The 114,634-nt window shown below is 53.6% G+C and carries 107 protein-coding genes, 4 tRNA genes, 1 rRNA gene and 1 pseudogene (1 of these 113 cut by a window edge); 87 read left to right on the plus strand and 26 right to left on the minus strand.

What is annotated here, in order from left to right; genetic code table 11:
- Nucleotides 1-184 precede the first annotated feature (184 nt).
- From rrf to dkgB, 20 genes are all read left to right on the plus strand, one after another.
- Nucleotides 185-300 (plus strand): 5S ribosomal RNA (gene rrf, locus M2403_RS08320).
- Nucleotides 301-387: 87 nt separating this feature from the next.
- Nucleotides 388-464, plus strand: a tRNA-Asp gene (locus M2403_RS08325).
- Between the two features lie 445 nt (nt 465-909).
- Nucleotides 910-1,635, plus strand: coding sequence for a beta-ketoacyl synthase chain length factor (locus M2403_RS08330; protein WP_165058647.1), 726 nt, complete (start codon nt 910-912; stop codon nt 1,633-1,635).
- A 17-nt stretch (nt 1,636-1,652) separates the two neighbouring features.
- On the plus strand, nt 1,653-2,447 hold the full coding sequence (locus M2403_RS08335; protein WP_235937328.1) for a 1-acyl-sn-glycerol-3-phosphate acyltransferase: 795 nt from the start codon (nt 1,653-1,655) through the stop codon (nt 2,445-2,447).
- 3 nt (nt 2,448-2,450) lie between these two features.
- On the plus strand, nt 2,451-2,708 hold the full coding sequence (locus M2403_RS08340; protein ID WP_152324700.1) for a phosphopantetheine-binding protein: 258 nt from the start codon (nt 2,451-2,453) through the stop codon (nt 2,706-2,708).
- A gap of 10 nt (nt 2,709-2,718) precedes the next feature.
- On the plus strand, nt 2,719-2,973 hold the full coding sequence (locus M2403_RS08345) for an acyl carrier protein (protein ID WP_152324699.1): 255 nt from the start codon (nt 2,719-2,721) through the stop codon (nt 2,971-2,973).
- A 122-nt stretch (nt 2,974-3,095) separates the two neighbouring features.
- Nucleotides 3,096-3,569, plus strand: a complete 474-nt coding sequence (locus M2403_RS08350) for a hypothetical protein (protein WP_405047816.1) — start codon at nt 3,096-3,098, stop codon at nt 3,567-3,569.
- Entirely contained in the window at nt 3,536-4,915 is a 1,380-nt protein-coding gene (locus tag M2403_RS08355) for an AMP-binding protein (RefSeq protein WP_259228918.1), read from the plus strand. Before M2403_RS08350 ends, M2403_RS08355 begins: the two co-directional genes overlap by 34 nt.
- Nucleotides 4,912-5,256: a 3-hydroxyacyl-ACP dehydratase FabZ family protein gene (locus tag M2403_RS08360; RefSeq protein WP_259228919.1), complete on the plus strand. Its 345-nt coding sequence runs from the start codon at nt 4,912-4,914 to the stop codon at nt 5,254-5,256. Before M2403_RS08355 ends, M2403_RS08360 begins: the two co-directional genes overlap by 4 nt.
- Nucleotides 5,247-6,974 carry a glycosyltransferase gene (locus M2403_RS08365; RefSeq protein ID WP_259228920.1) on the plus strand — a complete coding sequence of 576 codons (1,728 nt, stop codon included), beginning with the start codon at nt 5,247-5,249 and terminating at the stop codon, nt 6,972-6,974. The genes M2403_RS08360 and M2403_RS08365 overlap by 10 nt, the downstream gene beginning before the upstream one ends.
- 1 nt (nt 6,975) lies before the next feature.
- Nucleotides 6,976-7,419 (plus strand): thioesterase family protein, encoded by a 444-nt coding sequence (locus tag M2403_RS08370; RefSeq protein WP_152324695.1) that lies wholly within the window; start codon nt 6,976-6,978, stop codon nt 7,417-7,419.
- Entirely contained in the window at nt 7,416-8,021 is a 606-nt protein-coding gene (locus tag M2403_RS08375; RefSeq protein WP_259228921.1) for an outer membrane lipoprotein carrier protein LolA, read from the plus strand. The genes M2403_RS08370 and M2403_RS08375 overlap by 4 nt, the downstream gene beginning before the upstream one ends.
- The gene (locus tag M2403_RS08380; RefSeq protein ID WP_259228922.1) at nt 8,011-10,317 is read left to right on the plus strand and encodes an MMPL family transporter; all 2,307 of its coding nucleotides are present in this window, start codon (nt 8,011-8,013) and stop codon (nt 10,315-10,317) included. The genes M2403_RS08375 and M2403_RS08380 overlap by 11 nt, the downstream gene beginning before the upstream one ends.
- Nucleotides 10,314-10,889, plus strand: a complete 576-nt coding sequence (locus M2403_RS08385; protein ID WP_165058638.1) for a DUF3261 domain-containing protein — start codon at nt 10,314-10,316, stop codon at nt 10,887-10,889. Before M2403_RS08380 ends, M2403_RS08385 begins: the two co-directional genes overlap by 4 nt.
- Nucleotide 10,890: 1 nt before the next feature.
- A complete protein-coding gene (locus M2403_RS08390; RefSeq protein ID WP_208950428.1) occupies nt 10,891-12,063 on the plus strand; it encodes a beta-ketoacyl-[acyl-carrier-protein] synthase family protein in 1,173 nt (390 codons plus the stop codon).
- The gene (locus tag M2403_RS08395) at nt 12,060-12,539 is read left to right on the plus strand and encodes a hotdog family protein (protein WP_259228923.1); all 480 of its coding nucleotides are present in this window, start codon (nt 12,060-12,062) and stop codon (nt 12,537-12,539) included. The genes M2403_RS08390 and M2403_RS08395 overlap by 4 nt, the downstream gene beginning before the upstream one ends.
- On the plus strand, nt 12,536-13,267 hold the full coding sequence (locus M2403_RS08400) for a 3-ketoacyl-ACP reductase FabG2 (RefSeq protein ID WP_259228924.1): 732 nt from the start codon (nt 12,536-12,538) through the stop codon (nt 13,265-13,267). The genes M2403_RS08395 and M2403_RS08400 overlap by 4 nt, the downstream gene beginning before the upstream one ends.
- The gene (locus M2403_RS08405) at nt 13,264-14,493 is read left to right on the plus strand and encodes a beta-ketoacyl-ACP synthase (protein ID WP_259228925.1); all 1,230 of its coding nucleotides are present in this window, start codon (nt 13,264-13,266) and stop codon (nt 14,491-14,493) included. Before M2403_RS08400 ends, M2403_RS08405 begins: the two co-directional genes overlap by 4 nt.
- Complete coding sequence (locus M2403_RS08410) at nt 14,494-15,195, plus strand: 4'-phosphopantetheinyl transferase superfamily protein (RefSeq protein WP_259228926.1); 702 nt, start codon at nt 14,494-14,496, stop codon at nt 15,193-15,195.
- Between the two features lie 111 nt (nt 15,196-15,306).
- Nucleotides 15,307-16,110, plus strand: coding sequence for a 2,5-didehydrogluconate reductase DkgB (gene dkgB / locus M2403_RS08415; RefSeq protein ID WP_152324740.1), 804 nt, complete (start codon nt 15,307-15,309; stop codon nt 16,108-16,110).
- Nucleotides 16,111-16,540: 430 nt separating this feature from the next.
- Here the strand turns inward: dkgB and yafC are convergent, their stop codons facing one another.
- A complete protein-coding gene (gene yafC / locus M2403_RS08420) occupies nt 16,541-17,437 on the minus strand; it encodes a DNA-binding transcriptional regulator YafC (RefSeq protein WP_152324686.1) in 897 nt (298 codons plus the stop codon).
- A 107-nt stretch (nt 17,438-17,544) separates the two neighbouring features.
- Between yafC and M2403_RS08425 the strand changes: the two genes are divergently transcribed.
- Nucleotides 17,545-18,720: an MFS transporter gene (locus tag M2403_RS08425; RefSeq protein WP_208950424.1), complete on the plus strand. Its 1,176-nt coding sequence runs from the start codon at nt 17,545-17,547 to the stop codon at nt 18,718-18,720.
- 193 nt (nt 18,721-18,913) lie between these two features.
- On the plus strand, nt 18,914-19,714 hold the full coding sequence (locus M2403_RS08430; protein ID WP_208950423.1) for an endonuclease/exonuclease/phosphatase family protein: 801 nt from the start codon (nt 18,914-18,916) through the stop codon (nt 19,712-19,714).
- Nucleotides 19,715-19,816: 102 nt separating this feature from the next.
- Here the strand turns inward: M2403_RS08430 and mltD are convergent, their stop codons facing one another.
- Both mltD and gloB read right to left on the minus strand, forming a co-directional pair.
- A complete protein-coding gene (mltD, locus tag M2403_RS08435) occupies nt 19,817-21,202 on the minus strand; it encodes a murein transglycosylase D (RefSeq protein WP_165058626.1) in 1,386 nt (461 codons plus the stop codon).
- Nucleotides 21,203-21,271: 69 nt separating this feature from the next.
- Entirely contained in the window at nt 21,272-22,027 is a 756-nt protein-coding gene (gene gloB, locus M2403_RS08440; protein ID WP_152324682.1) for a hydroxyacylglutathione hydrolase, read from the minus strand.
- A 43-nt stretch (nt 22,028-22,070) separates the two neighbouring features.
- On the opposite strand from gloB, the gene M2403_RS08445 reads away from it, so the two are divergent.
- Complete coding sequence (locus tag M2403_RS08445; protein WP_259228927.1) at nt 22,071-22,796, plus strand: class I SAM-dependent methyltransferase; 726 nt, start codon at nt 22,071-22,073, stop codon at nt 22,794-22,796.
- Between the two features lie 21 nt (nt 22,797-22,817).
- Here M2403_RS08445 and rnhA read toward each other — a convergent pair whose 3' ends face one another.
- Complete coding sequence (rnhA, locus tag M2403_RS08450; protein ID WP_101079833.1) at nt 22,818-23,285, minus strand: ribonuclease HI; 468 nt, start codon at nt 23,283-23,285, stop codon at nt 22,818-22,820.
- A gap of 271 nt (nt 23,286-23,556) precedes the next feature.
- Between rnhA and aguB the strand changes: the two genes are divergently transcribed.
- The 4 genes from aguB to M2403_RS08470 all read left to right on the plus strand — a co-directional run bounded on the left by aguB (nt 23,557) and on the right by M2403_RS08470 (nt 26,636).
- The gene (gene aguB / locus M2403_RS08455; protein WP_152324680.1) at nt 23,557-24,441 is read left to right on the plus strand and encodes an N-carbamoylputrescine amidase; all 885 of its coding nucleotides are present in this window, start codon (nt 23,557-23,559) and stop codon (nt 24,439-24,441) included.
- Between the two features lie 3 nt (nt 24,442-24,444).
- Nucleotides 24,445-25,530 (plus strand): agmatine deiminase, encoded by a 1,086-nt coding sequence (aguA, locus tag M2403_RS08460; RefSeq protein WP_217152618.1) that lies wholly within the window; start codon nt 24,445-24,447, stop codon nt 25,528-25,530.
- A 152-nt stretch (nt 25,531-25,682) separates the two neighbouring features.
- On the plus strand, nt 25,683-26,420 hold the full coding sequence (dnaQ, locus tag M2403_RS08465; protein WP_208950421.1) for a DNA polymerase III subunit epsilon: 738 nt from the start codon (nt 25,683-25,685) through the stop codon (nt 26,418-26,420).
- Between the two features lie 139 nt (nt 26,421-26,559).
- A tRNA-Asp gene (locus M2403_RS08470) sits at nt 26,560-26,636 on the plus strand.
- 81 nt (nt 26,637-26,717) lie between these two features.
- On the opposite strand, the gene M2403_RS08475 is transcribed toward M2403_RS08470, so the two are convergent.
- Nucleotides 26,718-28,220, minus strand: coding sequence for an NCS1 family nucleobase:cation symporter-1 (locus M2403_RS08475; protein WP_152324677.1), 1,503 nt, complete (start codon nt 28,218-28,220; stop codon nt 26,718-26,720).
- Between the two features lie 177 nt (nt 28,221-28,397).
- Here M2403_RS08475 and M2403_RS08480 point away from each other — a divergent pair, with 177 nt between their 5' ends.
- Genes M2403_RS08480 through puuE form a run of 3 tightly spaced genes read left to right on the plus strand, consistent with a single transcriptional unit; the run spans nt 28,398 to nt 30,821 of the window.
- Entirely contained in the window at nt 28,398-29,132 is a 735-nt protein-coding gene (locus tag M2403_RS08480; protein WP_195815391.1) for a GntR family transcriptional regulator, read from the plus strand.
- On the plus strand, nt 29,132-29,890 hold the full coding sequence (locus M2403_RS08485) for an aspartate/glutamate racemase family protein (RefSeq protein ID WP_165058618.1): 759 nt from the start codon (nt 29,132-29,134) through the stop codon (nt 29,888-29,890). Before M2403_RS08480 ends, M2403_RS08485 begins: the two co-directional genes overlap by 1 nt.
- Complete coding sequence (gene puuE, locus M2403_RS08490; protein ID WP_259228928.1) at nt 29,883-30,821, plus strand: allantoinase PuuE; 939 nt, start codon at nt 29,883-29,885, stop codon at nt 30,819-30,821. Before M2403_RS08485 ends, puuE begins: the two co-directional genes overlap by 8 nt.
- Before the next feature lie 679 nt (nt 30,822-31,500).
- On the opposite strand, the gene hpxZ is transcribed toward puuE, so the two are convergent.
- The 4 genes from hpxZ to M2403_RS08510 are packed head-to-tail and all read right to left on the minus strand — an operon-like array spanning nt 31,501 to nt 35,132.
- The gene (gene hpxZ, locus M2403_RS08495) at nt 31,501-31,884 is read right to left on the minus strand and encodes an oxalurate catabolism protein HpxZ (RefSeq protein WP_152324673.1); all 384 of its coding nucleotides are present in this window, start codon (nt 31,882-31,884) and stop codon (nt 31,501-31,503) included.
- A 51-nt stretch (nt 31,885-31,935) separates the two neighbouring features.
- A complete protein-coding gene (locus M2403_RS08500; protein WP_259228929.1) occupies nt 31,936-33,339 on the minus strand; it encodes an AtzE family amidohydrolase in 1,404 nt (467 codons plus the stop codon).
- Entirely contained in the window at nt 33,336-33,530 is a 195-nt protein-coding gene (hpxX, locus tag M2403_RS08505; RefSeq protein ID WP_165058612.1) for an oxalurate catabolism protein HpxX, read from the minus strand. The genes M2403_RS08500 and hpxX overlap by 4 nt, the downstream gene beginning before the upstream one ends.
- Nucleotides 33,531-33,545: 15 nt before the next feature.
- Entirely contained in the window at nt 33,546-35,132 is a 1,587-nt protein-coding gene (locus M2403_RS08510) for a gamma-glutamyltransferase family protein (RefSeq protein ID WP_259228930.1), read from the minus strand.
- A gap of 190 nt (nt 35,133-35,322) precedes the next feature.
- Between M2403_RS08510 and M2403_RS08515 the strand changes: the two genes are divergently transcribed.
- From M2403_RS08515 to uraH, 9 genes are all read left to right on the plus strand, one after another.
- The gene (locus M2403_RS08515) at nt 35,323-36,162 is read left to right on the plus strand and encodes a MurR/RpiR family transcriptional regulator (protein ID WP_217152615.1); all 840 of its coding nucleotides are present in this window, start codon (nt 35,323-35,325) and stop codon (nt 36,160-36,162) included.
- Nucleotides 36,163-36,420: 258 nt separating this feature from the next.
- Entirely contained in the window at nt 36,421-37,212 is a 792-nt protein-coding gene (locus M2403_RS08520; protein ID WP_152324668.1) for a transporter substrate-binding domain-containing protein, read from the plus strand.
- Nucleotides 37,213-37,236: 24 nt separating this feature from the next.
- Nucleotides 37,237-37,902: an amino acid ABC transporter permease gene (locus M2403_RS08525; protein WP_165058604.1), complete on the plus strand. Its 666-nt coding sequence runs from the start codon at nt 37,237-37,239 to the stop codon at nt 37,900-37,902.
- Between the two features lie 2 nt (nt 37,903-37,904).
- Nucleotides 37,905-38,555 carry an amino acid ABC transporter permease gene (locus M2403_RS08530; RefSeq protein ID WP_191996181.1) on the plus strand — a complete coding sequence of 217 codons (651 nt, stop codon included), beginning with the start codon at nt 37,905-37,907 and terminating at the stop codon, nt 38,553-38,555.
- Nucleotides 38,555-39,307, plus strand: a complete 753-nt coding sequence (locus M2403_RS08535) for an amino acid ABC transporter ATP-binding protein (protein ID WP_095923152.1) — start codon at nt 38,555-38,557, stop codon at nt 39,305-39,307. Before M2403_RS08530 ends, M2403_RS08535 begins: the two co-directional genes overlap by 1 nt.
- 18 nt (nt 39,308-39,325) lie before the next feature.
- Complete coding sequence (locus M2403_RS08540; protein ID WP_208950690.1) at nt 39,326-40,564, plus strand: alanine--glyoxylate aminotransferase family protein; 1,239 nt, start codon at nt 39,326-39,328, stop codon at nt 40,562-40,564.
- Complete coding sequence (gene hpxK / locus M2403_RS08545) at nt 40,564-41,838, plus strand: allantoate amidohydrolase (protein WP_259228931.1); 1,275 nt, start codon at nt 40,564-40,566, stop codon at nt 41,836-41,838. Before M2403_RS08540 ends, hpxK begins: the two co-directional genes overlap by 1 nt.
- Nucleotides 41,835-42,332 carry a 2-oxo-4-hydroxy-4-carboxy-5-ureidoimidazoline decarboxylase gene (gene uraD / locus M2403_RS08550; protein ID WP_259228932.1) on the plus strand — a complete coding sequence of 166 codons (498 nt, stop codon included), beginning with the start codon at nt 41,835-41,837 and terminating at the stop codon, nt 42,330-42,332. The genes hpxK and uraD overlap by 4 nt, the downstream gene beginning before the upstream one ends.
- Nucleotides 42,329-42,664 (plus strand): hydroxyisourate hydrolase, encoded by a 336-nt coding sequence (uraH, locus tag M2403_RS08555; RefSeq protein ID WP_165058596.1) that lies wholly within the window; start codon nt 42,329-42,331, stop codon nt 42,662-42,664. The genes uraD and uraH overlap by 4 nt, the downstream gene beginning before the upstream one ends.
- Before the next feature lie 13 nt (nt 42,665-42,677).
- Here uraH and M2403_RS08560 read toward each other — a convergent pair whose 3' ends face one another.
- Nucleotides 42,678-43,946, minus strand: a complete 1,269-nt coding sequence (locus tag M2403_RS08560) for a glutamine amidotransferase-related protein (protein ID WP_259228933.1) — start codon at nt 43,944-43,946, stop codon at nt 42,678-42,680.
- Between the two features lie 212 nt (nt 43,947-44,158).
- Here M2403_RS08560 and M2403_RS08565 point away from each other — a divergent pair, with 212 nt between their 5' ends.
- Both M2403_RS08565 and M2403_RS08570 read left to right on the plus strand, forming a co-directional pair.
- Nucleotides 44,159-44,665: a DUF1993 family protein gene (locus tag M2403_RS08565; protein ID WP_165058592.1), complete on the plus strand. Its 507-nt coding sequence runs from the start codon at nt 44,159-44,161 to the stop codon at nt 44,663-44,665.
- Nucleotides 44,666-44,962: 297 nt separating this feature from the next.
- Nucleotides 44,963-46,237, plus strand: coding sequence for a nucleoside deaminase (locus M2403_RS08570; protein ID WP_165058590.1), 1,275 nt, complete (start codon nt 44,963-44,965; stop codon nt 46,235-46,237).
- Between the two features lie 87 nt (nt 46,238-46,324).
- Here the strand turns inward: M2403_RS08570 and M2403_RS08575 are convergent, their stop codons facing one another.
- Nucleotides 46,325-47,098: an amidohydrolase gene (locus tag M2403_RS08575; protein WP_152324659.1), complete on the minus strand. Its 774-nt coding sequence runs from the start codon at nt 47,096-47,098 to the stop codon at nt 46,325-46,327.
- On the minus strand, nt 47,086-48,246 hold the full coding sequence (locus M2403_RS08580; protein WP_259228934.1) for a pyridoxal phosphate-dependent aminotransferase: 1,161 nt from the start codon (nt 48,244-48,246) through the stop codon (nt 47,086-47,088). Before M2403_RS08580 ends, M2403_RS08575 begins: the two co-directional genes overlap by 13 nt.
- 187 nt (nt 48,247-48,433) lie before the next feature.
- Between M2403_RS08580 and M2403_RS08585 the strand changes: the two genes are divergently transcribed.
- The 3 genes from M2403_RS08585 to M2403_RS08595 are packed head-to-tail and all read left to right on the plus strand — an operon-like array spanning nt 48,434 to nt 50,288.
- Nucleotides 48,434-49,048, plus strand: a complete 615-nt coding sequence (locus tag M2403_RS08585) for a methylthioribulose 1-phosphate dehydratase (RefSeq protein ID WP_152324657.1) — start codon at nt 48,434-48,436, stop codon at nt 49,046-49,048.
- The gene (mtnC, locus tag M2403_RS08590; RefSeq protein ID WP_152324656.1) at nt 49,045-49,731 is read left to right on the plus strand and encodes an acireductone synthase; all 687 of its coding nucleotides are present in this window, start codon (nt 49,045-49,047) and stop codon (nt 49,729-49,731) included. The genes M2403_RS08585 and mtnC overlap by 4 nt, the downstream gene beginning before the upstream one ends.
- 11 nt (nt 49,732-49,742) lie before the next feature.
- Complete coding sequence (locus M2403_RS08595) at nt 49,743-50,288, plus strand: acireductone dioxygenase (RefSeq protein ID WP_152324655.1); 546 nt, start codon at nt 49,743-49,745, stop codon at nt 50,286-50,288.
- Between the two features lie 810 nt (nt 50,289-51,098).
- On the opposite strand, the gene mtnA is transcribed toward M2403_RS08595, so the two are convergent.
- Nucleotides 51,099-52,151, minus strand: a complete 1,053-nt coding sequence (gene mtnA, locus M2403_RS08600) for an S-methyl-5-thioribose-1-phosphate isomerase (RefSeq protein ID WP_259228935.1) — start codon at nt 52,149-52,151, stop codon at nt 51,099-51,101.
- Nucleotides 52,152-52,268: 117 nt separating this feature from the next.
- Here mtnA and mtnK point away from each other — a divergent pair, with 117 nt between their 5' ends.
- From mtnK to M2403_RS08615, 3 genes are all read left to right on the plus strand, one after another.
- The gene (gene mtnK, locus M2403_RS08605) at nt 52,269-53,468 is read left to right on the plus strand and encodes an S-methyl-5-thioribose kinase (RefSeq protein WP_152324653.1); all 1,200 of its coding nucleotides are present in this window, start codon (nt 52,269-52,271) and stop codon (nt 53,466-53,468) included.
- 95 nt (nt 53,469-53,563) lie between these two features.
- Nucleotides 53,564-54,034 carry a DUF1456 family protein gene (locus M2403_RS08610; protein ID WP_152324652.1) on the plus strand — a complete coding sequence of 157 codons (471 nt, stop codon included), beginning with the start codon at nt 53,564-53,566 and terminating at the stop codon, nt 54,032-54,034.
- 294 nt (nt 54,035-54,328) lie between these two features.
- On the plus strand, nt 54,329-55,732 hold the full coding sequence (locus M2403_RS08615; RefSeq protein WP_217152413.1) for a carbohydrate porin: 1,404 nt from the start codon (nt 54,329-54,331) through the stop codon (nt 55,730-55,732).
- Nucleotides 55,733-55,806: 74 nt separating this feature from the next.
- Here M2403_RS08615 and fadE read toward each other — a convergent pair whose 3' ends face one another.
- Nucleotides 55,807-58,275: an acyl-CoA dehydrogenase FadE gene (fadE, locus tag M2403_RS08620; RefSeq protein ID WP_152324650.1), complete on the minus strand. Its 2,469-nt coding sequence runs from the start codon at nt 58,273-58,275 to the stop codon at nt 55,807-55,809.
- 268 nt (nt 58,276-58,543) lie between these two features.
- Here fadE and lpcA point away from each other — a divergent pair, with 268 nt between their 5' ends.
- Entirely contained in the window at nt 58,544-59,125 is a 582-nt protein-coding gene (gene lpcA, locus M2403_RS08625; protein ID WP_152324649.1) for a D-sedoheptulose 7-phosphate isomerase, read from the plus strand.
- Between the two features lie 26 nt (nt 59,126-59,151).
- Nucleotides 59,152-59,919: a class II glutamine amidotransferase gene (locus tag M2403_RS08630; RefSeq protein ID WP_152324648.1), complete on the plus strand. Its 768-nt coding sequence runs from the start codon at nt 59,152-59,154 to the stop codon at nt 59,917-59,919.
- Here the strand turns inward: M2403_RS08630 and dpaA are convergent.
- Nucleotides 59,890-60,615: a peptidoglycan meso-diaminopimelic acid protein amidase gene (dpaA, locus tag M2403_RS08635; protein WP_152324647.1), complete on the minus strand. Its 726-nt coding sequence runs from the start codon at nt 60,613-60,615 to the stop codon at nt 59,890-59,892. The two genes, M2403_RS08630 and dpaA, sit on opposite strands and share 30 nt — an antisense overlap.
- 281 nt (nt 60,616-60,896) lie before the next feature.
- Between dpaA and dinB the strand changes: the two genes are divergently transcribed.
- Nucleotides 60,897-61,955, plus strand: coding sequence for a DNA polymerase IV (gene dinB / locus M2403_RS08640; protein WP_152324646.1), 1,059 nt, complete (start codon nt 60,897-60,899; stop codon nt 61,953-61,955).
- A 134-nt stretch (nt 61,956-62,089) separates the two neighbouring features.
- Here dinB and pepD read toward each other — a convergent pair whose 3' ends face one another.
- Nucleotides 62,090-63,550 carry a beta-Ala-His dipeptidase gene (pepD, locus tag M2403_RS08645; protein ID WP_259228936.1) on the minus strand — a complete coding sequence of 487 codons (1,461 nt, stop codon included), beginning with the start codon at nt 63,548-63,550 and terminating at the stop codon, nt 62,090-62,092.
- A gap of 416 nt (nt 63,551-63,966) precedes the next feature.
- On the opposite strand from pepD, the gene gpt reads away from it, so the two are divergent.
- From gpt to M2403_RS08685, 8 genes and pseudogenes are all read left to right on the plus strand, one after another.
- Nucleotides 63,967-64,425, plus strand: coding sequence for a xanthine phosphoribosyltransferase (gene gpt / locus M2403_RS08650; RefSeq protein WP_056781475.1), 459 nt, complete (start codon nt 63,967-63,969; stop codon nt 64,423-64,425).
- A 226-nt stretch (nt 64,426-64,651) separates the two neighbouring features.
- A complete protein-coding gene (gene frsA, locus M2403_RS08655) occupies nt 64,652-65,902 on the plus strand; it encodes an esterase FrsA (RefSeq protein WP_152324644.1) in 1,251 nt (416 codons plus the stop codon).
- Nucleotides 65,903-65,965: 63 nt separating this feature from the next.
- Complete coding sequence (gene crl, locus M2403_RS08660; RefSeq protein WP_152324643.1) at nt 65,966-66,367, plus strand: sigma factor-binding protein Crl; 402 nt, start codon at nt 65,966-65,968, stop codon at nt 66,365-66,367.
- Nucleotides 66,368-66,493: 126 nt separating this feature from the next.
- Nucleotides 66,494-67,597 carry a glutamate 5-kinase gene (proB, locus tag M2403_RS08665; protein ID WP_152324642.1) on the plus strand — a complete coding sequence of 368 codons (1,104 nt, stop codon included), beginning with the start codon at nt 66,494-66,496 and terminating at the stop codon, nt 67,595-67,597.
- 10 nt (nt 67,598-67,607) lie between these two features.
- A complete protein-coding gene (proA, locus tag M2403_RS08670) occupies nt 67,608-68,861 on the plus strand; it encodes a glutamate-5-semialdehyde dehydrogenase (RefSeq protein ID WP_259228938.1) in 1,254 nt (417 codons plus the stop codon).
- Between the two features lie 158 nt (nt 68,862-69,019).
- Nucleotides 69,020-69,095, plus strand: a tRNA-Thr gene (locus M2403_RS08675).
- A 220-nt stretch (nt 69,096-69,315) separates the two neighbouring features.
- A tRNA-Thr gene (locus M2403_RS08680) sits at nt 69,316-69,391 on the plus strand.
- 50 nt (nt 69,392-69,441) lie between these two features.
- Nucleotides 69,442-69,631, plus strand: a pseudogene (locus M2403_RS08685) (helix-turn-helix domain-containing protein).
- Nucleotides 69,632-69,849: 218 nt separating this feature from the next.
- Here the strand turns inward: M2403_RS08685 and M2403_RS08690 are convergent.
- Nucleotides 69,850-70,737, minus strand: coding sequence for a LysR substrate-binding domain-containing protein (locus tag M2403_RS08690; RefSeq protein WP_259228939.1), 888 nt, complete (start codon nt 70,735-70,737; stop codon nt 69,850-69,852).
- 156 nt (nt 70,738-70,893) lie between these two features.
- Between M2403_RS08690 and M2403_RS08695 the strand changes: the two genes are divergently transcribed.
- The 6 genes from M2403_RS08695 to M2403_RS08720 all read left to right on the plus strand — a co-directional run bounded on the left by M2403_RS08695 (nt 70,894) and on the right by M2403_RS08720 (nt 76,992).
- On the plus strand, nt 70,894-72,381 hold the full coding sequence (locus M2403_RS08695) for a UbiD family decarboxylase (RefSeq protein WP_152324639.1): 1,488 nt from the start codon (nt 70,894-70,896) through the stop codon (nt 72,379-72,381).
- Between the two features lie 26 nt (nt 72,382-72,407).
- Complete coding sequence (locus M2403_RS08700) at nt 72,408-73,028, plus strand: UbiX family flavin prenyltransferase (RefSeq protein WP_152324638.1); 621 nt, start codon at nt 72,408-72,410, stop codon at nt 73,026-73,028.
- Nucleotides 73,025-73,744, plus strand: coding sequence for a DUF554 domain-containing protein (locus M2403_RS08705; RefSeq protein ID WP_152324637.1), 720 nt, complete (start codon nt 73,025-73,027; stop codon nt 73,742-73,744). Before M2403_RS08700 ends, M2403_RS08705 begins: the two co-directional genes overlap by 4 nt.
- A 225-nt stretch (nt 73,745-73,969) precedes the next feature.
- The gene (locus M2403_RS08710; protein ID WP_259228940.1) at nt 73,970-75,511 is read left to right on the plus strand and encodes a NosD domain-containing protein; all 1,542 of its coding nucleotides are present in this window, start codon (nt 73,970-73,972) and stop codon (nt 75,509-75,511) included.
- 102 nt (nt 75,512-75,613) lie between these two features.
- Nucleotides 75,614-76,495 carry a type I 3-dehydroquinate dehydratase gene (gene aroD / locus M2403_RS08715; protein WP_259228941.1) on the plus strand — a complete coding sequence of 294 codons (882 nt, stop codon included), beginning with the start codon at nt 75,614-75,616 and terminating at the stop codon, nt 76,493-76,495.
- Nucleotides 76,496-76,734: 239 nt separating this feature from the next.
- Entirely contained in the window at nt 76,735-76,992 is a 258-nt protein-coding gene (locus M2403_RS08720) for a YdgH/BhsA/McbA-like domain containing protein (RefSeq protein WP_152324634.1), read from the plus strand.
- A 76-nt stretch (nt 76,993-77,068) separates the two neighbouring features.
- Here M2403_RS08720 and M2403_RS08725 read toward each other — a convergent pair whose 3' ends face one another.
- Together M2403_RS08725 and M2403_RS08730 are read right to left on the minus strand one after the other, a co-directional pair.
- Complete coding sequence (locus tag M2403_RS08725; RefSeq protein ID WP_152324738.1) at nt 77,069-77,296, minus strand: hypothetical protein; 228 nt, start codon at nt 77,294-77,296, stop codon at nt 77,069-77,071.
- Between the two features lie 169 nt (nt 77,297-77,465).
- Nucleotides 77,466-78,119: an HAD-IA family hydrolase gene (locus M2403_RS08730; protein WP_259228942.1), complete on the minus strand. Its 654-nt coding sequence runs from the start codon at nt 78,117-78,119 to the stop codon at nt 77,466-77,468.
- A gap of 359 nt (nt 78,120-78,478) precedes the next feature.
- Between M2403_RS08730 and ptsP the strand changes: the two genes are divergently transcribed.
- From ptsP to M2403_RS08760, 6 genes are all read left to right on the plus strand, one after another.
- Nucleotides 78,479-80,995 (plus strand): phosphoenolpyruvate--protein phosphotransferase, encoded by a 2,517-nt coding sequence (gene ptsP, locus M2403_RS08735; RefSeq protein WP_259228943.1) that lies wholly within the window; start codon nt 78,479-78,481, stop codon nt 80,993-80,995.
- Nucleotides 80,996-81,037: 42 nt separating this feature from the next.
- Complete coding sequence (locus M2403_RS08740) at nt 81,038-82,090, plus strand: PTS fructose transporter subunit IIC (RefSeq protein WP_152324631.1); 1,053 nt, start codon at nt 81,038-81,040, stop codon at nt 82,088-82,090.
- 18 nt (nt 82,091-82,108) lie between these two features.
- A complete protein-coding gene (locus M2403_RS08745) occupies nt 82,109-83,359 on the plus strand; it encodes a class II D-tagatose-bisphosphate aldolase non-catalytic subunit (RefSeq protein WP_259228944.1) in 1,251 nt (416 codons plus the stop codon).
- Nucleotides 83,360-83,391: 32 nt separating this feature from the next.
- Nucleotides 83,392-83,709, plus strand: a complete 318-nt coding sequence (locus M2403_RS08750) for a PTS fructose-like transporter subunit IIB (protein ID WP_152324629.1) — start codon at nt 83,392-83,394, stop codon at nt 83,707-83,709.
- Between the two features lie 169 nt (nt 83,710-83,878).
- Nucleotides 83,879-84,742, plus strand: a complete 864-nt coding sequence (locus M2403_RS08755; protein ID WP_165058562.1) for an AraC family transcriptional regulator — start codon at nt 83,879-83,881, stop codon at nt 84,740-84,742.
- Nucleotides 84,743-84,755: 13 nt separating this feature from the next.
- Nucleotides 84,756-85,118, plus strand: a complete 363-nt coding sequence (locus M2403_RS08760) for a PTS fructose transporter subunit IIB (RefSeq protein ID WP_152324627.1) — start codon at nt 84,756-84,758, stop codon at nt 85,116-85,118.
- A 71-nt stretch (nt 85,119-85,189) separates the two neighbouring features.
- On the opposite strand, the gene tehA is transcribed toward M2403_RS08760, so the two are convergent.
- The gene (gene tehA / locus M2403_RS08765; protein WP_259228945.1) at nt 85,190-86,149 is read right to left on the minus strand and encodes a dicarboxylate transporter/tellurite-resistance protein TehA; all 960 of its coding nucleotides are present in this window, start codon (nt 86,147-86,149) and stop codon (nt 85,190-85,192) included.
- 197 nt (nt 86,150-86,346) lie between these two features.
- Between tehA and M2403_RS08770 the strand changes: the two genes are divergently transcribed.
- Complete coding sequence (locus M2403_RS08770) at nt 86,347-86,580, plus strand: DUF333 domain-containing protein (protein ID WP_152324625.1); 234 nt, start codon at nt 86,347-86,349, stop codon at nt 86,578-86,580.
- A 291-nt stretch (nt 86,581-86,871) separates the two neighbouring features.
- On the opposite strand, the gene M2403_RS08775 is transcribed toward M2403_RS08770, so the two are convergent.
- On the minus strand, nt 86,872-88,470 hold the full coding sequence (locus M2403_RS08775; RefSeq protein ID WP_259228946.1) for a PAS domain-containing methyl-accepting chemotaxis protein: 1,599 nt from the start codon (nt 88,468-88,470) through the stop codon (nt 86,872-86,874).
- A 572-nt stretch (nt 88,471-89,042) separates the two neighbouring features.
- Between M2403_RS08775 and M2403_RS08780 the strand changes: the two genes are divergently transcribed.
- A complete protein-coding gene (locus tag M2403_RS08780; protein ID WP_165058556.1) occupies nt 89,043-90,209 on the plus strand; it encodes a M20 aminoacylase family protein in 1,167 nt (388 codons plus the stop codon).
- Nucleotides 90,210-90,295: 86 nt separating this feature from the next.
- Here M2403_RS08780 and choX read toward each other — a convergent pair whose 3' ends face one another.
- The gene (gene choX / locus M2403_RS08785) at nt 90,296-91,237 is read right to left on the minus strand and encodes a choline ABC transporter substrate-binding protein (protein ID WP_259228947.1); all 942 of its coding nucleotides are present in this window, start codon (nt 91,235-91,237) and stop codon (nt 90,296-90,298) included.
- A 1-nt stretch (nt 91,238) separates the two neighbouring features.
- On the minus strand, nt 91,239-92,780 hold the full coding sequence (betC, locus tag M2403_RS08790) for a choline-sulfatase (protein ID WP_259228948.1): 1,542 nt from the start codon (nt 92,778-92,780) through the stop codon (nt 91,239-91,241).
- A gap of 105 nt (nt 92,781-92,885) precedes the next feature.
- Between betC and M2403_RS08795 the strand changes: the two genes are divergently transcribed.
- From M2403_RS08795 to M2403_RS08805, 3 genes are all read left to right on the plus strand, one after another.
- A complete protein-coding gene (locus tag M2403_RS08795) occupies nt 92,886-93,818 on the plus strand; it encodes a LysR substrate-binding domain-containing protein (protein ID WP_259228949.1) in 933 nt (310 codons plus the stop codon).
- A 123-nt stretch (nt 93,819-93,941) separates the two neighbouring features.
- Nucleotides 93,942-94,781, plus strand: a complete 840-nt coding sequence (locus M2403_RS08800) for an ATP-binding cassette domain-containing protein (protein ID WP_152324619.1) — start codon at nt 93,942-93,944, stop codon at nt 94,779-94,781.
- Nucleotides 94,782-94,802: 21 nt separating this feature from the next.
- Nucleotides 94,803-95,639 carry a proline/glycine betaine ABC transporter permease gene (locus tag M2403_RS08805; protein ID WP_165058550.1) on the plus strand — a complete coding sequence of 279 codons (837 nt, stop codon included), beginning with the start codon at nt 94,803-94,805 and terminating at the stop codon, nt 95,637-95,639.
- Nucleotides 95,640-95,690: 51 nt separating this feature from the next.
- Here M2403_RS08805 and M2403_RS08810 read toward each other — a convergent pair whose 3' ends face one another.
- Nucleotides 95,691-97,478, minus strand: a complete 1,788-nt coding sequence (locus M2403_RS08810) for a methyl-accepting chemotaxis protein (protein ID WP_259228950.1) — start codon at nt 97,476-97,478, stop codon at nt 95,691-95,693.
- A gap of 243 nt (nt 97,479-97,721) precedes the next feature.
- Here M2403_RS08810 and M2403_RS08815 point away from each other — a divergent pair, with 243 nt between their 5' ends.
- From M2403_RS08815 to M2403_RS08855, 9 genes are all read left to right on the plus strand, one after another.
- Complete coding sequence (locus M2403_RS08815; protein ID WP_259228951.1) at nt 97,722-100,070, plus strand: class I SAM-dependent DNA methyltransferase; 2,349 nt, start codon at nt 97,722-97,724, stop codon at nt 100,068-100,070.
- On the plus strand, nt 100,067-100,801 hold the full coding sequence (locus M2403_RS08820) for a restriction endonuclease subunit S (protein ID WP_259228952.1): 735 nt from the start codon (nt 100,067-100,069) through the stop codon (nt 100,799-100,801). Before M2403_RS08815 ends, M2403_RS08820 begins: the two co-directional genes overlap by 4 nt.
- Nucleotides 100,798-104,046: a type I restriction endonuclease subunit R gene (locus M2403_RS08825; protein ID WP_259228953.1), complete on the plus strand. Its 3,249-nt coding sequence runs from the start codon at nt 100,798-100,800 to the stop codon at nt 104,044-104,046. The genes M2403_RS08820 and M2403_RS08825 overlap by 4 nt, the downstream gene beginning before the upstream one ends.
- Before the next feature lie 186 nt (nt 104,047-104,232).
- A complete protein-coding gene (locus M2403_RS08830) occupies nt 104,233-105,213 on the plus strand; it encodes a TIM barrel protein (protein WP_152324613.1) in 981 nt (326 codons plus the stop codon).
- 66 nt (nt 105,214-105,279) lie between these two features.
- Nucleotides 105,280-106,323 carry a substrate-binding domain-containing protein gene (locus tag M2403_RS08835; protein WP_259229176.1) on the plus strand — a complete coding sequence of 348 codons (1,044 nt, stop codon included), beginning with the start codon at nt 105,280-105,282 and terminating at the stop codon, nt 106,321-106,323.
- Between the two features lie 33 nt (nt 106,324-106,356).
- Nucleotides 106,357-107,859 carry a sugar ABC transporter ATP-binding protein gene (locus M2403_RS08840; protein WP_165058540.1) on the plus strand — a complete coding sequence of 501 codons (1,503 nt, stop codon included), beginning with the start codon at nt 106,357-106,359 and terminating at the stop codon, nt 107,857-107,859.
- 46 nt (nt 107,860-107,905) lie between these two features.
- On the plus strand, nt 107,906-108,877 hold the full coding sequence (locus M2403_RS08845; RefSeq protein WP_259228954.1) for an ABC transporter permease: 972 nt from the start codon (nt 107,906-107,908) through the stop codon (nt 108,875-108,877).
- The gene (locus M2403_RS08850; protein WP_152324611.1) at nt 108,877-109,734 is read left to right on the plus strand and encodes a MurR/RpiR family transcriptional regulator; all 858 of its coding nucleotides are present in this window, start codon (nt 108,877-108,879) and stop codon (nt 109,732-109,734) included. Before M2403_RS08845 ends, M2403_RS08850 begins: the two co-directional genes overlap by 1 nt.
- A 1-nt stretch (nt 109,735) precedes the next feature.
- Nucleotides 109,736-110,596 carry a ribokinase gene (locus M2403_RS08855; protein ID WP_217152505.1) on the plus strand — a complete coding sequence of 287 codons (861 nt, stop codon included), beginning with the start codon at nt 109,736-109,738 and terminating at the stop codon, nt 110,594-110,596.
- Between the two features lie 44 nt (nt 110,597-110,640).
- Here the strand turns inward: M2403_RS08855 and M2403_RS08860 are convergent, their stop codons facing one another.
- A complete protein-coding gene (locus M2403_RS08860) occupies nt 110,641-110,955 on the minus strand; it encodes a SelT/SelW/SelH family protein (RefSeq protein WP_152324609.1) in 315 nt (104 codons plus the stop codon).
- 91 nt (nt 110,956-111,046) lie between these two features.
- Complete coding sequence (locus M2403_RS08865) at nt 111,047-111,949, minus strand: LysR family transcriptional regulator (RefSeq protein ID WP_259228955.1); 903 nt, start codon at nt 111,947-111,949, stop codon at nt 111,047-111,049.
- A gap of 122 nt (nt 111,950-112,071) precedes the next feature.
- On the opposite strand from M2403_RS08865, the gene M2403_RS08870 reads away from it, so the two are divergent.
- From M2403_RS08870 to recC, 3 genes are all read left to right on the plus strand, one after another.
- Entirely contained in the window at nt 112,072-113,169 is a 1,098-nt protein-coding gene (locus tag M2403_RS08870; protein WP_165058538.1) for an NADH:flavin oxidoreductase/NADH oxidase, read from the plus strand.
- A 206-nt stretch (nt 113,170-113,375) separates the two neighbouring features.
- Nucleotides 113,376-113,888, plus strand: coding sequence for an SRPBCC domain-containing protein (locus tag M2403_RS08875; protein ID WP_259228956.1), 513 nt, complete (start codon nt 113,376-113,378; stop codon nt 113,886-113,888).
- A gap of 144 nt (nt 113,889-114,032) precedes the next feature.
- On the plus strand, nt 114,033-114,634 hold the 5' portion of the coding sequence (recC, locus tag M2403_RS08880) for an exodeoxyribonuclease V subunit gamma (protein ID WP_259229177.1). Its footprint extends 2,845 nt past the window's final position; the window shows 602 of its 3,447 coding nt (coding positions 1-602); its start codon is at nt 114,033-114,035; the stop codon falls past the right edge of the window.

Raw genomic sequence — 114,634 nt, forward strand, 5'->3', positions numbered from 1 at the left:
GTGTGTAAGTGCAGCGATGCATTGAGCTAACCAGTACTAATGACCCGAGAGGCTTAACCTTACAACACCAAAGGTGTTTTAGATTGACTCTGTGCGAGACCGAGATTTTTCAGCGTAATGTTCCGAGATTGGTTCGTAGTGCAAGCCTGAGAGAGGGTGAGCGGTATGAATGAAACAGAATTTGCCTGGCGGCAACAGCGCGGTGGTCCCACCTGACCCCATGCCGAACTCAGAAGTGAAACGCCGTAGCGCCGATGGTAGTGTGGGGTCTCCCCATGCGAGAGTAGGGAACTGCCAGGCATCAAATAAGTTCCTTTTCCCCTGACAAGGAAGATAACAGGAACAAACTTGTATCAGACGATTGCTGATATGAGTGAAAGAACCGGTGGAGCGGTAGTTCAGTTGGTTAGAATACCTGCCTGTCACGCAGGGGGTCGCGGGTTCGAGCCCCGTCCGTTCCGCCACTAATTGCATAGACCCTGAATCGAAAGATTCAGGGTTTTTTGCATTTTTAAAATCTGTAAAAAATCGGGTGTTAAACGTACTGGATTTCTTATTTAAAGCTTTTTTATCCGGTTGAAAACTCTGTGTGATATTTTAAATCAATCGATTAACTTTCTGTTGAAGATTAATCTATATAATCACTGTTCTTATTTTATGAGAATAATAATGTTTTCCCAATTTAACCCATTATAATGTCGCTGACTTTAATTTCATAAAAACCCCAAATGCTATTTCCCACTATAAAATTAAGATTTATCAGATATGTATTCTGGTCGGTAATATCTAAATTGTTGTAAAAATAACTAAAACACATCATTCAGCGCAATAGCCTGTCAGATTACTGATGCAACTTTTAATAAAATATCATAAAGTCTTAATTCGGAAGATTCGCGAAGATTAATCATTATGAAATTCTCACTGGATATACTTGACTGGCAGGCGGTTGCTCCTGGTATCAATAATTGTGCCGATTGGATCCAATGGGCGCAATGTTCCGGTGTGGATGCATTTTCAGGTGAAATCCCAAAGAGCGCGCAGATCCCAATGATGGCTGCGCGTCGTATGAGTATCGGAAGTCGTTTTGCCGTCGATGCCGGTTTGTCCTTACTTACGAAACATCAGGTTGATGCCGCAATTTTTACCAGCCGCCACGGTGAACTTGAGAGAACGGGGCGCATTTTACATGCGCTTGCAGAAGACGACGCTATTTCCCCCACCGAATTTTCGATGTCTGTCCATAATACCGCCGCTGGCTGGTTAACCATTATCAGTAAAAATACACTGCCGGTGACCTCACTGGCCGCCGGTACGGACAGTTTTCAGCAAGGTCTGCTGGAAGCGCAATCTATGCTGGCAAGCGGTGCTTCGCGCGTCATGCTGGTCGATTTTGATGGCGAAATTCCCTCCCTTTATGCTGAATCGGTAAATTCCGAGTTTCTGCCTTACGCGATGGCAATAATATTGGCGGATGGCGATACTTTGCAGTGCCAGCGCATTTCAAAAAACGGCGAAATCGATCCGCTTGCTCTTTCGCAGGGTTTGCAATTCCTGCGGGGTTATCTGTCCTCATCACGTTCATTTATTGTCAGTGCTGATAGTCGCCATCACTGGCAATGGACGCGTGCATTGTGAGGAAAGAATCTGCCTTAATGGAAGACGTTTCCTCTTTGCCGGACCGGATGTGGCGATGGTCTGTTACAGGCATGTTTTTTGCGCTTTTCGGAATTGGCGGACTGCTGCTTTCTTTGTTCTGGTTTACTCTGTTGCGGTTAATCATACGTCAGCCGGAAAAATTGCATCGGATGACACTGAACAGCATTCGTAATAGCTTTCGACTTTTCCTCGGAGGATTACGACTTTTTGGTGTGATGGATTACAGGTTCGTCGGCGATGAAAAGTTTCAGGAGGATACCGGATGCCTGATTGTTGCGAACCATCCCAGCCTTCTTGATTATGTCATTCTGGCTTCACGAATGCCGCGCTGTGATTGCATCGTCAAACAGGCGTTGCTGAAGAACCCATTTTTGGCCGGCGTCATCAAAGCAGCCGGATATCTGGTGAACTCAGGGTCTGATGAGTTGCTTCAGGCTTGTGAGGCGCGCCTCAAGGCAGGTGGAACGTTGCTGGTCTTCCCTGAAGGGACGCGTTCTTTGCCTGAGAAACCGATAACGCTACAGCGTGGTGCAGCAAATATCGCGCTGAGAGCCGGTTGTGATGTACGGATTGTTCATATTTCCTGCCAGCCACCCATGCTGACCAAACAGGGGAAATGGTACGAAATTCCGCGGGTAAAACCTCAGTTTGTCATCACTGTTGCCGATAAGGTAAAGGCTGAGGATTTTTTTGATGAACAGGATCTTTCGCCTGCGTTGGCAGCAAGGCGTCTGACACAGCATTTGCGCTCTGAACTGATGCACGGTAATACTCAAAATAACGAGAAATAAGTCATGGATTCATTAAGTAACGACATTAAAGAACTTATCATCGCGACGCTCAATCTGGAAGGAATGACGCCAGACGAGATAGATACGCAAGCGCCTCTTTTTGGCGACGGGTTGGGGCTGGATTCTATTGATGCCCTTGAATTAGGCCTGGCATTGAAAAAGCAATACGGCGTGATCCTTTCGGCTGAAAGTCAGGAAATGCGTGAGCATTTTTATTCCGTTGAAAGTCTTAGCCAGTTTATATCAGTTCAGCGTGGTTAAAGAGATTCCTATGCAGAAGCAAGAAATTTATCAGCAGATTAGCGCGTTATTAATCAAGCTATTTGAAATTGATGAAAGTGATATCAGCCCTGATGCCAAACTTTACGAAGATTTGGAATTAGACAGTATTGACGCTGTGGATTTGGTTGTTCATCTGCAGAAATCGACGGGCAGAAAAATTAAACCTGAAATGTTCAAATCAGTACGAACCGTTCAGGATGTTGTTGATGCCATCGATGAATTACTTAACACGCCAGCGCAATAGTTGCTGTGTCTGAAACCCGGTGCTTTTCCCTTCAGCTTGTCGCAGCGTTCGCTCGCTGGGCAATGCCCGTGGCGATTATTGCTTATCCGGTAGCGGTCTGGTGTGGCTTAAAAAATTGGGGAATGAGTATTCTTGCTCCCCTTCTGATTATTGCGTTTATTCTGCGGTTGCTCACCTTTCGCGGAAAATTAAATCAGCTCACTTTTTTCGGTAAAGCGATGGCCGTCGCTGGCATTGTGCTGGTCATCACCAGCGTTTTACTGCGCGAAACGTCGATGCTGTTGTATTACCCGGTGGCGGTGAATTTCCTGCTTCTGAGCCTGTTTTTTAGTTCATTGTTCGCCCGGCAATCACTGGTTGAGCGCCTTGCCCGGCTGAACGAGCCCGACTTACCGTCCGAAGGGGTTGTCTATACGCGACGCGTGACACAAGTCTGGTGCCTGTTTTTTGTTTGTAATGGATCTTTTGCTTTATATACCTGCCTGAAAGGCGATGTGTCTTTGTGGGCGCTTTACAACGGCGGGATCAGTTATCTGCTGATTGGTTTATTAATGGGTATTGAATGGATAGTCAGAAAGCGTCTGCGCAAGCCGTGACGCTGCCAATGTGCCAATGGCTGGGCACGGAAAGAGCAGATGATCATCTGGTTGCCTGGAGTGCAACCCGTGAGTACAGGCAGCGCGACTTCCGTCGGGATGTCGCGACGCTGTTTGCCAGTGTCAGTGTGACTCCCTGTTCGCGCTGGGCGCTGTGTCTGGAAGATAACTATTCGTTCGCTGTGGCTTTACTGGCCGTTCTTTACAGCGGGAAAACCCCTGTTTTGCCCGGACATTTTCGTCAGGCTCAGCTCTCTGAGCAATGCGATGAATTCGATGCGCTGATTACCGATCTGCCGTTGCAGCTCAATTGTCCTGTTCTCCGCTTCCCGTTTGTTACCCTTGAACCGCTTTCCGTTTTACCTGCATTTCCGGAAAATGCATCGCTCGTCCTCTTCACGTCCGGATCAACCGGAAAACCGCAGAAGATTATCAAACCAGTCTCTTGTCTTGAACGTGAAAGCCAGTGGCTCAGTGCGCAATGGGGCGCAGAACTGGCCGGTTCCCGGTTCGTCGCCACGGTCGCGCCTCATCATATGTACGGCCTGAGCTTTGCGTTCATGTTGCCGCTGTCACTTGGCCTGCCGTTTGCGGCCACCAGCGTCCAGTATCATGAGCAGCTGCATTCACGCGCAGTAAAAACCCCGCTGGCGTTTGTCAGCAGCCCGGCCTTTCTCAAACGTCTGGACTCCACATTAGCGCCGGTCACGCTGCGTGCAGTTTTTTCCGCAGGCGGCCCTCTGGAAAGCGATGCGGCGCAATCAGTGAAAGCAACATGCAGTTGCCTGCCAACAGAGATTTATGGCACCACCGAAAGTGGCGTTATCGCATTTCGCCAGCAAACCCGGCCTGGCGAAGCCTGGGCGTTGTTCGACAACGTAGATTTACGCCCTCAGCCCGATGGCAACATTGCAGTGATTTCTCCGATTATTCCGCAGCCGGAAGGCATTGCTCTTAGTGATGAGATAAAACTGTCGTCTGACGGTTCACGTCATTTTGACCTTCTGGGCCGTAAAGATCGGATCGTTAAAATTGCTGAACAGCGGATCTCGCTGGATGAAATTGAGCAACGCTTGTGTGCGCTCGATCTTCTGGCTGACGCCTGCGTTCTGACGCTCGAAAAACAGGGCAGGGTTTCGGTTGCGGCATTGATTGTACTGACCCCGGCGGGCGATGCGCTGTTGCAGGTCGAAAACCGCAATGTCCTGTTTGGGCAGATCCGCCATGCTTTGCGGGAATGGGTATCTCCGGTGTCACTGCCGCGATACTGGCGTATTGTTCCGGCGATCCCTCTCAATCAGCAAGGTAAGCGCGCAGCCGCTGAATTACAGGAAATGTTTTTATGATGAAGCCTGAAGTCCTGAGCATGCATAAAAGCAGCGACACCAGCCTGATCCTCGAATTGCGACTCTCAGCGGATTTATTCTGGTTTCGCGGGCACTTTCCCACGTATCCGCTGCTTCCGGGTGTCACGCAGGTGAACTGGGTGATGGAGTATGCGGGGGAGATTTTACGGCTGAATAAGGCTTTTTCAGGGATGGAAGTGGTGAAGTTTCAACGGCCACTTTTGCCGGATGAAACTGTCAGTCTGCACATTGACTGGCTGAAAGAAAAACACCGGCTGGTTTTCCGCTATGCCCTGGGCGAAACCATTGCCAGCAGTGGAAAAATCACATTATGTCCGTAATATCCTCAGCGCTGTTTTCGCCCTGTCTGATTATCCCGTGTTACAACCACGGGCCGATGATGGCCGGTGTGCTGGATAAACTCCGGTCTCTCGGATTGCCGTGCATTGTGGTTGATGATGGCAGCGAGGCACAAACTGCGGATGAATTACAGCGTCTGGCGCAGATCACGCCGTGGATGAGCCTGACGCGCCTGTCGCCGAATCAGGGAAAAGGTGCCGCCGTCATGGCCGCCTTACGGCTGGCTGCGGAAAAAGGGTTTACCCACGCCATGCAGGTTGACGCAGACGGTCAGCACCAGCTTTCCGACGTTCCTCTCATGCTGGAGGAAGCGCGAAAACACCCGGATTGCCTGATCTCCGGTCAGCCGGTGTATGACGAAAGTGTGCCGAAATCGCGCCTTTATGGCCGCTATGTCACGCATTTTTGGGTCTGGGTCGAAACCCTGTCATTTTCCCTCAAAGACAGCATGTGCGGATTTCGCGTTTATCCTTTGCAGGCTTGCCTGAGTCTGATGGACAAACAGCCACTGGGTTTACGCATGGATTTCGATACTGAAATCATGGTGCGGCTTTACTGGCAGGGGACGCGCAGCCGTTTCCTGCCGACGCGCGTCACATACCCGCAAGACGGCGTTTCGCATTTTGATGCGGTGAAAGACAACATTAAAATCTCGTGGATGCATACCCGCCTGTTCTTCGGCATGTTGCCGCGCATTCCTTTTTTGCTGCGCCAGAGACAAACGCAGCAAAGCGATCCGCACTGGTCGGTAACGCGCGAACGTAAAGGGCTGTGGGGTATTCGCCTGATGCTGAAGATTTATCGCGTGCTGGGCTACCGCGCTTTCCAGTTACTGCTTTATCCGGTGATTGGTTACTTCTGGCTGACGGGTGGAAAACAGCGCAAGGCGTCGGCCGCGTGGCTTGAACGCGTCCGCGACGTTGCAGCTCAGCGCAAAATCGCGTTGCCTTATCCGTTAAGTACATTCCGGCATTTCATGCGGTTTGGCGAATCGATGCTGAGCAAACTGGCGAGCTGGCAGGGCGATAAAACTCTGAATGATGCGGTGCTGGTGAATCCCGACGTCTGCGAAGCGCATATTGCCTCCGGGCACGGCACGCTGATCCTCGCCTCGCATCTTGGCGACATCGAATCCTGCCGTGCTATTGGTGCGCTGAATCACCGGATCACCGTGAATGCGCTGGTTTTCACCGAACATGCCGAACGGTTTAATCAGGTGATGAAAGAAATTAACCCGCAGGCGCTTGTGAATCTGATTCAGGTGAGCCAGATGGGGCCGGACACCGCCATGTTATTGCAGGAAAAACTCGATGCCGGCGAATGGGTGGCAATTGTGGGCGACAGAACGTCCGCCAGCCGTCATCAGCGCGGTGAGCATTCCCGCGTCATCTGGAGTGATTTTCTCGGTAAACCGGCGGCTTTCCCACAGGGACCTTTTATTCTGGCCGCCGCCCTGAAAGCGCCGGTGATGCTGATGTTTGGCATCAGACAGGAACGGCGTCTGCATATTTACTGTGAATCTTTTGCCGATCCGCTGATTCTGCCCCGCGCAAATCGTCTGCCTGCATTGCAGGAAACCGTCGACCGCTACGCTGCGCGCCTTGAATATTACAGCCTGCTGGCGCCTCACGACTGGTTCAACTTTTATGATTTCTGGCAGCATCCCGCAGATGACGCCTCTGACAGGAAACCTGACTGATATGACTTCCAAACTTGATCCGCGCTTTAACGACCCGCGCTTTTCCACCGTGGTGGAAATCACCGTGCCTTTTCATGATGCTGATGCCATGGGCGTTGTCTGGCATGGCAATTATTTCCGTTATCTCGAAGTTGCGCGCGAGCAATTGCTGAAACAGTTCGATTATGGCTATCGTCAGATGGAAGCCTCCGGTTATGTGTGGCCGATCGTGGATACGCGCGTGAAATATATTGCGCCCGTCCTGTTCGAACAGCGCATTGCCGTTCACGCGCAGCTGGAAGAAATCGAAAATCGTCTGCGTATCGGCTATCAGATTTATGATATTGAAACCGGAAAACGGACAACGACGGGTTACACGTTACAGGTCGCCGTGGATGCTGAGACCAAAGAGATGTGTTTTGTCTCGCCGCAGGTTCTTTTCGATAAAACCGGAGTCAGTCTGTGAAATCACTTCTGTTTGTTTTACTCGCCGCGTTCAGCGTTGCTGTCCAGGCCGTGACGCTCGATGACTTGCAGCAGCGCTTCAGCCAGGTACCGGTCCTGCGCGCTGAATTCGCCCAGCAGAGAACCATCAGCGGGATGGCGCAGCCGTTGAACTCCGGCGGAAATTTACTGATTGCGCAAAAACAGGGGCTTTGGTGGCAGCAGGAAAAACCGTTCCCTCTGACGTTCCTTCTGACGGAAACCCGCATGGTGCAAATCATGGCGGGCCAGCAGCCGCAGGTGATTACGGCCAGCAATAATCCGCAGATGTTCCAGTTCAACTCCCTGCTGAGCGCGCTGTTTCATGCAGACCGCCGCGTGCTGGAAGAAAACTTCACGCTGGATTTCGCAGATAAAGGGCAGGGCGCCTGGACGCTGGTGCTGGTGCCAAAAGTCTCGCCGCTGAACCGCCTTTTCCGCCGCATTACACTCAACGGGGAAACCTTCCTGAACAAGATTGATATCGATGATATGCAGGGCGACGCGACGCATATCCGTTTCTTTAACCAGAAAACGACGCCCGCTGAACTGACTGACGCCGAGAAACGCCATTTTGCATCCTGATCTTCACCGCCGGCTGGCGCAAATCTGGCTGCTGATTATTGTGTTGCTCATCGCCGCGCTGGTCTGGTTACTCCCGCGCAGCCAGATTAACAGCAGCGTGCTGGCGCTTTTGCCGCAGCAACAGACGGCGGCTCTTCCTCCGGCGATTTCTGACGGCTTTACTCAGCGGCTTGACCGCCAGTTAATGTGGCTGGTCAGCCCGCCGGAAGGCGCGGGAACAAAACCTCTTGAAGACTGGCTGAAACAGCTGCGATCGCTTCCTGCGCTGAGTCAGGTGGAAGGGCCGATGGATGAGGCGCGTCAGCAGGAATGGGGCGCGTTCTTTTTCAGGCATCGTAATGCTTTGCTTGATGACGCCACCCGTCAGCGCCTGAACGCCGGTGCTGAACAGCAAAGCCAGTGGATCATGGGGCAGGTTTATTCCGCCTTTGCCGGTGTCAGCGGAAAAGAGCTGGCTAACGACCCTCTGTTGCTGGTGCGTGCCTCACAAATGGCGCAGCAGCAAAGCAGCGGCGGCATGAGCCTCGATCAGGGCTGGCTGATGACGCGAGATCCGCAAGGGCGCAGCTGGTATTTACTTCACGGCGAGCTGAATACGTCGTCCTATGACATCACCAGCGCGAAGCACACTGTCGGTGAGCTGAATGCGGCGAGGCACGCTTTTGAAGTGCGCTGGCAGGGCGCGAAAGTGCTTGATCGCGGCACGATTTTTTACAGCAATTATGCCAGCCAGCAGGCTGAACATGATTTATCTACCATTGGCGCGGCCTCGGTTATCGGCGTCTTTCTGCTGATTTTACTGATGTTCCGCTCCGCGCTGCCGTTACTGCTCAGCCTGCTTTCAATCGGTATTGGCGCGCTGTCGGGCACGGTATTTACCCTGTGGGTCTTCGGTGAAATACACGTGATGACGCTGGTGCTGAGCGCCAGCATTGTCGGGATTTCTGCCGACTACACCCTCTACTTCCTCACTGAACGCCGCGTTCACGGTGAAACCAGCACGCCGCTCGAAAGCCTGAAAAAGCTGTTCCCGGCGTTGTCTGCTGCGCTGCTGACAACGGTCGCGGCTTACCTGATGCTGCTGATTGCGCCGTTCCCCGGTCTGCAACAGCTGGCGGTTTTTGCCGCCGCCGGGCTGAGCGCCGCCTGTATCACCGTCATGTGCTGGTATCCGTATTTATCGGCGCATTTGCCGGTCGGTCCGACGCCCGGGCTGGCGCTGATATTGAAATGGTTGCTGGCATGGCGCAGCCGTAAACCGGTTCGTATCGGGCTGCCGGTTTTGATTTTCATGCTGGCGGCGGGCGGAATTTATCAGCTTAAAATCAATGACGATATTGCCGATTTACAAACGCTGCCGGCAGATTTACAGCAGCAGGAACAACAGATTGCCGCGCTGACCGGACAAACCAACGATCAGAAATGGTTGATCGTTTACGGCGATACGGCGGAGCAGACGCTTCAGCGTCTTGAAGCTTTGCGTCCAAAACTGGAGCAGGCGAAAACGGATGGCGTGATTGCCGGTTATCGCGCGCTCAGCCTGCCGTCGCAATTACAGCAACAAAAAGATCTCTCGTTACTCCGCCAGCGTGCGCCGCAGATTATTGCGCAGTTGCAGCAGTCAGGGGTTCCAGTCGCCATGCCGGATCTCAACCCGCAAACGGTTGATGTCCCGCTCTGGTTAAACAGCGTGGTCAGTCAGGGCTGGCGCTTACTGTGGTTGTCTTTGCCGGACGGACGCAGCGCGACGTTAATCCCGGTCAATGGCGTTCACGACACCGCTGCCGTGGCGGCGCTGGCGGCGGCGTCTCCGGGAACCGGCTGGATTGACCGCAAGTCTGAATTCAGTGAGCTGTTTTCTCAGTACCGCGTTTACCTCACTTATCTGCTCGGGCTGGCGGTGGCGGTGATTGCCGCGATTTATCTCTGGCGTTTTCGTCTGCCGCACGGGCTGATTTGTCTGGTGCCGACGCTGCTTTCGCTGGGAATGGGCATCGCCGCGCTCGGTTACAGCGGTCACCATCTCAACCTGTTTTCATTGCTGGCGCTGATTCTGGTTCTGGGGATTGGCATCAACTACACCCTGTTTTTCACCAATCCGCGCGGCACGCCGACCACTTCGATGTTTGCCATTTTTATGGCTGTCGCGACCACGTTGCTGACGTTCGGTATGCTGGTATTCAGCTCCACGCAGGCGATCAGCAGCTTTGGCATTGTGCTGAGTTCCGGCATATTGACGGCGTTTTTACTTTCGCCGCTGACGTTGCCCGCTAAAAAAAGAGGACGTAAGAAATGATCCGCTTCACGCTGCCGGTTCTGGCACTGCTGATTTTGATGTCTGGCGGCTGCGCCTCGCGCCCTCCAGCTCAAACGCTGCCTCAGGCGTGGCTGAAACCGGGCGTACAGGTGAAATTACCCGCGCCGGTGCTGGCAGCACCGGTCAGTCAGCAGCAATTGCTGACGGCAACGGTCAACGGAAAACAGCAGTCTTTGCTTGTGCTGCTTAACGCCGACGGCAACTCTCTACAGCTGGCGGGGCTCTCGCCATTGGGGATCCGTCTCTTTAAAGTGGTCTACGATCAAACCGGCATCCATACTGAACAGGCAATAAAGATTGAGGGTTTGCCTCCAGCAAATCAGGTTCTGGCCGATATTATGTTCAGCTACTGGCCGGTGGGAAGCTGGCAGCCGCTGTTGCCGCCGGGCTGGACGCTGAAAGACCAGCCTTTACGCCGTACGTTATCGGATGACAAAGGCAACGCGATCACCCGGATTGACTATCTGCCAGAAGGCAAATCACGACGGCCTGTTTCGATTACGCAGATGGCGTTCCATTACCAGATCACTATCCAGAATGTCGGTGAATAACATGATTTACTTTTCGGCCGTGGGCATGGTTAACGCGCTGGGAAACAACAACGCGCAGATTGCTGCCAGCCTGACGGCGGGTGTTTCACCGGGCATGTTTGTGCAGGAAGGCTGGCTGACGGAAAATCGCCCGGTCTGGCTGGGCGCTGTCACGGGCTATTTACCGCCGGTCCCGGAATCGCTTTCCGTGCACCGCAGCCGCAATAACCAGCTGCTGCTGGCCGCGCTGGCGCAAATTGAAACGCCGGTCAGCGAGGTTATTGCCCGCTATGGTCACGAACGCGTTGCGGTGATTATGGGCACCAGCACCTCCGGCATTGCCGAAGGGGAAGACGCGGTGCGCCATCTGCATCAGCAGGGGACTTTCCCGCAAGGCTATGACTATCAGCAGCAGGAACTCGGCGATCCTTCGCAATTTATGGCGGAACTGCTGGAGCTGACAGGACCGGCATACACGTTATCGACGGCGTGTTCATCCAGCGCGAAAGCCATTATCAGCGGGATGCGCCTGATTGAGTCCGGCCTGGCTGATGCGGCAATTGTCGGCGGGGCAGACAGCTTGTGTCGGATGCCGGTCAACGGTTTCAACAGCCTTGAGTCGTTCTCCCGTGGCCGCTGTACGCCCTTCGGACAGGATCGCGATGGCATTAATATTGGTGAAGCGGCGGCGCTGATTTTGCTGACGCGTGAACCGGCGGATGTCGCGTTGCTGGGCACCGGTGAGTCTTCCGATGCCTGGCATATGTCCGCGCCGCATCCGGAAGGGGCGGGCGCAGAGCGGGCAATCCGCATGGCGCTGCAACAGGCCGGACTTGAGCCAGAAAACGTCGGCTACATCAATGCGCACGGCACGGCAACACCGCTCAACGATCAGGTGGAATCGGCGGTGATCCACCGCGTATTCGGCAGCCAGATCCCGTGCAGCTCGACCAAACATCTTACCGGTCACACGCTGGGCGCCGCCGGTGCGACAGAAGCGGCGCTGAGCTGGCTTATTCTGACGCAAAATCTCAATCTGCCACCTCAGGATTTCAGTATTACGCCACGTGATGCCAGTCTGCCGGATATCCGGCTGGTTGATGCACCACAAAGGCTGGAACGTCCGGTCATCTTGTCCAACTCATTTGCCTTTGGTGGCAACAACGCCAGCATTGTGATCGGGAGGCCGTCATGAGCATTCTGACCGCCGCCGGATATTTACCGCACGACACGCCGATGGTGTTGCTGGAAAACGTCGTCAGCGTAACGGAAGAAACCGCGATCTGTGACGTTGTCGTCTCACCTGACGGCGTGTTGGCGCCTTTTCTGAATGCACGCGGCGCATTGCCCGCCTGGTACGCCCTTGAACTTATTGCACAGACCATCGGCGTCTGGAGCGGCTGGCACGGTGCGCAATCCGGAGAGCCCCCGCAGGTTGGCATGTTGCTGGGCGGCCGTGCGATAAAATGCAACGTGCCTGAATTTGTGGCAGGCAGTGAATTGCTTATCAGCGTTTCAATGGTATTACGCGATGAAAAACTCGCGAGCTTTGAAGGTGTTATCAGTATTAAACAGGAAAAAGACAACCTTCAGGTTGCTCAGGGAAGGCTGAACACGTATCAGCCAGCAAAGGACGAACTTATTACGCTCACACAGGGGAAAAAGGAATGACGCGTTCGGTATTAGTGACCGGAGCCAGCAAAGGGATCGGTCAAGCGATAGCCTGCCAGCTGGCGACGGACGGCTTTGAGATTGTCGTTCACTATCACAGCGATAAAAGCGGGGCAGAGCACACGCTGCAACAAGTGCGGGCATCTGGCGGCAGCGGTCGCCTGATTCAGTTCGATATCAGCAACCGCCCGCAGTGCCGCGAAGTGATTGAGGCCGATATTGAAGCGCATGGCGCTTACTACGGCGTCGTCAATAATGCCGGTATTACCCGCGACGCCGCGTTTCCGGCGCTGACGGATGAAGACTGGGACGGTGTGATCCACACCAATCTCGACAGCTTCTACAACGTATTGCAGCCCTGCATCATGCCGATGATCGGTCTGCGCGCGGGCGGACGCATTATCGCGTTGTCTTCGGTTTCCGGCTTGACGGGCAACCGCGGGCAGGTGAATTACAGCGCGGCTAAAGCCGGAATTATTGGCGCATGCAAAGCGCTGTCCCTGGAGCTGGCGAAACGCAAAATTACCGTCAACTGCATCGCGCCGGGGCTGATTGATACCGGCATGCTGGATATGGAAAAACCGGCGCTGGACGCTGCGATGAGCATGATCCCGCTGAAACGTATGGGCAGTGCGGAAGAAGTGGCCGGGCTGGCGAGCTATCTGATGTCCGACATCGCGGGGTATGTCACCCGTCAGGTGATCTCCATTAACGGAGGCATGGTATGACTCAGCGTGTTGTTATTACGGGTATGAAAGGCATCACGGCGTTCGGCAACCACTGGGATGACGTGAGTGCGCGTCTGCAACAGGGCAAAAATGCCGTCCGCCACATGGATGAATGGCTGATTTATCAGGGGCTCAATACCCATCTCGGCGCGCCCGTTGATGATTTCGAATTGCCTGCGCATTACACCCGAAAACGCATCCGCTCGATGGGGAGCGTTTCCCTGCTTTCGACCCGCGCCACCGAACTGGCGCTGGAACAGGCCGGTTTGCTGGATGATCCGATCCTGACCAACGGCGAAACGGGCATTGCTTTCGGTTCCTCCACCGGCAGCACCGGACCGGTCAGTGAATTCGCCACCATGCTGACGGAAAAACACACCAACAACATTACCGGCACGACGTATGTGCAGATGATGCCGCACACGACAGCGGTGAACGCCGGACTGTTTTTTGGCCTGAAAGGGCGGGTGATCCCGACGTCGAGCGCCTGTACGTCTGGCAGTCAGGCCATCGGCTATGCGTACGAAGCCATTAAGCACGGCTACCAGACCGTAATGGTGGCAGGCGGCGCAGAAGAACTTTGCCCGTCGGAAGCGGCGGTATTCGACACACTGTTTGCCACCAGCCAGCAAAACGATCACCCGGAATTATCGCCGCGTCCTTTTGATTCGCAGCGAGATGGTCTGGTGATTGGCGAAGGTGCCGGGGCGTTAATTCTCGAATCGCTCGAACATGCGCAGGCGCGTGGCGCAAAGATTTACGCTGAAATCACAGGTTTCGCGACCAACTGCGACGCGGCGCATATCACCCAGCCGCAGCAATCCACCATGCAGATTTGCATTGAAAAAGCGCTGAAAAATGCCGGGATCCCGGCGGCTGAAATCGGGTATATCAGCGCGCACGGCACGGCAACTGACCGTGGCGATATTGCTGAAAGCCATGCAACGGCTGCCGTGTTTGGCAATCAGACGCCGATTTCGTCGCTGAAAAGTTATTTCGGTCATACGCTGGGTGCCTGCGGCGCGCTTGAGGCCTGGATGTCGCTGGAAATGATGCGTGAAGACCGCTTTGTGCCGACCATTAACCTGACTCAGCCAGATCCGCTTTGCGGCGATCTGGACTACATCATGGGAGAATCGCGTCATATTCAGACCGAATTTATCCAGTCGAACAACTTTGCGTTTGGCGGCATTAACACGTCGCTGGTTTTCCGCCGCTGGCCGTAAATGACCAATTCTGCGCGCATTATCACCGCGTCGCTGGACGACACTTTTCCGCTGTCACGCCTGCCCGCAGAACTGCTGGCGAAAAGTGAAAACCTGCATCCTGCCCGCCGCCAGCAATGGCGTGCGGGCAGGGCGCTGCTGGCCGAAGCGTTGTTTGCTTTCAGCGGACAGGAAATGCTGCCAGAAATGCAAATTTCCGCGCGGGGTAAACCGTCTTTTACCGATCCCTCATTGCCCCATTTTTCCCTCAGTCACAGCGTTAACAGCCTGCAACTGGTGCTGTGTGCCGCGGGAGAAACGGGCGGTGACGTCGAACAGATCCGGCCTCGGGCGCGGTATCTGGACGTGGCGAGGCAGGCATTCAGCGAAACCGAATTTTGCTGGCTGACGGAACAGGAAAACCCGCTAAATGCGTTCTGGCAATTATGGTGTCTGCGCGAAGCCTGGCTGAAACAGCAGGCCGGAAGCGTGTGGCAGATGGAACGGATCCGGCTGGATCCCGCTGCCGGGCAATTTTCCCCCGAATCCGCAACGGACAGCAAACTGTGGTGGGCCGCAGGAGAAACCGTAATGTCGGCAATGGCATTGCCTGCCTGCGTGACGACATGTGAAGAGTATACTTTCGATGCCCGCAACGGGTCGATTATCCCGCAGCTTATTCCGCGAAACCCCCGCCGCTGGTCTTGTTATTCGCTGGCCTGATTATTGTTTTTAAAGCAAAAGTCTTGTAGCAAACCTGTCGTTTTTATCCATGAAAAGCCGGTCCATACTCTCCCGCATTGCTGACCTTTTAAAAAACAAAGAGAGAATATGATGAGCATTCCTGCATTCGGTTTGGGTACGTTCCGTCTGAAAGATGACGTGGTAAAAGCATCGGTGAAAACCGCAGTGGAACTGGGCTATCGCGCGATTGATACGGCGCAAATCTATGATAATGAAGCAGCGGTTGGCGACGCGCTGGCGGAAAGCGGCGTCCCGCGTGAGGAACTCTATATCACGACCAAAATTTGGATTGAAAACCTGGCGGCAGACAAGCTGATCGACAGCCTGAAAGAGAGCCTGTGCAAACTGAAAATGGATTATGTTGATCTGACGCTGATCCACTGGCCGTCTCCGGGACAGGCCGTCAGCGTGGCAGAAACGATGCAAGCGCTGGTTGAAGCGAAGAAAATGGGTCTGACCCGCGAAATAGGTATTTCCAATTTTACCGTCGCACTCATGCAGGAAGCGATCGACGCCGTCGGCGCTGATCAGATTGCGACCAACCAGATCGAACTTTCTCCGTTCCTGCAAAACCAGACCGTCGTCGATTTTGCCCGTGAAAACGGCATTGCGGTGACTTCCTACATGACGCTGGCTTACGGCGAAGCGTTGAAGGACGCGACGATTATCGCGATCGCCGAACGTCACAACGCCACGCCAGCGCAGATCGTTCTGGCCTGGGCGCTGCAACTGGGTTACGCGGTGATCCCGTCATCGACGAAACGTGAAAACCTGGCGAGCAACCTGCTGGCGCAGAAACTGGTATTGTCCGATGCCGACATGCAGGAGATTGCTGCGCTTGAGAAAAATGGACGATTAGTCAGCCCTGAGGGCCTGGCGCCAGCATGGGATTGAGCACCTTCCGGTGAGCTGGCGGTGCTGGACGGAGATGATTTCGGTTTTTCACTTGCCGTGAGGGCTGGACCGTGAATATTTTGGTTTCTCAAGAACAGTGATCACCCGGCTTTTCAATACGCGCTGTCGCTCGAACGATGGACATGTTCTTGAGAAAGCCTCTGGCCGCTTCAGAAAGTTAGCTGAGTGAGTGTTTCGAGACCCCAGGCTCGAAGACCGAAACGGAGGAACCGCGCAGCGGCAAGCTTTCGCGGCAATAGCATGTGTTTCTGAAACATAGCCAGCGAGCGACAGCGCGCAGTTAAAAAAACGCAGGACTCCAAAGGGTTTCGTTTAAAACCCTTTGGGCCAGTTTGGGCGGCGAGCCCAAGGTCTTGACCTGATTGAAGCGATCACTGCACGTGAGAAACCGAAACTCTCTCGATCAGGATTAACTCTGGGCTTGCCCTAATTTTTCGCTCAGAAAATCGATAAAACACCGAATCCTCGTACTCACCGTCTGATCACTGTAGTAAACCGCATGCAACGGCATTGCAATCCGCATGACATCCGGTACCAGCAACTTCACCAGTTCGCCGCGATGTACATCCTCGTCAGTCATGAAATCAGACAAACAGGCGATACCGTTTCCCTGCAAACACAGTCTGCGCAGGGTTTCGCCGCTGCCTGAGCTGATAAACGGTGTGACCGTCAGTTGCTGGCCGTCAGCACACAGCAGCGGCCATTTGTTCAGTGCGACCACTTCGTTAAAGCCCAGGCAACGGTGTTTCAGCAGCTCATCGGCGGTTTTGGGCGTGCCCCATTTTTTAAGATATTCCGGCGACGCCAGTACGTTCCGGTGGCTCAGCATCAGTTTTCGTGCCCGCAGGCTGGAATCTTCCAGTTCCCCTACCCGGATTGCCACGTCCACTTTATGGTCGATCAGGTTGATGTTGCTCTCGGACGAAAACAACGCCAGCGACATCTTCGGGAAACGTTCGGTAAATTCAGCCACCAGCGGAGAAATGACGTGCAGGATCACCGGCGTTGCGGCGTCGACGCGCAACAGACCCTGCGGATCGTCACGATTCTCCAGCAGATCGTCTTCGGCTGCCGCCATTTCATGCAGGATTTTTTGCACACGGACGAAATAGCGCTCGCCTTCGTGCGTCAGGTTGATCTGACGCGTGGTGCGGTTGAGCAGGGTGATGCCCAGTTTTTGCTCCAGACGTTTCAGCGTCCTGCTGACCACAGAATTATCCTGCCCCAGCTGTTCTGCCGCGCGGCTGAAACTGCCACTTTCCACTACCGTGACAAAAGTGATCAACTCTTCAGAACTGGCTCGCATTGTTGTTACTCCAGCATAAATGATTTGATACTTTGGTTATTTCTGTCATTTAAGCACAAGCCGATAATAGCCGCCATCAAATCGAAATTCATTGTGGAGTAAAGGTTATGCCGCTTGCACTATTAGCACTGACCATCAGTGCGTTTGCTATAGGAACGACAGAGTTCGTCATCGTGGGCCTGGTGCCGACAATCGCCGAACAGCTGGGCGTCAGCGTCCCGTCAGCGGGTTTACTGGTATCTATTTACGCACTCGGCGTGGCGATTGGCGCACCGGTGCTGACGGCGCTGACAGGGCGTGTACCGCGTAAAGCGCTGCTCATCGGCCTGATGGTGCTGTTCACGCTGGGCAATCTGCTGGCGTGGCAGTCACCGAATTACAACACGCTGGTCATCGCGCGTTTGCTGACCGGGCTGGCGCATGGCGTGTTCTTCTCGATTGGCTCGACGATTGCCACCAGTCTGGTGTCAAAAGAAAAAGCCGCTTCGGCCATTGCGCTGATGTTCGGCGGGCTGACCGTGGCACTGGTCACCGGCGTGCCGTTGGGGACATTTATCGGGCAGCATTTTGGCTGGCGTGAGACGTTCCTCGCGGTATCAATGATTGGCGTGATTGCCATTATTGCCAGCGCGATCCTGGTGCCAAACAACATCAAAAACAAACCGTCGGCGCGTATTTCCGATCAGGTTAAAGTGCTGATGAACCCGCGCCTGATGCTGATTTACGCCATCACCGCACTGGGCTACGGTGGCGTGTTCACTACATTTACGTTTCTTGCCCCGATGATGCAGGAGCAGGCCGGTTTCTCCGCCAGCATGGTGAGCTGGATCCTGCTTGCCTACGGCGTTTCAGTGGCCATCGGTAATATCTGGGGGGGAAAACTGGCTGACCGTCATGGTGCAGTCAAAGCGCTGACCATTATTTTCGCCGCCCTGGCCGCGCTGTTACTGATTTTCCAGTTCACTTCAGGTTTCGGTATTCCGGCGTTAATCACGCTGCTGGTGATGGGGATTTTCGCCTTCGGCAATGTACCGGGTTTGCAGGTTTATGTGGTGCAGAAAGCCGAGGAAGTGACGCCTAATGCCGTCGATGTGGCGTCTGGTCTGAACATTGCGGCGTTTAACGTCGGTATCGCCTTAGGTTCTGTGATTGGAGGGCAGGTGGTTTCCACGATAGGGCTGGCGCAAACACCGTGGATTGGCGCAGTGATTGTCCTCGGCGCGCTGCTGCTGATCCGCCTCAGTGGTCATCTGGACAGAAAGTTAAAACCTGCTGTTGCCTGAACTTAGCAACATTTACTCTCTGCACGGCTCGCCTCTGGCGGGCCGTTTTTGTTTTTATGCTAGCCTGTAGATGTGACCGGGTTGTATACCAATGTAAACAGATTTGGCCTCAGCGCCTGCGGGCGTATACTGAACTTTCGCTGTGAGAAACTCTCTCATATAGCATCGATACAACGGGTAACAGGCGATTAGCGTGCGGAAAAAAACATATGCAATGAGGTATGTCGCAGGTCAGCCCGCAGAGCAAATCTTCCCTGGGGTCCTCGCACATTTAGGGCCGGATTTGCCGCCGGGTGCTGCGCTACCCAATTCGAATACTTTGCGCGTCATGGTGTGGAATATCTTCAAACAGCAGCGGGCTGACTGGTTGTCAGTTCTGCGTGATTACGGTAAAGACGCGCAACTGGTGTTACTTCAGGAAGCGCAGACGACGCCAGAACTGATACGTTTTGCCACATCCAACTTTCTGGCGGCCGATCAGGTGCCGGCGTTTATGCTGCCTCAGCACCCCTCTGGCGTGATGACGCTGTCTGCGGCGCATCCGGTTTATTGCTGCCCGCTGCGTGAGCGTGAGCCGCTTCTGAGGCTGTCTAAATCGGCATTAGTGACAGTCTATCCGCTTCTGGACGGTCGTTTACTGATGGTGGTGAACATTCACGCGGTGAATTTCAGTATCGGTATCGACGTTTACAGTAAGCAGCTTGACCCGATTGGTGAGCAAATTGCCAACCACAAAGGGCCGGTGATTATGGCGGGGGATTTCAACGCCTGGAGCAAGCAACGCATCAATGCGCTGTTCGGCTTTGCGGGGAATATTCAACTGGAGGAAGTGCGTTTCCCCTCCGACTACCGCAAACGGGCATTCGGCAGGCCGCTGGACTTTATCTTCTACCGCGACCTGAGTGTGACCAGCGCATCGGTGATGGAAACACGCGCCTCAGATCATAACCCGTTGCGGGTGGAATTTATGGCCAGCAAACCGCTGACGTTGTAGCGCTTAATTTTTTCATCAAAAGAACCTCCGCCATAAAACGCAGATATAAAAAAAGCACCCGGAATTATCAGGGTGCTTTTTTATTGCCGGTACCGGTCAGAATCAGGTATCAGGACTCATCTTGTTGCTGACGAACAACGTTAACTTGTTGCCCGGTTGCAGGTTGTCCGCATTCGTGTTCCAGCGCATCACATCTTTGATGTTGACGCCGTGACGTTTGGCAATGCTCGACAATGAATCGCCTTTACGCACCTGATAAGTGATGCTGCCACCGCTGACACTGGTATCGCTGACGCTGTTATCCGCCACTTGCAGGGTTTGCCCAACTTTTAACGCGCCTGCTGAGCGCAAATTGTTCCAACGCTGTAAATCACGGGTTTTCACATTCAGCCGGGCTGCAATGCTGGACAAGCTGTCGCCGGAGCGAACCTTGTACGCCTTTGCACCTGACGGAGTGTTGCTGGCCAGTTTCGTTTCCTGCACTGCGGCAATATCGCCATCAGCCAGAGAATCTTTCAACTGGTCGGCATGCGCCTTCGGCAGAACAATGTAATGCGGGCCATTCGGCGCGGTCACATTCTTCTTGTAGCCAGTGTTATACGATTTCAGCTTCGTCAGGGACATCCCGGCCATTTCAGCGGCCTGGGTCAACTGCATCTGCTGACCGACTTCAACACGCGCCAGGGCTCGGTCTTCACTCGGTTGCGGCAGGCTGATACCGTATTTCTTGCTGTGCTTTAAAATATCGCTCAGCGCTAACATCTTAGGCACGTAAATTGACGTTTCACGAGGAAGCGCCAGCGCCCAGAAGTCAGTCGAGCGACCTTTCGCTTTATTAGCTTTCACCGCTTGCATCACGCGGCCTTCACCACTGTTGTACGCGGCAATGGTCAGTAACCAGTCACCACCAAACATTTTGTTCAGGCGTTGCATCATATCAAGCGCAGCGGTCGTCGACGCCACAACATCACGGCGTCCGTCATACCACTGGTTTTGTTTCAAACCATAGTTGCGACCCGTCTGTGGCACGATCTGCCACAACCCGGCAGCGTTAGCTGATGAGGTTGCTTTTGGGTCAAAAGCGCTCTCCACTATGGGTAGCAGTACCAGTTCCATCGGCATATTACGTTTCTTAATCTGCTCGGTGATCCAGTACATGTACGGCTCTGCCCGTAATGTTACATCGTGGAGATAGCTCTTATTTTTTAAATATTTAACTCTTTGTTCGCGGATCCGGGGGTTATCCGGAACCTTCATCTTCAGCTCGTCGCCTATGAAGTTCCACAGATTTTGTTGGGAGACGGCGTCGTTTCCATCCAACCATCCCCCAGAGGCCGCTCGGCCATCATCTGTGTACTGTCCTGCTTCACTTTGACTTGCCGAAGACAAACTCTGTGCATGTTGCTCGGGTACCTTCACGCCCTGCCTGGACGCCTGGCAACCTGTGAGCAACATGGAGGCGATTATTAGGATCGCGTTTGCCTTCATGTGTGTGTCATAGTTGCTTAAAAGACGAGCGATAATACTTTGCTTCGAAAAAAAACACAACCTTTGGGTCTAAAAGCTGTCCTTGAGTGCCCTTAAATGGGCGAAAACCTGTGAGCCTGTCTTTAAGGGATCGTTAAGGTTTAATTTGTTTTGTAAATCAACATCATCGCAGCGTAAAAAGACGTTAATTTTACGCTCAAGACCCAGGGTTGAAGGCAGGGAAGATTGTCCCTTTTCCCGCATTTGTTGCACTTTGTGCTCATGAGAATGAATATCATGATCCTCCGGTAAAATAGAGCGTGCAAACTTAAGATTTGAGAGAGTGTACTCGTGCGCCGCACAGACTAATGTTTCGTCAGGGAGCGCCGCTAACCGTTGAAACGACTGGTACATTTGCTCCGGCGTTCCTTCGAACAGACGGCCACAACCGGCGGAAAACATCGTGTCTCCGCAGAAAAGATAAGGTGCGCTATAGTATGAAATGTGACCAAGCGTGTGGCCGGGCGTAGCAAAGATCTGCCATTCCAGACCGCCAATTACCAATTTATCGCCGTTTTTAAGACTAATCTGACTAAATTTGTTCTCAGTTTCGTGAGGTCCGTACACTTTCAGACCCGGAAAATGGCCGGAAATTTCATTTACGCCGCCCACATGGTCGTGATGATGATGCGTCAGAAGGATGGCGGTAGGCGTTAAATTCGCCATTTTCAGTGCGGCTAAAACAGGCGCCGCTTCGCCGGGATCCACAATCAGACAATGGCCTTTCTGGTCATCGAGCATCCAAATGTAATTGTCCTGCAGGGCAGGAATACTGATAAGATTCATGGCAACCTCTCTTTGGCAACTGCTTGAAAGAAGATAATAAAATATGCGACCAGCCCGCGCCCGTAAGACCATTGTTGCACCGGCATCCTGGGAAGATATTCCCTGCGGCGACTATTACCGTGCCGCGCTTGAGCAACAACTGCAACCCTGGTGGGGAAAACTCTATGGTTTTCACCTGCTGAAAATCGGCGCATTAAGTGCCGAAATCAACGCGGAAGCTTGTCCTATCTCGCATCAGGTCAATTTCGCACCGGAAGGCGAAGGGCTGCATGTCAGGGGCGAACCCTACTATTTACCGTTCTCCGCGAAATCGGTCGATGCCTGTCTGCTGTGCCATACGCTGGCGTATGCTGATGACCCGCACCGCATACTGCGTGAAGTTGACCGCGTGCTGATTGATGACGGCTGGATGGTGCTGAGCAGCTTTAATCCGCTGAGTCTGTTAGGTATCGGGAAACTGATGCCGTTCTTTCGCAAACGTCAGCCCTACAGCAGCCGTCTGTTTACACAGATGCGGCTGCTCGACTGGCTGTCGTTGCTCAATTACGAAGTGATGGTTCACCGGCGTTTTCATGTGCTGCCGTGGAAAAAGAATGGCGGCAAATTGCTGAGCACGCATCTGCCTGCGCTGGGCTGCATGACGTTAATTATCGCCCGCAAACGCACGTTCCCGCTGACGCCTACGGCGAAAAAAGTTCACGCGCAGAAACAGAAAATACAGCAGGCCGTCGGGGCGACAAAAAGCTATCGGGAAGAGCATCGGGACTGAGTGTGCCCGATGCGCGTCTGTTTAACTCTCTGCCTGATAACCCACATCTTCCAGCGTCGGATTGCCCGCCGCTTCTTTTGCCAGCACGTCGCAGCGTTCGTTCTCAGGATGACCTGCATGGCCTTTTACCCACATCCAGTTCAGCTGGTGAGTCTGAATTGCGGCATCAAGACGCTTCCATAAATCGACGTTTTTCACCGGTTTTTTATCCGCAGTTTTCCAGCCACGTTTTTTCCAGTTATGGATCCAGGTGGTAATGCCCTGGCGCACATACTGACTGTCGGTGCTTAACGTGACTTCGCACGGTGTGGAAAGGGCTTCGAGCGCAACAATGGCCGCCATCATTTCCATGCGGTTATTCGTGGTCAGGCGGAAACCCGCGCTGAACTCTTTTTCGTGTTGCTTATAGCGTAAAATTGCACCGAAACCGCCGGGGCCGGGGTTGCCGAGGCAGGAGCCGTCGGTGAAAATTTCTACCTGTTTGGTCATCTCTGGCAGGCTCTTTCATCAAATATAAAAACCAAGTCTGACATAAACCATCCTGCCGGGCACAGTAATATCTTGGGGTGCAACTGTCTGAAAGCGGGGCACTGAGGTACCTTTGTAACAGGTTTGACCGTCACTAATGACTCTTTTGGCTGGAGAGCGCTGTCTTTTGCAATATAATAGGAAAAGGCAGAGTGGCAGTTCAAAACTCTGAGTGAGTTCCGTCTTTCATGGTTTTTTCACTGCAAATTTTTCAATGCTTTAAGGATGTCTGATGAGAAATGTAACGGTTTCTGCAACACAAATGAGCTGCAGCTGGGATTTGGAAAAGAATATTGTTAATGCCGAAAAACTGGTTCGCGAGGCACATTCCAAGGGCGCGCAAGTCATTCTGATTCAGGAACTTTTTGCCGCACCGTACTTCTGTATCGATCAGAGCCCGGAACACTACGGCCTGGCGCAGGAACTGACTAACAGTCCGCTCATCCGTCATTTCTCAGCACTCGCCAAAGAACTGGAAGTGGTGCTGCCGCTGAGCTTCTTCGAGAAGTGCAACAACGCTTATTACAACTCGCTGGTCATGATTGATGCTGACGGCAGCGTACTGGATGTTTACCGTAAAACACACATTCCGAACGGCCCTGCCTATCAGGAAAAACAATTCTTCATTCCCGGCGATACCGGTTTCAAAGTCTGGAATACCCGTTACGCGAAAATCGGCGTAGGGATCTGCTGGGATCAATGGTTCCCGGAAACCGCACGTTGCCTGGCCTTGCAGGGTGCAGAAATTATCTTCTATCCGACGGCGATTGGTTCAGAGCCAGCGTATCCGGAAATCGACAGCCAGCCACACTGGACCCGCGTTCAGCAAGGCCACGCAGCGGCAAACCTGGTGCCGGTGATTGCGTCGAACCGCATCGGTACGGAAAAGAGTAAATTCATTCCTGATTACGAAATGACCTTCTACGGTTCTTCATTCATTGCGGATCAGACCGGCGAACTGGTTGCTCAGGCCGGTAAAACAGAAGAAACCGTGCTGGTTCATACTTTTGATCTGGATGCGATTGCCGCGCAGCGCGCGTCATGGGGCCTGTTCCGCGACCGTCGTCCTGAAATGTATGGCGCTATCGCCACATCCGACGGTTCAACAAGGAAATAACTGATGTCTTCAATTGATATCAATCCTCAGGCTGAAGGTTTTGCGATGCCCGCTGAATGGGCACCGCAGCAGGCTGTCTGGATGATCTGGCCTTACCGTCAGGACAACTGGCGTTCAAACGGACGCCCTGCGCAACAGGCTTTTTCTGCCGTTGCGGCGGCTATTTCCAGCACCACGCCGGTCATTATGGCTGTCCCTGCTGCGGAAATGGAGAAGGCCCGTGGCCTGATGCCTTCGCAAATTACGCTGGTGGAAATGGAAAGTGACGACGCCTGGATGCGCGACACCGGCCCGACCATTGTGGCCAATGCAAAAGGTGAGCGTCTGGCGATCGACTGGACGTTTAATGCGTGGGGCGGTCTTAATGGCGGCCTGTATTCCAGCTGGGATCGTGACCAGCTCGTTGCCCGTCAGGTGGCGAACTATCATCACATACCTTACCTTTCCACAAGTCTGGTACTTGAGGGAGGTTCAATCCATGTCGATGGCGAAGGTACGCTGCTGACCACGGCGGAATGCCTGCTTAATCCCAACCGCAATCCGGATCTTTCGAAGTCAGAAATTGAAGCGAAATTGCAGGAATATCTGGGCGTTAAGAAAATCATCTGGCTTGAAGAAGGCGTGTTCAACGATGAAACCGACGGTCACATTGATAACATGTGCTGCTTTGTTCGTCCGGGTGAAGTAGCGCTCCACTGGACTGACGATCAGAACGACCCGCAGTACGCGCGTTCTGTTGCCGCTCTGAAAGTGCTGGAATCGACGAAAGATGCGCAGGGGCGCAGCCTGAAAGTCTGGAAAATGCCGTCGCCGCCGATGCTGTTTGCCAGCGCGGAAGAGACCATTGACGTGTTGCCGGGAACGGCGATTGAACGCCACGAAGGTAACCGCCTGGCGGCGTCTTACGTCAACTATCTCATCAGCAACCGGCACATTATCTTCCCGCTGCTGGATCCGCAAACGGATAAACAAGCCGAAGCGGTATTCGCTGAAATGTACCCTGATTTCAAAGTGACCGGCGTTCCGGCCCGCGAAATCCTGCTGGGCGGTGGCAACATTCACTGCATCACTCAGCAAATCCCCGCGTAAGATAAAATGCCCGTAGCGCGATGCTGCGGGCTCATCAACTTCTCCGGCGAAATGACTTAAGCCTCCACCTGATGGTACTCTGTGACGCATTCACGATGTCTCTATCGTCCGGGTTTCGTTTCAAAATGATCGGCAGGGTTGGGTAAATAACCATGGATTTACAAAACACATCTAACAGGATCGTCGTTCTCGATACCGAAACCACCGGTATGAACAAACTCGGCGTCCATTACGAAGGGCACCGGATTATCGAAATCGGTGCTGTTGAAGTAATTAACCGCCGTCTGACAGGGCGCAATTTCCACATTTATCTCAAACCCGATCGTCTGGTCGACCCTGAAGCTTTCGGCGTTCATGGGATCAGTGACGAATTCCTGGCCGACAAACCGGTGTTTGCCGACATTGCCGACGATTTTATCGAATACATTCGCGGTGCAGAATTAGTCATTCATAACGCAACGTTCGACATCGGCTTTATGGATTACGAGTTCGGCATGCTTGGCCGTAATCTGCCGAAAACCGAAACCTTCTGCAAAATCACCGACAGTCTGGCGATGGCGCGAAAGCTGTTTCCCGGCAAGCGTAACAACCTCGATGCCCTGAGCGATCGCTACCTGATCGACAACAGCAAACGAACGCTGCACGGCGCATTGCTCGACTCCGAAATTCTTTCAGAAGTTTATCTGATGATGACCGGCGGGCAGACCAGTATCAAATTCACTCACGAAGGTGAGCAGAATACCGGGGCAGACGGGTTGGGGATCCAGCGCGTGGCGCGTCCGGTGTCCGGGTTGAAAGTCATTACGGCTTCAGAGCAGGAGCTGGCGTGGCATGAAGAACGGTTAGATTTAGTGGTGAAAAAGGGCGGCAGCTGTTTATGGCGTTCGTGATGCGTATTTTCTGCAATTTGTATTGAAAATATCCGGTGTGTGGAAAAACTGTGCAGTCGGTAGAAAATATCAGGAAAAGCATTGACGTAATGGCGGGTATTCCTTAATATCCGCCTCGTTCTTAACCAGAACAAAACGCGGAGCGGTAGTTCAGTTGGTTAGAATACCTGCCTGTCACGCAGGGGGTCGCGGGTTCGAGCCCCGTCCGTTCCGCCACTATTCAGAAGCCCTGAGTGAGAAATCACTCAGGGCTTCGTCGTTTCAGCCTTCCTGGCTTTTTTCCCCTGTTACAACGATTTATTCCACTTCTGTTTTCATATAGCCCATTGCGTTACCTGTCGCGCGGTCATGACGGGCGATATAGCGATAAAAACCGCCCGCCAGAAATGCCCCGATGAACCAGCTGAAATTCGCCACCTGATGCAGGCTCGGCGTAAAGCTGATGACCAGACCAATCAGCACCGCAGGCACCAGCGCGCCGATGGCTTTCGGGTTGAACCCGTTGCGGTACCAGTAACGGCCGGAAGGGGAGGCGTTAAACAGCGCATCGACATCCATATGACCGCGTTTGATCAGGTAATAATCCGCCAGCAGAATGCCAAACAGCGGCCCGATGAATGCCCCGAGAACATCGAGCGTGTAGTGGATCAGCTCCGGTGACTGGAACAGGTTCCACGGTGTCAGTAAAACAGAGCCGACGGCGGCAATCATCCCACCGGTACGGAAACTGATTTTCTGCGGCGAACAGTTAGAGAAATCGAACGCCGGTGATACGAAGTTCGCCACAATATTGATACCAATCGTCGCGATGATCATGGTCAGTAGCCCGAGTGCCACGGCTACGCTGTTACCCACGCGGCTGACCGTTTCAATCGGGTCAGTAATCATCTGGCCAAACAGGGATTGTGTACCGGAAACAATCACCACGGTCACAATCGAGAACAGCAGGAAGTTAAACGGCAGGCCCCAGCGGTTACCGCGACGGATTTCGCTCATGCTTTTGCCGTAACGTGAAAAGTCACCGAAGTTGAGCAGCGGGCCGGAGAAATACGAGACGACCAGCGCCGTGGCGGTCAGCATTTCCCAGCCCTGCTGGCCGACGGTCAGCGTTTTTGTCGACAGTGTGAAAGAGATATTGCTCAGCCCGGTTTTATACAAAATCCATCCGGCCAGCATCAGCATCACGACGTACACCGCCGGGCCCGCCACGTCGATAAAACGCTTAATTGCGCTCATGCCGTGCCAGAACACCATCGCCTGCAATACCCACATAATGCCGAAGCAAATCCATCCCAGCGCAGATAAGCCCAGCCAGTGCGGCACGGTCAGCGGCGTCAGGGACGGGAAGAATTTCAGCAGCACCAGCATTAACGCGCTGGCCGCCAGATAGGTCTGAATGCCATACCACGCAAACGCGATCAGCCCGCGGATCACTGCCGGAATATTCGCCCCGAACACGCCAAATGCCTGACGGCAAATCACCGCGTATGGCACGCCAGCCTGCTGGCTCGGCTTCGCCACCAGGTTGGCACAAATCTGCACGATACAAATCCCGCACAATAAACACAGCAGCACCTGCCAGCTGGTCAGCCCGAGCGTGAAGAAACTCGCTGCGACCACATAGCCGCCCATACTGTGTACGTCGGACATCCAGAAAGAAAAAATGTTGTACCAGCTCCAGTTTTGGTCACGAGTGGGAGCTAAATCATCATTACACAGCCGCGGGCTGTAATAAGGTTTGATGATCCCGGCGCCTTGTTCGGATGACGCCGTGGCGGAGGTGATTTCCTGATTTGGCATAAATCGTGCTCCTGTCATTAACAACATGTAAAAGTCGGAAGCCGGTGACCGGCTGCCCAAAGGTGAAAAGCAGTCACAGGAGCACTGCACGAATCAGGCCATATTTCATTTTTTGTATACAAAAAATAATTTTCATGTATACGATTAATCTATCGAACGGTATACGGAGTAACGGCAATGACCAGTTGGAGCGGGCTGAATACGGCCTATTTTACCGAGGATAAGGACGACCACATTTACAACGCGCTGGTGAAATCGATTGTTGAACACCAGCTTTTGCCGGGCAGTAAATTGCCGGAAGAAGCGCTGGCTGAAGTTTTTTCTGTCAGCCGGACGGGCATCCGGCGCGTGTTGCAGCGCCTTGCCGCAGTGCAACTGGTCACGCTGTTGCCCAAGCGTGGTGCGCATGTCACCACGCCGGACGCAGAGGAATCCCGCGACGTTTTCGCCACCCGAAAAATTCTTGAATGCGCCAACCTGCCGCTGGTGATCGCGCATTGCCAGTCCACGCATCTGGTGGCGCTGAAAAAACTCGTACAGGAAGAAAAGCGCGCCCACGACGAACGTAATGGCCCGGCCGCAATCCGGCTTTCTGCTGCTTTCCACGTCCAGCTTCAGGCGATTTCCGGCAACAAAGTGCTGACCGAATCGGTTTCTCAGCTCACGCTGCGTTCTTCACTGGCGATTGCCGCCTGGGGCGCGCCGTGGCAACAGGGCTGCCGGTGTCATGATCACGATGATTTACTGGAACTGATGAAAAAGCGGGACGTTGCCGGGCTGACGCAAAGCATGTCGCATCACTTCGACAGCATCGTTTCCAGCCTGCGTTTTGAGCAAAATAAAGGGCAGGTGCCTGATTTCGCGAATATCTTTTCCTCTCATCTTCTGGTCGCCGGAAAGGAGCCAGAGTGATGACAAAACCGCTTTGTATACAACTGATCAACCCGAACACCAGTCTGGCGATGACAGAAGTCATGGCGCAAACCGCGCGCTCTGTTGCTGCCGGGGATACACAAATTGTGGCGGTTTGTCCGCAGGAAGGCGCGCCGTCGATTGAAGGGCATTTTGATGAGGCGATTGCCACGCTCGGTGTTTTGCAGCAGGTGAAAGCCGGGCGCGAAGCCGGCGTGGACGGCCATATCATTGCCTGTTTTGGCGATCCGGGCCTACTGGCCGCGCGTGAGCTGGCACGTGCGCCGGTCATCGGCATTGCTGAAGCGGCCATGCATCTGGCCACGATGCTGGCGACGCGTTTTTCCATCGTCACCACTTTGCCAAGAACCCTCACTATTGCCCGCCATTTACTGCATCAGTACGGTTTCGAGCGTCATTGCGCGGCGCTGCATGCGATCGATCTTCCGGTGCTTTCGCTCGAAGACGGCAGCGGGCTGGCGCAGCAGAAAGTGCGTGAACAATGCATCGCCGCGAAAAAATCCGACGGCAGCGGGGCGATTGTGCTGGGCTGCGGCGGAATGGCCGATCTGGCGCAGGAACTGACGCTGGAGCTGAATATTCCGGTGATCGACGGCGTCAGTGCGGCGGTCAAAATGGTCGAGTCGCTGGCCGCACTTCGCCTGACCACCAGTAAGCACGGTGATCTGGATTATCCGCTGGAAAAACCCTTGTCTGGCCGCTTTGCCGGACTGAATCTGAGAGATAACCATGCCTGAATTCGATAACGGTTTTACTGAAAATTATCCGCGCGACCTGATTGGCTATGCCGGTCGTCCGCCACACGCAAACTGGCCGGGTAATGCCCGGATTGCGGTGCAGTTCGTCCTCAACTATGAGGAGGGCGCGGAAAATAACGTCCTGCACGGCGACGCCGGTTCGGAACAATTTCTCTCGGATATTATCGGCGCAGCCAGTTTTCCCGACCGTCATATGTCGATGGATTCACTGTATGAATACGGCTCACGCGCCGGTTTCTGGCGGATCCACAATGAATTCCAGAAGCGCGGCCTGCCGCTGACCGTTTTCGGTGTCGCGATGGCGCTCGTGCGTAACCCGGAAATCGTCAGCGCCATCAAAGCCGCGGATTACGACGTCGTGAGCCACGGCTGGCGCTGGATCCATTATCAGAACATGAGCAAAGCCGAAGAGGCGGAGCACATGCAAAAAGCCATCACCGTACTTCGCGACCTGTTCGGCAAAGCGCCATCCGGCTGGTACACCGGCCGCGACAGCCCGAACACCCGTCAGCTGGTCGCCGAATCAGGCGGATTCCAGTACGACAGCGATTATTACGGCGATGATCTGCCGTTCTGGACGCCGGTAAAACTGGAAAATGGCGAAACGAAACAGCATCTGGTGATCCCGTACACGCTGGAAACCAACGACATGCGGTTTGCCTCCCCGCAGGGTTTCAATACCGGCGAGCAGTTCTTTACCTATCTCAAAGATACGTTTGACGTGTTGTACGAAGAAGGCGAAACGTCACCCAAAATGATGTCGGTCGGGATGCATTGCCGGATCCTCGGTCGCCCCGGGAGATTTCGCGCTTTACAGCGGTTCCTCGATTACATCGGGTCACACGAGAAGGTATGGGTGTGTAAGCGGCAGGACATTGCCGACCATTGGGTTAAACATTTCGGTGTTTAATCTCGAAATTCAAATTCAAATTCAAATTTAAAATCAAATTCAAAACCTTGGGCTCGCCGCCCAAACTGGCCCAGAGGACGCGTAAGCGCGCGCCCTCTGGACTCCCGCGCTTTTTCACTGCGCGCTTCGCTCGCTGGCCATGTTTCAGTTACCTCTGTGACAGGCTGGAAATCTTGCCGCTGCGCGGTGCCTTCATTTCGGGATTGCAGCCTCAGGTCTGCAACCTCTCATTCAGCAAGATTTCTGAATCGCCCGTACGATCTTAAATTCAAGTTGGAGTTGGAGTTGGAGTTTAAATCGCTCTGTTTTTAGAGAGTTAATTGGCGCGATTAAAAATTTTGCTGAACGGAGCGGCTTCGAGACCAGAGGCTCGAAGACCGAGAGAAGGAACCGCGAAGCGGCAATATTTTGCGCCACTCACTGATCTACCGGAACATGTCCGTCGTACCCGCTGAGCGCGCAGTTAAAAGACGGGGGAGATCCAAGAGGGGCCCGTCCTGGCCCCTTTTGGGCGGTTTCGGCGCAGCGTGAAAAGTGATCGCTGTTATTGAGAAACCGAAAATGTCACCGTTCAGATTTCCCCTCGGTGGGAACCGAAAATTCCACAACTCATTTTTATCCCGGTTAAACCGAAAAAGGTTTCCTCAGCTTTCCAAAGCTGAACCGCCCAATGATTCGGTCAAACCATCAGACTCACATGGGCGGCCACAATCTTCCATCCGCTCGCCATTTTCACCCATGTCTGCTGCTGACGCCCGATTTTGTCCGTACCTTCACGGCGAAACTCCGTACTGGCGACGGCCATGTCATCACCAAATGTGGTGATGGTCGTATTGACCAGTTCCCTGTCTAACCCTTGCGCCGAACGCGCTGAGCGAAATGCCCGGATGGCTTCGATGCCGTAAAGATTTTCTCCCGCGCCAAAGCGCACGGTGCGCGGGTCGTGCCAGAACAGTTCGTCGAGGACGGCGGTATCGTTGGTGATCAGCGCCTGTTCATAGCGATAAAAGGCCGCATTCATTTCGGCAAGGATCGCCGGGCGGTCGATATGTTCAGTTTTCATGATTTCGTCTCTTACTCTTTTGCTTCACCCTGGAAAACGGGATGCAGGTTGTTACGCGGGCATCACCGGAGAACTGCTGACTTCCACTATGCCCTGAAGTTCGAGCGCCCGTGCTGCACGCAGACACAGGTCTTCGCGCCACGGCGGCGCAATCAGTTGTAATCCTATTGGCAGGCCGGTCGATGTCGTGACCGGCACCGTCACTACCGGTAAACCGAGGAACGAAATTGGCTGCGTCAGCATACCCATATTGGCACGTGTCGGCAGATCCTGACCGTTAATTCTGATGGTGTCCTGACCAATCAGCGTTGCCGGGCATGGCGTAGCAGGGGCAATCAAAATGTCCCAGTGATCAAACAGGGGCAAGATTTGTTCCTGAAAATGCTGACGGAAACGCTGTGCCTGCACGTACCATGCCGCCGGGATCATCGCGCCGGCCAGTAAACGCTCGCGCGATAACGGTTCAAACTGTTGCGGGATACTGCGCAGTTTTGGCAAATACTGATTGCCGCCTTCAGAAGCACTGATGATAAATGCCGCTGAACGCGCCAGTTCGGCCTGTGGCATTTCAACTTCTTCCTGCGCTTCAAGAGCCTGAGCAATCTGGCGCACGGCAGCTTTAGCGTGGTCGTCGCACCAGGTCGCAAAATAGCCGCCCAGCACCGCAGTACGCAAACCCTGCTGGCCGCGTCCGAGCTGAGAAAAAGTGGCAGTCACGGGTTTATCTGCCTGGAAGTGATCTTGAGAGTCTGTGCCCTGAATCGCGTCATAGACCTGCGACAGATCCTCGCTGCACCTCGCCATCGGACCGATGTGATCAAGACTGGCGACAAACTGCTGGCTGCCGCGGCGGGAGATCCGTCCGAAGGTCGGTTTCAGGCCGAGAATACCGCTCAATGATGCAGGCACGCGAATGGATCCGTTGGTGTCGCTGCCGAGCGTGAAATGCACCAGACCGGCAGCGACCGCAGCGGCAGAACCGCCGGACGATCCTCCGGCGACGCGTGCCAGATCACGCGGGTTACGGGTGGCACCATAATGGCTGTTTTCGGTAGTGAAACCGTAGGCGTAAGCATCCATGTTCAGCATGCCGGAAAGCATCGCGCCCTGTGCGGCGAGGCGTGAAACGGTCCAGGCATCATGACGTGCGGCGGCGTTGCTGCTGTTGAGGCTCGCGCCCGCCAGCGTAACTTCACCGGCGACGTCCAGCAGGTTTTTCACCGCATAAGGAATGCCTGCCAGCGGTGCCAGTGCGGTTCCGCTGGCGCGGGTTTTATCCACTTTAGCGGCCTCACTCAGCATGCGTTCGCGGGTGATATGCGTATACGCGTTGATGACCGGATTGGCCTGTTCAACGGCGTCCAGCGTGGCGCTGGCAATTTCTGTGGCTGAGATTTCACCCTGTGTAATGGCCTGATGAAGCTGATTAATCGTGAAATTATCAAACGATTTCATGCTCTGTACACCCCGGCGATTTCCAGTCGCGAATCGAGCGGTAAATCCATCAGCGGTTGCGCCATTTGCGCGATACGGCTGAACTGCACCAGCAGTTCCTGACGGCGTACATCGTCGAGTTCCAGCGCCAGAACGGACTCCATCTGGCGGATGTAAGCGGCCCAGTCTGTGGCCGCAGGCGTATTTTTCATGATCAGTTCCTCAGTTTAAAAACCGGCCGCGCTGCCGTTGCTGCGCGGGTCGGAAGCGCCTTCAAACATGCCGTTGGTATGGCGGACAATGGCTCCGGCATGGCCGACGGCTTCACTGAAATCCGGCAACAGTTCGACATCGTGACCGCGCTGTCTCAGTCCGGCCTGGGTCGGATAGGCGAAACGGCCTTCCAGTTTCAGGGAGTCCGAGCTTTCCCCCCATGTACGACCCAGCAGCCAGCGCGGCCCGCTGATCGCCTGCTGCAAGGATTGTCCCTGCACCACATGGCGGATAAATACCGCAGCCTGCGTTTGCGGCTGACCGTCGCCGCCCATCGAACCGTAAACCATGGTGCGCCCGTCGTATAAACGTGCGGCGGCAGGGTTAAGGGTATGAAACGGTTGTTTACCCGGCGCCAGTGCCAGTAAATGGCTGGCATCGAGGCTGAATGAGGCGCCACGGTTTTGCCACAGCACGCCACTCTGGGGCAGAACGACGCCACTGCCGAATTCGTGATAGATGCTCTGAATAAACGATACCGCCAGCCCGCTGCTGTCCATCACGCCCATCCAGACGGTATCGCCCGGACCTTTACCTTTGCCCCAGCCGGCGGCGCTGTGCGGTTTGATGCGGGTGGCGAGGGCGTCGAGATACTGCGGATCCAGCAGGCTTTGCGCGTCCTGCGTCATCATGCGCGGATCGGTGATATAGCGGTCGCGCAGGCCGAACGCCAGCTTGGTGGCTTCGACAATGCTGTGTATCGTCGCGCTTTCATCCATGGTTTCGAGCGGCAGACGGTCAGTCAGACCGAGGATCGCGAGTGAAACTAACCCCTGCGTCGGCGGTGTCAGGTTGTATATTTCGCCTTTGCTGTGTTTGAGACGCAGCGGCACGCAGCGCCGGGGCTTGTAAGCGGCCAGATCGGCACGGGTGACCGGCATGCCGAGCCTTTCCATGTCGGCGGCCATATTGTCGGCCAGTTCACCGCGATAGAAACTGTTCAGCCCGTCTTCGCACAGCATGGATAACGTCTGTGCCAGCTGCGGCTGGGTGAAGCGGTTACCGGCGCGCGGCACTTCGCCGTTCGGTATAAAAACGTCGGCAAACGCGGGGAAGTCTTTCAGCTCATGTTGCTTGGCACGGGTGGCAGCTTCCTGAGAAGCCGTTACCGGAATGCCATCAGCGGCGTAACGGATGGCATCGCGCAGCAGGCGTGAAAGGGGTTTTTGATCGCCACCAAATTCAGCCGACACATTCAGCGCTTCCTGCCAGCCGCCGACCGTGCCTGCGACCGTCAGTGCCGCTTTCGGCCCACGGTGCGGAATATGCGATTCCCCGGTGTAGAAATCGAGAGAGGCCAGCGAGCCGGCGGCACCGCTGGCGTCTATCGCCACCGGATTGCCCTGCGGCGGCACAATCAGCCAGAAACCGTCGCCGCCCAGTCCGTTCATGTGCGGATAGACCACCGCAATTGTTGCGGCTGCGGCCACCATCGCCTCGATGGCATTACCGCCTTCCCTCAGTACCGCAAGCGCACTCTGGCTTGCCAGATGATGAGGTGTGACCGCCATGCCCAGCGGCGCGCTGTTACTGTTAATCATGCGATGTCCTTTTTTGAGACGCTTTTTTATGCTGCCCGCGCTTGCAGGGTTGTGGGCGCGTAGGGATAGAATTAAGCAAGAGGTGTTCCACATCGGCAGAGTCTTGCGTTTTTCACGCTAATTTCTATTGCACTGGCAAGCATAGTGCATGGTATGTTCCGATGAAACATTGGTTACAAAAGGGCCAGAGATGAAACAGATTGATGAGCGTCTGCGTGACCATTACGCAGAACTGACACCGCAGGAACAGCGGGTGGCCGACTTTATTTTTGCCAGCATCGACGACCTGATGAGTTACAACAGCGCAGAGCTGGCGCGGCTCAGCGGCGTGTCGAAAGCCACGGTCAGCCGCCTGTTCAAACGTCTCGGTTACCCGAGCTATCGTGATATGCGCGATGAAATGCGCACCCTGCGCCAGAGCGGAATGCCGCTGACTGACAGCCGTGACGCGGTGCAAGGTAACACCTTGTTATCACGGCACTATAAGCAGGAAATGGCGAATCTTACGCAGTGGATTAACCAGATTGATAGCGCTCAGTTTGGTGCGCTGATTTCAGCGCTGAGTCAGGCGCGACAGGTGCGCCTGCTGGGCTTTCGCAACAGTTATCCGGTGGCATTGCATCTGCGCCAGCAACTGATTCAGGTGCGGGCAGGTGTAATGATGATGCCGCAACCGGGGCAGACGCTGGCGGAAGAACTGGTGGATCTCACCGCGCAGGACGTGGTGATTTTCGTGGCCTTCCGCCGCAGGCCGCGCATGGCGAAGGAAATACTGACGCAGTTACAGTCAGCTGGCGTACCGGTGCTGCTGATTTGCGAGCCTCAGGCGCAGACGCTGACCCCGCTCGCCACCTGGCATCTGGCCGCGCCGCTCGACAGCGTTTCGGCGTTTGACAGCTACTCTTCTGCCATGAGTCTGGCGAATTTACTCAGCAATGCGTTGTTGCACGATATGCTCGCGTCAGGCCGTCAGCGTATTCATCAGATAAGCGATATGTATAACGCGCTGGATGAGCTGGAGCAGCGCTGATTCCCGTTTACAGAACAAACTGAGCGCTTTTCTGGTGCTTTCGCACAATTTTAGTGCGTATGTGTTTTCATAGACTCCCATTTTTTGCCCTGATTCAGGGCAAAAAAACCACTTCTGATCCCGCCAGCATTTTTATAATCCCTTGTCATACCGTGACTTTGCGCACATTTTTTCTGCGGCGTTGCTTTTGGCACATTCGTTGCAAAGTTTTAAATATAAGAATCTATCGTTCCAAAAACTTTTCACCGGAGATAATCTATGAACATGAATAAACGGCTGTTGGCTTGGGCAGGTGCGGCAATGCTGGTGCTTCAGGCATCCGGCGTGATGGCCGATCAGTTGCAGGATATTCAGAAGCGCGGCGTGCTGCGCGTGGCCGTACCGCAGGATTTCCCGCCGTTTGGTTCGGTGAGCAAGGATTTGCAGCCGGAAGGTTATGACATCGACATGGCGCAGTATCTGGCCGATAAGATGAAACTTAAGTTGCAACTTGTTCCGGTCACCAGCGCCAACCGCGTGCCTTATCTGCAAACGGATAAAGTCGATCTGGTCATTTCCAGCCTCGGCAAAAATGCTGAGCGCGAAAAAGTGATCGACTTCAGCAACGCTTACGCACCGTTTTTCCTCGGCGTGTTTGGCGCGCAGGGGGACAAACTGGCGGATCTGAAAGAACTGTCCGGTAAAACCATCGGCGTGACCCGCGGGGCGGTGGAAGATCTGGCGCTGACCGATGTGGCACCAAAAGACGCCAAAATACAGCGTTACGAAGACAACAACACCACGCTGTCGGCCTACCTGTCCGGTCAGGTGGAATACATCGCGACGGGTAATCTGGTGGTGGCAGCGGTGGCCCGTATGAATCCGGCCAAAGCCCCGGTATCGAAAGTCATGCTGAAAGATTCGCCGTGCTACGTCGGGCTGCGTAAAGACGAACCGGCGCTGAAAGACAAAGTGAATGAACTGATCGCCGAAGGCATTAAAGATAAGACGCTGAACACGCTGTCTGAAAAATGGATGAAGGCACCGCTGCCGGCTTCCATCGGCGCGTGATCAGGGCTTTGACGGAGATCTTTCATGACCTATCAGCTTAACTTTAGCGCGCTGTGGCCTTACATGCCGGAACTGCTGGCCGGATTATGGACCACCATTGAGCTGACGGTACTGGCGACGGTTGGCGGTGTCGCAATAGGAATTTGCGGCGCAGCCATCCGCTGCGGCAACCATAAAATTCTGCGGACCGTCTGGGGCATGTATGTCGAAGCCATCCGTAATACGCCGTTTGTTGTGCAGTTATTTTTCATCGTCTTTGGCCTGCCTGCCATCGGCCTGAAGATGACCGCAGGTGAAGCGGCGTTGCTGGCGATGCTGATTAACCTCGGGGCTTACAGCACCGAAATTATCCGCGCCGGTATTCAGGTGACGCCGAAAGGCCAGTGGGAAGCCGGACGCGTGCTGGGATTAACCCGCAGCCAGACATTCCTGCGCATCGTGCTGCCACCGTCGCTGAAACGTATTTATCCGTCGCTGGTCAGCCAGTGCATTATCGTGATGCTCGGATCTTCCGTGGTATCGCAGGTGTCCTATGAAGAACTGACGTTTGCGGCGAACTTAATTCAGTCGCGCACTTTCCTCAGTTTTGAAGTGTATCTGGTCACCACGTTATTTTATTTGTTGTTATCGGTTGCGATGCGTCAGCTGTTGCTGCTGGCCGGACGCCGGGTCTTTGGGAGTGAAAACTGATGATGACTTTCACCGACTGGGACATTGTCCGCAATCTCCTGCTGGCGGCCCGCTGGACCTTGCTGCTGTCGCTGACCGCATTTATTGGCGGTACGCTGGTGACCTTGCCGCTGCTGTTGCTGCGCCTGACTAAACGCCGCTGGCCGACGCGTTTTGTGCGTCTTTATTCCGAATTGTTTCAGGGTACGCCGCTGCTGATGCAGCTGTTCCTGGCGTTTTTCGGGCTTGGCCTGTTTGGTATCAACGTCAGTCCGTGGACGGCTGCCGCGCTGGCGCTCACGCTCTACACCAGCGCCTATCTGGTGGATATCTGGAGTGGCAGTATTGCCGCGTTACCGAAGGGCCAGTGGGAAGCGTCGCGCTGTCTGGGTCTGAATTTCGGCCAAACGTTATGGCGTGTTATCACCCCGCAGGCGCTGCGGATTGCCATCGCGCCAACCGTCGGGTTTTCCGTGCAGGTGGTGAAAGGCACCGCGCTGGCCTCAATTATCGGTTTTGTCGAGCTGACCAAAGCCGGAACCATGCTCAACAACGTGACGTATGAGCCGTTCAAAGTGTTCGGATTAGTGGCGCTGGGCTACTTCCTGATGTGCTATCCGCTGTCGCGTTACAGCCAGCATTTAGAAAAATCATTGCGTGGAGAGAAACAGTAATGCCACTGATCACCATCAATCAGGTTCAGAAGTTTTACGGTCAGAACCACGTGCTGAAAGGCGTGGATCTGGATATCGACAGCGGCGAAGTGATTTCGATTATCGGCCGCAGCGGTTCAGGGAAAAGCACGCTGTTGCGCTGCATGAACGGGCTGGAAGGCTATCAGGAAGGCAGTATCAAACTGGGCGGAATGACCATCACCGACCGCGATTCTCAGGCGCGCGATATCAGCCGTTCCGTTGGCATGGTGTTCCAGAGCTTTAATCTGTTCCCGCATATGACTGCGCTGGAAAACGTCATGCTGGCGCCGCGCCGCGTACTGAAAAAGTCCGCCGCCGAATGCCGGGAACTGGCCGCGCAGATGCTGGCGAAAGTCGGACTGGCAGATCGCATGGATTATTACCCGTCGAATCTTTCCGGCGGCCAGCAGCAACGCGTGGCCATTGCCCGTGCGCTGGCGATGAACCCGAAAGTGCTGCTGTGTGATGAAATCACCTCGGCACTGGATCCGGAATTAGTCGGCGAAGTATTGAAAGTGCTCGAGCAACTGGCGAAAGAAGGCATGACGCTGGTGCTGGTGACGCATGAAATGAATTTTGCCCGTGAAGTGGGCGACCGCGTGGTGTTTATGCATCAGGGCACCGTGTGGGAACAGGGCGAAAGCCGCGCGCTGTTTGCTAATCCGCAAACTCCCGAGTTAAGACAGTTTATCGCATCCGTACGCGGCCTGAATGAGGCTGCTGCAAGCTAACAGTGTAAAGGATTAACTATGTCAGATTTCATCTCTCCCGGACAAATCAACCCGCCAACCCGTCTGCTGATGGGGCCGGGGCCAATCAACGCCGATCCGCGCGTGCTGCGGGCGATGGCGAGCCAGCTGGTCGGGCAATATGACCCGGTGATGACCGGCTACATGAACGAAGTGATGGCGCTGTACCGCGCGCTGTATAAAACCGAAAACCCGTGGACCTTACTGATCGACGGCACTTCACGCGCCGGTATCGAAGCCGTGCTGCTTTCCGGTATTCGTCCGGGCGACAAAGTGCTGGTGCCGGTGTTTGGCCGTTTCGGACATCTGCTGTGTGAAATCGCCCGCCGGTGCCGCGCCGAAGTGCATACGATTGAAGCGCCGTGGGGTGAAGTGTTTGACCCGCAGCAAATCGAAGATGCGATTAAATCAGTAAAACCGCGCTGGCTGCTGACCGTGCAGGGCGACACGTCCACCACCATGCTCCAGCCGCTGGAACAACTGGGTGAAATCTGCCGCCGTCACGGCGTACTGTTCTACTCCGATGCGACGGCGTCGTTTGGCGGTAACCCGCTGGAAACCGACGCGTGGGGGTTAGACGCGGTGTCTGCCGGTTTGCAGAAATGCCTCGGCGGCCCGTCCGGCAGCTCGCCGGTCACCATCAGTCCGCGCTTTGAAGAACAAATCCGCCGCCGTAAATGTGTCGAAGAAGGGATCCGCACCGCCGATCACGCCGACGGCGACGAAGAGATGATCTACTCCAATTATTTCGATCTGGGCATGATCATGGATTACTGGGGCCCGGAACGTCTGAATCACCATACCGAAGCCACCAGCATGTTGTTTGCCGCCCGCGAGTGCGCGCGCATCATTCTGGAAGAAGGGCTTGATAACGGCATCGCCCGCCACGAACTGCACGGCGGCGCGCTGCTGGCGGGGATTCAGGGAATGGGGCTGGAAGTGTTCGGTGACCTTAACAACCGCATGAACAACGTGCTCGGCGTGGTTATTCCGCAGGGCGTTCACGGCGAACAGGTGCGCCAGATGATGCTTAACGATTTCAGCATTGAAATCGGCACGTCATTTGGTCCGCTGGCCGGGAAAATCTGGCGTATCGGCACCATGGGTTATAACGCGCGTAAAGACTGTGTGTTGCAAACGCTGGTGGCGCTGGAAGCGGTGCTTCATCGTCTGGGCTTTGCGTCGAAATACGGCGCAGGGGCGCAGGCTGCCTGGGATCATTACGCAGGAGGTCAGTAATGGCAGAAGCCTTTACGCTGGCTGCGGTTTCCGAAAGCGCCAAACTGGCTGCTGAGCGGGTGATGGCGCGCTGCGACGCACTCGCCGCCATCAGCGAAACACCGGGACAGCTGACCCGCGTCTATCTTTCCGCCGAACATTTACAGGCCAACCGTCTGGTGGGCGAGTGGATGGAAGCGGCCGGTATGCGCGTCTGGCAGGACAGCGTGGGTAATATTTGCGGACGTTATGAAGGGCGTGATCCGTCGGAGCCCGCCATCCTGCTCGGTTCGCATCTCGACAGCGTGCGTAATGCGGGAAAATATGACGGTCCGCTCGGCGTGCTGACGGCGCTGGAAGTTGTGGCACATTTGCATCAGAACGCCATCCGTTTGCCGATGGCGGTGGAAGTTGTCGGCTTCTGCGACGAAGAAGGCACGCGTTTTGGCATCACGCTGCTGGGCAGTCGCGGGCTGACCGGCACATGGCCCGCTGACTGGCTGGAACGTGAGGACGCGCAGGGTATTTCGGTGGCGCAGGCCATGCAGAATGCCGGGCTGGACCCGCTGAAAATCGGCGCGTCACAGCGTGCGGTCAGCGATTTCTGCGCGTATCTGGAATTGCACATTGAGCAGGGGCCGTGCCTGCAATCGGCAAATGTACCGCTGGGTGTGGTGACGGCGATTAACGGTGCGCGACGTCTTAATTGCGAATTTACCGGTCACGCCGGTCATGCCGGAACCGTGCCGATGGGGCAACGTCAGGACGCCCTGACCGCCGCCGCGGAATGGACGCTGGCGATTGAAAACATCACCACGGCCACAGGCCGCAATCTGGTGGCGACAGTAGGCACACTGGAATGCCTGCCGGGCGCGGTGAACGTCATTCCGGGGCAGGTGAAACTGTCTTTGGATGTGCGCGGTCCGCGAGATGATGATCTCTCTGCGCTGCTGGAAACGCTGCTGACGAAAGGCCGGGATATCGCCACACGGCGCGGGCTGACGTTTACCGCCGAACAGTTTTACGGCATCAGCGCGACAGAGTGCGACGAAAGTTTGCAGCACCGCCTGAGCCAGAGCGTTTTGCATTTACAGGGGCAGGTGATGTCGCTGCCAAGCGGCGCCGGGCACGACGCGATTGCTATCGCCGGATGCTGGCCGGTCGGCATGCTGTTTGTGCGCTGCAAAGACGGCATCAGCCATCATCCTGATGAATCTGTTACTACCGGCGATGTGGCGTATGCGGTGCAGGCGTATATCAATACGGTGCTGAGTTTCGACGGAGGCCATCTGTGACGCCTGGGGAATTTAATGCGCTGTCTGAATTTGAAGCCGTGGCGCTGTTACGCCCGCTGGTGAATATTCCTGCCTGGGCGAAAACGGTCAGCGACGGGCGGCCTTATTCATCTGTGGAAGACGTGCTGCAAGCTGCCGGATCCGCCTGCGAAAACTGGCGGCCTGAAGATATTGCTCAGGCACTGTCAGCGCATCCGCGTATCGGCGAACGGGCGAACGGCAACGGTAAAGAAGCGCAGCTTTCCCGTGGCGAACAGGCGACGCTCGATATCAGCCAGCAGTCTGTTATTGATGCGCTGTATGACGGCAATCAGCGTTACGAACAGCGCTTCGGGCGGGTATTTCTGATCCGTGCCAGAGGGCGCAGTTCAGAAGAAATTCTTGATAACTTGCAAAGACGTCTGAAGAATTCGCCGGATGCAGAAGATCACGAAACGGCGCAACAACTCAAAGAAATTACCCTGCTGCGTTTAAAGGAGATATTCCAGCCATGACCCGCATTACCACACATATTCTTGATACGTCTCTGGGCCAGCCCGCGGCTGACGTGCGCGTCTGGCTGGAAAGCCTCGACGGGCAGAAAATCACGCGTATCAGCGAAACCCAAACCGACGCCGACGGGCGCGCCGCGAAATTAACGCCGGAACCGGTGGCGTCCGGGCATTACCGTTTGTGTGCTGATATCGGCGCCTATTTTAAAGCAACCGGTCGCGAGACGCTTTACCACACGGCGATCGTTGATGTGATGATCGACGGTGAGCAGGATCATTACCATCTGCCGCTGCTGATCAGTCCGTATTCTTATTCAACGTATCGCGGCAGTTAGATCTTTGTGTTATTCAGCCCATCAGCAGGTGCGGATGCTTTAACCGCACGCTTTGGGTCAGCGCCGCGTGGCTGACATCCCGGTCACGATTGCCCTGGCGCACCTGTTGCAGGAACGCCATCAGCAACGGATTCGGGCGCTCGCGGCGCGACATCAGTTCCGGTTGTCCCTGAACACCCATAAAGAACGGATGATTATTGAGTTCCACCGCCTGCGCCTGTAGCCCGCTTTCGTCATAACCTGAAATCAGTAATCCCGAACTTTCCAGTTCCGCCAGTAAATGCGGATTCAGATAGCGGCGCTGGTTGTAACGCAGCGTAAATTCCTCACCCATTTTATTCGCCAGCAGACTGCCGCTGCGGGTGACGACCGGATGATTTCCCAGACGCGGCTGCGCGTGCTCGGCGAGCGGCAGCCCGGTTTGCAAACTGCCCAGCATGGACGGGCCGTGCATCACCACGCTGTCCTGCCCGAGTGTTTTCTGACCCAGCGCCGTCACCATCTGATGCATACCCTGATTGATGCCCAGTACCGGCGTTGCGTTATCCAGTGCCCAGCGGGCGGTCGCCAGCGGGCTGGCTTGGTGATCGCCCGGCGTTAATGTTGCCCCCGGTAAAATAATGCCATCGACGTCGAAAAGCGTGCAGTCGAGCTGGCTGCCCATTAACCCCGCTGTCACATAAACTACGTCAATGTTCATTGCCAGTGCATCGGCGGCGTCTCCCAGTGCAGCGAGCATCGCCGGATAGCTGTCGCGCTGCTCACAAAAATCGCCAACCATCGCCACGCGCAGGGTCTTTCCGGCGCGCATTACCGGCTGTGAAACCGAGCCGAGCGCCCAGCGGCCAAACGCATCGCGTCCCCAGCCGTTACTGCGAATTTTACCGGTATCGCAGTCTTCGAGTTGAAATTTATCCTGATTGCGGACCACGTTTAATGACTCAACGCCGATGCCGTGTCCGGCGATTTCGGCGGCCACCGCCGGGGATAACGGTTCGCGCAGCGGCACCACGACATCCTCCTTAAGTGCCCGATAAATCAGTGATTCCAGACCAGACTCTTCACCCGCACCGCGCCCGGTCAGGCGCTCCAGCCAGACCAGCCCGCTGGTCAGTGCGTGTCCCTGCGCCGTGACGTGCTGACGGGCATTCGGATAACGTTGTGCATCATGACTGACGGGAAAGTGACACAGCGGCAAAGCGCGTAATTCAGCAAGTATCGCTGCCATCGCGCCGTACAACGCAGGTTCGGGCGTGGAGTGTGCAATAAAGGTGATGGTCATCAGGTATCCTCTGTCAGATGTTTTTTGCGGGAGTATTGAATGCAAGAAGCGATCCACCCCGGCCTGCGTTTACATGCTTTGACAAAAAGGGCGCGGTAAGTCGCAAATGCGAATTTAGGCCGCCACGGACTACTACAAAACGCCACGCTGTTTAGACCATAACGCGCTAATGTATCGCCGGTTGTTCTAACCCCATTCATTAAGGAAGCATCATGTCAGCATCTCTGTATGGCAGTACGGCGGCACAGTTTGTTCGTGGTTTAAAGAATCTTTCAGCATTGCTGGAGAAGGGCGCGGCATGGGCAAAGGAAAACGGAAAATCGGAAGAAGAAGTGCTGAATACCCGTCTTGCCGATGATATGTATCCGCTGGCGCGTCAGGTGCAAATCACCAGCGATATGTCAAAAGGCGCGATCGCCCGTCTGTCCGGCGTGGCAGCACCGGCGATGGAAGACAATGAAGTGACGTTTGCCCAGTTGCAGGAACGTATTGCCAAAACCCTGCGTTTTATCGAAAGCGTGGATGTCGCGAAACTGGAAGGCGATGAATCCCGTGAGATCGTGGTGAAAGGTAAAAATCATGAACTGAAATTCACCGCGCACAGCTACGTCACCACATTTGCGGTACCGAACTTCTACTTCCACGTCACCACCGCCTACAACATTCTGCGCCATCTGGGCGTGAATATCGGCAAGTTCGATTTTATCGGGCAGGTTTAAGTCCGGTTTTATTTAATTACCTGAATCGCTAATTAAATATCCGCCCTGAAATATATAATTCAGGGCGGTATTGTGAAATGTATATTCATCAAAATTATAACAAAATTAATTCCTCTCTGAATATATTCAGATTTATAAAATAAACCCGGTGCCATCGCTGGCACAACACCTTCCGTTTCTTTAATACAGATGAATTTGTCACGATGCAGTCTCTTTAATTCCGGCGTGTTTATAAAATCACGTTTCGCGAATTACTGAATCTTAATCAATACACTTAATCTAACGGAAGGAATTAATATGTGTAATTGCAACTGTGATTCATTAAAAGCCACAGCGGTTAAAGCGGGCGAAACGTATGTGACCGTCGAAGCGGCGGCCACTGCTGCGGCAGAACAGGCGCTGGTGGCCTATTGCCAGAATACATTCAGCGTCGGCGGTGTCATGCTCGATGCCAGCGGTAATGTGCTGAATGCGATTAATAATAACGTGGTTAAAAATAATATGACCAGTGATCCGACGGCTCATGGTGAACGTCAGTTAATTGACTGGTATTACGCGCAAATTGAAGCAGGCGAGGAAATGCCGCCACCGTCTGATATTACCATCGTGACGTCGCTGGATCCGTGCTGCATGTGTACCGGTTCGATTATTACCGGCGGGTTTAACGTTATTTCTGCCGCTTTCGATACTTATTCAGGTATTAACTGGGATACGCAGGCGGATTTCCCGACGCTTTCGCCTGAGCTGGCTCAGGTGGCAAAAAATACTTTCAGCTATCCGGCAGTTAACGGGAATAACTGTTTCACCCGCGACGCCAGTTCAGCGCCGGTGCCGGCTTTCTTCGCCGACGCCGTTATGGATGTTCAGACGGTAGCACTGTGCGAAACGGCTTTTGACGCCACGCTGACACAGGTTAAAGCCAGCATCAACACGGATTTAACGCCGGACCAGCTGAAAGATATCAAAGATTTGCCTGCCGGTGATCCGGTTGTGGTGGCATTAAAAGCCCTTTACCCGGATGCGCTCAGCTACACCGCGCCATCCCGCGGTCAGCCGGATGAAGGGCTGGCACCTTATCTGATTGCAGCCGCAAATCAGGATATTGCACAGGGCGGCACAGGGAATGCCGTGGCGTTTCTCGATTATTACGGCAACCTGCTGATGTGTTTGTCGGGTAACGAAAAAGCCTCGCTGATTCAGACGGCGTTTTTACTGGTCACCCGTAATTATGCGCAGCTGCGTTATAACCTGCGAAGCAGCCTGAGTGACGATGAAGTGTTGCCTTATCTCGCTCACCCTAAATACGGCACATTTGTATTTGCGCATGGTCCGGATGAGTCTTCGCACAGCCTGATTGAACTCGGTGCCTACGGTTCCACCATGGAAGGGGCCTTGCCGCCGGATAATATGAATTCATTCCAGTATGGTGTGCCGACGATTGCACAGGCCGATCTGGATGCCTATTGCCAGAAATTGCCACCGTTATACAGTTCGGAGATCCAGGTTCATCCGCAGCAGGTGACGAACTCTGATCTGATCAACGCACTGATCGCCGGTTTGCCGAAACCGTAATTTTTTTAATCATCATCAATAATTAAAAGCCCACCCGCTGCAAATACAGCGGATGGGCTTTCTGATGTTTATGCGTTGCCGCTTTCTTCAATCGTGAAGCAGGAACGTATCGGAATCACGCCACGCCGGGAAGGCTTCGCGATAATCCTGTAACGCTTCAAGAGACAGTTCGGCGTCGATAATCATCGCTGAGCCTGGCTCGGCGCGCGCCAGCTCTTCGCCCTGCGGATTAATAATCAGGCTGTCGCCGCTGTAGTGATGGCCGTTATCGTCATCCCCGACGCGGTTGCATCCGGCGACGTAGGCCTGATTTTCAATAGCACGCGCGGTCAGTAACGTTTGCCAGTGATGGCTGCGGCGCGCAGGCCAGTTGGCGACGTAGAGCGCCAGATCGTAATCCTGTTTATTGCGCGAATAGACCGGAAAACGCAGGTCGTAACAGACTTGCGGCAGAATACGCCAGCCGCGCCATTCGACGATTTCACGGCGTTTGCCCGGCACGTAATAATTATGTTCGCCCGCCATGCGGAACAGATGGCGTTTATCGTAGGAATGCACTTTGCCCTGCGGCTCGACCAGCAGGAAACGGTTTACCGCGCCTTCCGTCGTGCTCAGCGCCACGCTGCCGCCAATCATTGCACCGAGTTTTTTCGCCCACTGATGCAGCCATTCCACCACGCGTGACTGTGGCAGCGCGCTGCCCGGCGCCTGCATGGCGAAACCGGTGGTGAACATTTCCGGCAGAATAATCAGGTCGCGGCCGGTCAGTGAACCCAGCAGACCGTCGAAATGCGCGAGATTGGCCTCGCCGTCCAGCCACACCAGTGGTTGTTGCAATACGCACAGTTTTAAAGTTGACACAGGCGCTCCGCAGCAGCGTCCAGCGTGGCTTCCTGTTTGGCAAAGCACAGCCGGATCAGTTTATGTGGGAAGGGCGCGGCGCAGAATACCGACATCGGAATGGCCGCAACGCCCACATGTTCAGTCAGCCAGTGGCAGAATGCAACATCGTCCAGATCCGAGACTTCACTGTAATCCACCAGCAGGAAATACGTGCCCTGGCTCGGCAACACTTTCAGACGGCTGTTCGCCAGCCCTTGCGCCAGACGGTCACGCTTGGCCTGATAAAATGCCGGTAATTCCTGCCAGTGTTCCGGCGCTTCACGCAGCATATCCGCCAGCGCCAGCTGAACCGGTGTGGTGATCGAAAACGTCAGATACTGGTGAACTTTGCGCAGTTCTGCGCTGATAATCGCCGGGGCGATACAATAACCCACGCGCCAGCCGGTCATGTGATAGGTCTTGCCGAACGATGACACCGCAATCGCACGTTGGCGCAGTTGCGGGTGGCGCAGCACGCTGGCGTGGCCTTCCGGCGCAAAGCAAATGTGTTCGTATACTTCGTCGCTGAGCACAAAAATGTGTTTATCAGCAATGGTTTGCCAGAGCTGCTCAACGTCGCTGTGGCTCCAGACCGTGGCCGACGGATTGTGTGGCGTGTTGATGATGACAAGTTTCGTGCGGTCGGTTATCTGATCGGCGAATTCCGCCCAGTTAACCTTGAATTCCGGCGGCTGCAGCTGAATGCGTTTCATCACGCCGCCCGCCAGTTCTACCGCAGGCGCGTAGCAGTCGTAGCTCGGGTCAAACGCAATCACTTCATCACCTTTCGACACCAGCGCGGTGATGGCGATGTACAAAGATTCGGTGGCGCCGGCGGTGATCGTGATGTCGGTATTGGTGTCAGGCGCGTAGCCGTAAATATGTTCAGTTTTTGCGGCAATCGCTTCACGCAATGGCGCGGTGCCGGTCATCGGCGCGTACTGGTTCGCGCCCTGACTGACGTGATACGCCAGACGGTTGCGCAGATACTCGGGGCCATCGAAATCAGGGAAACCCTGAGACAGGTTAATGGCGTTGTGCTTTTGCGCCAGGGCACTCATCTGAGTAAAAATGGTGGTGCCGAGGGAAGGAAGCTTACTTTCGGGGATCAGTGCGGCTGTGCTCATGGCGGGTCAATACTCCTGGACCGGTGCAGATAGCGATGTTGCTCACAATATAACACGATGTTAATATTTGGCAATCGAGACGCTTAGATGGCTAAATGCTAATTCAATCTAGGCCATATCAATTATTTATATATCGCGGTTTTCACTCCGAACTCAGGCCCTCAACGCACGATTTTTCAGGATTACGATGACAGAGAATTTGCAACTGGGCGCGCTGCTGGCGGCCTGTCACTGGATTGGTCAGAAGGGCTGGAGCCCGGCGACAGGCGGGAATATGTCTGTTCGCGAAGGTGATGCTCATTGCCTGATCACCGAATCAGGAAAAGACAAAGGATCGCTGACCGCAGAAGATTTTCTGCTGGTTGAACTGGAAAGCGGACTGGCACCCAGCGGTCGTCGTCCTTCCGCTGAAACCGGCCTGCACACCATGCTGTATTCCCGCTATCCTGAAACAGGGGCGGTGCTGCACACACATTCGGTGAATTCGACCGTTTTGTCCCGCGTGGAACGCAGCGGCGCGCTGGTGCTGGAAGGCTACGAAATGCAGAAATCGCTGAGCGGCCAGACGACGCACCTCGATCAGGTGGTGATCCCGATTTTCGACAACAGCCAGGACATCTCAGCGCTGGTGCAGAAGATTATTGCCAGCACGGAACACGCGCCGTTGCAGTATGGTTTTTTGCTGCGCGGCCACGGTCTGACCTGCTGGGGACGGGATGTGGCGGAAGCACGCCGCCATCTGGAAGGACTGGAATTCTTATTCCAGTGTGAACTGCAACGTCGCCTGCTGGAGGCCAAATGATCCGCGCCATCGTCACTGATATTGAAGGCACCACCACGGATATCCGTTTTGTGCATCAGGTGTTATTCCCGTATGCCCGTCAGCGTCTGGCCGAATTTCTGCGTCATCAGCACGAAGAGCCGGAAGTGGCGGCTGCGCTGAACGCTTTGCGAGCCGAAATCGACCGCCCGCAGGCCAGCGTCGAGGCCCTGATTGAGCAACTTTTTACCTACATGGACAACGACGTCAAATCGACGTCGCTGAAAGTCTTGCAGGGTATTATCTGGCGCACCGGTTATGAGAACGGTGATTTCCGCGGGCATTTGTACGCGGATGTTGCGCCGCAGTTAGAAGCCTGGAAAGCCGACGGTTTGCAGCTTTGCGTGTATTCTTCCGGTTCCGTTGACGCGCAAAAACTGCTGTTCGGCTACAGCGATGCGGGCGACCTCACGCCGCTGTTCAGCGGATATTTCGACACCCGCGTTGGCGCCAAGCGTGAAACGGAGTCCTATCAGAACATCGCCGAACAGCTGATTTTACCGCCCGCTGATTTACTGTTTTTATCGGACATCCGTCAGGAACTGGACGCCGCGCGCCTGGCGGGCTGGCACACCTGCCAGCTGATCCGTGACGACGCTGACGAACTCAGCGACCACCTGCAAGTTAATCGTTTTGATCAGATAGCCTTAGAAACATTCTTATAAGAGGGTTGACCATGAGTGCATTGACGATTTTTAGTGACCAGGATCCTTCCGCTCCAGTTTGGGAAAGCCGGGACGGCGACGCCATCGCCGCAGAGCTGAGCAAAATTGATGTACGTTTTGAGCGCTGGCAGGCCGACCGTGATTTAGGCGAAAATCCCCAGCCGCAGGACGTGATCGCCGCGTATCAGCATGAAATCGACAAACTGGTCGAAGAAAAAGGCTACCAGAGCTGGGACGTGATCAGCATGCGTCCGGATAACGAACAGCGCGACGTGCTGCGCACTAAATTCCTCTCCGAGCATACTCACGGTGAAGACGAAGTGCGTTTCTTCGTCGAAGGCGCGGGGCTGTTTTGCCTGCATCTGAACGGCAAGATTTTCCAGATCCTGTGCGAGAAAAACGATCTGATTTCCGTACCCGCCAACACCCGCCACTGGTTTGATATGGGCGGATCTCCGTCGTTTACCGCGATCCGCGTGTTTGATAATCCGGAAGGCTGGGTGGCGCATTTTACAGGCGACGGTATCGCGGATAAGTACCCGAGGATGGGGGAGTAAGCCTTTTAGAAAGGCTCCAAAGGAGACCTTGGGCTCAAGGGACGCTTAGCGTAAATTTCGGTTTTTCATGTGCGATGATCGCTTAGCGGCTCGCGCCGAAACCGACCAAAGAGGCCCAGGACGGGGCCTCTTTGGAATCTCCGCGTCTTTCTAACTGCGTGCTATCGCTCGCTGGCTATGTTTCAGGGGCCAGCGCTATTGCCGCGAAAACTTGCCGCTGCGCGGTACCCTCACTCGGTTTCGAGCCACAGGTCTCGAAACACTTAGCTCGGCAAGCTTTCTGAAAGCGGCTGGAGGCTTTTTTAAAAGATAAACCATTCTGCTTTTGAATTTAGATAAGCCCCTGGCCGCTTTCAAAACGACGTCGAATGAACGGTGAGAAACAGCGAGAGTCTTTTTCCGAGCCGGTTCGAGCCTGAAATGAGAGCACCGCGCAGCGGCGGCGTTTGCGGCAATAACGGGTGTTACTGAAACATAGCCAGCGAGCGATAGCGCGTGTTGAAAAAGCGGGGAGAAATCCAAAAGAGGGAAAGCACTTCCCTCTTTTGGTCGGTTTCGGCACGAGCCGCTAAGCGATCACCGCATATGTAAAACCGAAATTTACGCAATACCGCCTTAGTGCTACATGTTGCACATGTAAAACCGAAATTTTCGCAATACCGCCTTAGCGCTACATGTGGCACATGTAAAACCGAAATTTCCGCAATACCGCCTTAGTGCTACATGTTGCATATGTAAAACCGAAATTTCGCAATACCGCCTTAGCGCTACATGTTGCACATGTAAAACCGAAATTTCCGCAATACCGCTTTAGTGCTGCCCGCGTCTCAGCCCAGCCGCCAACGAAGCCGTGAAGACCCCTTCGCGCACCTGCGCTGGCGTCACCACGCCCACATCCAGCACCCATCCGCTGATCAACTCCGCAGGAGTGACATCAAACGCCGGATTGTAAACTTTCGCATCAAGCGGAGCCCACTGCACGGAACCAAAGCTGCCGGAAACACCTGTGATTTCGCTTGCTGCGCGTTGTTCGATGGGGATGGCTGCGCCGTTCGGACAATGCGGATCGTGCGTGGTGTGCGGCGCGGCGACGTAGAACGGGATGCCGTGGTATTTCGCCAAAACCGCCAGGCTGTAAGTGCCGATCTTGTTGGCGACATCGCCATTCGCTGCGATGCGGTCAGCGCCGACCCAGACGGCGTCAACGCGTTTTTGTGCCATCAGGCTGGCGGCCATCGAGTCGCAAATCAGCTGATACGGAATGCCCAGTTCGCCCAGTTCCCACGCGGTGAGACGGCCACCCTGCAATAACGGGCGCGTTTCATCGACCCAAACCTGTTCGACATTCCCCTGTTCATGCGCACGGCGGATTACGCCAATGGCCGTGCCGACGCCAGCTGTCGCCAGCCCGCCGGTGTTGCAGTGGGTCAGCAAACGGCTGCCCGGTGTCACCAGCGTAGCGCCGTGCGTCGCAATGCTGTCGCACAGCGCGCGGTCTTCATCCACCAGACGCAGCGCTTCAGCCGTCAGCGCGGTGACGAAATCGGGCTGCTGCAACGCGGCTTTCATCCGGTCGAGATTGTTCATCAGATTGACGGCGGTCGGGCGTGAAGCACGCAGTGTTTCCAGCGCATGATGCAATTCATCCTGCGCCATTCCACGTTCGGCCAGCAGCGCCAGCAGCAGGCTGGCGGATAAACCAATCAGCGGCGCACCGCGCACGCGCAGGGTGCGGATATGATCCACCAGTTCGCTGACGTCGCGGCATTCGCGCCAGTCAGATTGCTGCGGCAGGGCCTGCTGATCGAGGATCCACAGTTGGTTTTCGCGGATACGTAAACTGGTGGTTGTGAGGCTTTGCATTGTTGGTTAAATCCTTGTTGCCCGGTTGCATCTGTTCACTTATTCTGCCAACATGTTTTATGGATGTATAGACGTCTAAACACTTTTAAGGCTAAAAGATAATTTCGAGAGGTCAGGATGTCGCGCTACTACACATTTACCGCCGAAGATGCTGTTGAATATGCCCGTAAATACGGTGGCGTAGCAGATCCGCAATCTCTGGTCACCGCCGATGAAATCGGTGACGGAAACCTGAATCTGGTTTTTAAAATCCGCGATACCACGGGCAAAAGCCGCGTAATCGTGAAACAGGCTTTGCCGTACGTGCGCTGCGTCGGGGAATCCTGGCCGCTGACGCTCGACCGTGCGCGCATCGAAGCGGAAACGCTGATTATTCACGGTCAGTATTGCCCGCAGCATACGGTGCAGGTGTTGCATCACGACGCCGGACTGGCGGTGATGGTGCAGGAAGATTTGTCGGATCATCAGATCTGGCGCAGCGAGCTGGTGCAGGGAAAATACTTCCCGCAGGCCGCCAGCCAGCTGGGTGAATACCTGGCGCAGACGCTTTTCCATACCTCGGATTTTTTCCAGAACGCGCAGACCAAGAAAGCCGAAGTATCGCGCTTTACTAACCCTGAACTGTGTCAGATCACCGAAGATCTGTTTTTCACCGATCCTTATGTCGATCACGAACGGAATAATTTTGACCCGGTTTTGCAGCCGGAAGTCGATGCGCTGCGTGCCGATAAACCGCTGCGTCTGGCGGTGGCGGCGCTCAAGCACCGTTTCCTGAGTAAAGCCGAAGCGTTGCTGCACGGCGATATTCACAGCGGTTCGATTTTTGTGGCCGAAGGCAAGCTGAAAGCCATTGATGCCGAGTTCGGTTATTACGGCCCTGTCGGCTTTGATCCGGGCTCGGCTATCGGTAATTTGTTGCTGAACTATTGCGGTTTGCCAGGGCTGGTGGGCGTGCGTGAAGCCGCCGACGGTCGCGAGCAGCGCCTGAAAGATGTGCGCGAACTGTGGCTGAGCTTCTCCGAACGTTTCCTGCAACTGGCGCGTGAAAAATCACAGGATCCGACGCTGGCCGAGCCGGGCTACGCCGACGTTTTCTTGCAGGAAGTCTGGCACGACGCGGTAGGTTATTGTGGCGCGGAACTGATCCGTCGCACTATCGGGCTGGCGCACGTAGCCGATCTCGATACCATTAAAGATGCTGCGATGCGTGCTGACTGCCAGCGACACGCGCTGAGTCTCGGAAAATGGCTGATTCTGACAGCGTCGCGAATCAGTGATGTGGAATCCTTTATCGCGCGCATCCGCCAGTTCAGCTAATTCTGTCGGTTTCTTGTATAATGCCCGCCTTCGAGGTGCGTAGGGGTAAACCCGGTGGCATTTCCTCGGTTTACTTTTAACAGGAATACAGAATTATGATGCATAACCATGTCTTGCGCAGCGTGCGCTACATGCTGGATTTGAGCGAAGGTCAGTTGATTGAAATCCTCAAAACCACCGGCACGCCGGTCAGCCCTGAAGTGATGTCCCGTTATCTGAAAAAAGAAGACGAAGAAGGGTATATGGAAGTGCCGGACGAAGTCATGGCGAACTTCCTGAACGGGCTGATTGTGTTCAAACGCGGTAAAGACGATCGTTTCCCGGCACCGGAAGTGGAAAAACGTCTGACCAACAACATTATGCTGAAAAAGCTGCGTGTGGCATTTGAGCTGAAAACTGAAGACATGATTGCCGTGCTGACGGCGGCAGATTTCAAAGTCTCCGAAGGCGAACTGAGTGCATTCTTCCGCAAGGAAGGGCACAAAAACTATCGTCCGTGCGGCGATCAGGTTCTGCGCTATTTCCTGAAAGGGCTGACCGCGAAAATTCGTCCTAAGAAAAGCTAAGCTTTAAACATTTGGCTGATAAATATATTCGGCGCAATGTATATGAAATGAATAATAAGCGGGGTGCTGAGAATGTCAGTGCCCCGTTTTTATGTTTATTGGTTTTGTAAGGATGAAATTTCGTTATTACAGTTTTACTTCACGTTTCCCCGCTTTATTTTTGACAGTTTATTCGGCCAGAACCTATCTTCATTTCTCATTATGAAATCTCCGGGCACTATTTTAATAAAAACAAAACAACGTCGTTAATTTATATCGATGGTTTGATTTTGTATTGAAAAGGATATCGTAATTATGAGAAAGATTAAGACGCTGGCATTATTAGTGGGGATCGCCGTGTCGGGTTCTGCGATGGCAGCTGGCTCTTCAGCCAGTCTGGAAGCCCGTATGGCACAGCTTGAAGAGCGCCTTCAACAAGCAGAAGCGCGCGCAGAATCGGCTGAAAAACAAATTCAGCAGCTGAAAAAACAAGATGTGAAGCGTGAACAGGAAATTGCCAGCGTGAAAGAATCCACGCCGCTAGAAGTAAAAACAGACGGTATCTCGAAGGATAAACTTTTAACGCTTAATGGTTTCGATAATCTCAAATTATACGGTGACGTAGAATTTAACGTCGACGGCGCAAGCCGCAGCGGGCAATTAATTTCGGCCAAAAGTGGCGATGATAATAAATGGAATGGCGGCAATGAACGCTGGGACGTCAATGGCCGTTTACTGATCGGGCTGGATGGTTATCGCCGGAATGATAAAGGGCAATTCTCCGGGTTCTCCGTTCAACCTACTGCCGATTTAAATGGGACGATGGGTGTCGATGATGCGGCCTTCTTCTTCGGGGAAGAAAAAGACTGGATGGCGAAAATCGGACGCTTTGAAGCCTACGATATGTTCCCGCTTAATCAGGATACCTTCATCGAATATTCCGGCAATACTGCCAATGACCTCTACGCTGACGGCTACGGTTATGTCTACATGATGAAAGAAGGGCGCGGACGTAGCGACAGCGGCGGTAATATTCTGCTGAATAAAAATATCGGTAACTGGTATTTCGAACTCAATACTCTGCTTGAAGACGGCACTTCGCTGTTTGCCGAAAATAACTATCACGGAAACCATCTTGAACAGGATAAAAACGTCGCGTATCTGCGGCCGGTTATTGCCTGGAAAGGCGAGGCGTTCTCCGTCGCTGCGGCGATGGAAACCAATATCGTCAACAATGCTTACGGCTACAAGAACGATCAGGGCGAAACCATTGATCAGTCCAAACGTAACGGTTACGGCATGACCATGACCTGGAACGGGCAGAAAGCGGATCCGGAAAACGGCATCGTAGCGAACCTGAGCACGGCGTACATGGACGCCTCCGACGAGAAAGATTTCACGGTCGGCACTAATGCCCTGTGGAAAAACTTCGAACTGGGTTACATCTACGCGCATAACCGTATTGAAGAGTTTAATGCCAACGGTTTACGGCCAATGAATGACGAAAACGCCGGTGATGACTGGTTCAGCGAGCCGGGGAGCTACGATATTCATACGATCCACGCCAGTTATCTCATCCCGAACGTGATGGACATGAAGAACTTCAATGTCTATCTGGGCGCGTACGTGTCGATGCTGGAAGCGGATAAACATTACAGCAACGATAATGACAGCGATCAGCGCTATGGCGGGCGTGTAAGATTCAAGTATTACTTCTGATTACCCGTCATCCAGAAAAGAAAAAACCTGAGTGCGTAAACACTCAGGCTTTTTTTAACCGTAAATTTTAAGAATTAAGCGGCTTCGGTATGGCGCGGTTTGGCGTCATCCTTTTTTGCGCTTTCTTCCTCCACGTCCTGCTTTTTCGCGGCCAGTTCGTGTGGCTCAAAATCATCGACGTTAATAGAACGCAGGCGGCTTTCTTCCGCACGGCTGAGAATGCGCGCGTCGTCGGCGCTCAGGTGACCGGCATCCAGACCTTTTTGCGCCAGAATATCCAGACGGGTGAACGGCAGTTTTTTACCCATCGCGTCGCACAGGCGTTTATGCACCGGTTCGGCGGCCAGAATATCCAGTAACGCTTCTTCCAGCAGCCCGACCGGGTTGTGCTCGCTTGGCGTCAGATACTGACCGCGACCAATGCGGCTGCGGGTCGCAGAAGGCACCTGAAGAATACGCGCCAGTTCATGATCAAGACGATCTGACGGTGCCGCGTGTGAACGGCCCAGCGGGAAAATCACCAGGCGCATCACGCCCGCCACAAACGCATTCGGGAAGTTACGCAGCAGGTCGTCGATAGCCACTTCGGCCTGATGCAGACAATCCTGCACGCCCCAGTGAACCAGCGGTAAATCAGCCTCGTTGCAACCTTCTTCATCAAAGCGTTTCAGGGTCGCCGTCGCCAGATACATCTGGCTGAGGATATCGCCGAGCCGGGCGGAAATACGTTCGCGACGTTTCAGGCTGCCGCCCAGCACGCCCATGGACACGTCAGCCAGCAGCGCGAGGTTAGCGCTCAGACGGTTAATGTGCTGGTAATAACGCGCGGTTTTATCGTTAACCGGCGTATCGCTGGTGCGGCCGTTGGTCAGACCGAGCCAGAAGCTGCGCACTTTGTTGCTGCCGACGTGGCCGATATGCCCGAACAGCGCACGGTCGAAATCGTCCAGATCATTTTTCTCAGCCGCCGCCATTTCACGCAGAACGTAAGGATGGCAACGGATAGCGCCCTGACCGAAGATGATCATGCTGCGGGTCAGAATGTTGGCGCCTTCCACGGTAATCGCAATCGGCGCGCCCTGATAGGTACGGGCCACGAAGTTGCTTTTACCGAGCATGATGCCTTTACCGCCGGTGATATCCATCGCGTCCATGACAGCGCGCTGACCACGGTGGGTACAGTGATATTTTACAATCGCTGACAGCACTGCCGGTTTTTCACCGAGCATAATGCCGTTGGTGATGAGTGTTGCAGCGGCGTCCATCACATAAGCGTTACCGGCAATACGCGCCAGCGGTTCTTCGATGCCTTCCATTTTACCGATAGGCAGTTTGAACTGACGGCGAATGTACGCGTAAGCGCCGGTCGCCATCGCAAGTGATTTCAGGCTGCCGGTGGAGTTAGACGGCAGGGTAATGCCGCGGCCCACGGACAGACATTCCACCAGCATACGCCAGCCCTGACCGGCCATTTTCGGGCCGCCGATGATGTAATCGATCGGAACGAAAATATCGTTACCGCGGGTCGGACCGTTCTGGAATGGCACGTTCAGCGGGAAGTGGCGGTGTCCAATTTCCACGCCCTGGGTGTCCGTAGGGATCAGCGCACAGGTAATACCCAGATCCGTTTCACTGCCGAGCAGATGGTCGGGGTCTTTCAGTTTAAACGCCAGACCGAGCACGGTGGCGATAGGTGCCAGCGTGATGTAACGCTTGTTCCAGGTCAGGCGCATACCGAGCACTTCTTTGCCCTGCCACTGGCCTTTACAGACGATACCGAAATCCGGAATTGCGCCGGCATCAGACCCGGCTTCCGGGCTGGTCAGGGCGAAACAAGGGATTTCCAGACCTTGAGCCAGACGAGGCAGATAGTGGTCTTTCTGTTCTTCGGTGCCGTAATGTTGCAGCAATTCGCCCGGACCGAGGGAGTTCGGCACGCCGACGGTGATCGCCAGAATTCCGGATACACCCGCCAGTTTCTGTAACACGCGGGCCTGAGCGTAAGCGGAGAATTCCAGACCGCCGTACTCTTTCTTAATGATCATCGCGAAGAAGCGGTGCTCTTTCAGATACGCCCACAACTCCGGCGGCAAATCAGCCAGTTCGTGCGTGATCTCAAAGTCGTTCGCCATGCGACAGGCTTCTTCAACCGGGCCGTCGATAAAGCGCTGCTCTTCTTCGGTCAGGTGTTGTTCAGGGTAATCCTGCAATTTTCTCCAGTCCGGCTTACCGCCGAACAGATCGCCTTCCCACCAGGTCGTACCGGCTTCAATCGCTTCTTTTTCGGTACGCGACATGGCGGGCATCACTTTACGGAAGGTGCGAAGTGCCGGCGCGGAGAACAATGCGCGGCGCAGTGCGGGCACATTGAACGGCAGCAGAATAATCGCCAGTGGCAGTAACAGCCACAACGTCCAAAGATGAATGGCGCCCATGGCAGCGGTAAATGCCAGTAAAATCAGGCTGCTAAAGGCAAGATTGACCTTGTGATAGAACAACGCACCAAGGATCACGACAAATGCAACAATGCTAAGAACCATCATAGTAAAGCTCCTGAGTAGTAGGAGGTCTGACCTGTTGTAGGGATACAATGGTTTTAGTTCATGCTCATTTCTTTATCAATGTGTTTACATACTAATTACAACACAGCTCACAAACCGGCCGCACGAAGCGTCAAAAACGGAAACTATAAGAATCATTACCGCTTCTTGGCTTCTCGCTGTTTCGGCTTTCCGTTAAACTGCTCAGCGGAAAGTTTTATTGCTATCGGCCAGCCACAGCTGGCTGCAAATGGACATAAAAGAGGCTGCTATGTACCAGGATATTATCCGTACTGAACTGAACGAAGCTGCTGCTACGCTGAATAAATTCATCGGCGATCCGGCAAATATTGAGTCTATTCAACGTGCAGCAGTGCTGCTGGCCGATTCATTCAAGGCGGGCGGGAAAGTGATTTCCTGCGGTAACGGCGGTTCACACTGTGACGCCATGCATTTCGCAGAAGAACTGACCGGCCGCTATCGTGAAAACCGTCCGGGCTACCCGGCGATTGCGATTTCTGACGTCAGCCACATCTCCTGCGTAGGCAACGATTTCGGTTACGAATATATCTTCTCCCGTTATCTGGAAGCCGTGGGTCAGAAAGGCGATGTGCTGTTGGGCATCTCCACATCCGGCAATTCCGGTAACGTGATCAAAGCGATTGAAGCCGCGCGCGCCAAAGGCATGAAAGTTATTACCCTGACCGGTAAAGACGGCGGTAAAATGGACGGTTCTGCTGACGTGGAAATTCGCGTGCCACACTTTGGCTTCGCTGACCGCGTGCAGGAAATCCACATTAAAGTGATTCATATCCTGATCTTATTAATCGAAAAAGAGATGGCGAAGGCGTAATGCCTTTGCTGTAAAGGAGGCGGGAGATGTGCGAATTGCTCGGGATGAGCGCTAACGTTCCAACTGATATTTGCTTCAGTTTCAGTGGATTAGTGCAGCGCGGTGGCGGGACAGGCCCGCATAAAGACGGCTGGGGCATTACCTTCTACGAGGGGAATGGCTGTCGTACTTTTAAAGATCCGATGCCGAGTTTTAATTCGCCTATTGCCCGCCTTGTTCAGGATTATCCGATCAAATCCTGCGCGGTGATTTCCCATATTCGTCAGGCTAACCGTGGCGAAGTGGCGCTGGAGAATACCCATCCGTTTACCCGCGAACTGTGGGGCCATAACTGGACTTACGCGCACAACGGCCAGCTTCGCGGTTATCGTCAGCTGGATACCGGTACGTTGCGTCCGGTCGGGCAAACCGACAGTGAATACGCATTTTGCTGGTTGCTGCATAAACTTACGCAGCGTTATCCGCGTCGTCCGGCCAGCTGGCCGCCAGTGTTCCGGTATATTGCGTCGCTGGCAGATGAGTTACGGCAAAAGGGCGTGTTTAATATGCTGTTGTCGGACGGGCATTTTGTGATGGCCTATTGTTCGACCAATCTGCACTGGATCACGCGGCGGGCGCCTTTCGGAAAGGCAACGTTGTTGGATCAGGATGTGGAAATTGATTTTCAGCAGCAGACGACACCGGATGATGTCGTCACCGTGATTGCCACGCAACCGCTGACGGCAAACGAAACCTGGAACAAAATTGCTCCAGGTGAATTCGCATTATTTCACCGGGGCGAACGCCAGCTGTGAAGGCAGCGGGATGTTTGACAACGGTTGCAGCACTTCATATTTCCCATTAGTCACCACAACGTTCGGTGGCTGATGGTGCTTCTCAAAGTACGCAAAGCCCGGTTGTAGCTGACGCCAGAACGTGATGTAGCTTGAGTTTTTGTGCGACTGCATGTTGGCATCGGTCATTTTGAACGGATAAATGCTGATCTGCACGTTGCGCTGGCCGAACTGGAAGGCCGCCTGCACGTAGGTGAAGATTTCATCCATATAACCGTCAGTCATCGCGTAGCAACCGATAGATTTGCAGTTGCCGTGGATCATCAGATACTTACCTGAATAACCTTGCGAGATGTCATAAGCGTTGGGGAAACCGATGTTGATGGCGCGATAAAAGCGGCTGTCCGGTTTCAGGTGGTGAATATCCACGTTGTAGAAACCTTCCGGGCTTTTAAAATCACCTTCACGACGTTTATTTCCTAAACCGCCAGAAAAATCGCAGATGCCGTAACTGCCGATCAGACGATATTCGCCGTCGAGCTGAGCATACAATTCGAGTTTACGTTCTTGTTTGAAAATCTGGATATAAACGGGAGCACCTAACAATTGTTTTTTAAGTGCCGCGTTAACCGGGACAGCATCGCTGGCCACGGCGTAATTTGCTGTAAATAAAGGCAAACTGAGGAGCATCGCAAGAAACAGCGCGATTCTGATCATTCTAAGTCCTGCTCGATAATAATTTTGATTATTTTGTCTACAGATGAACTGCCTGTAAGACCGCCACTGATTTTCTTCTTATGTACTGCCTGTCTGAAACGTTGCCATATTAATACTGATTAATTTTTTAGCAATCACCAAATATTGAATTCTCGCTTCAGGAAATGTAAATAGTTTCTGATGCCATTAATGGTGATTAATTAAGCCAAATTAACCGTCATTTTCTGTGTTTGAAATCTCCTGATTCAACTGTATACTTATACAGTCATTGGGGGAGGGCTATGCGCAAAATCATTCATGTGGATATGGACTGCTTTTTCGCGGCCGTCGAGATGCGCGATGATCCTTCCCTGCGCGACATTCCTATCGCCATCGGTGGCAGCCGTGACCGGCGTGGCGTCATCAGCACCGCCAATTATCCGGCACGCAAATTCGGCGTACACAGCGCGATGCCGACCGGAATGGCGCTCAAACTTTGCCCGCACCTGAAAGTGATTCCCGGCAGAATGGAAGCGTATAAAGAAGCGTCCAACCATATTCGCGAAATCTTTGCGCGTTATACGCCATTGATCGAGCCGCTGTCACTCGACGAAGCTTATCTGGATGTTTCAGAATCGACCCAATGCAATGGCTCCGCAACGCTGATCGCCGCTGAAATCCGTCAGGCCATTTTTGAGGAAATTAATCTGACGGCCTCAGCGGGCATTGCGCCTATCAAATTTCTGGCAAAAATTGCCTCAGACCTGAATAAACCCAACGGCCAGTTTGTGATTACGCCAGACAAGGTTGAAGCTTTTTTACTGGATCTGCCGCTGAGTAAAATCCCCGGCGTTGGCAAAGTCACCGCCCAGCGATTGCAGGAGCAGGGGCTGATCACCTGTGGCGACGTACAGCGCTATGATTTAGCGAAATTGCTCAAGCGTTTCGGGAAGTTTGGCCGCGTGCTGTGGGAGCGTTGTCAGGGCATCGACGAGCGTGAGATTTCAGCCGAGCGGCTGCGGAAATCTGTCGGCGTGGAACGCACGCTGGCGGAAGATATCCACAGCTGGGAAGAGTGCGTGGCACTGATCGAACGCTTATATCCTGAATTACAAACGCGCCTGAGCCGTGTCAGCCCGAACTTACGCATCGCGCGTCAGGGCGTGAAACTCAAATTCCATGATTTCCAGCAGACGACGCAGGAACATGTCTGGCCGGTGCTCAATAAAGAAGATTTACTGAAAGTCGCGCGTGAAGCGTGGGAACAGCGGCGCGGCGGGCGGGGAGTCAGGCTGGTGGGGTTGCATGTCACGTTGCAGGATCCGCAGATTGAGCGGCAACTTCTTCTTCCCTGGGAGTAATCCCCGTCATCCTTCAAACTGTCTCTGCGTTGGCTGCCTTCGCAAATCCCGGTCACCTACTTGTGTATGCTCCCGGGTATTTACTCAATTGCCGCCTTGATACAGCCCGAATGATTCAGGGGATTGATCGAGTATTAACCGCGTTCAGGAATCGCTTTCAGCAGAGCTGTCAGCAGTTTCCAGTACAACTCAACGCTGGCGATTTCAACCTGCTCGTCCGGCGAGTGTGGCCCGGTGATGGTTGGCCCGATGGAAACCATGTCCATGTCCGGGTACGGTTTTTTGAACAGACCGCATTCCAGACCGGCGTGGATCACCATGATATTCGGGGTTTTGCTGAACAGCGTTTCGTAGGTTTCACGCACCAGCGTCATCACCGGAGAGCTTGGTTCAGGTTTCCAGCCAGGATAGCTGCCTTTTGCCAGACTTTTCGCGCCTGCCAGTTCGCTCAGCGAATTCAGCATGCTAACGACGTATTCTTTGCCGCTGTCGATAAGGGAACGGATCAGGCTGTTGATCGCGACTTCGTCATCTTTCATGGTGACAACGCCGACGTTCAGGGAGGTTTCTACCACGCCTTTGACGTCATCGCTCATGCGGATCACGCCGTTTGGCGTCGCGTTCAGCAGTGCAATGAATTTGCCCTGGCTGTCTTTGCTCAGCGCTTTCGCTGTGCTTTCTGCTGCTTCCACGACAAAAGCGATTTTCTTCTCAACCGCAGACAGCTCGAACTGAATCGCTGCCAGGAATTCCTGTGCAGCGGCTTTCAGTGCGTCTGCTTTATCGGCTGCAATCGCCAGTGTGGCGATGGCTTCGCGGGGAATGGCGTTACGCAGCGTACCGCCGGTGAAATCCAGCAGGCGCAGGCCGAGGGTGTCGGCGTGTTCTGACAGGAAGCGCACCAGCAGTTTGCTGGCATTGCCCAGACCGAGGTGGATATCCGCGCCGGAGTGGCCGCCTTTCAGTCCCTTCAGGGTCAGTTTCAGCGTGGTGAAACCGGCCGGAACCGCTTCGCGGCTCAGTGGCAGAGTGGCGGTAAAATCAATCCCGCCGGCGCAACCCATGTAGATTTCGCCTTCGGTTTCAGAATCGGTGTTGATCAGGATTTCAGACTGTAACCAGTTTGGTTGCAGGCCGAATGCGCCCGCCATGCCGGTTTCCTCGGTCATGGTCAGCAGCACTTCCAGCGGCCCGTGTTCTACGCTTTCATCAGCCAGAACCGCCAGTGCAGAAGCCAGGCCGATACCGTTGTCTGCGCCCAGCGTGGTGCCGCGGGCTTTTACCCAGCCGTCTTCGATGAACGGCTGAATCGGATCTTTAGTGAAATCGTGAACAGTATCGTTGTTTTTCTGCGGCACCATATCGAGGTGAGCCTGCAGGGCAACGGCTTTGCGGTTTTCCATGCCTTTGGTGGCCGGTTTGCGCAGCAAAATGTTGCCAACTTCATCACGCTCAGCGTGGATACCCTTTTCCTGAGCCCATTCAACGATGTGTTTTGCCAGCGCTTCTTCATGATAAGAAGGGTGCGGAATTGAACAGATTTTGGCAAAAATATCCCACAACGGTTGTGGTGAAAGCTGAGACAGTTCAGACACTATAAGTCTCCTGTAACAGTCAGCTCATTCAGGCTCCATTTGCAGGGGAACTGATTGAGATGCTGTAGGTTTAAGGTTAAGTAATCCCCGCCAGACTGTGTGGCGAGTGGCCTGACAGAATATCACTTAATCTTAACCTGTGCGCGGGCGCGGGGAGAAAATCCGGGTTTTTTGGGGCCGTGAGGCCAGATAATCGCTGGTTTTTGTGAACCGGACTCACTATAATCTCGCGCAACCTTTTTCCCCGAATACACCCGTCATACTTCAAATTGCAGATGCGTTGGCCGCGTTCGCTCACCCGAATCACTGACTTAGGTCAGCTCATCGGGATTCGTTCACTTGCCGCCTTCCTGCAATCCGAATTATTTAGGGTTTAAATTTTTAGAAGCCGTTAATTCACTGGCTGGGACACCTTTATGAGCGAAAAATACGTTGTAACCTGGGACATGCTGCAAATCCACGCCCGCACGATGGCTAAACGTCTGCTGCCGGCAGAACAATGGAAAGGCATTATTGCCGTCAGCCGCGGCGGTCTGGTTCCGGCAGCGTTACTGGCTCGCGAACTGTGCATCCGTCATGTGGATACCGTATGTATCTCCAGCTACGACCACGACAATCAGCGTGAAATGCAAGTGCTGAAACGCGCAGAAGGTGACGGTGAAGGTTTCATCGTTATCGACGATCTGGTCGATACCGGCGGCACTGCAAAAGCGATCCGCGAAATGTATCCGAAAGCGCATTTCATCACGATCTTCGCCAAACCTGCCGGTGCGCCGCTGGTTGACGATTACGTGGTTGATATCCCGCAGAACACCTGGATTGAACAGCCGTGGGATATGGGCGTGGTGTTCGTCCCGCCATTGGTCGGTAAGTAAATCCTCGTCATCCTTCGCGCCGCCTTGATGCAGCACGAAGGATTTAGAGGATGCAATGACCCCCTTTTAACGCCTGGCTAATTGCCGGGCGTTTTGCTTTTGCTGACTTGAAATCCTTTCCGCTTGACCTCACTCCTGTCTTGTCGCAACGTGGGCGGGTTATAATCCCTGCCTGAAACGTTCGCCTGCGGGCGAAAAGCTGCTTGCTAACGGAGGATCTTGCATCATGGCTCCAGCCAATCTCACGGAAAAACTGTTCAAACCGTCATTCAAATATCCGGAAACTTCGACACTGGTTCATCGCGTTCATCATCACAATACGCACCCGCCGATGCACTCAGCGCTGGAAGGGGATACCGTGAATTGTTGGTACCGGACAATCAACCGTCTGATGTGGATGTGGCGCGGCGTTGATCCGCTGGAAGTGGAAGAAGTGCTCTCGCGCATTGCCGTTTCTCAGGCCGAACACAGCGACCCGTTATTGCTGGATACCGTCATTGGCTATCGCAACGGTAACTGGATTTATGAATGGTCCAATCAGGCCATGCACTGGCAGCAAAAAGCCGCCGATGAAAAAGACGCCAATCTTGCCAGTGAATACTGGCTTAAAGCCGCGAACCTTTACAGCATTGCCGGTTATCCGCATCTGAAAGGCGATACGCTGGCAGAACAGGCGGAAGCGCTGGCTAATAAAGCGTTTGAGAAATCCTCCGAACATTCGCCGTATGATCTGAAAGAGCTGGAATTCAAAATTCCGGGCGGTGCACCGATAACCGGTTTCCTGCATCTGCCGAACGAAGGCAAAGCGCCGTTCCCGACGGTCATGGTTTGCGGCGGTCTGGACACGTTACAAAGTGACCATCAGCGCCTGTTCCGCTCTTATCTCGCGCCGATGGGCATTGCGATGCTCACCATCGACATGCCGTCGATCGGTTTTTCCTCTAAATGGAAACTGACGCAGGACACCAGCTTTCTGCATCAGCAGGTCCTCATGCAGCTTTCTGATGTGCCGTGGGTAGATGCGAGCCGCGTCAGCTTGCTGGGTTATCGGTTTGGGGCGAACGTCGCCGTGCGGCTGGCGTATCTCGAACCGCGCCGCGTACGGGCTGTGGCGACGCTGGGCGCGCTGGTGCATTCGCTGCTGAGCGACCCGAAATGTCAGGAACAGGTGCCGGATATGTACATGGACGTGCTGGCGAGCCGCATCGGAATGTCGACGGCGTCGGACTCCGCGCTGAAAACCGAACTTAATCGATATTCTCTGAAAACGCAGGGATTATTAGGGCGCAGAACACCGACGCCAATGCTTGCCGCCTACTGGGAAAGCGATATCTTCAGCCCGAAGAGCGAAGCCAGGCTGATTGCGGATTCCTCCTCCGAAGGCAAGATTCTGACCATCAAAAGTGAGCCGCTTTATCAGCACTTTGACAGCGCGTTACACGAAATTTGTGAATGGCTGGAAAAGCATATGCGTTAACTTAACAGTTGCTAATTCCTAACGTTTTGCTAAAAAGGATCGTCTTTCTATGGAGGTTGTACTATGACGTTACCAAGTGGTCATCCTAAAAGCAGGCTAATGAAACGTTTCGGTACGCTGGGGCCGTACATTAGAGAAGGGAAATGCGAGAACGACCGCTTTTTCTTTGACTGCTTAGCTGTCTGTGTGAACGTGAAGCCCGCACCGGAGAAGCGTGAATTCTGGGGCTGGTGGATTGAGTTGCAGGCTGAAGACGAGCGTTTTACCTATGTTTATCATTTCGGCTTGTTCGATAAAGATGGCATCTGGAAAGCGCAAAACATTAAAGATGCTGAAGTACGTGAGAAGCTTGAGACGACGTTGAAAGGGTTCCACAAGAATCTCAACAAGATGATCGAAGAGATGTCCCTCAGACTGGAGCCTGCTGATGATTTCAGCGAGGAACCGGTAAAGCTCTCCGCCTGACACCTTCTGTACTACCCATTCCCACGATGAATACTGCTATTATAGCGTTATGCCGGTTGGCATAACGCTTCTCCCCTGTTACAAAGACAACGAAGCATTTCTTATTTCACCTTAATGGAAAGACTAATGAGTGGCAGTCAGACACTGGTTGTAAAACTGGGCACCAGCGTGCTCACTGGCGGTTCACGCCGCCTCAACCGTGCTCACATTGTTGAGCTTGTCCGCCAGTGCGCGCAACAACATGCGGCAGGGCACCGGATTGTGATTGTAACGTCGGGCGCGATTGCCGCCGGGCGTGAACATCTTGGCTACCCCGAACTCCCCGCCACCATTGCTTCCAAACAGCTGCTGGCTGCCGTCGGGCAAAGCCGTTTAATCCAGCTCTGGGAGCAATTGTTTTCGATTTATGGCATCCACATTGGTCAGATGCTGCTGACGCGTGCCGATATGGAAGACCGTGAGCGTTTCCTTAACGCCCGCGACACGATGCACGCGCTGCTCGATAACCGTATCGTACCGGTCATTAACGAGAATGATGCGGTGGCGACGGCGGAGATCAAAGTCGGCGATAACGACAATCTTTCCGCGCTGGCTGCCATTCTGGCCGGTGCCGATAAACTGCTGCTGCTGACTGATCAGAGCGGGCTTTTCACCGCCGATCCGCGCACCAATCCAGAAGCCGAACTGATCCGCGAAGTCATGACGATTGATGACGAACTGCGTGGCGTGGCGGGCGACAGTGTTTCCGGTCTGGGCACCGGCGGTATGGCGACCAAATTGCAGGCCGCGGATGTCGCGTGCCGTGCGGGTGTCGACACTATTATTGCTGCGGGCAGCCTGCCGGGCGTGATTGGCGATGTGATTAACGGCGTTTCCGTCGGCACGCGCTTCCACGCAATGGAAACCCCGTTGGAGAACCGCAAACGCTGGATCTTCGGGGCACCCCCTGCCGGTGAAATCACCATCGACGACGGCGCGGTTTCCGCCATGATGGAGCGCGGCAGTTCCCTGCTGCCAAAAGGTATCCGCGAAGTGAAAGGCGATTTCTCGCGTGGCGAAGTGATCCGCATCCGCAACCTGAACGGGCGTGACCTCGCGCACGGTGTCAGCCGCTACAACAGCGATGCGATGCGCATGATTGCCGGTCATCACTCTCAGCAGATCAGCGAAATTCTCGGTTACGAGTACGGCCCGGTTGCCGTGCATCGTGACGACATGATTGTCAGTTAAGGAGTAATACATGCTTAACGAGATGGGCAAGGCCGCGAAAGCCGCGTCCTGGCAGCTCTCCACCCTCAGCACTGCGCAGAAAAACCGTGCCCTGATGCTGATGGCCGATATGCTCGAAGCCAACAGCCAGAGTATTATTCTTGCCAACGAACTCGACATGGCCGCCGCACGTGAAAGCGGGATGAGCGACGCATTATTAGACCGCCTGCTGCTTACGCCCGCGCGCTTATCGGCGATTGCCAGCGACGTGCGTGATGTCTGCCGCCTGAGCGATCCGGTCGGGCAGGTGATTGACGGTTCGCAGCAGGACAGCGGTTTACGTCTCGAGCGCCGCCGTGTACCGCTCGGCGTGATCGGCGTGATTTATGAAGCCCGCCCGAACGTGACTATCGACGTTGCCAGCCTGTGCCTGAAAACCGGCAACGCCGTTATCCTGCGCGGCGGTAAAGAAACGCACCACACCAATCAGGCGACGGTTAACGTCATTCAGATGGCGCTGGAAGAGTGCGGATTGCCGAAAGCGGCCGTTCAGGCGATTGAAAGCCCGGATCGCGCGCTGGTAGCGGAACTGCTGCGTCTGGATAAATACGTCGACATGCTGATCCCACGCGGTGGTGCGGCGCTGCACAAACTGTGCCGCGAACAGTCCACTATTCCGGTGATCACCGGCGGTATCGGCGTGTGTCATACCTTTGTGGATGAAAGCGCTGATTTCGACAAAGCGCTGACCGTGCTGGAAAGCGCGAAAGTACAGCGTCCGAGCGCCTGTAACAGCCTGGAAACCGTGCTGGTTCATCAGGCGATTGCAGAACGTTTTCTGCCGGAGCTGAGCGACAAAATGCACCGTGCAGGCGTTACGCTGCACGCCAGCGAATCGGCAATGCCTTATCTGCAAAATGGCCCGGCGAAAGTGCTGGCGGTGACCGAAGAAGGTTACTCGGATGAATGGCTGTCGCTGGATCTGAACGTTACCGTCGTCGCCGATCTGGACGCCGCGGTGGCGCATATCCGCACCTACGGCACCGAACATTCGGATGCGATCCTCACCCGTTCCATCAGCAGCGCGGACAGGTTTGTACGTGAAGTGGATTCTTCGGCGGTATACGTCAACGCCAGCACCCGTTTCACCGACGGCGGACAGTTCGGTTTAGGCGCAGAAGTAGCGGTCAGCACGCAGAAACTGCACGCCCGCGGCCCGATGGGATTAGAAGCCCTGACGACGTATAAATGGATTGGTTATGGCGACGATTTAGTGCGTCCGTGACGGTCAGTACCGGTGGATTTTTAGTCATGAAGCCGGTGCTAAATCCCTATTTCGCATAGGGTGACGAGAAAAACAGCAAACGCACTTTCAGGGGCTTGACGTCAGCGTCAGATTTCACTAATTTAGCACCCCGTAGTTCCCCGGTAACACTTCAAAAAGCCGACTTAGCTCAGTAGGTAGAGCAACTGACTTGTAATCAGTAGGTCACCAGTTCGATTCCGGTAGTCGGCACCATTTTTAAGATCCTAATCCCAGAAATATCAAAACGTTAATATTCTACGCTCCGGCGATGTCCTGCTGTTATCAGCCCGCTTTTTCACGCCAAAATAAACTCAATATCCATAACGTGCGCAGGGTGATTAAGATCTCACCAAACGTTCCGTCAGAGCCTTGACGGGCGCCGTCGGTAAGGAATAAGTTGTCACTCCGTAGTCTTCCGGCAATCCCTCAAAAAGCCGATATAGCTCAGTGGGTAGAGCAGCGCATTCGTAATGCGAAGGTCGTAGGTTCGACTCCTATTATCGGCACCAATTAGTGTTCCAGATTATCCCTTCAGGAAATAAAGGTTAGCTCCGACATTATGTTGATCAAAAGACTCAAGGAAGCGCGTCTGCGTTCGGGACTTTCTCAGTACAAACCTGGTGTACTCGCGGGGCTCGATGAAGCTTCTGAATCAATATGAGAAGGGCAAGCATCAGCCCGATCAGGATACGGTGAGCCGAATCGCCAAAGTATCAGATGTGCCCGTTGCCTATTTTTATGCAGAGTAAGACGAGCTGGCTGCGCTGATTATTGAATTTCATGAAAGTAAAAAGCCGTCTGATACTGTTCAATCTTAGGAATCACCGGCTATCAGCCAGAAACTGTAAGCCTTTGCCCGGCTATGTACAAAAGGCAAAATTTCATCGCCTGACTGTTTTCCTGGCAGGGCATATTCAAGCGGCAGATAGAAATCTCGGCCGTTTCTAACCCCCGTCGCTCAATCCCCCTAAACCGTCAACTCCCTTGCATAACGAATAAAATCCGCCAGAGCTTTATTTTTTTGGTGTCGCTGCCAGCTCAGGGTCAGGGTGGATGTCGCGCCTGAGTCGGTCAGGAAGCAGTAGTTCACGTCGGGGATCATCACCGATCTCTGCGTTTCCGGCACCAGCGCGACGCCCATTCCCATTGAGACCAGCCCGATAGCCACTGACACATCCCGCGTAAACTGAATTTTCTGGGGGACAAATCCGGCTTTCTGGCAGGCGTTCATCGCGGACCACCCAAGGCCGACGCCGGGCGGATCTCTCTGGATAAGGAAAGGGCATTCAGACAGTGAGGAAAGGGCGATTTTCTGATCTGAAGCCAGCGGATGATTGCGCGGGAGAACGGCAATCAGCGGGCGGGTTGCGACGTCAAGATATTCCAGTTCCGGGTACTGCGGTACCGGCGAGCGGACGAGGGCGATATCAAGTTGATAATTGAGCAGAAGTGTTAGCTGCTCGTGAACGTTATGTTCTTCAATAACGATCTCAATATCCGGTTTTTTCTTGCGGTAACCATTAATTAACAGCGCCAGCGCCGGATCCAGAATCGACGATCCGACGTAGCCGAGCTTCAGCTGTCCTTTAAAACCCTGCCGTAAACTGCGCGCATTTTCGAGAAATTTCTCGTAATGGTTGATGGCAATCCGCGCTTCTTCTACCAGCTGCTCCCCCTCGAAAGTCAGCGCCACATGGCGCTTGTCGCGGGTAAAAAGCGGGATCCCCAGTGACTGTTCGAGCGCCTTGATGTGCTGGCTTAATGCGGGCTGCGCGATGTTGAGTTGCAGGGCGGCTTTACCAAAATGCAGCACTTCTGCCAGCACCACAAATGAGTGTAATTGTCGGTAATCCATACGTTCTCCGTGTCGTTTTTCTCATAATAATCCCTTATCAAAGAGCCGGGTAATGTTATTGGACTCTTATCACCGATTCTTTGCAAACTGACCGGGCAGCGGCAAAGAAGCACATTCCGCTGCACCCCCGATTACCTGACTTTAAGGGCCATTGAGATGTCTGAAGAACAAAAAAAAGTGACTGATCTCCGTTCCGCACTGGAGGTCTTAAGCCAGTACGACGACGAACTGATCTACACCGATGAACCCGTGGATCCGATCGCGGAATTATCCGGTGTATACCGCTACGTAGGCGCCCACGGCACCGTTAAACGTCCGACCCAAATCGGTCCGGCAATGATCTTTAATAAGGTCAAAGGCTATAACGACATGCGGGTGCTGATTGGCCTGCTGTCTTCACGCAAACGCGTGGCTCGTCTGTTCGGCACCACACCGGAAAATCTGGCGTTTATGCTGAAAGATTCCGTGTCGAATCCTATCGCGCCCATCGTTATTCCACGCGAAAAAGCGGTGTGTCAGGAAGTGGTTCATCTGGCGACTGACCCGGATTTCGATATTCTGAAAATCCTGCCAGCGCCGACCAATACGCCGGAAGATGCCGGTCCGTATTTCACCCTCGGCATGTGCTACGCCTCCGACCCGGAAACCGGTGAGCATGACGTCACCATTCACCGCCTGTGCGTGCAGAGTAAAGATGAAATCTCCATGTATTTCGTGCCGGGCCGTCATCTGGACGTGTTCCGTCAGAAAGCCGAAGCGGCCGGTAAACCACTGCCAATTTCAATCAGCATCGGTGTGGATCCGGCGATTGAAATCGGTGCGTGCTTTGAGCCGCCAACCACGCCGCTGGGTTTTGACGAACTGTCCATCGCGGGCAGCCTGCGCAATCAGGCCGTAGAACTGGTGGATTGCCTGACCGTGAAGGCGCGCGGTATCGCTAACGCCGAAGTTGTGATTGAAGGCGAACTGCTGCCGAACTACCGGGTTCGCGAAGACCAGAACACCAATACTGGCAAAGCGATGCCTGAATTTCCGGGTTATACCGGTGCCGCGCAAGCCGAAGTGCCTGTGATTAAAGTGAAAGCGATCACTCACCGCCGCCATCCGATCCTGCAAACCTGCATCGGGCCGAGCGATGAACACACCAATATGGCGGGCATTCCGACTGAAGCCAGTATTTTGCAGATGGTTGAACGCGCGCTGCCGGGCTTTGTGCAGAACGTTCACTGTCCGTCACCGGGTACCGGTAAATACCTGGCGGTATTGCAGGTGAAAAAACGTTTTGCGGCTGACGAAGGTCGTCAGCGTCAGGCGGCACTGCTGGCGTTCTCAGCGTTCTCCGAGCTGAAACACGTCATGCTGGTGGATGAAGATGTCGATATCTTTGATCTCAATGACGTTATCTGGGCGATGACCACCCGCTATCAGGGCGATGTCAGCACCATCTTTATTCCGGGCGTGCGCTGCCATCCGCTCGATCCGTCATCCGATCCGGCTTTCAGCCCGTCGGTGCGCGACCACGGTATTGCCTGCAAAACCATTTTCGACTGCACAGTACCTTATAACCTGAAAGCGAATTTCCACCGCAGCGAGTTCCTCGAAGTGGACGTAAACCGCTTTATCCCGGGTTTTACTAAAAAGTGATCAGTAATAAACAATAAGGAAACAGCATGTCAGGGTCTGCATTAAAGGCACCACAGAAACCCCGCGTTATCGTCGGGATCAGTGGCGCGTCCGGGTTCTCTTATGGCGTTCAGGCGTTGCGTTACCTGCGCCAGCTGGATGTGGAAACGCATCTGGTGATCTCCCCGGCGGGGCACCTCAACCGTGAGCACGAAACCACGCTGACTGAAACGGATGTAGCGGAACTGGCGGATGTGGTTTATCCCTTCCGCGCGGTGGGGGCGGCGATTGCCAGCGGGTCATTCCGTACGCTCGGCATGCTGGTGGCGCCTTGTTCGATGCATACCCTGGCGGCTATTTCGACCGGCCTGACGGATAATCTGCTGACGCGGGCGGCTGATGTCGTATTAAAAGAACGGCGCCGGTTGGTACTGATGGTGCGTGAAACGCCGCTGCATGCGGGGCATCTGCGTAACATGCAACAGGTGACGGAGTCCGGCGCAATTGTTTTTCCGCCGGTGCCTGCCCTGTACGCAAGGCCGACAACTGTTGAAGAAATTATTGCGCATAGCGTGGCGCGCGCGCTGGGTCTGCTGGATCTGGACTGTGCCGATTTGCCTCGCTGGGGTGAAAACATGAAGTTAATGACCAGGAGTAAAGACTCATGATTATCGGACCTTATATCAACGGCTCCGCCGTATTGATTGGCGGCATTGTCGGCGCGGTGCTCAGTCACCGCCTGCCGGAGCGCATCCGTACGTCTATGCCCTTGATTTTCGGCGCGGCGTCCATGTGTATGGGCGTCGTTCTGGTGGTAAAACTCAGCCATATGCCGGTGATGGTGCTGTCGGTGATCCTCGGCGCGCTGCTCGGTGAACTGTGTTATCTGGAAAAAGGCATCGGCAAACTGGGCAGTAAAGCCCGCAGTCTGGTTGAGGTGTTTGTGAAATCCGATCCGGGCGATCAGGAATCTCAGGAAAAATTCCTGCAAAGCTACGTGGCAATCATTGTGTTGTTCTGCGCCAGCGGCACCGGGATTTTCGGGTCGATGCACGAAGGCATGACCGGCGACACCAGCGTGCTGATTGCCAAATCGTTTCTGGATTTGTTCACTGCGGCGATCTTTGCCACCACGCTCGGTTTCGCCGTCGCCGTGGTGGCGGTTCCGCAATTAATCATCCAGCTGCTGCTGGCGTACGGCGCGGTGTTTATCCTGCCGCTGACCACGCCCGCCATGCAGGCCGATTTCTCCGCCGTTGGGGGTGTACTGATGTTCGCGACCGGTTTTCGAATCTGCGGTATTAAGATTTTCCCAGTGGCCAATATGTTGCCCGCGCTGTTACTGGCGATGCCAATATCCGCCCTGTGGACTCACTTTTTCTAACTAAGCAGCAGACAGTAACAGACGTTAAACCGCATGTTCGGGCGACTGCGCGTGCGGGAAATAAAAATGATGGATGACGTTATTTCAGAAAGTCATGTTTGAAAATTAAATACACCAGTGATTTCAATCGCACGCGGTGGCTTGCTGCTGCGTCCTTTCTGAGAATGACAGGGATCCAGGGACTGGAAATAATGCGTTTTTATCTAAGAAGAAACAGGTTCTGTCATGATAAAAAATAAACTTTCCGTTACGCTGGCATTATTAATGCCTTTGACTTCCTTTGCAGCAGAAACGATTAATTCCGCACCAGAAGTTTTAAAAGTTACCTCATCCGCCGATGATGGCAGCGCAGGCACATTGCGCTGGGCACTGGAGAAAAATAACCAGAACGCCGGACATTATCGCATTGAGCTTCAGTCCCCCGATAATCAGCCGTTAGTGATTAAACCGGTTAAACCGCTGCCGGAAATTCTCGGGCCGGTGGATATCATAAATCTCGACTGGCAGAAAAATGGCAAATACGCTGCCATCGACGGTTCCGGTTATATCAAAGGCAGCGAACCGCAATCCTGTCCGGGTGCGGTCAGCGGCCAGTATGGCGCAAACGTCCGCACTACCACCATGCCAGGTCTTGTTTTACGCGATACCCATGACGTGACTTTGCAGGGCATCGAAGTCCGCAACTTCTGTATCGGCATTCTGATTAACCGCGCTAAAAATAACGTCATCGAAGACAGCCGTATCGTAGGCAACCACGGTGGTGCTGGCATCATGATGACCGGCGATGACGGCAAAGGGAATTCCACCGCGACCACCACCGAGCGTAATAAAATTATCCGCAATACCTTCATTAATAATGGTGATGCGATGGAAGCGACGCGCGGTGCGTCATTTAACCTGATTGCGGAAAACTTTATTACGACCGACGACGTAAATAATAAAGAACCTTCTCAGGGGCTGGAAATGCTGTGGGGGAATGATAACGAAGTGCTGCATAACCATTTTGAAAACTATTCCGACGGCGTGCAGCTTAACTGGGGGAACCGCAATTATATCGCCGGTAATACCTTCACCAATCTGTCCTCTGCCGTCACGCTGAGCGGCACCGGAAATATCGTCGACAGCAATATCATGACCGGCAACCGCGTAGCCGTTTCCGTGCGTCCGCAGGGCGAACCGGGTAAAAATGGCGCGTTCGGCATCAACCGCATCACCGGACCTGCGGTGAACCGCATTACGGCTAACATCATGGTTGATAACGGTAAACCGGTTAAACGCTGCTTTGCCGGCGGCAGTTGTCTGGACGGTTTTGCAGGCGCTATCGTCTTTAACGTGCCGGGTCTGGAACACGCGGCCTTCACCGGCAACCGTGGCGGCGGTATCAGCAACGACACCAGCAAACTCGAAAAAATCTGCGCGATTGACGGCCCGTCAGCAGACTGCGAGAAAACCCCGAATAAAGATCAGCAGGCTCCGGCGATTACCCGCGTAAGCCGCAGCCAGAACGCGCTGACCATCGACGGTCAGGTGAAAGGCGAAGCCAATACGCTGTACCGCGTTGAGTTCTTCTCCAACAGCAAATCCACACAGGATGAAGCTGAAAATTATTTGGGTTATCAGATGGTGCCCATCAATGCCAAAGGGCAGGGCATCATTCACGACCAGATTAACGTCGCGGCAGATTTGCAGGTGGCGAATGTTACCTCAACCGCCACTACCAGCGACGGTGCCACTTCCATACTGAGTAAACCGGTTGCGCTGAAGTAAAACTTTTGTCCTGACAACGTGCATTCCCTGCAAATAAAAAACGTCGCCGGCTGGATTTTCCACCCGGCAGACGCGTCACGATGGTCAACAGGAAAAACGATAATGAGTTTAACCAAAAGTTTATTAGCTCTTTCCCTATTACTCAGTCTCCAGGGTACCGCGATGGCTGCCCAAACCAGTGCACCAGAGGCGGCAGTCTTGCAACGCCACCCGGTGCCTATCACCATTCGTAATACTGTGATTGGCGAAGGCGTGCCAAAAATCATCATTCCGACAACCGGAAGCACGGCAGAACAGGTCCTGGCCCAGGCTAAATCTATCGGCGCTGACGCCGATGCATCCCTGATTGAATACCGTATCGACTACCTGGATTTCGCCACTGATGCCGCCAAAGTGGGCGCATTAGGCAAACAGGTTGCCGCGGCCGCTGACGGTAAACCGCTGATCCTGACGTTCCGCACACAGACAGAAGGTGGCGTGAAAAGCATCAGCGATAAAGCGTATGGCGACTTGTATCTGTCGCTGATCAAAGACCATTTCATCGATATTCTCGACGTCGAAATGTTCCGCGATGCAAAAGTGGTTAAGGAAGTCGTTACCGCCGCACACAAAGCGGGGATCAAAGTGGTGATGTCCAGCCATGATTTCCACAAAACGCCATCGGTCGCCGAAATCGTTACCCGACTGCGTAAGCAAGACAACATGGGCGCGGATATCCTGAAAATCGCCGTGATGCCGCACAATCCTGAAGATGTTGTCACTCTGATGGACGCCACTGCGCAGATCCGCGATAAGTATTCCCTCAAACCGTTGCTGACCATGTCGATGGGCGGTCTGGGTGCGGTATCGCGTCTTTCCGGTGAAGTATTTGGCGACGATCTCACCTTCGGGATGCTTGGCACGCCGTCGGCACCGGGGCAGATAGAAGCACATCAGCTGGACGTAGAAATGCAAACCCTGCACGCCGCTATCGCAAACCACTGATATTCCTGCGGCAGAGCGTTTACCGCCTCTGCCGTTTTTCAGTCTGTTCATCCCTTTCCTGCCCGCTTCAGAACGCGATCGCACATTTAGTTAACGGTCATTAAATAAATATCTTGCACAAAGTCTCATCAGCCCTTAGTATTTACTTATCGAACGTTAATTAATAAATAACGTTGACCTGAAACCGGGGTTTCTGAAGAAGGCATCCCAAACTAAATTAACGAACAGGAATTAACATCATGAAAAATATCGCAATGACCATCGCCGCTCTGACTCTGGCTACCGCTTCATTCACCACTCTGGCAGCAACTGAGGTTCAGTCCGCACCTGCCGGTCAGCAAACCATAGGTGTGGTCAGCGCATCAACATACGGTTCACTGCCAAGCCTGCAATCACAACTGAATGCCAAAGCTGAACAAGCCGGTGCAAGTTCATACCGCATCATCGGTGCTTCCGGTAATAACCAGATGTACGGTACCGCTGAACTGTATAAATAAGATGTCACAGTAATAAGCATAAGAGGCGGCGGTTGCCGCCTTTTTCGTGTCTGCAATTTACGAAATCATGCCGTGCTCAATGATACTTGTGGAAATAGTTATTGCGGATCTTGCGGTTGATAAAGCCATGGAGGCCGCTGCCTGCTTTCGCCATCGCTTTCATGCGGTCCACATCTGCCAGACCGGGGCGAATGGAGTTGTAGATGTAATGCCAGCCATCTTTAAACTTCACCGTAATTGAATCTTCCGTTGTTAAAAAAGCGACGATACCCGAATTACCTCCACGATTTTGGTACCTTTCCATTCCCACCTCCCTGCCAGTGACATTCGATTTAAGCCAAATTATCTTATCCACGAACTTTTTCCGTTTATGTGAGCCACTCGGCTTTTTTAAATGTATCGGATGTTTGCGGGAGGTCGAATCTGCTTAAGCCGTCTCTGTGGTCAGTATCCGGAAACTGACGGCCTGAGGTTTAATGAAAGCTCAGGTAAAAATGATCGTATAACGCCTTTATCCGCAATCTGCGGTAATCCTCAATGACGGGCTTTATCCGCAGATTGTGGTGTCCGGAATGCGGCGTTTTGACTTCCACCACCTGACATCCTGCGGCCTGAACTGACGTTAATCCTGCGATTGAATCTTCAAACCCGATACATTCTGACGGCTCAACGCCGAGGCGGCTGGCACCCAGCAAAAATGGCTGTGGATGAGGTTTTCCCCAGGTGATGTTTTCACTGGTGATCAGAATTGGCGGGGAAGGCAGAGCTGAACAGGCGATCCGTGCAGATGCGACGTTGAATGATCCTGAAGTCACGATCCCCCACGGCACACCCAATGTATTTAATTGCGCAAGAAATTCCCTGGCGCCGGGCAATGCGGTAATACCTTCGGTATGCGTCGCTTCATAATCTTCCAGTGTCAGGAAAATATCCTGCAACTGGGCTTCTCCGGCATCCGGAAGAAAATGTCTTAACGTCGCCATCGCTGGTTTTCCGTGCAAAAAGCGGCGCAATTCTTCGATATCGAGTCCGTATTGCGCAGCCCAACGATTCCATGAGTGTTCGACAAAATCGAGAGAAGTCACGAGTGTTCCATCCAGATCAAACATCAGCGCGTTGCAGTGCATATTGCCACTCCGTTGAAAAATGTCTGACCTTATCTTAGTGAGCAATATGACAATTAAAATAGTAATAAAACGGCCTTTATATAAATAAAATGACCTCTCTGTGTTTTTTACAACCTGTGATGAAGATCCCAAAAAATGATCGGAGAATAAATTTATAAATTATTTCTTAAAAATCATAGTATTAAGCGTGTAATTCTAAAAGATTAAATTGGGATGACAATCACACTTTTACAACGATGAAATTCAGCTACAGCAAAGGATACAAAATTACTATATTCAGGCTTGCATTCTCCCACGAGGATAGAGTCATGGATGGCAAATAATAAAATGTCGTCAAATATTCTCAACGCGGAGTAGATATGGCTGAGCAATTAATTTATCGCTGTAAATTGAACGAGGGGATCCATGCCCGTCCTGCCGGACATATTGAGCGCTTGTGCAATACCTTTCGCGCGGAGGTTTTCTGGAAAAACTCCCGTACCGGGATAACCGCCAATGCAAAAAGTGCGCTGGCGCTTGTGGGTACAGATACGCTATTGAACGATCTCTGTGAGATTGCTTTTTGTGGTGAAGATGAGTTTGATGCCAGCCTGCAACTTTCTGACTTAATGGAAAAATTATTGTTTCTGGAAGAGGCGGTGCAGGAAGACTCCCCGATAACGGCGTCACCGGTGCCACGTACTCTGCGTGAATTGCATCCGGCTTGTTTTCACGGTACCCGGATCTGTGGTGGGGTTGCGATTGCGCGTCCGTTGATTTGTCAGAGCATAAGTTTTGCTCAACTTGAAAATCAGGCTCCTAAAGAATTCCTCGGGGAAAAAGAAGAAATATTACGTTTCCGCACGGGGATCAATATGCTGAAAAAAGAAAAAATCCTGCGTCTGGAAAATATTTCAGGCGTGGAGCGCGATATTGTTGAGGCTCATTTGTCTGTGATTAACGATATTACGTTTTCAACACAGGTTGAAGATAATATCCATCAGCATCTGAATGCTTATTCTGCCGTAGTTTCTGCCGCAAGTGTGTTCAGTGAAATTCTCAGTCGTTCCGCCAGTAAATATATCCGCGAGCGCGTGCTGGATGTTATGGATATTACCCAGCAGATCCTGATGAAAATTCACGCTGAACTGGTTTTGCCACACTCAGATCTCCGTCTTACAGAACCCACTCTTCTTATTGCCGACCGGCTGACACCGGGAAAATTTTTAGCGCTCGATAAATCATTTCTGGCGGGATTGGTGCTCTCTCATACCGGCAAAACATCACATACCGCAATTCTGGCCCGTTCTTTGGGGATCCCGACTATCACTGACCTTGATGATGCGCTTCTGGCGGGTGACACACGGCAGGTCATGGTGCTTGATGGCAACCTCGGCTTGCTTATTCCCGCACCGGATGCGGCCGTTCTCCGTTATTACGAAAGCGAACTTGCGGTGTCTGCGGTAAAGCAGCAACAAATGCTGGCAAAGGTGTCTGAGCCTGCACTGACCGCTGATGGCCATCGTCTGGAAGTGCTGGCCAATATTGGCAGCAGCGCTGAAGTGGAAAACATTTTTCGCTTTGGCGCTGAAGGGATCGGGTTATACCGGACTGAAATGGTTTTCATGGATCGCCCGCAGCCTCCTTCGGAAGAAGAGCTGTTCTGGCATTACAGCAAAGTGCTGCAAAGGGCAAATGGAAAGCCTGTGATATTTCGTACGATTGACATCGGCGGGGATAAACCGGTTGAGTATCTGAATATTCCAGAAGAAGAAAATCCTTTTCTCGGTTATCGGGCGATCCGTATTTATCCAGAGTTTATCGGTCTGTACAGGACGCAGTTGGCGGCTATTTTGCGCGCCTCGGCAGAGGGGAATGCAAAAATAATGATCCCGATGATTGCTTCTGTTGAGGAAGTCATCTGGTGTCGCAGCGTGCTGGAAGAGGTCAAAGCAGAACTGAAATTGCGCGCTCTGCCATTTAACGATGCCATCGAAATGGGCGTCATGCTCGAAGTGCCTTCCGTGTTGTTTGCCGTTACCGAAATTGCCCGACATGCCGATTTTTTCAGTGTTGGCAGTAATGATCTTACCCAATATCTTTTTGCCGCCGATCGTGGAAATACGCGGGTTGAGAAGGTTTATGACCATTATTCTCCGGCTTTCCTTCGTGCCCTTAAATTTGCTGTGGATGGCGTACACCGGGAAGGACGATGGATAGGCATTTGCGGTGAGCTGGCGGCGGATCCCCTTTTATTGCCCGTGCTGGCCGGGCTCGGATTCGACGAATTAAGTATGAGCGCTTCGGCGATCCCCGCGATTAAAAATGATATTTCAGGGCTGAGCCTGGTGAAATGTCGGTCGCTGGTGGCGAAAGTTTTGGCCGCCGGGAATTCCTCTGAAGTGAAATCTCTTCTCATCAGCCCGGATGTGGCTGTGGATATTCCCCGCGCAATTCTGACACATGACTGTATTTTGCATAACGTTGCGGCCGGCAGCCGTAATGAAGTGATTAAAACATTAACGGACAACCTCTGGTTGCAGGGCAGAACGGCGAATCGTGAAAAACTGGCTGAAGATATCTGGAAGCGTGAGGATTCATTCCCTACGGCCGTGGGATTTGGTTTTGCAATACCGCATACGAAGTCAGATTTTATTTCTCACTCAACCATCAGTATTGCCAAATTACAGGAGTCCGTTCAGTGGGCAGAACAGTCCGTGAATATTGTCATTATGCTGACTATTCGCAAAGACAGCACCGACAATGACCATATGAAATATTTCTCCCGGCTCGCCCGAAAAATAATGAATGAGGATTTCCTAAATGAAATAAGCCGCAGTGAAACGGCCAGTGAAATTTATAAGGCAGTCTCTCAGGCAATAGACGTTGAATTCTAATTATTAAAATAATCATTACCTCTCACCCTACATGAGGTCTCTATGCTCAGTTTATTGAAAAATACCAAGCGTCATTTTATGACCGGCGTTTCATACATGATCCCCTTCGTGGTTGCCGGAGGAGTGTTGCTGGCATTGTCGGTGATGTTGAACGGGAAGGCCGCCGTACCTGATCAGGGTTTTCTTAAAGCCATGTCGGTTATTGGCATCGCAGGCCTGAGCCTGTTTATCCCTATTCTGGCTGGATTTATCGCCTACTCAATGGTGGAAAAACCGGGTATCGCGCCGGGAGCTATCGGCGGTTATCTGGCGAACCAGATGGGCGCAGGATTTCTCGGTGGCATGCTGGCGGGGATAATCGCCGGGCTGGTGGTCTGGATGTTGCTGCAAATAATTGCCCGCCTGAAAGTGCCTGATTTCCTGCGTATGGTTCTGCCGATTTTCGTGATCCCTCTGGTCGGTACCTTTATTACCGGCATCGCGATTTATTACGTAGTCGGGGATCCGGTGGCCTGGATCATGAAATCATTGAGCATCTGGCTGGCAGGAATGCAAGGTGCATCCTTTGTGGTTCTGGGGATTATTCTTGGATGCATGATCACCTTCGACATGGGCGGGCCGGTCAATAAAACCGCCTTCTTCTTTGCCGTAGCGCTCATCACCACCAATCCACAACTCATGGCCGCTGTCGCGGTTCCGGTCTGCACGCCTCCGCTTGGCCTTGCGCTGGCGACATTCTTCTTTAAAGGCATTTTTAATGATGAAGAGCGTGAAGCGGGCAAGCCTGCTTTCGTCATGGGGCTTATCGGCATCAGTGAAGGCGCCATTCCCTTCGCCGCCGCTGACCCGATGCGCGTCATTCCGGCCAATATGTTCGGCGGAGCCGTCGGATCCATCATCTCATTGTGGTTTGGGGCAACCAATGCCGCGCCCTGGGGCGGGTTAATCGTTCTGCCAATTATCGGCAATCCAGTGGGCTATGTTATCGCCGTGATTTGTGGTTCAGTCGCAACAGCAATCGCCGTCAAAGTTTTGAAAACCTTAATGAAACCGAAGTTTAAAACAGAGAAAGAACTCGATATTTCTTTCGATTGATTAATAACTGGAGAAACTATGAAAAACACACTCAAGCAGTATGTTGACTACATCGTTAAAGGCGGGAAATCCTCAATGCTCGGGATTGGGCCGATGTCACCTGCACTGATTCAGGCCTGTTTCGAACTGGGTAAAGAGAAAGATTTACCCCTGATGTTTATTGCCAGCCGCAACCAGGTGGATGCCGATGAGTTCGGTGCCGGGTACGTGAATAACTGGGATCAGTTCCGTTTTGCCGCCGATCTGAAAGCGGTCGCGGAGAAAGTGGGCTTCGACGGCGATTACTTCCTGTGCCGCGACCATGGAGGCCCTTGGCAGCGTGATAAAGAACGTAAAGATCATATTCCCGAAAGTGAAGCCATGGTACTGGCGCGCCGTTCTTACGAAGTGGATATGGATGCCGGTTTCGATCTGCTACACATTGACCCGACGAAAGATCCGTATGTCGTTGGCAAAGCCATTGATATCGAAATTGTTCTGCAACGCACAGTGGAACTCATTCAGTTCTGTGAAGATTATCGTCAGAAAAAAGGGCTTAAGCAGTTTTATTATGAAGTAGGAACCGAAGAGACCAATGGTGGGCTGACATCCATTGACGCGTTTGAAGAGTTTATTATCGAACTCAATACGCGTCTTGATGTGGCCGGTTTGCCACGCCCGCTATTTATCGTGGGCCAGACGGGCACCCTGACACGCCTGACGCGTAACGTCGGTCATTTTAATGATGTTCAGGCCAACCAGTTGTCGGACATTAGTAACCGCTACGGTGTCGGCTTGAAAGAGCATAACGGTGATTATTTGCCGGATGATATTCTGCTCAAACATCCGGGGTTGGGTATTACGGCCATGAACGTAGCTCCGGCTTATGGCACCTGGGAAACCCGCGCGTATCTGACACTGCATGAAGTGGAGAAAGATCTCGCGTCCAAATCTCTGATCCCGGCTGCGTCGAATTTCAAAACGGTGCTGACCCGAGCCTGTGTGCTGAGCCACAAATGGGAAAAATGGATCACTGATGAACATAAAAATAAATCTGAGGAGCAGATATTCAATGAGCCGGATTTATTAAAAGAAATTCTCGAACTTAGTGGGCATTATAATTACGAGAAAAATGATGTTGTCGCCGAAATGAAAAAAATGTTTTCTAATCTTTCACGTTTCGGTATAGAGCCACAGCGTTATGTGGTGAATAAAATTAAAGATGTTATCCAGAATGAAGCCGAATGCTTTAATATGCCAGGGCTGACAAGTCGCGTATGTAAGGCGTAATTTACACGTTGTATCCTTTCAGGATTTAAAATATGACTCTGTTAATTGCTGTAACGGCATGCCCTACAGGGGTTGCGCACACTTATATGGCGGCGGAAGCATTATTGACTGCTGCGCAGAAAAAGGGGTGGTCAATTAAAGTAGAAACCCAGGGAGCCAGTGGCGTGGAGAATGAATTAAATTCTTCTGATATTGAAAATGCAGATATGGTTATATTGACTAATGATGTCAGCATTAAAAATGAAAACCGTTTTACGCATAAAAAAATAGTCCGCGTAGGTTCCAATACGGCCGTGCGGCACGCGGATAAGATCATGGTAAAAATCGCTGAGAATCTCGGTATTGTTTGAGCGCTCAGGCGCGTTTCCCACCGTAAAGCAGAGCGTTATCTGGCCTGATGCCTCCGAACGCTGAACTTCTGTGAGTCGTGTCGTAAAGCTTGAGTAAAACACAATAACGTTATGTTAATGATTATGTAATAGTGAGGAGTTACCCGGCAGATGCAGGATTTGAGACGCCATGAGCGCATTTATTCAATCGATACTCAGTGAATTCAGCAGCATTTACGCGAATGCCAGTTCGGTATTCGTCGCGAACGGCCGTGCTGAACCGCCGGGAATGGCATATCGCCTGCATTTGCCTCGCCTCGAACTTACGGTGAAAGGGGTAATGAACATGTTGGTGGCCAAAGGCTCTGACAAAATTATTAAATTTGAACAGCCAGTGGGGACCATGACGTATATTCCGGCCAATGGCTGGAATCTTCCTGACTGGTCAACTCCGGTGATTTCATTGTCACTGGTATTCTCACGGCAGGATATTGGTTTTAGCATCATTAATTGGGATGGACATCAGTTCAAAGAGGTCGAGAAATTTGCCTTACAAAATGCCAGTGTGAATATTCGCGAACCTATTCTTCAGCTCATCGAAGAACTTGCCTGGGAGCAGGATTCCACGACGGAAACCTTTTCTCATCTGGTGCTGGCGCTGGTCAATAATATTTATGACCAGCTTAATCATTCGCCTTCTGCAACGCCCAATTCTTCACTGATAGAAGATATTAAACGGTATATCGACAATAATTATGACAGTGGCGTTAATCGGGATTCTGTCGCCGCATTCTTTAATATCTCTCCCAGCTATCTTTCACGGCTCTTTGCAAAATCCTCAGACTGTAAATTTAGTGCATATCTTACGCAGACACGTATCGCTAAATCCAGGCTGTTACTGACGAATACCACGCTGAAGATACGGGAAATTTCTGTGAAAAGCGGGTTCACGGACAACAATTATTTCTGTAAGGTTTTTAAAGAAATCAACGAGTGCACGCCTCTTGAATACAGAAAAATCAACCGCAATCACTCATTCACGAATAAACCTTAAATAAGGAGGCGATATGTCGTTAAAAACAGGAACCTCAAAAATTAATATCCTCGCGATCACCGCCTGCACTACTGGCGTCGCGCATACCTACATGGCCGCAGAAAAGCTCGAAAAGCTTGCCAGGGAGTATGATTTTGGCGTCAAGATTGAAACACAGGGAGTATTGGGGATTAAAAATAAATTGTCCGAAAAGGACATTGAAACCACCGATCTTGTCATTATCGCCGCCGATATTGTCATTGATAACCCTGACCGGTTTACCGGCTGCCGGGTGATCAACGTCAGGATCAGTTCACTGCTCATGAACCCTAACCAAGTGTTGATCACAATTAAAAAAATACTGCATTACCCGAAAGGCAAAACCATTGATATCTGATCTGGGATGCGGTTCTTCCATGATGCCGCACCCTGAAACGGGAAGCTCACTTCCCGCATTCGTCCGCTGTCTTATTTCCCCGGCAACAATCTGCCGCTCATCAGCAACAACAGCGTTTTCACGATAAGCCCGGCCAGCAGAAGATTGGCGAGCGAAAATAAAATCCACGACAATATCTGCATATCGATGACTTGCCGGCTGTGCGCCAGCCGTAAAGAGGCGTTTGCCATAGCCGAAAGACCGAACGAAAAGGCCCACATCGACGGGCTGAATCCGCCGGCAAAAAACCATCGCACAAGCCGGAGCATAAAAAAGAGTTGCAGCAAACCGTAGCCGAGCAACAGCAGGGCGAACATATCAAAATGATTGCCGTTCACGCACAGCCACGCATAACAGGCGACAAATGCTGGTGCGAGCTGGACGCCAATCACGCCGCGCGCCGGGCCGGAAAGTTCTTTCTGCGTGCGCAAACGGTGGATGATCGCCGGTTCAAGCGTCAGCCATGAAATCAGCCCTGCGCCGAGAAACAGCGCGCCGATATCCTGATGTCCGGCCGTGCCGAAGGCCATGGCGCAGATAAAGTTGGCGGCAACCGTTGGCAGATAAAAACCGGGGGTGGTGGCTTCTGAAGCAAATTCGCCGCGCCAGAGCGGGGCGCAGCGCCAGGCGGAAAATATCAGTTGCCCGGTGGCACCGGCGGTCATCAGCGTGTTCGCCAGCAGCAGGTTGTACGGATGCAAGCCTGTCGAAACCAGCACGCCGCCCGCGGGCAGTAAGCTGATGAAACTGAACTGGTTATTATTGAGAAACTCTTCGCGCACGGCTTTCGGTTCGGCCAGGCAGCGACCGACGTAAATCACCGTCAGCGTCAGCCAGATAGAACTTCCGGCAAAAATGAGCATTTCACCCAGCCAGGCAGGCCCCAGTCCCAGCGTGGCGGCATAGCGCCAGGCGCTGCCCAGCCCGAAAACCCCCAGAACCATCCCGAAAAAACTGACGGGAACCCGATGAACAAACTGCGAAAATGACATAGCGATTAACCGGAAGTGAAATGACCGGCAAAGTTTATACGCAAAAAAAGCCCTCAGCGATAACCCCGGTCAATGTTCCGCTGTAAATCAAAACGCAGGCCAAACGAGGCGCATTTTTAGGAAACCATGAGTAGATAACCGAAAGCGTTGGGGAATAGAATCGCCGCGTTGTCTTACTCTTTCCACGAAGGTTCAGAATGAAAAAACTCTTATTCATCATCATGGTAACAGCGCTTTCGGGCTGTGTGAATCATCATCACGAACCGCAAAGACGTCAGACCGGAATGGCGAATCCGGCGGCGGTTTATTGCCATGAAAGAGGCGGCAGATCGGTGAATATTGAAACGCAGCAGGGCGTCAGGACAGATTGTGTATTTCCTGATGGCAGACACATCGACGAATGGGAGCTGTACCGCCACGACCACCGCTAGGGCAGGATTCTTAGCTCCGCGAAAGGCTTTCCCTGAAAGAGGAAAGCCTTTTTTATGGATGCGTTGTAAGCGTTCACTAACTGATAGGGAAACATCCTTCCGGCCAGTGCGTTAGCGGTGCCCGGAAGGATATCACCCATGCGGATATACCGCGCCGGAAAGAGAAGAGACAGCGTCTCCGCGACTGCGCCCATTTCATCCGTCATTTTCAGAATGAATACGGCTGTACTCCTGGTTTCTGACGCGGGCAGAACGAACAGATGAGTGCCCGCGCGAGTTTCTGAATATTTCTTAACTGACGGTGGTTTTTTCGAAACCAGTCAGCAGCGCAGATCGGCTCTCCATTTTTGTCATCTGACCGCCATACACGTCGATGGCGCTTTTCAGCCGCATCGCCTGATAGTTCAGCGTTTCAGCCGATTCAGAAGATTGTGCCACCATCCCGGCATTGTCTTGTGTCATGGTTTCAATCTGCGCCAGCGACGTATTAATCAGTGAAAGCGCCGATGTCTGCTCGCGGGTGGCGTGACTGATTTCTTTAATCAGCCCCGACATCTGCACCACTTCACCGATAATTTCGCTGATCTGTTGACCGGCGCTTTCTACCATCTGACCGCCGGTTTCAACGCTGTGCATATTCGCTTCGATCAGTGCTTTGATTTCTTTGGCAGCGGTAGCAGAACGTTGCGCCAGCACGCGTACTTCCGCGGCGACCACGGCAAATCCGCGGCCTTCGGTTCCGGCGCGGGCGGCTTCCACGGCGGCATTGAGCGCCAGAATGTTGGTCTGGAAGGCAATGCCGTCAATCACGGAAATAATGTCCACGACTTTGCTGCTGGCCTGCGAAATTGACTGCATCATGCCGATAGTGTCCTGCATGATTTCGCCGCCTTTCTTCGCCACGGATGCGGCGCTGTCCGCCAGTTTGCTGGCCTGAATCACGGTGTCGGCGCTTTGCCCGACGGCACCGGCAATCTCTTCTATCGCCGCAGCGGTTTGCTGAAGATTGGCCGCCGTTTCTTCGGTACGTGCGCTGAGCGCCGTGCTGTTTTTTGACATCAGATTGCTGATATTTGAAATCCCGCCGACCTGCGCCCCGACATCTTCCACCAGAGAATGCAGATTCAGGCCAAACTGATTCACTGAACGCATCAGCAAACCAATTTCATCGACGCGGTTAAAATGCACGGAATCGGCTTTTTTCCCCGAGACTACCTGCTGCGCCTGACCCAGAATCGTTTTTATCGGATTGCGGATTTGTGTTTGCAAAAAGAGATCGGCGAGCAGTAACAGGACCATAGTTGAAATAGCTACCCATGTCTGACTGGTCCCCGTCAGCGGAAATAACAGCGGGAAAATGCCCGCGATAAATAACGGTAAACGTAAACGCCAGCCTACCGGCAGTTTTTGTAATACCGAAACGAGTGAAAATACACCGGTGCGCACCACCAGACCTTTATAAAACTTCCGGCTTCCGGCATTTTTATCTTTAACTAATTTGTATAATTCTTCTGCGGTTTTAATTTCGTGCTCTGTGGGTTTATTGCGCACGGAAATATATCCCGTCAGTTTATCCTGATGATGTACCGGCGTGACGTTGGCGCGAACCCAATAGTGGTCGCCATTTTTACGGCGGTTCTTCACCAGCCCCGTCCAGCTGTCGCCCTGTTGCAGGGTAAACCACATGTCGGCAAAGGCTTCGACTGGCATGTCCGGATGTCGGACTAAATTGTGGGGTTTGAAGATCAGTTCGTCTTCGGAGAATCCGCTGACATTGATAAACGCGGAGTTCGCATAAATAATCCGGCTGTTGACATCCGTCGTGGACATTAATGTGGTGTCGGGATCTAAATCATATTCCCGTTGTGTCACTGGCATGTTTACGCGCATGAGGAACCTCTGTGTTATTAAATAATATTTAATAACGTTGTTATATTGTTGATTTGCTGTGTTATGACCTGGTTATAACGTCCAAATGATTGTTAGCACACTCCATGACGAAACTACTATGCAATGATTCATTGTTACTGACCAGAAATATTTAAATTACAAAACCAGGTTGGTGGCGTGAGATAATATTAAAGGTTAATTTTATTGTTGAATTAATATAAATGTAATTTTTATGTGGAATGAAAGTTTTAATGTTGATAAAGATAAAAAACTGTATTAAGGCAAATTTCATGCAGGAGGGAGCGGTAATATAACTTAGCAATTCTGAATAACGATTGCGCGCAATAAAAGTACGATTTCAGGGGCGTTTTTCATTCAAGCACAACTGAATGATCCGGCAAATACTGGGCAAATTCTGAAAATGCGCAAGGCGGGCAAATCCGCATCCTCTGACCAGCGATGGGGGCCTTATTTGACGTTTAACCCAATCGTTCTGAATGTGATACTTTAAATTAACAATGTGCCCGCGGGTCAGGCCCGCCGCACTGAATTCAGATCAGCACAGAGGGTTTATGGCGGTCATTTCCGAGCAGATTATTAAACAAGCCAAACAGTTACGCCGTGAACTCCACACCCGGCCAGAGCTGGGTCTGAATGAACATCATACTTCGCGAAAAATCAGTGAACTGCTGCTGTCTTTCGGCCTGGACGTCCACACCGGACTCGCCGGAACAGGTATTGTCGCGACCCTGCGCAACGGCGACGGGCCTTCAATCGGCCTGCGCGCGGATATCGATGCGCTGCCGATTCAGGAACTCAATGATTTCGAACACGTCTCGCAAAATCCCGGCCTGATGCATGCCTGTGGCCACGATGGCCATACGGCGACGTTACTCGGCGCGGCGCGACATCTCAGTGAAAACCGCCATTTTCGTGGCACGGTACATTTCATTTTCCAGCCGGCGGAAGAGAATGCCGGGGGCGGCCAGATGATGGTTAATGAAGGGCTGTTTGAACATTTTCCGATGCAGGAAGTGTACGCGCTGCATAACTGGCCCGGCCTGCCGGTCGGTGAAGTGGCGGTCAGCCAGGGCGCGATGATGGCGTCGCAGGATAATTTTCACATCACGCTCACCGGCAAAGGCTGCCATGCGGCGATGCCGGAACTGGGTGCGGATCCGGTGGTGGCCGGCGCGCAGCTGATTTTGTCGCTGCAAAGTCTGATTTCACGTCGCTTGTCGCCGCTGGAACAAACGGTGATCAGCCTGACGCAATTACAGGCGGGCGAGGCAATCAACGTGATCCCGGAAACGCTGCACATGTCCGGCACGCTGCGCTGCCAGAGCAATGAAACGCGCATGACCTGCTGGCGGTTGATTGAAGAATACGTCAAGTCCGTGCCGCTGCCGTTTGGTGTTACAGGCGAAGTTCGCTGGGAGTTCGGTTATCCGGTCACGAAAAACCATCCGGCGCAGGCCGAAAATGTGCGCGAAGCCGCAGAGCACTCGCCGGGCGTAACAAAAGTGCATTTCAATAATCCGCCCTCGATGGCGGCAGAAGATTTTGCGTATTTGCTTGAGCGATGTCCCGGGGCTTATTTCTGGCTGGGTGCCGACGGCGCAGAACCTTCCGCGTCGCTGCACAATGCCCGTTTCGATTTTAATGATGATCTCATTCCTCTGGGCATCGGCATCTGGGTAACTCTGGTGGAAAGACAGCTGAAAGATGCAGACGCTTAAACGGCGGACGACGGACTGATAAACGTCCGACACAAAAAAGCCAGGCACATAAGTTGCCTGGCTTTTTTTGTGTTTACTCCGGGCGATCAGATCCCCAGCGCTTTTTTCACCGTGCTTTCTGCCGGTTGACCGTCGCGGGTGGTCACGCCGTTCAGCCAGCCGGTCAGCAGTTCCGGATGTTTCGCCAGTTCGGCGCGGGCGGCGTCTTCCGGGCTTTGCTTGTCATCGAGCACGCGGGTGATGATGGCGTTTTCCAGCGGTACGTTAAATTTCAGCTGCGTGAAGAAACGGTTGAGATTCGGGCACTGTCCGGCAAAACCTTTGCGCGTCACGGTGTTCACCGTCGCACTGCCATAGTTCGCACCAAACCATTTATCGCCACCGCTCAGATACGTCAGCTTAAAGCGCGTGTTCATGGCATGCGGTTCCCAGCCGAGAAACACAATCCATTGCTTGCGATCCACTGCCCGCGTTACCTGCGCCAGCATGCCGCTTTCGCTCGACTCCACCAGATTCCAGTTTTGCAAACCAAAATCATGCTGGTCGATCATCTTCTTAATGTTCTGATTTGCCGGTGCGCCCGGCGCGATGCCGTAGATCTTGTGATCAAACTTATCCGCGTATTTCTCCAGATCGGCGAAATCCTTCACGCCCGCTTTTGCCACGTAATCCGGTACGGCCAGCGTAAATTTGGCCGCCGGTAAATTAGCGCCGATGACGCTGATGTCATCGGTGAATTTCGCGATAACCGGTGCCTGTGCGGGCATCCAGTTACCTAAAAACACATCCAGCTGGCCGGTTTTCAATCCCTGAAATGCCAGCGCGACGGAAAGGTTTTGCACTTTTTGCTGATAACCCAGCGCGTTCAGCACCACGCCGGACACGGCGTTGGTCGCCGCAATATCCGTCCAGCCGGGGTCGGACTGATTAACGGTGACACATCGGGCGTCGTCAGCGGCGAAACTGCTCTGCGGCAGCAGGCTGGCACTGGCCAGAAGCATCAGCGTGGTGAGTCTTTTTATCATCATCTTATTCCCCGGTCGGGTGTTTATTAGGGCGCGGGTAACGGGCAAAAGCTTCCTGCTCGTCCAGCGTCTGGTGGTTACGGATAAAACGGTGCGAAGCGGCCTGATGCGGCTGGAAATCCCATTGCGGAATGGCATCCCGCCCGGCGATTTCGGTCAGATACAGCCGTTTTAACTGGCTGGCGCGAACCTGTTTATTCAGGGTATTTAAATCCCAGCGGGCGGCGATTTCGGCCGCAAACGCCGCGACGGTATCGCTATGTTCGGCCAGCGCTGCGAGGTTTTTCAGCTCAAACGGATCCTGCTCAAGCTGGTACAAATGTGGCGCTTCAGTCAGCGAATGAATGTATTTCCACGGCCCGCGGCGGATCATCACCATCGGCTCAATCGCGCCTTCCGCCAGATATTCAGCGCAGGCTTCGTCCGGCCCCGGCTGGCCGTTAAGATGTGGCACCAGACTGTGGCCGTCGAGCGGTGCAACCGGGTGCTCAAGGCGTTCCGCGCCGCCCGCCAGTTCGGTGAACGTCGGCAGTAAATCCACCAGAGAGACGTTGCCGCCGACGCGGCGGGGCGCAAAGCGTTTCGGATTATGGACAATCAGCGGTACGCGCACGGCACCTTCGAAGAAGGTCATTTTGTACCATAGCCCGCGTTCACCCAGCATTTCGCCGTGGTCGGCAATCACAAATACCACAGTGTTTTCTGCCTGACCGGTTTCTTCAAGCGTGCGGACCACTTCACCAAAACAGTCATCCACGTAGGCAATTGAGCCGTAATAGGCGTGACGGGCGCGGCGGATTTGTTCGTCGCTGAGCAAACCGTCTTCGAGCTGATACATGGCGCGCAGGCGCTGCGAGTGCGCGTCGTCTTCCACATCGCCCGCGCCGGTTTTCGGCAGGTCGATATCTTCCGCGTTGAAGCGGTCGAGATAACGGCGCGGAATGGCAAACGGATCATGCGGATGCGTCAGTGAAAGCAGGAGCAGAAACGGCTTATCGTCCGGTTTCCGTGCTGCGTCGTACAACCGCTGGCGCGCCATAAACAGCGCTTCATCATCGAAATCCAGCTGGTTAGTACGTACACACTCACCGGCTTCCAGCACTGAACTCATGTTGTGGAACCAGTCCAGACGGCGTTCCGGGTTTGCCCAGTCCGGCGTCCAGCCAAAATCTGCCGGATAAATATCGGTGGTCAGGCGCTCGTCAAAACCGTGCAACTGATCCGGGCCGCAAAAATGCATCTTGCCGGAAAGCCAGGTCTGGTAACCCTGTTCGCGCAGGTAATGGCAGAAGGTCGGCGAGTCGGCGCGAAATTCAGCGGCGTTGTCGTAGACACCGTTGTTTGACAAAAACTGGCCGGTCATCAGCGCCGCACGGGAAGGGGCGCACAGCGGGCTGTTGCAGTAGGCGGATTCAAAGACCACGCCTTCGTCGGCCAGTTTGTCGATATTGGGCGTCAGGCTGACATTATTTCCGTAGGTGCGTAATGCCCCGGCGGTTAACTGATCGGCCATGAGAATAACGATATTCGGTTTATTTATAAGCATAGTTAGCCTGAAAGAAAAATTAATTAGCAAATCGTGATATTTTTATCGCATGCCTTTTTAATTCTGTGAAGAGGTTATTAAATTATCATGGCATAAGGTGGGTTTATGGCAGGAAAATTAGAATTGCCTCCGTTGCAGGTTTTAGTGGTATTTGAAGCGGCCGCGCGACACGGTAATTTTACCGCAGCGGGAAATGAGCTCGGACTTTCGCAACCGGCGGTCAGTCAGCGTATTCAGATGCTGGAAAATCTGCTCAACGGACCGCTGTTTGAACGGCGTCACCGGGGCGTGCAACTGACCGAATCGGGCAGTGCGCTTTACCAGATTGTCCGCGCCAGCCTGAGCGACATCAGCGAGCAGATAGAACGCACGCGATATCAGCGCAGTACGCTGCGGATTGACACCGATATGGGCTTCGCCACCTACTGGCTGATGCCGCGGATGAACGCGATTCAGGCACTGATCCCGGGTGTGGAAGTGCAGGTGTCGACTTCGCCGAATGACTATAATTTTCGTGATAACAACGCCCATCTGGCGATCTATTTTGGCAACGGTAACTGGCCGGGGACGCATGCGCAAAAGCTGTTTCCCGAGGATGTTATTCCTGTCTGTAATCAGGTGGTTATGGATAAACTTGGCGATAATCCGCTGCCGGAAAAACTGATGAATTTCCCGCTGCTGAAGCTGCCGGAAACCCGTCCGCAGCGCTGGCTGACGTGGGAAGACTGGTTCCATTCGCAGGGCTTGCCTGCACAGCATCACGCCGGATCGCGCACCTTTAATGCGTACTCGCTGGTGATCCAGGCCGCGGTCGAAGGACAGGGGATTGCGCTCGGCTGGCGGCCGCTGATTTCGGCGCTGCTGGAAAGCCGTCAGTTGTTCGTTTGCGGGCCGGAAGTGCGCACAGAACGGGGCTATTATCTCATCTCTTCCGGCAGTAAACCGGCGTCCGTACAGCAGGAAAAAGTGACCCGCTGGCTGTTAAATGAAGCATGGAATTTTCATCATCATTCCGCCCCTGTTTCCCGGCAGAAATAGAGTGTATTTCACAAATGGTCATAAGCTAATGCGAAATAACTCTATATAGAATCCCAAAAGACATCACTTATTTTATTATTTTGAGTTAGCGTGTCAGGATAATTAACAGAGTGCGAAACCATTATGACGCAATCCATCATCGAGTTACGTCGTGTTTTTAAAAGTTATTCTCCCTCTACCGGAAAGAAACTGTTTTCCCGCGAGGAGAATAAACCGCCGGTCAATGCGCTGGACGATATTAGTTTGCAAATAACAGCCGGTGAGATTTTTGTTATTGTCGGGCTTTCCGGCTCGGGGAAATCGACGCTGCTGCGCACGCTCAATTTTCTCATTCAGCCGGGTTCCGGCGATGTCCTGTTTCAGGGGCAGGCGCTGGGCAGCCTGAATGCCCGCGAAATGATTGAACTGCGCCGCAGCCAGATTGGCATGGTTTTTCAGTCGTTTGCGCTGTTTGACGAACGCACCGTGCTCGATAACGTGGCGTTCGGGCTGGAAGTGTCGGGCGTCAGCCGTGACGAACGGCACAAACGGGCGCACGCGATGCTGGAAAAGGTCGGGCTGGCGCACGTTGCCGCGCAGTATCCGCATCAGCTTTCCGGCGGCATGCAGCAGCGCGTCGGGCTGGCGCGGGCGCTGGTGGTGAACCCTGCGGTGTTGCTGATGGATGAGGCGTTCTCGGCGCTGGATCCGATTATCCGCCGTGATATGCAGTCATTGCTGCTGGTGCTTCAGGCAGAACAACAGCGCACGGTGGTTTTCGTTACCCACGATATGGAAGAAGCGCTGCGTCTGGGGACGCGCATTGCGATTATGGAAGAGGGCAAACTGGTGCAGGTCGGAACGCCGGAAAACATCATTAACGCTCCGGCGTCGCCTTACGTCCGACACTTCTTCTCCGGCGTGGATACCTCGCGCTGGCAGCTGGCAGAATCTTTCGCCGATGTCTGGCAGCCGACTCTTTAAGTCTTTTATGCAGAGAACGTTATGGCCTATCCCTTAGATTTTAGCCGTCAGATCGACAGCGCCATTCACGCACTGCTGGTGCATGCCGGTGGTTTTTTTGATGGCCTTTCGGCTGGCATCGACGCCGTTGCCGGCGGCCTCGAAACCCTGACCGGCTGGCTCTCGCCGTGGGGGTTGGTGTTTCTGGCCGTCGCGATTGGCTTCTGGCGTATTGGCAAAGGCTTCGCGCTGTTTGCATTGCTCGCCACGCTTTACATCGTTTACAGCGGCTACAGCGATCACGCGTCCATCACGCTGGCGCTGACGCTTTCCTCGACATTTTTCAGCCTGCTGTTTGGCATTCCGCTGGGGATCTGGAGCGCACGCCGCGCCACCGTCGGCAGTGTCGTGCGCACGCTGATGGACTTCATGCAGACCATGCCCGCATTTGTTTATCTGATCCCCGCGACCATTTTGTTTGGCCTCGGGCGTCCGCCGGGCATTTTTGCCACCATCTTATTTTCCATGCCGCCGGTGGTGCGCCTCACGGATCTGGGGATCCGCCAGGTGAGTCAGGCGCGTATCGAAGCCGGGCTGGCGTTTGGCTGTACGCCGTGGCAGTTGCTGTGGAAAGTGCAGCTACCTGCCGCGCAACCGGCAATTATGGCGGGCGTGAACCAGACGATTATGATGGCAATGTCGATGGTGATTATCGCCTCGATGGTCGGAGCCGGTGGTCTGGGAAATGATATTCTCAGCAGTATTCAGCAGCTGGATATCGGACTCGGGTTACAAAGTGGAATTGTGGTGGTGCTGATGGCGATTTTGCTGGACCGGCTGTCGGCCAGTTTTGCCCGTAAACAGGGCGGCAGGGCGTAAAATAGGCCAGACGTGTGACAGCGTCTGACCTTCTGATTTCATCAATAAGACTTACACGCGGAAATGCCCGACGGCGAGTGCCAGACCGGTGGCCTGTTCCTGCAAGGCTGACGCCGCGCCGGTAGATTCCTGAACCATCGCCGCATTCTGCTGCACCATGCCATCAAGCTGGGTAATCGCCTTGTTGATTTCATGAATGCTCAGCATCTGTTCTTCGGACGCGTGGGTGATTTCCATCATCACGCTGCTGACGTTCGAGACGTTACTGACGATTTCACTCATGCTGTCGCTGGCCAGCCGCACCTGCGCGGAACCCGACGCCACGCTGCTCACCGTCGATTCAATCAGCACTTTAATTTCTTTTGCTGCCTGCGCGCTGCGCTGTGCCAGACTGCGCACTTCGCTGGCGACCACGGCAAATCCACGCCCCTGTTCCCCTGCACGCGCGGCTTCAACCGCGGCGTTCAGCGCCAGAATGTTGGTCTGGAACGCAATGCCGTCGATGACACCAGTGATATCGCCGATTTTTGACGACGCGCTTTCAATCGTTTCCATCGTCGTAATGACTTTCGTCACCACTTCGTCGCCACGTGTGGCGGCTTCTGAGGCGGATTTCGCCGTCGCGCTGGCCTGTTTAGCGGAACTGGCAGACTGAGAAACCGTAGCGGTGATCTGCTCCAGCGACGCGGCGGTTTGTTGCAGGCTGGCTGCCGCGGATTCGGTACGGCCCGACAAATCGTTATTCCCGGCGGCAATTTCGTCGGCGGCAATTTTAACGGATTCGCTGGTGGTGCGGATTTCGGACATCACCTTGCTGAGTTTATCCACGAACGTATTGAACGCATGGGCGATTTGCGTCACCTCGTCGTGGCCGTCGGTCGGTAAGCGCTGGGTCAGATCGTCCTCACCGGAGCTGATGGCGTTAAGCGTATCGCGCACCACCGACAAACGGCGGAACGATCGGGTGATGATCAGGCCAATCACGGCGGCCGAAATCAGCACGATCACAATCAGCGTAATCACCGAAGAGGTCAGCAGCGAACGCATACCCGCCGTTGACTCCCTCTTGTCCTGCAATACAAGCGTGTACCATTCGGTGCCCGCGACCGGCAGAGCCCGAACGCGCTTTGTTGCGCCATTCAGCTGAATATCCACCGGCGTTTTCGCTGCGAATAAATCCTGCAAATTCACGCCTTCCGCCAGCGAGCTGAACGGTTTCAGGGCCAGCTTATCGTCCGGGTGCGCGATGATGACACCGGACTTATCCACCAGCATCCCGAAACTGCCGGGCGTCGGATGGAGGGTATTGACGTTATTCACCACGCTGTCCATCGAGACATCACCGGCGACAATGGCTTTCAGCGTGCCGCCGTCCATCACGGGTACGGCGAATGTGACCACTAACTTACCGGTGCCGGCATCAATATACGGCGGCGTGGCGACCGGATGCCCGGCTTCGGCTGCCTGCCTGTACCACGGGCGGCCGGTCGGATCGTAATCGGACGGCACGCCGGTCGGATCGGAGAATTTTGCGGTTTTATTTGCATAACCGACGTAGACGTTAGTAAACCCGCCCGCGCTGGCAATTTGTTTAAGTACCGGAACCGGATCTTCCGTTAACGCAACTGACTGAAGTGAAACAATCATCCCTGTTTTTGAACTGACCCAATCGCTGATCCCTTGCGTGTGGCTGGAGGTCAGGGCGTTCAGCGTGGTATCTGTCGCCTGACTGTTGTATTTAGCTGCAACGGTGTAACTGAGGAAGGTATTGATCACCAGCGAGCAGGCCACAATGGCGATGCAGGCTGTAATAATGCGCGAACGGATGGTCTTTAACATGGGCGTTTCCCTGGAAGGAATCTTAAGATTTAGATAACGGCAGAAAGGCGAAAAACTTGAGGTGTGTCACAAAAAATAATGGATGAGGAATGAAGGTGTGATAGCTGTAGTCGTAAGGTATTTGTTTTAAAAATGTTCCTAACATATTGATTTAGATCGAATTATTGAGTTTCGTGTGATTTTGGCGTCTAATTAAAACCCCTTTTTTGTATGCGGTTTTTATTCGATCTCACGGAACACATCATGACTAAAATGGACTTTTCGCAAACAGCCGCCTTTATCTGGTCGGTGGCTGATTTGCTGCGCGGTGATTTTAAGCAATCCCAGTATGGCCGCGTGATTTTGCCGTTTACCTTACTTCGCCGCCTCGAATGTGTGCTGGAAAAAAGCAAAGACGCGGTGGTGGCGCAGGCCGGAAAAATCAAAAGCATGAACCTGCCGCAAGAGGCGCAGGAAAAGCTGATTTTGCGCGCCGCAGACGGTTTGTCGTTTTTTAACACCTCGCCGATGAGCCTCAGTAAACTCGGGCAAAACGGCATCCGCGATAATCTCGAAAACTACGTCCAGAGCTTCTCGCAGGATGCCCGCGAAATCTTCGAGTATTTCAAATTCAGCGAGTTTGTCAGCCTGCTGGACGAAGCCAATCTGCTGTTCAAAGTCGTACAGAAGTTTGCCACCACCGATTTAAGCCCCGCTGCCGTGTCCAATCATGACATGGGATTTGTGTTTGAAGAGCTGATCCGCCGCTTCGCCGAAGGCTCGAACGACACCGCCGGTGAGCACTTTACGCCGCGCGACATCGTGCGCCTGACCACTGCGCTGGTGTTTATGAAGGACGACGAAGGGCTGACGCGCGACGGGATTATCCTCACGATTTATGATCCGACGGCGGGAACCGGCGGCTTTTTGTCGGCGGGCATGGAATACGTTAACGAGCTGAATCCGAACGCCGTGATGCGCGCCTTCGGCCAGGAACTGAACCCCGAATCCTACGCCATCTGCAAAGCCGACATGCTGATCAAAGGGCAGGACGTCAGCCTGATTAAACTCGGCAATACGCTCTCTAACGATCAGCTGCCGGCAGAAAAATTCGATTACATGCTCTCCAACCCGCCGTTCGGCGTGGACTGGAAGAAAATCGAAAGCGACATCAGTGACGAGCATTCTGTGAAAGGCTTTGATGGCCGTTTCGGCGCCGGGCTGCCACGCGTCTCCGACGGCTCGCTGTTATTCCTCCTGCACCTCATCAGCAAAATGCGCGATAACGGCAGCGCGGCGGGCAGCCGCATCGGGATTATCCTCAACGGTTCGCCGCTGTTTACCGGCGGCGCAGGGAGCGGCGAAAGCGAAATCCGCCGCCATATTCTTGAAGCCGATCTGCTCGAGGGCATCATCGCGCTGCCGACCGACATGTTCTACAACACCGGCATTTCCACCTATGTGTGGATCCTGTCGAACCACAAAGACGTGGCGCGCAAAGGCAAAGTTCAGCTGATCGACGGCTCGAACTTGTGTGGCAAAATGCGCAAATCCCTCGGTTCCAAACGCAACCTGATGGGCGCGGACGATATCGCGCTGATCACCCGCACATTCGGCGATTTCAGCGCCACCGGCCCGACGCCGTTACACGAGCTGGGGCTGGAGAAAGCGCCGGAGCAAAAATCTGGCCGGGGGCGTCAGTCCGCCAGCAGCAAAAAAGACGCACCGAAAACCTTCGCCAGCAAAATCTTCGCGAGTACGGATTTCGGTTACCGCCGCCTGACCATTGAACGCCCGCTGCGCCTGACGTCGCAGATTACCGACGACGCCATTGCCGCGCTGCGTTTCGCGCCAAAGCCGCTGAACGCGCCGATGGAACGGTTGTATCAGGATTTCGCCGCGCCGTGGAATGCGCAGACTTACGGCGATTTTAGCGATGTGGAAACCGAAGCCCGCGCCATTATCAAAGCCGATTTCCCCGAGCTGAAAGAGAAACAGATTAAAGATCTTCTCGATCCCAACCTGTGGCTGGCGCAACGCACGCTGATGGAGAAAGCCCGTCAGATCCAGAGCGCGTTTGGTGTTACCGAAGGCGGTAAACACAACGCCAGCAATAATTTTAATCAGTTTGAGAGCTCACTGAAAACGGCAATCAGTATCGCTTGCGTAAAGCTGGATACCAGAGAGAAAAAGCAATTGATTGATGCCGTGACTACCAAAAATCCTTCAGCCGAACCGGTGGTGAAGAAAGTCCTGAAAGAGAGTGAACAGCCGTTGTACGGCGCGTTTCGCTACAAAGGTAAAGTGGTGGAATTTGAGCCGGATGGCGATTTACGCGATAACGAAAACGTCCCGCTCAATCCTGCCATCCCCACCAGCCTGCTTGTCGAAAGCTATTTCGAACGTGAGGTAAAACCGCACGTCCCCGACGCCTGGATCAACGCCGACAAACGCGATGCCAAAGATAACGAGATCGGCGTCGTCGGTTACGAGATCCCGTTCAACCGCCACTTCTATGTCTATCAGCCGCCACGCGATCTGAAAGAGATCGACGCCGACCTTGATGCCATCAGCGCCGAAATCATGAAGTTGTTGCAGGAGGTGCATTCATGAGCAAACTCCCTAATAGTAATAATTACGTAGATTCAAATATTATGTGGATTGGAGCTTATCCATCGCGATGGAATTTAACACAAGTCAAATATGAAGCTTATGTAAAGGCGAGAGTGGGTTGGCATGGATTAAAATCAGATGATTTTACTGATGAAGGGCCATATTTAGTTACCGGTAGTGATTTCAAATCTACCAATATTAGTTGGAGTGACTGTTACCATTGCGACTTGAAACGTTATGAACAAGATCCTTATATCCAACTTAAAAATGGTGATCTCTTAATTACTAAAGATGGAACTATAGGTAAAGTTGCATTAGTACAACAATTAGCTATTAATGAGAAAGCTACTTTAAATAGTGGTGTTTTTGTTGTTAGACCATTAGAAAGTAATTTTTTATCTGGATTTTATTTTTGGTTATTACAGTCGAGAGTATTTACTGATTTCGTAGATTACAATAAAACTGGCAGTACAATCGTTCATTTATATCAAGATACTTTTGTTAATTTTTCCTATGCTTCACCAAAATTTAAAGAACAAACTCAAATCGCCGCCTTCCTCGATCACGAAACCGCCAAAATCGACAAATTGATCGACCTGCAACTGCTACAAATAGAACTCCTTAAAGAACGTCGCACCGCCCTGATTTCCGCCGCTGTCACCGGCAAAATCGACGTGCGTGACTGGCAGGTTCCTGTCACGCAAACTGAATCCGACGAGGTGATGGCATGATGTCGGATCCTACCAGAGAGCGGATTTTTCAGGATGAAATGGTTGCGCAGATGGTTGCCAGCGGCTGGAAAACCGGCAAAGGCGAGGGCTACGATCGCGTGCGGGCGCTGTACACGCAGGATGTGCTGGCTTTTGTGCAAACCACGCAGCCGAAAGAGTGGGAGAAGCTGGCGCGGGTGTATCCGCAGGAGGCTGAACGGTATTTCCTCGATGCACTGGTCGCGCGGCTGCAAAAAGCCGGTGAAAATGACACCGACAAACATTCGCGCACGTTCGGTACGCTTGGCGTGTTGCGGCATCCCCTCAATATCCGTAACGCCAGTTTTAAACTGTGCCAGTTCAAACCGGAGCACGGGCTGAACCCCGACACGCTGGCGCGGTATCAGCAAAATATCTGCCGCGTGGTGCCGGAGCTGATTTACAGCCCGTATGCCAGCGCGGAACATTTTGCGGCCACCGGCAGTAAAGCTAAAAACTGGCGTATCGATCTGGTGTTGTTCGTCAACGGCCTGCCGGTTGCGACGCTGGAGCTGAAATCCGAATTCAAACAGTCGGTGCAAAGTGCGATTTCACAGTACAAAACGACGCGCCTGCCAAAAGATCCGCAAACCAAAAAGCCCGAACCGCTGCTGACGTTTAAACGCGGCGCGCTGGTGCATTTTGCCGTCAGTCAGTTTGACGTGTTTATGACCACCCGGCTGGCGGGCGGTGAGACGTTATTTCTGCCGTTCAACAAAGGCACAGCGGAAGGTGCAAAAGGCAATCCGGCGTCAGCGGACACCAATACCTACGCGACCGCGTATCTGTGGAACGAAGTGCTGCTGCCGGATAATTTGCTGACGATCCTGGAATGCTACGTCCATCTGCAAATCGAAGAAAAAGAAGACTGGCAGGGGCTGAAATTCAAAAAAGAGACGCTGATTTTCCCGCGCTATCATCAGTGGGATGTGGTGAGCAAACTGGTGCGCGCCGCGACGCAAGAGGGCTGCGGGCATAAATACCTGATTCAGCACAGCGCCGGTTCCGGGAAATCCAATTCAATTGCCTGGGTGACGCACCAGCTTTCCCGGCTGTATGCCGCCAACGGTGAAAAACAGTTTCACTCGGTGATTGTTGTCACCGACCGCACGGTGCTCGACGATCAGCTTCAGGACACCATCGATCAGTTTGAACATGCCGACGGCGTGGTCGGGCGGATCAGCAACAAAATCGGTGACGGTTCGAAAGCCGACAAACTGGCGGCTGCGCTGGAAAGCTCGCAGCCGATCATTATCGTGACGATCCAGACTTTCCCGTTTGTGCTCAAAGCCATTGAAAACAGCCTGAGCCTGAAACAGCGTCAGTACGCAGTGATTGCCGATGAGGCGCATTCGTCGCAAAGCGGGTCGACCGCGCGGCAGCTGAAAGAAGTGCTGATGCTCGAAGCCACGGACGACGACGCTGAGTTGTCATCCGAAGACATTATGGACGCCACCATGGCCGCGCGTCGCGGCAGTAATCATCTCAATTACTACGCGTTTACCGCCACGCCGAAAGCTAAAACCCTCGAGCTGTTCGGCCGGTTACCCGACCCGAATGCACCGGCGTCAAAAACCAATAAACCGGCGGCTTTCCACGTTTATTCCATGCGTCAGGCGATTGAAGAAGGTTTTATCCTCGATGTGTTGAAGAATTACGTCACCTATTCCGTGGCATACAAACTGGCGCAAAAGCAGGCCAACGCCGATAAAGAGGTCGACAGCAAACGGGCGAAAACCCGCCTCAGCCAGTGGGTGCGCCTGCACGATTACAACATCTCTCAGAAGGTGAAAGTGATCGCTGAACACTACAAAAATCACGTCATGCACCTGCTCGGCGGGCAGGCGAAAGCCATGGTCGTGACCCGTTCGCGCAAGGAAGCGGTGCGCTACAAACTGGCCTTCGATAAATACATCAGTGAAAACCATTGCGGCAAAATCAGTGCGATGGTGGCGTTCACCGGTGAAGTGGAATTTCGCGAAAGCGATCCGGACAGCGCGGCGTACCTCAACCAAAAATTCACCGAAATGAACATGAATCCCGGCCTGAAAGGGCGCGATATGCGCAAGGCGTTCGACAGCGATGATTATCAGGTGATGCTGGTGGCGAACAAATTCCAGACCGGTTTTGATCAGCCGAAGCTGTGCGCGATGTACGTTGATAAACCGCTCGGCGGCGTCGAATGTGTGCAAACCTTGTCACGGCTGAACCGCACATATCCCGGTAAAGCAGAATCAGGCACGTTTATTCTCGATTTCTACAACCAGCCCGATGATATTTTGCAGGCATTCCAGCCCTATTATCAGACTGCCGAACTGCTCGATATCAGCGACCCGGCACTGGTGTTCGAGCTGTTCGAAAAGCTGCGCACCAGCGGAATTTTTAACTGGAGCGAGGTAGAACAGTTTTGCACGGCGTTCTACACGCAGAATAAATCCAGCGCGGCGCTGAGCAACATTTGCAAACCCGCCGTGAACCGCTGGGATCAGCGCTATCTCTCGGCGACGGACGCCTATCTGCTGGCTAAAAAGATGTTTGAGCGCACCCAAAAAACGCAGGATCCGGTGCTGATCGCCAATGCGGAAAATGCGTTTAAAGAGTGCAAACAGGAAAAAGACCGGCTGGAGATTTTCAGAAAGGATCTGGGCAGCTTTGTGCGTTTCTATGAATTCATTTCGCAGATTGTTGATTACGACAATAAAGATCTCGAAAAACTCAGCCTGTTCGCCCGCCATCTGCGCCCGCTGCTCAGGGATCTGAAAGTGCAGGAAGACGACGTCGATTTGAATAACGTCGTCATGAGCCATTACCGGCTGTCGAAGATCCGCGAGCAACATATCAGACTGAAAGCGGGAAACGAGGGTGACGGTTTACAGCCGGGCAACGATGTCGGAACGGCAAAACCGAAAGACAGGAAAGAGGAGTTTATGTCGCAGGTTTTGGGAAGGCTAAATGAGCTGTTTATCACTGACAACCTGACTGACAAAGATCTGATCAGCAGCTTGCACGCGACGTGCGGCAAAATTTCTGAAAATAAAAAGGTCATGAAGCAGATTGCCAATAACACGCCGGAGCAGGCGATGCTGGGCGATTTCATCAAAGCAGCTGATGAAGCGGTGATGGACAGTAATGCCGCGCAGCAGAACATAATGATGCAATATCTCTCCAACCCTGCCGTCTCGAAAGGCTATGCAAAGATCATTTTCGATATGCTCAAAGCCGGATAACCGGCACCCTTTCATCCGCCTGACGCTGATTATTTGCAGCTCATTTCGTGAAACTCCTCTCAAATCTGATCACAAAACCTGCAGGGGATCTTGCGGGTTTTTTCGTCTGGTGATAGTAATGCACTACTTCACGAAATAATGTGAAGAAAGAAAGTACATCACGAATCAGTTTACAAAGGACACCCCATGTCAGAACTTAAATTTGCCACACGTCTGAACTCGTTTGCCTCGGGGGCTTATCTTTACTGGCCGGAACTGAAAGGCAAACCTTCAGTGCTGCAAATGATCGAACGTGCAGCTACGGTTAAAGGATTGACACATCTGGACCTGAATTATCCTCAGCACATGACTGATGACGTTAAAACCATGCGTCAGAAAATTGAAGAAGTCGGGCTGGCGGTCAACGGGATGCAAATGCGCTGGGATGCTCCGGAATTTAAAATCGGCGCATTCACTAACCCGGATCCCAAAATTCGTCGTCAGGCGATTGAATTAACCAAACGCGGCATCGACGCCGGGCGGGAATTCGGTGCCAGCATCATGACCCTGTGGATGGGGCAGGACGGTTTCGATTACTGCTTCCAGGCTGACTACAAAAAAATGTGGGAAGACGCGGTCAGCGCAGTGCGCGAAGTGGCGGAATATGCGCCGGACATCGACGTCAGCATTGAATACAAACCCAACGAACCGCGCGCTTACAGCATCTTCCCGAACGCGACCACCTGTCTGCTGGCGGTGGAAGAAGCCGGTTGCAAGAATTTAGGGATCACGCTGGATTTCGCGCACGTGCTGTTTGCCAATGAAGTCCCGGCGTTTGCCGCGGCGATGGTGGCGCGCCGTTCACGCCTGCTCGGGCTGGATCTCAACGATGGCTGGGGCAAACGCGACGACGGCCTGATGGTTGGCTCAGTGAACCCGCGCGCCACGCTGGAATTCCTGCTGCAAATGAAACGTGACGGCTATAAAGGTGCGTATTACTTCGATACGTTCCCGGACGCCAGTGGCCTGGATCCGGTTCGCGAAGCGGAAACCAATATCGCGACCGTGATCCGTTTACTGAAACTGTGTGAAAAGCTCGAAAACAACCCGGCGCTGAATGAAGCCATCAGCAGGCAGGATGCCGTCGCCTCTCAGCAAATCGTGAACAACGTGATGCTGGCGCAATAATAAAAGCGACCGCCACAGCGCGAGTCGCTGTGATAACCATAAAAATAACAATCCGAAGGCCAGATGATGAAAAAACTCTTACTGTCTGTACTCACCTCTACACTGTTTTGCTCCAGCCTTTATGCGGCGGATTTACCGCCCCTGCAATCCGACACCGAACCGGATCGCACTGACTGGACACAACTGACCGCCAAATATGGCCCGTTACCGGCTATCGATAAATCGCTGAAAATCGGCGGAGTATCGAAAACGCTGACCAACGAATACTGGCGTTCCCTCGGCCAGGGCTATAAAAACTTTGCTGATAAACACGGCTTCACCGTGGAATATCAGGCCGCCGCCAATGAAGACGACCAGCTTGGCCAGTTATCTATCGCCGAAACGATGATTTCGCAAGGCTTCAACGGCTTGCTGGTATCGCCGCAAACCGACGCAAACCTGCAACCGGCGTATGAATCTGCCAAAAGCAAAAACATTGCCGTGGTGAACGTCAATGACGCCGTGATGCCAAATGCAGCGTATTACGTCGGTAACGTGCAGAAAGATAACGGCGTTCGCGTGGCGGGCTGGTTTATCAAAAAACACCCTGAAGGCGGCAAGGTCGCGGTCATCGAAGGCCAGCCGGGCGTGTATGCGGCAACGCAGCGCACCAAAGGCTTTAAAGAAACGATTCAGGCCAGCGGGAAATTCACCGTGGTCGCCAGCGTTCCGGCCAACTGGAGCCGCGAAAATGCGTACAACGCCGCAGCGACAATTTTACAGCAACATCCTGATCTGATTGGCTTCTATGCCAATAACGACGGCATGGCACTGGGCGTGGTGGAAGCCGTTGCAGCTGCCGGAAAATCGAAACAGGTTGCCGTCTTTGGCACCGACGGGATTTCCGATGCGTATGCGTCAATCAAACGCGGCGAGCTGACCGGTACGGTTGACAGCTTCCCGGTGCTGACGGGGGAAGTGGCGATGGAAGTGGTTGTCCGCCTGATTAATGGTCAGAAAATCTCCCGCGTGGTGTCCACTCCGCAGGCGCTGATCACCAAAGACAACGCCGACGCGTTCTCCACCAAAGATAACGCGAAGATTCGCCAGTTGCTGGCGCAGCAACAATAAGTCTGGCGTCAGAGAACAGGGCGAGGAGAGTTTATGGAACAGTATTGTTTGACGATGCGCGGCATCAGCAAAAGCTACAGCGGCGTGGCAGCGGTTCAGGGGGTTGATTTCTCCGTCAGGCCGGGCGAAGTCCACGCGCTGATCGGTGAAAACGGCGCCGGAAAATCGACGTTGCTCAATATCCTGTCAGGCGTCCGGGCCGCCGATTCCGGCGAGATCCTGGTGGAAGGGCAGGTGATTCAGATGAAAAACCCGCTGTCTGCACGCCATGCCGGTATCGCAATGATTCATCAGGAGTTGCAACACGTTCCTGAACTCTCCGTCGCCCAGAATATGTTTCTCGGGCGGCCCCTGACCAAAATGAAAGGGCTGTTTGTTGACCGAAAGGCGCAGTACAAACGGGCGGTGGCGATCCTGCGCCGTCTGGATCCGAGCATTAACCCGGATGAGCCGATCAAAAACCTGAAAGTCTCGCAGCAGCAGATCGTCGAGATCGCCCGTGCGCTGCTCGATGAAGCCAAAATTATTGCGATGGATGAACCGACGTCGAGCCTGACGCCGACAGAATTTGAGCGCCTGGCTGAACTGATTTCTGATCTGAAATCGATGAATGTCTCGCTGATTTACGTCTCGCACAAGATGAATGAAATCTTCAAAGTCTGCGACCGCGCCACGATTTTGCGCGATGGCAAACAGGTCGGCGTGGTGAACATCTGCGACGAAACCGAAGAAACGATCGTGACCAAAATGGTCGGTCGCAAAATCGAAAAAGTGCAGCATCATTCGTATGCCACCGAACGCATCGTGCTGAGCGTGGAAGATTTGAGCCGCGATAAAGCCGTGCGTAACGCCACGTTCAGCGTTAAAGCCGGCGAAGTGCTGGGCATCGCCGGGCTGGTGGGCTCCGGTCGCACCGAGTTGCTGAAACTGATTGCCGGCATCGATGCCAAAACCGGCGGCAACATTGAAGTGGAAGGCGTCGCGGTGAAAAAACATAACGTCAGTTCCGCCATTCGCGCGGGGATTGGCCTGGTGCCGGAAGACCGCAAAAAAGAAGGCATCATTAAAGAACGCGCCGTCAAAATGAATATGGCCCTGCCGTCGATGGCGCGCTTTACCCGTTTTGGTCTGCTCAAAAAAAGTCAGCTGAACCAGACCGCGCTGGATGTGATGACGGATTTGCGGTTACGTCCGCTCAATATCGAAAAAACCATTGGCACGCTGAGCGGCGGGAATCAGCAAAAAGTGATTATTGGCCGCTGGGTGGCCGCCGATAATAAGGTGTTTCTTTTTGATGAACCGACCCGTGGAATTGATATCGGTGCCAAGTCTGAAATTTATAATCTGATTGAAAAACTCGCGCAGCAGGGAAAAGCCATAGTGGTGGTTTCTTCCGAAATGCCGGAAATCATTCGTATCTCAGACAGGGTTCTGGTCATGCGGGAAGGGCAAATAACGAAAGAACTTAACGGCGACGATATCACCGAAGAAAATATCGCGCGTTATGCCATTAATGATGTGAAAAAAGCCGTCTGAATTTAACGATACTTTCCGACACCTACCGATTTTTAAGGCCATTATTATGACGACTCAAGGTAATGTTCAGCCAAAGGCTTTCCCTCTGGCATTATTTAAATTCAATGTTCGCGATGCCGGTACGCTGATTGGTTTACTGATTATTGTGATCACGTTCTCTTTTCTGTCGCCGGTATTTTTTACGCTGCCGAACCTGCTGAATATTTTGCAACAGTCTTCGATTAACGGAATTATTGCGCTGGGGATGACCCTGGTGATTATTTCCGGTGGCATCGACTTGTCCGTCGGGCCAACGGCGGCGCTTTCTGCGGTACTCGGCGCGACGCTGATGGTGGCGGGCGTGCCGGTTCCGCTGGCAATTATGGCAACGCTGGGCGTCGGCGCGCTGTGCGGCGTTTTCAGCGGAATGTTAGTCGCCTATGCCGGTTTACAGCCCTTTATCGTCACCCTCGGCGGCCTGTCGCTGTTCCGTGCGCTGGCGCTGATTTTCACCAACGGTAACCCGATTTTCGGCATCCCGATGGAGTTCCGGACCGTCATCAACAGCACGGTGTTCGGGGTTCCGGTACCGATTGTGATTGTTATCGCCATCGCGGCAATCCTGTGGGTGGTCATGAATAAAACGCCGCTGGGCGAATACATCCTGGCCGTCGGCGGTAACGAAGAAGCCGCGCGCGTTGCCGGTGTGCCGGTCAAAAGAACCAAAGTGACGGTGTTTGTGATCTCCGGCGTGCTGGCGTCTCTGGCCTCACTGATTCTGATTGGTCGCCTGGGCGCTGCCGAGCCGACAATGGGGAATTTATGGGAGCTGGATGCGATTGCCGCAGCGGCCATTGGCGGAGCTTCGCTGATGGGCGGCAAAGGGAGTGTCATCGGTACGCTGATTGGCGCTGTTATTTTGGGTTCATTACGAAATGGCTTGACACTTCTCAATATTCAGGCGTTTTATCAATTGCTTGCCACCGGCCTTATTATTATCATAGCGATGTTGATTGACCGGGCGACACGAGGCAAGTAATGAATCAGGATCCGCGAGCCATAGGCGCTCAAATTCGTATGAAATTGCCACATCTGACGCCACTGGAAAGAAAAGTCGTCGACGCAATCACGTCCAAAACTGATTTTTCTGAGCAAACTTCTTTAAAAGAAATTGCGCTGGAAAATAATGTTTCTGAGGCGATGATTGTTAAATTGACGAAGAAATTGAATTTCTCAGGATTTAGAGATTTCAGAAGCAGTTTGATTTATTACAACTATTCTGAAGTGGCAAATTTACATGCGGAAATTGAGCCGGGAGACTCGTCGGAGCAATTACTTGAAAAGGTATTTCGCACATCTATTCAGGCAATAGAAGAAACATTATCTATTGTCGATGTGTCGGAATTTAACCGCGCCGCTGACATTCTTTTTAAAGCCAGGCACATCGATTTATATGCCGTCGGGGGTTCTGCCGCCGTCGCCAGAGATTTGTCGCATAAGCTCCTGAAAATCGGGATCAAAACGACGGTCTACGATGATGCCCATATTATGCTGATGTCAGCAGCAGTCTTGTCGGACGATGATGCGGTGGTCGCTATCAGCCATTCCGGCGCCACCCGTGCGGTGAATGACCCGATTAAACTGGCGGCGCGCAACGGCGCCAAAGTTATCGCCATCACCAATTACGCCGAGTCGCCTATTGCGCGCAATGCGCATGTGGTTCTCAATTCAACCTCTCAGGGATCGCACTTGCTCGGGGAAAACGCTGCTGCCCGCATCGCCCAGTTAAATATTCTGGATGCCTTATTTGTGGCGATTGCGCAGAAGGATTTGAAGACAGCGGAGAAAAACCTGATGAAAACCCAGCAGGCGGTTCAGGACCTTCGGGAATACTAGAATGGGTAAAATTTTAGTCACGGGCAGCCTTCATTACGACATCGTGATCCATGCGCATCACCGCCCTGAAAAAGGTGAAACGGTGATGGGCAGCGGCTGTTCGTACAAATTTGGCGGCAAAGGTGGCAATCAGGCGGTATCCGCTGCGAAAGCGGGCGCGCAGGTCAGCTTTGCCGGTGCTGTTGGCGCAGATACACAGGGCGACTTCCTGCGTTCCGTGCTCGAAGAAAACGGCGTGAATACGGATTTTGTGGCCGTCAGTGCAGACGTGCCGTCGGGCATGAGCGTGGCGCTGATGGACGCGGAAGGGGATTACGGCGCGGTCGTTGTCTCCAACGCCAACAACCGGGTGGACGCCACGCAATTTGGCCACGACGCCGTCTGGCAACAGGTTGAGATGTTGCTGCTGCAAAACGAAGTGCCGGAAGCGGTCAATCTGGCGGCAGCCGAAGCGGCAAAACAGCGCGGCATCCGCGTCTGCCTGAACGCCGCCCCGGCGCGTGCGATGTGCAGCGCGATGCAATCCGCCGTCGGCTTGCTGGTGGTCAACGGAGTAGAAGCCCGCGACCTGAGCGGAATTGCTGTGAATACTTTATCCGACGCCCGCGCCGCCGCCGAATGGCTCGGCGGCCATTATCCGGCTGTGGTCGTCACGGCAGGTGAACACGGCGTCGCGTGGTGCGAAACCGGTGAACGCAGCCAGTCTATGCCCGCCGAAAAAGTCGAACTGATCAGCACGCACGGCGCAGGCGACTGCTTTATGGGCATGCTGTGTACGTCACTCTTGCAGGGCAAAACGCTGGCCGATTCCGTGGCAAAAGCCAACCGCGCCGCCGCCGAGCACGTTTCACGTAAAGAGTAGTGTTGGGGTAAAAAATAAGGCAGGGAGATCTCTGCCTTATTCATTTATTCCGCAGAATCCGTTCCCGCCTCAGGTATTTTCTTCTTATCCACATGCCCCAAATCCCGGTCGGGGAAGCAGATATCGCGCACGCGCTGTTTAAGCAAAGCGGCGTCCGGAAAACCGCCGTCTCTTTTGCGTTCCCAGATAAGCTCGTCATCGACCTTAATCTCGTAAATTCCACCCGTTCCCGGCACCAGCGTGACGGACGCCAGATCGGTGCTGAACGAATTCAACAGTTCCTGTGCCATCCACGCGGCACGCAACAGCCAGTTGCACTGGGAACAATAAGTGATGGTCACTGCCGGACGTTTTTCCATGGAATAACCCTTCTGTGCGCGGTTTTATTGCCGCATTTTTTAACATGTGAAAAGCAGATGAAGCCTTTAAAATATCATGATGTGGCGCGATTTACTCCCCGCTGCACGCCTGTGCCAGAAGCTGACGCAGCCACTGATGCGCCGCCGATAAATGCGAGCGCTCGTGCCACGCAGCGACTTTGGTAAAACCGGGGATCGTCAGTGGTGGCGGCAATACCTCAAGCCCTGCGACGTTGCGCACCAGACGCTCCGGCACCACGGCAATCAGGTCAGTGGTTTGCAACACCGGCGGCAGCACCAGAAAACTGTTCACCGACAGCACGACGTTACGTTTTTTTCCCAACGCCTGGAGCGCCTTATCGGTCACGCCTTCGAAATTCTCGCCGCTCAGCGACACCAGCGCGTGATCGTACCGGCAGAACGTATCGAGAGAAATTGCGCCGTTTATCAGCGCCGGATGGCCTTTGCGCAGCGTATAAACATAACGTTCGTCGTACAGATGGCGAATGTGTAAATCAGGTGGCGTGGTATCCGGCGTCAGCAGCGCAAGGTCGATTTCGCCACGTTCCAGTCGCCCCTGAACCGTGGCCTCTTCGGCGCGCTGTACCGACAGATGAATGCCCGGCGCAAGCTGTTGCAGCAGGGAAAAGAACGGCACGATAATCACACTCATTGCGTAATCCGTGGCCGCCAGCGTGAATGTCATTTCGCATTTTGAAGGAATAAAGGCTTCCGGCTCCAGCAGCGCTTCAATCTGCGCCATGACCCGTTTTACCGGTTTTGCCAGCGCCAGTGCGCGCTCCGTCGGCACAATGCCGTAACGTGAACGGACAAAAAGCGGATCATCAAAACTGTCACGCAGACGTGTCAGCATACTGCTGACGGCAGGCTGCGTCAGGGAAAGTCGCTCGGCGGCGCGGGTGACATTCCGCTCGTCGAGCAGTGCGTCGAAAGTCTTTAACAGGTTGAGGTCGAGACTTTTAAGGTTGCGCATCGGCAGGGCACTCTTTGAGTTATAACGAAATATTATGTGCACTATAATATTTCTTCACTTCCGCATATAGCTGTCCGACGGCACTCTGATCGCCGGATGCCAAACTCACCGGGAAAAAAATTATGTCCGCACTCTTTACGCCGTTTACGCTGAAAGACGTCACGTTAAAAAACCGTATCGCTGTTCCGCCGATGTGCCAGTATTCCGCCACTGACGGCGTGCCGAACGACTGGCATCAGGTGCATTACGCAACGCTTGCGCGCGGTGGCGCAAGCCTGGTTATCGTCGAGGCGACTGCCGTTTCGCCTGAAGGCCGCATCACCCCGGGATGTCTGGGGATCTGGAACGACGCGCAGGCCGCTGAACTGGCAAAAATCGCCAAATCCATCAAAGCCGCCGGGGCTGTTCCGGGGATCCAGATTGGTCACGCAGGCCGCAAAGCCAGCGCCAATCTGCCGTGGGAAGGCGATGATCATATTCCAGAAGGCGATCCGCGCGGCTGGGCGACTATCGCACCTTCTGCGGTTGCGTTCGGCAAACATCTGCCAAAAGTGCCGAAAGAGATGACAAAAGCGGATATCCGGCGTGTTATGGCGGATTTCGTCGCGGCAGCCCAACGCGCGCGCGATGCCGGTTTTGAATGGCTGGAACTGCATTTTGCCCACGGCTATCTGGCGCAGAGTTTCTTTTCCGTGCATTCCAACACCCGTACTGATGAATACGGCGGTGATTTCGCCGGTCGCAGCCGTTTCCTGATTGAAACCTTCGACGCCGTCAACGCGGTCTGGCCGAAAAACCTGCCGGTCACCGCGCGTTTTGGCGTGATTGAATACGATGGCCGCGACGAAGAAACGTTGTCCGAGTCCATCGAACTGACGCGTATTCTGCGTGAGAAAGGGCTGGATCTGCTCAACGTCAGCGTCGGATTCTCCACCTGGGAAGCGCAAATCCCGTGGGGCGCAGGCTTCCTGGCTCCGGTTTCGCGCCGCGTGCGCAAAGAAGCCGGTTTGCCGGTCGCCAGTTCCTGGGGCGTGGCGTCTGCGGACGTCGCCGAACGCTGCATCAGCGAAGAAGACATGGATCTGGTGATGATTGGCCGCGCAATGCTCGCCAACCCGCATTATCCGTATGCGCTGGCGAAAGAGCTGGGTGTGGAAAATCCGTCCTGGGTCCTGCCCGCGCCTTACGCCCACTGGCTTGAGCGTTACAGCATCAGCTAAAACTTCAGTGATAACATCCGCGTAAAATAGCGGTGATCACAGCAGGCAGAAGCGATCCTTCTGCCTGTTTTTTTTGTGTGTCATCCAGATATATAAATAATCGATGTTTATCATCACAAGTGATGATTTCAGTAATATCTCGCCATTAGGTATCTTGTGCTCAACGCCAGCCTGCGGGCCGGACGCTTAATACTAAGGAGCTCAACATGAACGCAATACTCTGGCCGGAAGGTTTTATCCCCGGCGAAACCGACAACTTCGCGTCTAACGAAATGATCATCACCGGCCTGACCGTGGAAGATCTGTGGGCGCAACTCGACAACACCGCCGCATGGCCGGTGTATTACAGCAACGCATCGGATATCTTTTTCCACGACGGCACCGGTCCGGGCCTGAGCGACGGCGCACGTTTCCGCTTCTGCACGTTCGGTTTTCCGGTCGAAGCGCAGGTCAATGAATACGTACCACCGGTAAAAGGCCAGCCCGCACGCATGGCGTGGCACGGCTGGGCAGAAGGCGACACCGAAACCCGGCTTGACGTCCATCACGCCTGGCTTTTCGAAGAACTCTCCGGCGGTCGCGTCCGCATCCTGACGCAGGAAACGCAAAACGGTAAACCCGCCCGTGAACTCGCGAATACACGCCCGAACCCGATGATTAACGGCCATCAGGAATGGCTGGATGGGATGATCGGCGCGGCTCGCAAAATGCGTGGCTGATTTTCAAAGAATTACATTTTGTTTCGGGGCAGGCCGCAGGGTCTGCCTCTTTTCTTTTCAATTCTTTCAATCCTTTCCAAATCAACGCAAAATCTGTCTTCTTGAGCGGCGACAATAAGGGATGCGGGCGTGAATTCAGGTTTGATGGTGTTACACGGAAATCACTCAGAGGCGCTGAGGGATATTCTGGTGTCGTGGATGGCGGCGCATCCGCTGTCTCCGCTGGAAAACGAAGTGATCCTGGTGCAAAGCAACGGGATTAATCAGTGGCTGAAACTGGCGCTGGCGCGCGATGTGTCCGAAGGCGGCTGCGGGATCGCGGCGGCGCTGGATATTAAACTGCCTGCGCGCTTTTTCTGGCAGGTTTACCGCGCGGTGCTGGGCAAAGATCAGGTGCCGGATTCGTCGCCGTTTGACCGCCCGCTGCTGACCTGGCGGCTGATCCGTCTGTTGCCGGAATTACTGCCTGAACCGGTTTTTGCTCCGCTGGCGCGTTTCTTAAAAGACGACGGTGATATGCGTAAGCTGCATCAGCTGGCACAGCGTCTGGCGGATTTGTTCGATCAGTATCAGGTTTATCGCGCCGACTGGCTGGAAGACTGGGGCAACGGGCTGGACGTGCTGCGCACCAGCCGCAAAGGCAGTGAGCCGTTGCCGGAAAACCTGCTGTGGCAGCCGCAATTGTGGCGCGCTTTGCTGGCCGATGTGCCTGAAAGCGAACGGGGGACCAGCCGCGCCGCGCTGCA

Source organism: Rahnella sp. BIGb0603 (assembly GCF_024808755.1).
GTDB classification, from domain to species: domain Bacteria; phylum Pseudomonadota; class Gammaproteobacteria; order Enterobacterales; family Enterobacteriaceae; genus Rahnella; species Rahnella contaminans.

Excerpts from the sequence above, each read along its gene's own strand:
- M2403_RS08330 (WP_165058647.1), top strand. The coding sequence starts at position 910 with ATGAAATTCTCACTGGATATACTTGACTGGCAGGCGGTTGCTCCTGGT.
- M2403_RS08335 (WP_235937328.1), top strand. The coding sequence starts at position 1,653 with ATGGAAGACGTTTCCTCTTTGCCGGACCGGATGTGGCGATGGTCTGTT.
- M2403_RS08340 (WP_152324700.1), top strand. The coding sequence starts at position 2,451 with ATGGATTCATTAAGTAACGACATTAAAGAACTTATCATCGCGACGCTC.
- M2403_RS08345 (WP_152324699.1), top strand. The coding sequence starts at position 2,719 with ATGCAGAAGCAAGAAATTTATCAGCAGATTAGCGCGTTATTAATCAAG.
- M2403_RS08350 (WP_405047816.1), top strand. The coding sequence starts at position 3,096 with ATGAGTATTCTTGCTCCCCTTCTGATTATTGCGTTTATTCTGCGGTTG.
- M2403_RS08355 (WP_259228918.1), top strand. The coding sequence starts at position 3,536 with ATGGATAGTCAGAAAGCGTCTGCGCAAGCCGTGACGCTGCCAATGTGC.
- M2403_RS08360 (WP_259228919.1), top strand. The coding sequence starts at position 4,912 with ATGATGAAGCCTGAAGTCCTGAGCATGCATAAAAGCAGCGACACCAGC.
- M2403_RS08365 (WP_259228920.1), top strand. The coding sequence starts at position 5,247 with ATGTCCGTAATATCCTCAGCGCTGTTTTCGCCCTGTCTGATTATCCCG.
- M2403_RS08370 (WP_152324695.1), top strand. The coding sequence starts at position 6,976 with ATGACTTCCAAACTTGATCCGCGCTTTAACGACCCGCGCTTTTCCACC.
- M2403_RS08385 (WP_165058638.1), top strand. The coding sequence starts at position 10,314 with ATGATCCGCTTCACGCTGCCGGTTCTGGCACTGCTGATTTTGATGTCT.
- M2403_RS08390 (WP_208950428.1), top strand. The coding sequence starts at position 10,891 with ATGATTTACTTTTCGGCCGTGGGCATGGTTAACGCGCTGGGAAACAAC.
- M2403_RS08395 (WP_259228923.1), top strand. The coding sequence starts at position 12,060 with ATGAGCATTCTGACCGCCGCCGGATATTTACCGCACGACACGCCGATG.
- M2403_RS08400 (WP_259228924.1), top strand. The coding sequence starts at position 12,536 with ATGACGCGTTCGGTATTAGTGACCGGAGCCAGCAAAGGGATCGGTCAA.
- M2403_RS08405 (WP_259228925.1), top strand. The coding sequence starts at position 13,264 with ATGACTCAGCGTGTTGTTATTACGGGTATGAAAGGCATCACGGCGTTC.
- M2403_RS08410 (WP_259228926.1), top strand. The coding sequence starts at position 14,494 with ATGACCAATTCTGCGCGCATTATCACCGCGTCGCTGGACGACACTTTT.
- dkgB (WP_152324740.1), top strand. The coding sequence starts at position 15,307 with ATGAGCATTCCTGCATTCGGTTTGGGTACGTTCCGTCTGAAAGATGAC.
- yafC (WP_152324686.1), bottom strand. The coding sequence starts at position 17,437 with ATGCGAGCCAGTTCTGAAGAGTTGATCACTTTTGTCACGGTAGTGGAA.
- M2403_RS08425 (WP_208950424.1), top strand. The coding sequence starts at position 17,545 with ATGCCGCTTGCACTATTAGCACTGACCATCAGTGCGTTTGCTATAGGA.
- mltD (WP_165058626.1), bottom strand. The coding sequence starts at position 21,202 with ATGAAGGCAAACGCGATCCTAATAATCGCCTCCATGTTGCTCACAGGT.
- gloB (WP_152324682.1), bottom strand. The coding sequence starts at position 22,027 with ATGAATCTTATCAGTATTCCTGCCCTGCAGGACAATTACATTTGGATG.
- M2403_RS08445 (WP_259228927.1), top strand. The coding sequence starts at position 22,071 with ATGCGACCAGCCCGCGCCCGTAAGACCATTGTTGCACCGGCATCCTGG.
- rnhA (WP_101079833.1), bottom strand. The coding sequence starts at position 23,285 with ATGACCAAACAGGTAGAAATTTTCACCGACGGCTCCTGCCTCGGCAAC.
- aguB (WP_152324680.1), top strand. The coding sequence starts at position 23,557 with ATGAGAAATGTAACGGTTTCTGCAACACAAATGAGCTGCAGCTGGGAT.
- aguA (WP_217152618.1), top strand. The coding sequence starts at position 24,445 with ATGTCTTCAATTGATATCAATCCTCAGGCTGAAGGTTTTGCGATGCCC.
- dnaQ (WP_208950421.1), top strand. The coding sequence starts at position 25,683 with ATGGATTTACAAAACACATCTAACAGGATCGTCGTTCTCGATACCGAA.
- M2403_RS08475 (WP_152324677.1), bottom strand. The coding sequence starts at position 28,220 with ATGCCAAATCAGGAAATCACCTCCGCCACGGCGTCATCCGAACAAGGC.
- M2403_RS08480 (WP_195815391.1), top strand. The coding sequence starts at position 28,398 with ATGACCAGTTGGAGCGGGCTGAATACGGCCTATTTTACCGAGGATAAG.
- M2403_RS08485 (WP_165058618.1), top strand. The coding sequence starts at position 29,132 with ATGACAAAACCGCTTTGTATACAACTGATCAACCCGAACACCAGTCTG.
- puuE (WP_259228928.1), top strand. The coding sequence starts at position 29,883 with ATGCCTGAATTCGATAACGGTTTTACTGAAAATTATCCGCGCGACCTG.
- hpxZ (WP_152324673.1), bottom strand. The coding sequence starts at position 31,884 with ATGAAAACTGAACATATCGACCGCCCGGCGATCCTTGCCGAAATGAAT.
- M2403_RS08500 (WP_259228929.1), bottom strand. The coding sequence starts at position 33,339 with ATGAAATCGTTTGATAATTTCACGATTAATCAGCTTCATCAGGCCATT.
- hpxX (WP_165058612.1), bottom strand. The coding sequence starts at position 33,530 with ATGAAAAATACGCCTGCGGCCACAGACTGGGCCGCTTACATCCGCCAG.
- M2403_RS08510 (WP_259228930.1), bottom strand. The coding sequence starts at position 35,132 with ATGATTAACAGTAACAGCGCGCCGCTGGGCATGGCGGTCACACCTCAT.
- M2403_RS08515 (WP_217152615.1), top strand. The coding sequence starts at position 35,323 with ATGAAACAGATTGATGAGCGTCTGCGTGACCATTACGCAGAACTGACA.
- M2403_RS08520 (WP_152324668.1), top strand. The coding sequence starts at position 36,421 with ATGAACATGAATAAACGGCTGTTGGCTTGGGCAGGTGCGGCAATGCTG.
- M2403_RS08525 (WP_165058604.1), top strand. The coding sequence starts at position 37,237 with ATGACCTATCAGCTTAACTTTAGCGCGCTGTGGCCTTACATGCCGGAA.
- M2403_RS08530 (WP_191996181.1), top strand. The coding sequence starts at position 37,905 with ATGACTTTCACCGACTGGGACATTGTCCGCAATCTCCTGCTGGCGGCC.
- M2403_RS08535 (WP_095923152.1), top strand. The coding sequence starts at position 38,555 with ATGCCACTGATCACCATCAATCAGGTTCAGAAGTTTTACGGTCAGAAC.
- M2403_RS08540 (WP_208950690.1), top strand. The coding sequence starts at position 39,326 with ATGTCAGATTTCATCTCTCCCGGACAAATCAACCCGCCAACCCGTCTG.
- hpxK (WP_259228931.1), top strand. The coding sequence starts at position 40,564 with ATGGCAGAAGCCTTTACGCTGGCTGCGGTTTCCGAAAGCGCCAAACTG.
- uraH (WP_165058596.1), top strand. The coding sequence starts at position 42,329 with ATGACCCGCATTACCACACATATTCTTGATACGTCTCTGGGCCAGCCC.
- M2403_RS08560 (WP_259228933.1), bottom strand. The coding sequence starts at position 43,946 with ATGACCATCACCTTTATTGCACACTCCACGCCCGAACCTGCGTTGTAC.
- M2403_RS08565 (WP_165058592.1), top strand. The coding sequence starts at position 44,159 with ATGTCAGCATCTCTGTATGGCAGTACGGCGGCACAGTTTGTTCGTGGT.
- M2403_RS08570 (WP_165058590.1), top strand. The coding sequence starts at position 44,963 with ATGTGTAATTGCAACTGTGATTCATTAAAAGCCACAGCGGTTAAAGCG.
- M2403_RS08580 (WP_259228934.1), bottom strand. The coding sequence starts at position 48,246 with ATGAGCACAGCCGCACTGATCCCCGAAAGTAAGCTTCCTTCCCTCGGC.
- M2403_RS08585 (WP_152324657.1), top strand. The coding sequence starts at position 48,434 with ATGACAGAGAATTTGCAACTGGGCGCGCTGCTGGCGGCCTGTCACTGG.
- mtnC (WP_152324656.1), top strand. The coding sequence starts at position 49,045 with ATGATCCGCGCCATCGTCACTGATATTGAAGGCACCACCACGGATATC.
- M2403_RS08595 (WP_152324655.1), top strand. The coding sequence starts at position 49,743 with ATGAGTGCATTGACGATTTTTAGTGACCAGGATCCTTCCGCTCCAGTT.
- mtnA (WP_259228935.1), bottom strand. The coding sequence starts at position 52,151 with ATGCAAAGCCTCACAACCACCAGTTTACGTATCCGCGAAAACCAACTG.
- mtnK (WP_152324653.1), top strand. The coding sequence starts at position 52,269 with ATGTCGCGCTACTACACATTTACCGCCGAAGATGCTGTTGAATATGCC.
- M2403_RS08610 (WP_152324652.1), top strand. The coding sequence starts at position 53,564 with ATGATGCATAACCATGTCTTGCGCAGCGTGCGCTACATGCTGGATTTG.
- M2403_RS08615 (WP_217152413.1), top strand. The coding sequence starts at position 54,329 with ATGAGAAAGATTAAGACGCTGGCATTATTAGTGGGGATCGCCGTGTCG.
- fadE (WP_152324650.1), bottom strand. The coding sequence starts at position 58,275 with ATGATGGTTCTTAGCATTGTTGCATTTGTCGTGATCCTTGGTGCGTTG.
- lpcA (WP_152324649.1), top strand. The coding sequence starts at position 58,544 with ATGTACCAGGATATTATCCGTACTGAACTGAACGAAGCTGCTGCTACG.
- M2403_RS08630 (WP_152324648.1), top strand. The coding sequence starts at position 59,152 with ATGTGCGAATTGCTCGGGATGAGCGCTAACGTTCCAACTGATATTTGC.
- dpaA (WP_152324647.1), bottom strand. The coding sequence starts at position 60,615 with ATGATCAGAATCGCGCTGTTTCTTGCGATGCTCCTCAGTTTGCCTTTA.
- dinB (WP_152324646.1), top strand. The coding sequence starts at position 60,897 with ATGCGCAAAATCATTCATGTGGATATGGACTGCTTTTTCGCGGCCGTC.
- gpt (WP_056781475.1), top strand. The coding sequence starts at position 63,967 with ATGAGCGAAAAATACGTTGTAACCTGGGACATGCTGCAAATCCACGCC.
- frsA (WP_152324644.1), top strand. The coding sequence starts at position 64,652 with ATGGCTCCAGCCAATCTCACGGAAAAACTGTTCAAACCGTCATTCAAA.
- crl (WP_152324643.1), top strand. The coding sequence starts at position 65,966 with ATGACGTTACCAAGTGGTCATCCTAAAAGCAGGCTAATGAAACGTTTC.
- proB (WP_152324642.1), top strand. The coding sequence starts at position 66,494 with ATGAGTGGCAGTCAGACACTGGTTGTAAAACTGGGCACCAGCGTGCTC.
- proA (WP_259228938.1), top strand. The coding sequence starts at position 67,608 with ATGCTTAACGAGATGGGCAAGGCCGCGAAAGCCGCGTCCTGGCAGCTC.
- M2403_RS08690 (WP_259228939.1), bottom strand. The coding sequence starts at position 70,737 with ATGGATTACCGACAATTACACTCATTTGTGGTGCTGGCAGAAGTGCTG.
- M2403_RS08695 (WP_152324639.1), top strand. The coding sequence starts at position 70,894 with ATGTCTGAAGAACAAAAAAAAGTGACTGATCTCCGTTCCGCACTGGAG.
- M2403_RS08700 (WP_152324638.1), top strand. The coding sequence starts at position 72,408 with ATGTCAGGGTCTGCATTAAAGGCACCACAGAAACCCCGCGTTATCGTC.
- M2403_RS08705 (WP_152324637.1), top strand. The coding sequence starts at position 73,025 with ATGATTATCGGACCTTATATCAACGGCTCCGCCGTATTGATTGGCGGC.
- M2403_RS08710 (WP_259228940.1), top strand. The coding sequence starts at position 73,970 with ATGATAAAAAATAAACTTTCCGTTACGCTGGCATTATTAATGCCTTTG.
- aroD (WP_259228941.1), top strand. The coding sequence starts at position 75,614 with ATGAGTTTAACCAAAAGTTTATTAGCTCTTTCCCTATTACTCAGTCTC.
- M2403_RS08720 (WP_152324634.1), top strand. The coding sequence starts at position 76,735 with ATGAAAAATATCGCAATGACCATCGCCGCTCTGACTCTGGCTACCGCT.
- M2403_RS08725 (WP_152324738.1), bottom strand. The coding sequence starts at position 77,296 with ATGGAAAGGTACCAAAATCGTGGAGGTAATTCGGGTATCGTCGCTTTT.
- M2403_RS08730 (WP_259228942.1), bottom strand. The coding sequence starts at position 78,119 with ATGCACTGCAACGCGCTGATGTTTGATCTGGATGGAACACTCGTGACT.
- ptsP (WP_259228943.1), top strand. The coding sequence starts at position 78,479 with ATGGCTGAGCAATTAATTTATCGCTGTAAATTGAACGAGGGGATCCAT.
- M2403_RS08740 (WP_152324631.1), top strand. The coding sequence starts at position 81,038 with ATGCTCAGTTTATTGAAAAATACCAAGCGTCATTTTATGACCGGCGTT.
- M2403_RS08745 (WP_259228944.1), top strand. The coding sequence starts at position 82,109 with ATGAAAAACACACTCAAGCAGTATGTTGACTACATCGTTAAAGGCGGG.
- M2403_RS08750 (WP_152324629.1), top strand. The coding sequence starts at position 83,392 with ATGACTCTGTTAATTGCTGTAACGGCATGCCCTACAGGGGTTGCGCAC.
- M2403_RS08755 (WP_165058562.1), top strand. The coding sequence starts at position 83,879 with ATGAGCGCATTTATTCAATCGATACTCAGTGAATTCAGCAGCATTTAC.
- M2403_RS08760 (WP_152324627.1), top strand. The coding sequence starts at position 84,756 with ATGTCGTTAAAAACAGGAACCTCAAAAATTAATATCCTCGCGATCACC.
- tehA (WP_259228945.1), bottom strand. The coding sequence starts at position 86,149 with ATGTCATTTTCGCAGTTTGTTCATCGGGTTCCCGTCAGTTTTTTCGGG.
- M2403_RS08770 (WP_152324625.1), top strand. The coding sequence starts at position 86,347 with ATGAAAAAACTCTTATTCATCATCATGGTAACAGCGCTTTCGGGCTGT.
- M2403_RS08775 (WP_259228946.1), bottom strand. The coding sequence starts at position 88,470 with ATGCGCGTAAACATGCCAGTGACACAACGGGAATATGATTTAGATCCC.
- M2403_RS08780 (WP_165058556.1), top strand. The coding sequence starts at position 89,043 with ATGGCGGTCATTTCCGAGCAGATTATTAAACAAGCCAAACAGTTACGC.
- choX (WP_259228947.1), bottom strand. The coding sequence starts at position 91,237 with ATGATGATAAAAAGACTCACCACGCTGATGCTTCTGGCCAGTGCCAGC.
- betC (WP_259228948.1), bottom strand. The coding sequence starts at position 92,780 with ATGCTTATAAATAAACCGAATATCGTTATTCTCATGGCCGATCAGTTA.
- M2403_RS08795 (WP_259228949.1), top strand. The coding sequence starts at position 92,886 with ATGGCAGGAAAATTAGAATTGCCTCCGTTGCAGGTTTTAGTGGTATTT.
- M2403_RS08800 (WP_152324619.1), top strand. The coding sequence starts at position 93,942 with ATGACGCAATCCATCATCGAGTTACGTCGTGTTTTTAAAAGTTATTCT.
- M2403_RS08805 (WP_165058550.1), top strand. The coding sequence starts at position 94,803 with ATGGCCTATCCCTTAGATTTTAGCCGTCAGATCGACAGCGCCATTCAC.
- M2403_RS08810 (WP_259228950.1), bottom strand. The coding sequence starts at position 97,478 with ATGTTAAAGACCATCCGTTCGCGCATTATTACAGCCTGCATCGCCATT.
- M2403_RS08815 (WP_259228951.1), top strand. The coding sequence starts at position 97,722 with ATGACTAAAATGGACTTTTCGCAAACAGCCGCCTTTATCTGGTCGGTG.
- M2403_RS08820 (WP_259228952.1), top strand. The coding sequence starts at position 100,067 with ATGAGCAAACTCCCTAATAGTAATAATTACGTAGATTCAAATATTATG.
- M2403_RS08825 (WP_259228953.1), top strand. The coding sequence starts at position 100,798 with ATGATGTCGGATCCTACCAGAGAGCGGATTTTTCAGGATGAAATGGTT.
- M2403_RS08830 (WP_152324613.1), top strand. The coding sequence starts at position 104,233 with ATGTCAGAACTTAAATTTGCCACACGTCTGAACTCGTTTGCCTCGGGG.
- M2403_RS08835 (WP_259229176.1), top strand. The coding sequence starts at position 105,280 with ATGAAAAAACTCTTACTGTCTGTACTCACCTCTACACTGTTTTGCTCC.
- M2403_RS08840 (WP_165058540.1), top strand. The coding sequence starts at position 106,357 with ATGGAACAGTATTGTTTGACGATGCGCGGCATCAGCAAAAGCTACAGC.
- M2403_RS08845 (WP_259228954.1), top strand. The coding sequence starts at position 107,906 with ATGACGACTCAAGGTAATGTTCAGCCAAAGGCTTTCCCTCTGGCATTA.
- M2403_RS08850 (WP_152324611.1), top strand. The coding sequence starts at position 108,877 with ATGAATCAGGATCCGCGAGCCATAGGCGCTCAAATTCGTATGAAATTG.
- M2403_RS08855 (WP_217152505.1), top strand. The coding sequence starts at position 109,736 with ATGGGTAAAATTTTAGTCACGGGCAGCCTTCATTACGACATCGTGATC.
- M2403_RS08860 (WP_152324609.1), bottom strand. The coding sequence starts at position 110,955 with ATGGAAAAACGTCCGGCAGTGACCATCACTTATTGTTCCCAGTGCAAC.
- M2403_RS08865 (WP_259228955.1), bottom strand. The coding sequence starts at position 111,949 with ATGCGCAACCTTAAAAGTCTCGACCTCAACCTGTTAAAGACTTTCGAC.
- M2403_RS08870 (WP_165058538.1), top strand. The coding sequence starts at position 112,072 with ATGTCCGCACTCTTTACGCCGTTTACGCTGAAAGACGTCACGTTAAAA.
- M2403_RS08875 (WP_259228956.1), top strand. The coding sequence starts at position 113,376 with ATGAACGCAATACTCTGGCCGGAAGGTTTTATCCCCGGCGAAACCGAC.